General features: G+C 43.4%; 115 protein-coding genes, 1 riboswitch and 1 other annotated feature (2 of these 117 only partly in view). Of the genes, 51 read left to right on the top strand and 64 right to left on the bottom strand.

Features of this window, described 5'->3' with window-relative positions; translation table 11 throughout:
* The 3 genes from K5609_RS09100 to K5609_RS09110 form a co-directional block, all read right to left on the bottom strand.
* Positions 1 to 168, bottom strand: partial view of an EAL domain-containing protein gene (locus K5609_RS09100; protein WP_221076886.1) — the 5' portion only. 1497 nt of this gene lie to the left of the window's left edge; 168 of the gene's 1665 nt are visible here — the first part of the coding sequence; its start codon is at positions 166 to 168; its stop codon lies off the left edge, out of view.
* A gap of 111 nt (positions 169 to 279) precedes the next feature.
* Positions 280 to 912: a DUF2959 domain-containing protein gene (locus K5609_RS09105; RefSeq protein ID WP_152782410.1), complete on the bottom strand. Its 633-nt coding sequence runs from the start codon at positions 910 to 912 to the stop codon at positions 280 to 282.
* Positions 912 to 1139, bottom strand: a complete 228-nt coding sequence (locus tag K5609_RS09110) for a hypothetical protein (RefSeq protein WP_220718200.1) — start codon at positions 1137 to 1139, stop codon at positions 912 to 914. Before K5609_RS09110 ends, K5609_RS09105 begins: the two co-directional genes overlap by 1 nt.
* A 211-nt stretch (positions 1140 to 1350) precedes the next feature.
* Here K5609_RS09110 and K5609_RS09115 point away from each other — a divergent pair, with 211 nt between their 5' ends.
* A complete protein-coding gene (locus tag K5609_RS09115; protein WP_221076887.1) occupies positions 1351 to 2490 on the top strand; it encodes an exonuclease SbcCD subunit D in 1140 nt (379 codons plus the stop codon).
* Positions 2490 to 5546 carry an AAA family ATPase gene (locus tag K5609_RS09120; RefSeq protein WP_221076888.1) on the top strand — a complete coding sequence of 1019 codons (3057 nt, stop codon included), beginning with the start codon at positions 2490 to 2492 and terminating at the stop codon, positions 5544 to 5546. The genes K5609_RS09115 and K5609_RS09120 overlap by 1 nt, the downstream gene beginning before the upstream one ends.
* A gap of 49 nt (positions 5547 to 5595) precedes the next feature.
* Here the strand turns inward: K5609_RS09120 and K5609_RS09125 are convergent, their stop codons facing one another.
* From K5609_RS09125 to dinG, 6 genes are all read right to left on the bottom strand, one after another.
* The gene (locus K5609_RS09125; RefSeq protein ID WP_016401154.1) at positions 5596 to 6339 is read right to left on the bottom strand and encodes an outer membrane protein OmpK; all 744 of its coding nucleotides are present in this window, start codon (positions 6337 to 6339) and stop codon (positions 5596 to 5598) included.
* 274 nt (positions 6340 to 6613) lie between these two features.
* Entirely contained in the window at positions 6614 to 6775 is a 162-nt protein-coding gene (rsmS, locus tag K5609_RS09130; RefSeq protein ID WP_016401153.1) for a pleiotropic regulatory protein RsmS, read from the bottom strand.
* A 74-nt stretch (positions 6776 to 6849) separates the two neighbouring features.
* Entirely contained in the window at positions 6850 to 7611 is a 762-nt protein-coding gene (locus K5609_RS09135; protein WP_221076889.1) for a YccT family protein, read from the bottom strand.
* 3 nt (positions 7612 to 7614) lie between these two features.
* Positions 7615 to 8223 (bottom strand): primosomal replication protein PriC, encoded by a 609-nt coding sequence (priC, locus tag K5609_RS09140; RefSeq protein WP_221076890.1) that lies wholly within the window; start codon positions 8221 to 8223, stop codon positions 7615 to 7617.
* A complete protein-coding gene (locus tag K5609_RS09145; protein WP_221076891.1) occupies positions 8211 to 8990 on the bottom strand; it encodes a TSUP family transporter in 780 nt (259 codons plus the stop codon). The genes priC and K5609_RS09145 overlap by 13 nt, the downstream gene beginning before the upstream one ends.
* Positions 8990 to 11014 carry an ATP-dependent DNA helicase DinG gene (gene dinG, locus K5609_RS09150; protein ID WP_221076892.1) on the bottom strand — a complete coding sequence of 675 codons (2025 nt, stop codon included), beginning with the start codon at positions 11012 to 11014 and terminating at the stop codon, positions 8990 to 8992. Before dinG ends, K5609_RS09145 begins: the two co-directional genes overlap by 1 nt.
* Before the next feature lie 348 nt (positions 11015 to 11362).
* Between dinG and K5609_RS09155 the strand changes: the two genes are divergently transcribed.
* A complete protein-coding gene (locus tag K5609_RS09155) occupies positions 11363 to 12349 on the top strand; it encodes a porin (protein ID WP_221076893.1) in 987 nt (328 codons plus the stop codon).
* A gap of 385 nt (positions 12350 to 12734) precedes the next feature.
* Positions 12735 to 13751 carry a porin gene (locus K5609_RS09160; RefSeq protein WP_221076894.1) on the top strand — a complete coding sequence of 339 codons (1017 nt, stop codon included), beginning with the start codon at positions 12735 to 12737 and terminating at the stop codon, positions 13749 to 13751.
* 60 nt (positions 13752 to 13811) lie between these two features.
* On the opposite strand, the gene K5609_RS09165 is transcribed toward K5609_RS09160, so the two are convergent.
* Complete coding sequence (locus tag K5609_RS09165) at positions 13812 to 14186, bottom strand: TraR/DksA family transcriptional regulator (protein WP_246611969.1); 375 nt, start codon at positions 14184 to 14186, stop codon at positions 13812 to 13814.
* A gap of 180 nt (positions 14187 to 14366) precedes the next feature.
* On the bottom strand, positions 14367 to 15308 hold the full coding sequence (locus tag K5609_RS09170) for a tRNA-dihydrouridine synthase (protein WP_152782428.1): 942 nt from the start codon (positions 15306 to 15308) through the stop codon (positions 14367 to 14369).
* A 433-nt stretch (positions 15309 to 15741) separates the two neighbouring features.
* On the opposite strand from K5609_RS09170, the gene apt reads away from it, so the two are divergent.
* The 4 genes from apt (at position 15742) to K5609_RS09190 (ending at position 19521) form a co-directional block, all read left to right on the top strand.
* Positions 15742 to 16287, top strand: coding sequence for an adenine phosphoribosyltransferase (gene apt / locus K5609_RS09175; RefSeq protein ID WP_016401140.1), 546 nt, complete (start codon positions 15742 to 15744; stop codon positions 16285 to 16287).
* Between the two features lie 14 nt (positions 16288 to 16301).
* A complete protein-coding gene (dnaX, locus tag K5609_RS09180; protein WP_221076895.1) occupies positions 16302 to 18608 on the top strand; it encodes a DNA polymerase III subunit gamma/tau in 2307 nt (768 codons plus the stop codon).
* A gap of 71 nt (positions 18609 to 18679) precedes the next feature.
* The gene (locus tag K5609_RS09185) at positions 18680 to 19006 is read left to right on the top strand and encodes a YbaB/EbfC family nucleoid-associated protein (protein ID WP_016401138.1); all 327 of its coding nucleotides are present in this window, start codon (positions 18680 to 18682) and stop codon (positions 19004 to 19006) included.
* A 92-nt stretch (positions 19007 to 19098) separates the two neighbouring features.
* The gene (locus K5609_RS09190) at positions 19099 to 19521 is read left to right on the top strand and encodes a DUF3010 family protein (RefSeq protein WP_221076896.1); all 423 of its coding nucleotides are present in this window, start codon (positions 19099 to 19101) and stop codon (positions 19519 to 19521) included.
* Between the two features lie 95 nt (positions 19522 to 19616).
* Here K5609_RS09190 and asnB read toward each other — a convergent pair whose 3' ends face one another.
* The 3 genes from asnB to K5609_RS09205 form a co-directional block, all read right to left on the bottom strand.
* Positions 19617 to 21281, bottom strand: coding sequence for an asparagine synthase B (gene asnB / locus K5609_RS09195; RefSeq protein WP_163132761.1), 1665 nt, complete (start codon positions 21279 to 21281; stop codon positions 19617 to 19619).
* Positions 21282 to 21475: 194 nt separating this feature from the next.
* Positions 21476 to 23068, bottom strand: a complete 1593-nt coding sequence (locus K5609_RS09200) for a cation:proton antiporter family protein (RefSeq protein ID WP_221076897.1) — start codon at positions 23066 to 23068, stop codon at positions 21476 to 21478.
* 20 nt (positions 23069 to 23088) lie between these two features.
* Positions 23089 to 23838 (bottom strand): HAD-IIA family hydrolase, encoded by a 750-nt coding sequence (locus K5609_RS09205; protein WP_221076898.1) that lies wholly within the window; start codon positions 23836 to 23838, stop codon positions 23089 to 23091.
* A gap of 133 nt (positions 23839 to 23971) precedes the next feature.
* Between K5609_RS09205 and K5609_RS09210 the strand changes: the two genes are divergently transcribed.
* From K5609_RS09210 to lpxM, 3 genes are all read left to right on the top strand, one after another.
* Positions 23972 to 24988 carry an adenosine deaminase gene (locus tag K5609_RS09210; RefSeq protein ID WP_221076899.1) on the top strand — a complete coding sequence of 339 codons (1017 nt, stop codon included), beginning with the start codon at positions 23972 to 23974 and terminating at the stop codon, positions 24986 to 24988.
* Positions 24989 to 25055: 67 nt separating this feature from the next.
* Positions 25056 to 25385: an antibiotic biosynthesis monooxygenase family protein gene (locus K5609_RS09215; RefSeq protein WP_163132757.1), complete on the top strand. Its 330-nt coding sequence runs from the start codon at positions 25056 to 25058 to the stop codon at positions 25383 to 25385.
* A 90-nt stretch (positions 25386 to 25475) separates the two neighbouring features.
* The gene (gene lpxM / locus K5609_RS09220) at positions 25476 to 26423 is read left to right on the top strand and encodes a lauroyl-Kdo(2)-lipid IV(A) myristoyltransferase (RefSeq protein WP_221076900.1); all 948 of its coding nucleotides are present in this window, start codon (positions 25476 to 25478) and stop codon (positions 26421 to 26423) included.
* Between the two features lie 35 nt (positions 26424 to 26458).
* On the opposite strand, the gene K5609_RS09225 is transcribed toward lpxM, so the two are convergent.
* The 3 genes from K5609_RS09225 to K5609_RS09235 all read right to left on the bottom strand — a co-directional run bounded on the left by K5609_RS09225 (position 26459) and on the right by K5609_RS09235 (position 28626).
* Positions 26459 to 27148 (bottom strand): DUF2982 domain-containing protein, encoded by a 690-nt coding sequence (locus K5609_RS09225; protein WP_221076901.1) that lies wholly within the window; start codon positions 27146 to 27148, stop codon positions 26459 to 26461.
* A 107-nt stretch (positions 27149 to 27255) separates the two neighbouring features.
* Complete coding sequence (locus K5609_RS09230) at positions 27256 to 27549, bottom strand: DUF1244 domain-containing protein (RefSeq protein ID WP_221076902.1); 294 nt, start codon at positions 27547 to 27549, stop codon at positions 27256 to 27258.
* 87 nt (positions 27550 to 27636) lie between these two features.
* A complete protein-coding gene (locus tag K5609_RS09235) occupies positions 27637 to 28626 on the bottom strand; it encodes a DUF2333 family protein (protein ID WP_221076903.1) in 990 nt (329 codons plus the stop codon).
* A gap of 290 nt (positions 28627 to 28916) precedes the next feature.
* Here K5609_RS09235 and K5609_RS09240 point away from each other — a divergent pair, with 290 nt between their 5' ends.
* The 3 genes from K5609_RS09240 to K5609_RS09250 all read left to right on the top strand — a co-directional run bounded on the left by K5609_RS09240 (position 28917) and on the right by K5609_RS09250 (position 31055).
* A complete protein-coding gene (locus K5609_RS09240; protein WP_221076904.1) occupies positions 28917 to 29459 on the top strand; it encodes an outer membrane beta-barrel protein in 543 nt (180 codons plus the stop codon).
* 298 nt (positions 29460 to 29757) lie between these two features.
* Positions 29758 to 30411, top strand: coding sequence for a hypothetical protein (locus tag K5609_RS09245; RefSeq protein ID WP_221076905.1), 654 nt, complete (start codon positions 29758 to 29760; stop codon positions 30409 to 30411).
* Between the two features lie 209 nt (positions 30412 to 30620).
* A complete protein-coding gene (locus tag K5609_RS09250; protein ID WP_221076906.1) occupies positions 30621 to 31055 on the top strand; it encodes a universal stress protein in 435 nt (144 codons plus the stop codon).
* 201 nt (positions 31056 to 31256) lie between these two features.
* On the opposite strand, the gene K5609_RS09255 is transcribed toward K5609_RS09250, so the two are convergent.
* A complete protein-coding gene (locus K5609_RS09255) occupies positions 31257 to 32297 on the bottom strand; it encodes a polysaccharide lyase family 7 protein (RefSeq protein WP_221076907.1) in 1041 nt (346 codons plus the stop codon).
* A gap of 277 nt (positions 32298 to 32574) precedes the next feature.
* Positions 32575 to 33126, bottom strand: a complete 552-nt coding sequence (gene yfcE, locus K5609_RS09260; protein WP_221076908.1) for a phosphodiesterase — start codon at positions 33124 to 33126, stop codon at positions 32575 to 32577.
* Positions 33127 to 33427: 301 nt separating this feature from the next.
* On the opposite strand from yfcE, the gene K5609_RS09265 reads away from it, so the two are divergent.
* Together K5609_RS09265 and K5609_RS09270 are read left to right on the top strand one after the other, a co-directional pair.
* Positions 33428 to 34288 carry a polysaccharide lyase family 7 protein gene (locus K5609_RS09265; RefSeq protein ID WP_246611970.1) on the top strand — a complete coding sequence of 287 codons (861 nt, stop codon included), beginning with the start codon at positions 33428 to 33430 and terminating at the stop codon, positions 34286 to 34288.
* Between the two features lie 111 nt (positions 34289 to 34399).
* The gene (locus K5609_RS09270) at positions 34400 to 35650 is read left to right on the top strand and encodes a glycoside hydrolase family 88 protein (RefSeq protein ID WP_221076909.1); all 1251 of its coding nucleotides are present in this window, start codon (positions 34400 to 34402) and stop codon (positions 35648 to 35650) included.
* A 29-nt stretch (positions 35651 to 35679) separates the two neighbouring features.
* Here K5609_RS09270 and K5609_RS09275 read toward each other — a convergent pair whose 3' ends face one another.
* Complete coding sequence (locus tag K5609_RS09275) at positions 35680 to 36315, bottom strand: GDSL-type esterase/lipase family protein (protein WP_221076910.1); 636 nt, start codon at positions 36313 to 36315, stop codon at positions 35680 to 35682.
* Positions 36316 to 36400: 85 nt separating this feature from the next.
* Positions 36401 to 36742 carry a zinc ribbon domain-containing protein YjdM gene (locus tag K5609_RS09280; RefSeq protein WP_221076911.1) on the bottom strand — a complete coding sequence of 114 codons (342 nt, stop codon included), beginning with the start codon at positions 36740 to 36742 and terminating at the stop codon, positions 36401 to 36403.
* 374 nt (positions 36743 to 37116) lie between these two features.
* On the opposite strand from K5609_RS09280, the gene K5609_RS09285 reads away from it, so the two are divergent.
* Positions 37117 to 37965: an ATP-binding protein gene (locus K5609_RS09285; protein WP_221076912.1), complete on the top strand. Its 849-nt coding sequence runs from the start codon at positions 37117 to 37119 to the stop codon at positions 37963 to 37965.
* A 60-nt stretch (positions 37966 to 38025) separates the two neighbouring features.
* On the opposite strand, the gene K5609_RS09290 is transcribed toward K5609_RS09285, so the two are convergent.
* Positions 38026 to 38394 (bottom strand): DUF4345 family protein, encoded by a 369-nt coding sequence (locus K5609_RS09290; protein ID WP_221076913.1) that lies wholly within the window; start codon positions 38392 to 38394, stop codon positions 38026 to 38028.
* A 54-nt stretch (positions 38395 to 38448) separates the two neighbouring features.
* Complete coding sequence (locus tag K5609_RS09295) at positions 38449 to 39393, bottom strand: SDR family oxidoreductase (RefSeq protein ID WP_221076914.1); 945 nt, start codon at positions 39391 to 39393, stop codon at positions 38449 to 38451.
* Between the two features lie 174 nt (positions 39394 to 39567).
* Between K5609_RS09295 and K5609_RS09300 the strand changes: the two genes are divergently transcribed.
* The 4 genes from K5609_RS09300 (at position 39568) to K5609_RS09315 (ending at position 45258) form a co-directional block, all read left to right on the top strand.
* The gene (locus K5609_RS09300; RefSeq protein WP_221076915.1) at positions 39568 to 40455 is read left to right on the top strand and encodes an AraC family transcriptional regulator; all 888 of its coding nucleotides are present in this window, start codon (positions 39568 to 39570) and stop codon (positions 40453 to 40455) included.
* Positions 40456 to 40468: 13 nt separating this feature from the next.
* Positions 40469 to 40900 (top strand): gamma-glutamylcyclotransferase family protein, encoded by a 432-nt coding sequence (locus tag K5609_RS09305; protein WP_221076916.1) that lies wholly within the window; start codon positions 40469 to 40471, stop codon positions 40898 to 40900.
* A gap of 246 nt (positions 40901 to 41146) precedes the next feature.
* Positions 41147 to 42808, top strand: a complete 1662-nt coding sequence (locus tag K5609_RS09310; protein WP_246611994.1) for a SulP family inorganic anion transporter — start codon at positions 41147 to 41149, stop codon at positions 42806 to 42808.
* Positions 42809 to 43836: 1028 nt separating this feature from the next.
* Entirely contained in the window at positions 43837 to 45258 is a 1422-nt protein-coding gene (locus tag K5609_RS09315; RefSeq protein WP_221076918.1) for a GIY-YIG nuclease family protein, read from the top strand.
* 208 nt (positions 45259 to 45466) lie between these two features.
* Here K5609_RS09315 and hisIE read toward each other — a convergent pair whose 3' ends face one another.
* From hisIE to hisG, 8 genes are read right to left on the bottom strand one after another with little or no spacing between them, the layout of a single operon-like run.
* Positions 45467 to 46084, bottom strand: coding sequence for a bifunctional phosphoribosyl-AMP cyclohydrolase/phosphoribosyl-ATP diphosphatase HisIE (gene hisIE, locus K5609_RS09320; protein WP_152782475.1), 618 nt, complete (start codon positions 46082 to 46084; stop codon positions 45467 to 45469).
* Complete coding sequence (hisF, locus tag K5609_RS09325) at positions 46081 to 46854, bottom strand: imidazole glycerol phosphate synthase subunit HisF (RefSeq protein ID WP_221076919.1); 774 nt, start codon at positions 46852 to 46854, stop codon at positions 46081 to 46083. Before hisF ends, hisIE begins: the two co-directional genes overlap by 4 nt.
* Positions 46844 to 47596, bottom strand: a complete 753-nt coding sequence (hisA, locus tag K5609_RS09330) for a 1-(5-phosphoribosyl)-5-[(5-phosphoribosylamino)methylideneamino]imidazole-4-carboxamide isomerase (RefSeq protein ID WP_221076920.1) — start codon at positions 47594 to 47596, stop codon at positions 46844 to 46846. The genes hisF and hisA overlap by 11 nt, the downstream gene beginning before the upstream one ends.
* Positions 47597 to 47599: 3 nt before the next feature.
* Entirely contained in the window at positions 47600 to 48208 is a 609-nt protein-coding gene (gene hisH, locus K5609_RS09335) for an imidazole glycerol phosphate synthase subunit HisH (RefSeq protein WP_220721182.1), read from the bottom strand.
* A gap of 28 nt (positions 48209 to 48236) precedes the next feature.
* Positions 48237 to 49313, bottom strand: coding sequence for a bifunctional histidinol-phosphatase/imidazoleglycerol-phosphate dehydratase HisB (gene hisB, locus K5609_RS09340; RefSeq protein WP_221076921.1), 1077 nt, complete (start codon positions 49311 to 49313; stop codon positions 48237 to 48239).
* Entirely contained in the window at positions 49314 to 50372 is a 1059-nt protein-coding gene (gene hisC, locus K5609_RS09345; RefSeq protein WP_221076922.1) for a histidinol-phosphate transaminase, read from the bottom strand.
* Between the two features lies 1 nt (position 50373).
* On the bottom strand, positions 50374 to 51660 hold the full coding sequence (gene hisD / locus K5609_RS09350; protein WP_221076923.1) for a histidinol dehydrogenase: 1287 nt from the start codon (positions 51658 to 51660) through the stop codon (positions 50374 to 50376).
* A 5-nt stretch (positions 51661 to 51665) separates the two neighbouring features.
* Positions 51666 to 52565 carry an ATP phosphoribosyltransferase gene (gene hisG / locus K5609_RS09355; RefSeq protein ID WP_221076924.1) on the bottom strand — a complete coding sequence of 300 codons (900 nt, stop codon included), beginning with the start codon at positions 52563 to 52565 and terminating at the stop codon, positions 51666 to 51668.
* A gap of 21 nt (positions 52566 to 52586) precedes the next feature.
* Positions 52587 to 52714 (bottom strand) — a sequence feature (His leader region).
* 191 nt (positions 52715 to 52905) lie between these two features.
* Here hisG and K5609_RS09360 point away from each other — a divergent pair.
* From K5609_RS09360 to rnd, 7 genes are all read left to right on the top strand, one after another.
* The gene (locus K5609_RS09360) at positions 52906 to 53121 is read left to right on the top strand and encodes a hypothetical protein (protein WP_221076925.1); all 216 of its coding nucleotides are present in this window, start codon (positions 52906 to 52908) and stop codon (positions 53119 to 53121) included.
* 67 nt (positions 53122 to 53188) lie between these two features.
* Entirely contained in the window at positions 53189 to 55105 is a 1917-nt protein-coding gene (gene yoaA, locus K5609_RS09365) for a DNA repair helicase YoaA (protein WP_221076926.1), read from the top strand.
* Positions 55102 to 55791: a tRNA (adenosine(37)-N6)-threonylcarbamoyltransferase complex dimerization subunit type 1 TsaB gene (gene tsaB, locus K5609_RS09370; protein WP_221076927.1), complete on the top strand. Its 690-nt coding sequence runs from the start codon at positions 55102 to 55104 to the stop codon at positions 55789 to 55791. Before yoaA ends, tsaB begins: the two co-directional genes overlap by 4 nt.
* A 16-nt stretch (positions 55792 to 55807) precedes the next feature.
* Positions 55808 to 56071: a hypothetical protein gene (locus K5609_RS09375; RefSeq protein WP_016401096.1), complete on the top strand. Its 264-nt coding sequence runs from the start codon at positions 55808 to 55810 to the stop codon at positions 56069 to 56071.
* A gap of 19 nt (positions 56072 to 56090) precedes the next feature.
* Positions 56091 to 56924, top strand: a complete 834-nt coding sequence (locus K5609_RS09380) for an alpha/beta fold hydrolase (RefSeq protein ID WP_221076928.1) — start codon at positions 56091 to 56093, stop codon at positions 56922 to 56924.
* A 198-nt stretch (positions 56925 to 57122) separates the two neighbouring features.
* The gene (gene fadD / locus K5609_RS09385; protein WP_221076929.1) at positions 57123 to 58784 is read left to right on the top strand and encodes a long-chain-fatty-acid--CoA ligase FadD; all 1662 of its coding nucleotides are present in this window, start codon (positions 57123 to 57125) and stop codon (positions 58782 to 58784) included.
* 49 nt (positions 58785 to 58833) lie between these two features.
* The gene (gene rnd, locus K5609_RS09390; RefSeq protein ID WP_221076930.1) at positions 58834 to 59955 is read left to right on the top strand and encodes a ribonuclease D; all 1122 of its coding nucleotides are present in this window, start codon (positions 58834 to 58836) and stop codon (positions 59953 to 59955) included.
* On the opposite strand, the gene minE is transcribed toward rnd, so the two are convergent.
* From minE to minC, 3 genes are read right to left on the bottom strand one after another with little or no spacing between them, the layout of a single operon-like run.
* A complete protein-coding gene (gene minE, locus K5609_RS09395; RefSeq protein ID WP_221076931.1) occupies positions 59930 to 60193 on the bottom strand; it encodes a cell division topological specificity factor MinE in 264 nt (87 codons plus the stop codon). The genes rnd and minE overlap by 26 nt on opposite strands.
* A gap of 2 nt (positions 60194 to 60195) precedes the next feature.
* Positions 60196 to 61008, bottom strand: a complete 813-nt coding sequence (gene minD, locus K5609_RS09400; RefSeq protein WP_152782497.1) for a septum site-determining protein MinD — start codon at positions 61006 to 61008, stop codon at positions 60196 to 60198.
* A gap of 30 nt (positions 61009 to 61038) precedes the next feature.
* Positions 61039 to 61743 carry a septum site-determining protein MinC gene (gene minC / locus K5609_RS09405; protein WP_221076932.1) on the bottom strand — a complete coding sequence of 235 codons (705 nt, stop codon included), beginning with the start codon at positions 61741 to 61743 and terminating at the stop codon, positions 61039 to 61041.
* 113 nt (positions 61744 to 61856) lie between these two features.
* Here minC and K5609_RS09410 point away from each other — a divergent pair, with 113 nt between their 5' ends.
* From K5609_RS09410 to K5609_RS09425, 4 genes are read left to right on the top strand one after another with little or no spacing between them, the layout of a single operon-like run.
* Entirely contained in the window at positions 61857 to 62141 is a 285-nt protein-coding gene (locus K5609_RS09410; protein WP_221076933.1) for a YcgL domain-containing protein, read from the top strand.
* Positions 62142 to 62154: 13 nt separating this feature from the next.
* The gene (locus K5609_RS09415; RefSeq protein ID WP_221076934.1) at positions 62155 to 63120 is read left to right on the top strand and encodes a lytic murein transglycosylase; all 966 of its coding nucleotides are present in this window, start codon (positions 62155 to 62157) and stop codon (positions 63118 to 63120) included.
* A 1-nt stretch (position 63121) separates the two neighbouring features.
* Complete coding sequence (locus K5609_RS09420) at positions 63122 to 63787, top strand: fumarylacetoacetate hydrolase family protein (RefSeq protein WP_221076935.1); 666 nt, start codon at positions 63122 to 63124, stop codon at positions 63785 to 63787.
* Positions 63780 to 64235, top strand: coding sequence for a YcgN family cysteine cluster protein (locus K5609_RS09425; RefSeq protein WP_221076936.1), 456 nt, complete (start codon positions 63780 to 63782; stop codon positions 64233 to 64235). Before K5609_RS09420 ends, K5609_RS09425 begins: the two co-directional genes overlap by 8 nt.
* A 61-nt stretch (positions 64236 to 64296) precedes the next feature.
* Here the strand turns inward: K5609_RS09425 and dsbB are convergent, their stop codons facing one another.
* Both dsbB and nhaB read right to left on the bottom strand, forming a co-directional pair.
* On the bottom strand, positions 64297 to 64806 hold the full coding sequence (dsbB, locus tag K5609_RS09430) for a disulfide bond formation protein DsbB (RefSeq protein WP_221076937.1): 510 nt from the start codon (positions 64804 to 64806) through the stop codon (positions 64297 to 64299).
* Between the two features lie 51 nt (positions 64807 to 64857).
* Entirely contained in the window at positions 64858 to 66429 is a 1572-nt protein-coding gene (nhaB, locus tag K5609_RS09435; protein ID WP_221076938.1) for a Na(+)/H(+) antiporter NhaB, read from the bottom strand.
* Positions 66430 to 66675: 246 nt separating this feature from the next.
* On the opposite strand from nhaB, the gene fadR reads away from it, so the two are divergent.
* Complete coding sequence (gene fadR, locus K5609_RS09440) at positions 66676 to 67392, top strand: fatty acid metabolism transcriptional regulator FadR (protein WP_016401083.1); 717 nt, start codon at positions 66676 to 66678, stop codon at positions 67390 to 67392.
* A 49-nt stretch (positions 67393 to 67441) separates the two neighbouring features.
* Here the strand turns inward: fadR and K5609_RS09445 are convergent, their stop codons facing one another.
* The 3 genes from K5609_RS09445 to K5609_RS09455 form a co-directional block, all read right to left on the bottom strand.
* Positions 67442 to 67801: a glutaredoxin family protein gene (locus K5609_RS09445; RefSeq protein ID WP_221076939.1), complete on the bottom strand. Its 360-nt coding sequence runs from the start codon at positions 67799 to 67801 to the stop codon at positions 67442 to 67444.
* A 64-nt stretch (positions 67802 to 67865) separates the two neighbouring features.
* Complete coding sequence (locus K5609_RS09450) at positions 67866 to 68420, bottom strand: TMEM165/GDT1 family protein (RefSeq protein ID WP_152782507.1); 555 nt, start codon at positions 68418 to 68420, stop codon at positions 67866 to 67868.
* A 10-nt stretch (positions 68421 to 68430) separates the two neighbouring features.
* Positions 68431 to 68610, bottom strand: a riboswitch (yybP-ykoY riboswitch).
* A 33-nt stretch (positions 68611 to 68643) separates the two neighbouring features.
* A complete protein-coding gene (locus K5609_RS09455; protein WP_221076940.1) occupies positions 68644 to 68976 on the bottom strand; it encodes a translation initiation factor in 333 nt (110 codons plus the stop codon).
* 201 nt (positions 68977 to 69177) lie between these two features.
* Between K5609_RS09455 and K5609_RS09460 the strand changes: the two genes are divergently transcribed.
* The 3 genes from K5609_RS09460 to K5609_RS09470 are packed head-to-tail and all read left to right on the top strand — an operon-like array spanning position 69178 to position 71883.
* Positions 69178 to 69405, top strand: a complete 228-nt coding sequence (locus tag K5609_RS09460; protein WP_221076941.1) for a FeoA family protein — start codon at positions 69178 to 69180, stop codon at positions 69403 to 69405.
* Positions 69402 to 71660 carry a Fe(2+) transporter permease subunit FeoB gene (gene feoB, locus K5609_RS09465; protein WP_221076942.1) on the top strand — a complete coding sequence of 753 codons (2259 nt, stop codon included), beginning with the start codon at positions 69402 to 69404 and terminating at the stop codon, positions 71658 to 71660. The genes K5609_RS09460 and feoB overlap by 4 nt, the downstream gene beginning before the upstream one ends.
* Positions 71641 to 71883: a FeoC-like transcriptional regulator gene (locus K5609_RS09470; RefSeq protein WP_221076943.1), complete on the top strand. Its 243-nt coding sequence runs from the start codon at positions 71641 to 71643 to the stop codon at positions 71881 to 71883. The genes feoB and K5609_RS09470 overlap by 20 nt, the downstream gene beginning before the upstream one ends.
* Positions 71884 to 72717: 834 nt before the next feature.
* On the opposite strand, the gene K5609_RS09475 is transcribed toward K5609_RS09470, so the two are convergent.
* The 4 genes from K5609_RS09475 to nagB form a co-directional block, all read right to left on the bottom strand.
* Positions 72718 to 74256 carry an EAL domain-containing protein gene (locus K5609_RS09475; RefSeq protein ID WP_221076944.1) on the bottom strand — a complete coding sequence of 513 codons (1539 nt, stop codon included), beginning with the start codon at positions 74254 to 74256 and terminating at the stop codon, positions 72718 to 72720.
* Between the two features lie 117 nt (positions 74257 to 74373).
* On the bottom strand, positions 74374 to 75591 hold the full coding sequence (locus K5609_RS09480; protein WP_221076945.1) for an ROK family protein: 1218 nt from the start codon (positions 75589 to 75591) through the stop codon (positions 74374 to 74376).
* A gap of 8 nt (positions 75592 to 75599) precedes the next feature.
* The gene (nagA, locus tag K5609_RS09485) at positions 75600 to 76736 is read right to left on the bottom strand and encodes an N-acetylglucosamine-6-phosphate deacetylase (protein WP_246611971.1); all 1137 of its coding nucleotides are present in this window, start codon (positions 76734 to 76736) and stop codon (positions 75600 to 75602) included.
* Between the two features lie 9 nt (positions 76737 to 76745).
* Positions 76746 to 77543 (bottom strand): glucosamine-6-phosphate deaminase, encoded by a 798-nt coding sequence (nagB, locus tag K5609_RS09490; RefSeq protein ID WP_016401073.1) that lies wholly within the window; start codon positions 77541 to 77543, stop codon positions 76746 to 76748.
* A gap of 284 nt (positions 77544 to 77827) precedes the next feature.
* Between nagB and nagE the strand changes: the two genes are divergently transcribed.
* The gene (nagE, locus tag K5609_RS09495; RefSeq protein ID WP_221076946.1) at positions 77828 to 79270 is read left to right on the top strand and encodes an N-acetylglucosamine-specific PTS transporter subunit IIBC; all 1443 of its coding nucleotides are present in this window, start codon (positions 77828 to 77830) and stop codon (positions 79268 to 79270) included.
* Positions 79271 to 79387: 117 nt separating this feature from the next.
* Here the strand turns inward: nagE and K5609_RS09500 are convergent, their stop codons facing one another.
* From K5609_RS09500 to K5609_RS09525, 6 genes are all read right to left on the bottom strand, one after another.
* A complete protein-coding gene (locus K5609_RS09500; protein ID WP_221076947.1) occupies positions 79388 to 79858 on the bottom strand; it encodes a CreA family protein in 471 nt (156 codons plus the stop codon).
* A gap of 111 nt (positions 79859 to 79969) precedes the next feature.
* Positions 79970 to 80512 (bottom strand): RNA polymerase sigma factor SigZ, encoded by a 543-nt coding sequence (sigZ, locus tag K5609_RS09505; protein ID WP_221076948.1) that lies wholly within the window; start codon positions 80510 to 80512, stop codon positions 79970 to 79972.
* Between the two features lie 88 nt (positions 80513 to 80600).
* On the bottom strand, positions 80601 to 81293 hold the full coding sequence (locus K5609_RS09510) for a glutathione S-transferase family protein (RefSeq protein ID WP_221076949.1): 693 nt from the start codon (positions 81291 to 81293) through the stop codon (positions 80601 to 80603).
* A 96-nt stretch (positions 81294 to 81389) separates the two neighbouring features.
* A complete protein-coding gene (rhtB, locus tag K5609_RS09515) occupies positions 81390 to 82007 on the bottom strand; it encodes a homoserine/homoserine lactone efflux protein (RefSeq protein ID WP_221076950.1) in 618 nt (205 codons plus the stop codon).
* Positions 82008 to 82092: 85 nt separating this feature from the next.
* Positions 82093 to 83292 carry an NnrS family protein gene (locus K5609_RS09520; RefSeq protein WP_221076951.1) on the bottom strand — a complete coding sequence of 400 codons (1200 nt, stop codon included), beginning with the start codon at positions 83290 to 83292 and terminating at the stop codon, positions 82093 to 82095.
* On the bottom strand, positions 83292 to 83561 hold the full coding sequence (locus tag K5609_RS09525) for a hypothetical protein (RefSeq protein WP_221076952.1): 270 nt from the start codon (positions 83559 to 83561) through the stop codon (positions 83292 to 83294). The genes K5609_RS09520 and K5609_RS09525 overlap by 1 nt, the downstream gene beginning before the upstream one ends.
* A 187-nt stretch (positions 83562 to 83748) precedes the next feature.
* On the opposite strand from K5609_RS09525, the gene norR reads away from it, so the two are divergent.
* Both norR and K5609_RS09535 read left to right on the top strand, forming a co-directional pair.
* Entirely contained in the window at positions 83749 to 85323 is a 1575-nt protein-coding gene (gene norR / locus K5609_RS09530) for a nitric oxide reductase transcriptional regulator NorR (RefSeq protein WP_221076953.1), read from the top strand.
* A gap of 56 nt (positions 85324 to 85379) precedes the next feature.
* The gene (locus K5609_RS09535; protein WP_221076954.1) at positions 85380 to 86189 is read left to right on the top strand and encodes a fumarylacetoacetate hydrolase family protein; all 810 of its coding nucleotides are present in this window, start codon (positions 85380 to 85382) and stop codon (positions 86187 to 86189) included.
* A gap of 19 nt (positions 86190 to 86208) precedes the next feature.
* Here the strand turns inward: K5609_RS09535 and K5609_RS09540 are convergent, their stop codons facing one another.
* Positions 86209 to 86610 carry a hypothetical protein gene (locus K5609_RS09540; protein ID WP_221076955.1) on the bottom strand — a complete coding sequence of 134 codons (402 nt, stop codon included), beginning with the start codon at positions 86608 to 86610 and terminating at the stop codon, positions 86209 to 86211.
* Between the two features lie 337 nt (positions 86611 to 86947).
* On the opposite strand from K5609_RS09540, the gene glnS reads away from it, so the two are divergent.
* Positions 86948 to 88612 carry a glutamine--tRNA ligase gene (gene glnS / locus K5609_RS09545; protein ID WP_221076956.1) on the top strand — a complete coding sequence of 555 codons (1665 nt, stop codon included), beginning with the start codon at positions 86948 to 86950 and terminating at the stop codon, positions 88610 to 88612.
* Between the two features lie 44 nt (positions 88613 to 88656).
* Positions 88657 to 89295, top strand: coding sequence for a peptide-methionine (S)-S-oxide reductase MsrA (gene msrA / locus K5609_RS09550; protein WP_221076957.1), 639 nt, complete (start codon positions 88657 to 88659; stop codon positions 89293 to 89295).
* 61 nt (positions 89296 to 89356) lie between these two features.
* Here msrA and K5609_RS09555 read toward each other — a convergent pair whose 3' ends face one another.
* The 4 genes from K5609_RS09555 to miaE all read right to left on the bottom strand — a co-directional run bounded on the left by K5609_RS09555 (position 89357) and on the right by miaE (position 91837).
* On the bottom strand, positions 89357 to 89602 hold the full coding sequence (locus tag K5609_RS09555) for a DUF6482 family protein (RefSeq protein ID WP_221076958.1): 246 nt from the start codon (positions 89600 to 89602) through the stop codon (positions 89357 to 89359).
* Between the two features lie 114 nt (positions 89603 to 89716).
* Positions 89717 to 89944 carry a hypothetical protein gene (locus K5609_RS09560; protein ID WP_221076959.1) on the bottom strand — a complete coding sequence of 76 codons (228 nt, stop codon included), beginning with the start codon at positions 89942 to 89944 and terminating at the stop codon, positions 89717 to 89719.
* 296 nt (positions 89945 to 90240) lie between these two features.
* Entirely contained in the window at positions 90241 to 90813 is a 573-nt protein-coding gene (locus K5609_RS09565; protein WP_221076960.1) for an LON peptidase substrate-binding domain-containing protein, read from the bottom strand.
* 85 nt (positions 90814 to 90898) lie between these two features.
* Positions 90899 to 91837 carry a tRNA isopentenyl-2-thiomethyl-A-37 hydroxylase MiaE gene (gene miaE, locus K5609_RS09570; RefSeq protein ID WP_246611972.1) on the bottom strand — a complete coding sequence of 313 codons (939 nt, stop codon included), beginning with the start codon at positions 91835 to 91837 and terminating at the stop codon, positions 90899 to 90901.
* Between the two features lie 110 nt (positions 91838 to 91947).
* On the opposite strand from miaE, the gene K5609_RS09575 reads away from it, so the two are divergent.
* Positions 91948 to 92124 (top strand): hypothetical protein, encoded by a 177-nt coding sequence (locus K5609_RS09575; RefSeq protein ID WP_221076961.1) that lies wholly within the window; start codon positions 91948 to 91950, stop codon positions 92122 to 92124.
* Here K5609_RS09575 and K5609_RS09580 read toward each other — a convergent pair.
* Positions 92117 to 92992, bottom strand: coding sequence for a J domain-containing protein (locus tag K5609_RS09580; protein ID WP_221076962.1), 876 nt, complete (start codon positions 92990 to 92992; stop codon positions 92117 to 92119). The genes K5609_RS09575 and K5609_RS09580 overlap by 8 nt on opposite strands.
* A gap of 146 nt (positions 92993 to 93138) precedes the next feature.
* Here K5609_RS09580 and K5609_RS09585 point away from each other — a divergent pair, with 146 nt between their 5' ends.
* Complete coding sequence (locus K5609_RS09585) at positions 93139 to 94287, top strand: ribosomal protein uL16 3-hydroxylase (RefSeq protein ID WP_221076963.1); 1149 nt, start codon at positions 93139 to 93141, stop codon at positions 94285 to 94287.
* Positions 94288 to 94489: 202 nt separating this feature from the next.
* A complete protein-coding gene (locus K5609_RS09590) occupies positions 94490 to 95596 on the top strand; it encodes a phosphoribosylaminoimidazolesuccinocarboxamide synthase (protein WP_221076964.1) in 1107 nt (368 codons plus the stop codon).
* Between the two features lie 72 nt (positions 95597 to 95668).
* Here K5609_RS09590 and K5609_RS09595 read toward each other — a convergent pair whose 3' ends face one another.
* Complete coding sequence (locus tag K5609_RS09595) at positions 95669 to 98545, bottom strand: hypothetical protein (protein ID WP_221076965.1); 2877 nt, start codon at positions 98543 to 98545, stop codon at positions 95669 to 95671.
* 53 nt (positions 98546 to 98598) lie between these two features.
* Positions 98599 to 99828 carry a phosphatase PAP2 family protein gene (locus tag K5609_RS09600; protein ID WP_221076966.1) on the bottom strand — a complete coding sequence of 410 codons (1230 nt, stop codon included), beginning with the start codon at positions 99826 to 99828 and terminating at the stop codon, positions 98599 to 98601.
* A 204-nt stretch (positions 99829 to 100032) separates the two neighbouring features.
* Between K5609_RS09600 and recR the strand changes: the two genes are divergently transcribed.
* The 6 genes from recR (at position 100033) to hemH (ending at position 108021) form a co-directional block, all read left to right on the top strand.
* Positions 100033 to 100635, top strand: coding sequence for a recombination mediator RecR (recR, locus tag K5609_RS09605; RefSeq protein WP_152782557.1), 603 nt, complete (start codon positions 100033 to 100035; stop codon positions 100633 to 100635).
* A 153-nt stretch (positions 100636 to 100788) separates the two neighbouring features.
* A complete protein-coding gene (htpG, locus tag K5609_RS09610) occupies positions 100789 to 102699 on the top strand; it encodes a molecular chaperone HtpG (RefSeq protein WP_221076967.1) in 1911 nt (636 codons plus the stop codon).
* A gap of 214 nt (positions 102700 to 102913) precedes the next feature.
* Positions 102914 to 104086: a sugar ABC transporter substrate-binding protein gene (locus K5609_RS09615; protein WP_221076968.1), complete on the top strand. Its 1173-nt coding sequence runs from the start codon at positions 102914 to 102916 to the stop codon at positions 104084 to 104086.
* Positions 104083 to 106203, top strand: coding sequence for a sensor domain-containing diguanylate cyclase (locus tag K5609_RS09620; protein WP_221076969.1), 2121 nt, complete (start codon positions 104083 to 104085; stop codon positions 106201 to 106203). Before K5609_RS09615 ends, K5609_RS09620 begins: the two co-directional genes overlap by 4 nt.
* 88 nt (positions 106204 to 106291) lie before the next feature.
* A complete protein-coding gene (gene adk / locus K5609_RS09625) occupies positions 106292 to 106936 on the top strand; it encodes an adenylate kinase (RefSeq protein WP_221076970.1) in 645 nt (214 codons plus the stop codon).
* 98 nt (positions 106937 to 107034) lie between these two features.
* Positions 107035 to 108021 (top strand): ferrochelatase, encoded by a 987-nt coding sequence (gene hemH, locus K5609_RS09630; protein WP_221076971.1) that lies wholly within the window; start codon positions 107035 to 107037, stop codon positions 108019 to 108021.
* Positions 108022 to 108086: 65 nt separating this feature from the next.
* Here the strand turns inward: hemH and K5609_RS09635 are convergent, their stop codons facing one another.
* Positions 108087 to 108449, bottom strand: a complete 363-nt coding sequence (locus K5609_RS09635) for a DUF2750 domain-containing protein (protein WP_221076972.1) — start codon at positions 108447 to 108449, stop codon at positions 108087 to 108089.
* A gap of 414 nt (positions 108450 to 108863) precedes the next feature.
* Here K5609_RS09635 and K5609_RS09640 point away from each other — a divergent pair, with 414 nt between their 5' ends.
* Positions 108864 to 110453, top strand: coding sequence for an ABC-F family ATPase (locus K5609_RS09640; protein ID WP_221076973.1), 1590 nt, complete (start codon positions 108864 to 108866; stop codon positions 110451 to 110453).
* A gap of 90 nt (positions 110454 to 110543) precedes the next feature.
* Here K5609_RS09640 and K5609_RS09645 read toward each other — a convergent pair whose 3' ends face one another.
* The 6 genes from K5609_RS09645 to K5609_RS09670 form a co-directional block, all read right to left on the bottom strand.
* Positions 110544 to 110873 carry a hypothetical protein gene (locus K5609_RS09645; RefSeq protein ID WP_221076974.1) on the bottom strand — a complete coding sequence of 110 codons (330 nt, stop codon included), beginning with the start codon at positions 110871 to 110873 and terminating at the stop codon, positions 110544 to 110546.
* A 77-nt stretch (positions 110874 to 110950) separates the two neighbouring features.
* Positions 110951 to 111502 carry a zinc finger Ran-binding domain-containing protein gene (locus tag K5609_RS09650; protein WP_221076975.1) on the bottom strand — a complete coding sequence of 184 codons (552 nt, stop codon included), beginning with the start codon at positions 111500 to 111502 and terminating at the stop codon, positions 110951 to 110953.
* Between the two features lie 421 nt (positions 111503 to 111923).
* The gene (gene purB / locus K5609_RS09655; protein ID WP_221076976.1) at positions 111924 to 113291 is read right to left on the bottom strand and encodes an adenylosuccinate lyase; all 1368 of its coding nucleotides are present in this window, start codon (positions 113289 to 113291) and stop codon (positions 111924 to 111926) included.
* Between the two features lie 18 nt (positions 113292 to 113309).
* On the bottom strand, positions 113310 to 113936 hold the full coding sequence (hflD, locus tag K5609_RS09660) for a high frequency lysogenization protein HflD (protein WP_016401037.1): 627 nt from the start codon (positions 113934 to 113936) through the stop codon (positions 113310 to 113312).
* A 3-nt stretch (positions 113937 to 113939) separates the two neighbouring features.
* Positions 113940 to 115043, bottom strand: coding sequence for a tRNA 2-thiouridine(34) synthase MnmA (mnmA, locus tag K5609_RS09665; protein ID WP_220718085.1), 1104 nt, complete (start codon positions 115041 to 115043; stop codon positions 113940 to 113942).
* Positions 115044 to 115119: 76 nt separating this feature from the next.
* Positions 115120 to 115343, bottom strand: the end of a protein-coding gene (locus K5609_RS09670) for a pseudouridine synthase (protein WP_221076977.1). 409 nt of this gene lie beyond the right edge of the window; 224 of the gene's 633 nt are visible here — the last part of the coding sequence; its start codon lies beyond the right edge, outside the window; its stop codon occupies positions 115120 to 115122.

The raw sequence follows: 115343 nt of genomic DNA on the forward strand, positions 1-115343 counted from the left end.
AAAATAACTAATGATGATGGGAAACAGGCTGCAAAGTAGCGCAAATAACGCAGGCTTAAGTTGTAGCTGTTTAATCCGACAAAACATCAATAAAGTACCTTGGCCTGCAACAGAAATTAAGCGCTTAGCTATTGTGCTGCTTAGTTCAAAAATAATTTCGAGTGGCAAATTTACTTCATTTTTATGAAAGAAATGTTACAGCTGTTGGTAAGAAGAGATTGATAGTAGAAAAGGCAAATAAAAGGCTACAAAAGAAGGACTTGTAGCCTTGTAACTTAGTTATTTCATGCTTGCGATGAATTTGTCAGATTCGGCTATCGCTTTGCTCATTTGTTTAATTACGTCGGCAACTTCTTGCTCTAATCGAGAAAACTCTTTGCCAACCGCGCCAATGGCTCGAGCATTTAGATTATGTTTTAAGTAAAGCTGATTATCGTTTAAACGACTAAGAACGGGATCCATTTGCGCTTCAGCTTTGCGCATGGCTTTAAGCATGGCGGCGTAACGTTTACGCGTATCTGAAAGCTGCTGCTTACTTTCTGCTTTTAGGCTGGCTGACTGGTATTGCTCTAACTCATCTTGCCATTCATCAAAAAGTGCTTCTGCAACACTGTCTACTTCATCTATCCGTTCACTTACGGTTTCGGCTGCGGCTTTTGAGTCTTTATATTGGGCATTTACTTCATCGTAAACATCTTCTAAATCGCCGCCATCAAAATTAGTTAAGGTTTTTAGCTGTTCAAGAGCCGAGGTGAATTGTTGCTGTGCATCTTGTTGGCTTTCTTGTGCATCTTCTACTCGGTCAACTAATATCTCGCGTTTGTGGTAGCCCACCTTTTCCATTGCGGAGTAATAGGTGGATTCACAAGCAACAAGGCCGGTAAGTAATAATAATATGCTAAAAATTCTCATTAGTTACTCCCTGGTGTAAATCTCGCTGCGTCAATAATTGCCCAAATATGAACGATCACCGCAATCACAATGGGCACAATTAACCACCAAAGCGCGTAGCCTGCAGCGGTGATTACAAAAAACATTAAAGCCGACAGAATTCTGCCTTGAACTAATTGGCCTAAACCGGGGATAAAAAAGCTACAAATAGCGGCAAGCACGTTGCCAGTAGAACCTTGATCAGACACTGTTCTTCCTTGAATTAACTCGAAACAATAATTGTATGTTGCCAGAGTCTAAGGCGCTATGCGAGTTTCGCTGACGAATTCATTTCTTTGACAGCTTGCTTGGTGTCAAATGCGTATATTCATTGCCTTAAAAGCATGGCTTGGCGATAATGCTGGCTCTGCAATTAGTAAAGCACTTGTGCTTGTTTCTGGTTTAACTTACGGATATTGAATGAAATTTCTCCACACTTCTGATTGGCACCTTGGGCGCCAGTTACACAATCAGTCTTTATTGCAAGATCAAGAGTATGTGTTAGAACAAATTATTCAAATTGCTGAGCAACACCAAGTGGATGCCCTTATTGTGGCTGGAGATATATTCGACCGCTCTGTGCCTCCAAGCAACGCAGTAAAACTGCTTGATGACACCTTAGATAAACTCGTTAATCAACTAAGCATTCCGGTGATTCTTATTGCTGGAAATCACGATGGCGCGCAGCGCTTAGCTTTTGCATCTAGGCAGATGCGTGAAAGCGGTCTTTATATAAGTGGCACCGTAGAGCAACAAATACCGGCTATTAAACTAGACGCCAAAAACGGCGAGTCAGCGGTATTTTACCCGCTTCCGTATGCTGAGCCAGCCACTGTGCGAGATGTTTTTGAAAGCGAAGCAACTAGCCATCAAGAAGCAATGCAAGTGCTGGTTGAACAAGTTAAACAACATGATAGCGAAGGCTTAAAAAAGGTGGTGATTGCTCACTGCTTTTTAGATGGTGGCGATGAGTCCGAATCTGAGCGCCCGCTTAGCATTGGCGGGGCCGACAAGATTTCTCCAAAGCTATTTAGCGACTTTGATTATGTTGCACTAGGCCATTTACATGGGCCTCAATACAAGGGCTCACAGCAGGTCCGTTATTCCGGTTCTCCATTAAAGTATTCCTTTAGCGAGCAGCATCAGGCTAAGTCTGTGACTCTAGTTGAGTTAAGTGAAGGTGAATGCGATATCGAGTTAGTCCCCCTTGAGGCCAAGCGCGATGTGCGAATTATCGAAGGCTATCTAGAAGAGCTGTTGGCGAGCGGCAGTACAGACGCCGGCCGAGAGGACTACTTAATGGTGCGTTTGTCAGATAAGTCAGCCATTTTAGATGCCATGGGTAAGTTACGCGAGGTATACCCAAATGTTCTGCACCTTGAGCGAACCGGCCTGATGGCGAATACAGACAAGCTTGAGCTTAATCGAGAGCACATAAAAAAAGGTGAATATGACATGTTCACCGACTTTTTTGCCCAAGTATCTGGCGACGAGCTAAGCGCTGAGCAGCAAGCCTTGTTAAAGCAAACTATCGACCAACTGCACCGCGGAGACCAATAATGCGCCCAATTACTTTACGCATGAGCGCCTTTGGCCCCTTTGCTGGAACAGAGTTGATAGATTTTCGCCAACTTGGTCAAAACCCACTATTTTTGCTCAATGGCCCTACTGGCGCAGGTAAAACCACCATTTTAGATGCAATGTGTTTTGCCTTGTATGGAAAGAGCACAGGTGACGAGCGCGAAGCTTCACAAATGCGTTGTGATTTGGCCGATGAAGCCCTACTAACTGAAGTGATTTTTGAGTTTGAACTAGGGGCAAAGAGTTATAAAATTCGTCGCGTGCCCGAACAAGCACGTCTTAAGAAATCAGGTGATGGTTATACCCAGCAAAAGCCCGAAGCACAGATAAGTTTAGTTAATGATGATGGTAGTGAAGAGCTGTTGGTGCCCGCCAAAGTGTCGGAAGCCAATAGTCAGATAGAAGCACTTACCGGTTTAGATGCCGACCAGTTTCGCCAAGTGATGGTATTGCCGCAGGGCAAGTTTCGTCAGCTGTTAATGGCTGACTCGAAAGAGCGGGAAAAAATATTTTCTCAATTGTTTCAAACGCATATATACAGAAAAATTGAAGATAGCCTTAAAAGCCAAGCGGCTAGCATTCGCACAAAAGCCTTAGAGCAAAAAAATATTCGCGAAGGTATTTTGCAAAGCGCCGATCTAAATGAGCAGAGTGATTTAAGCGAAGAGTTAGCCCAGTTAAGCTCGCAACTTGAACAAGCCTTAGCGAAAAAACAGCAAACTGAGGTTCAGTATTCAGCAGCAAATAAAGACTACGAAGCGGCTAAATTACTCGATGAAGACTTTAATTTACTGGCTAATCTTAAAACATCTTTAAGTGCTTTAAACAAACAAAAAGCCAATATTAGCGAAAAGCAAACTCGCTTAGACCAAGCCAAAGCCGCGCAGGCTATTGAGGCCTTTGATACGGCAAAAGTGCAGCGCTTTAACGAGGCTAAGCAAGCCAGTTTGGCACAAAGCCAGGGTGAAGCGGGATTAAGCTTGGCTCAACAAAACTTGCAACAAGCGCAGCAACAGCTTGAGCAAATGCCAGAGAAAGAAGCGCAACTAGCACAAGCTCAAGAACAGCTACTATCGCTACAAAACTTTAAACCACTTATTCAAGAGCTAGAAAAGCTTAAGCAGCAACAAACAGCTGCCCAAACTAAACTAGACAGCCAAGCAGAGCAAGGCAAAGGTTTAAAGCAGCAACTAGCCGAACTAGCGAGCAGTAAAGTCGCTTTGAGCGAGCAACTTACAAGCAGTCGCCAATTGGCGGAAACGCAAGCTGAAAAACAGCGGCTTTTAGGCCTAGCCCAACAGTATCTTGAGCAGGCTGATGCTTTGGCAAAACTCAATCAACAGTTAAGCGAGAATAAAGCTGAAGTTGAACAATCTGCCGAGCAAGGTAAGCAGCTTAAGGCCCATTACCAGCAAGCTCAGCAGCAGGCCAATCAAGTTCAGTTAACTTGGCACCAAGGCCAAGCGGCCATTATGGCGCAGCGACTGCAAACTGGTGACGCTTGCCCTGTATGTGGTAGCACTGCACATCCTCAACTCGCGGTGAGTCAGCAAGCATTGCCCAGCGAAAATGATGTAGAGCAGGCGCGTAACAATGAGCAAGTAGCGCGAGACAAACTAGAAGAAGCTCGCCAGCATTACAAAGCCTTAAAAACCAAGCAAAGCGAATGGCTAGTTCAGCAGCAGAATCTCAGCCAGCTCTTGGGAGATAAAGCGGCAATATCAGTTCAACAGCTTCGCGCGGAACTAGATGCTGTTCAGCAAGCATTGGCGGCCGCCCAACAAGCTCACTCGCTAAGTAAACAACAGCAACAACAACTCGAGCAATCAGAGCAAACAGAGTTAAGGCTGCAAGCTCAAGTGGAGCAGGCGAGAGACTTATATCAGCAAACCAAAAGCCAGTTAGATGTGTTGCAAGGGCAGCGTGAGAATGCTGAACAAAATCTACCCGAGAAGTTTCAGCAGCCGTCAATTCTTGATGAAGCAATAAACTTACAACAGCAGCAAATTGAGCAACTTAAGACATCTATTGCAGCGATAAACGAGCAACACAATGTTGCTCGTGAAGACTTAAGTGCTAAACAATCGGCAGCTACAGCAGCAAAACAGGCGCTGCAGCTCGCTCAGCAAGCTTTAAGTGAAGCGCAAGCTACGTTTTCTGAACAATTAGCAAAATCCAGTTTTGCCAATGAAAGCGCCTTTAACATGGCTTTGGTTAGTGATGATGAAATGGCAGCACTTGCAAAGGAGCTAGAAGAATATCATAGCGACTTAACAACAGTGTCTGCGCAATTAGAGCAATTAAAGGTCAAACTAAAGGGTAAAAAGCAGCAAAATCTTGAAGATTTAGCGCAAGCGCTTAACAAACTGCTAGAACAAAAAGATTTAGCAGATGCTGAGTGGAACAAGCTCAATAATCGTCACTTAAGTTTGTTAGAGATTCAAAATAAGTTAAATCATGCCGATAAGAATGCCCAATCTCTCGCTGACCAATACCAAGTAGTAGGCACTTTAGCCGATGTGGCTAACGGCCAAACCGGTAACAAAGTGAGTTTGCAGCGCTTTGTATTGAGTGTTTTGCTGGATGACGTATTACTGCAAGCCAGCCAGCGCCTAAGTGTTATGAGCAAAGGGCGTTACCAGCTTATTCGCAAAGAGCAGCGGGCGAAAGGCAACAAAGCCTCTGGTTTAGAACTAGAAGTGGAAGATAGTTACACCTCTAAAGTACGCTCTGTAGCAACCCTAAGTGGTGGCGAGAGCTTTATGGCTGCGCTAGCCATGGCATTAGGGCTGTCTGATGTGGTACAAGCCTATGCGGGTGGCATAAAACTAGATACTCTGTTTATTGATGAAGGTTTCGGTAGCTTGGATCAAGAGTCATTAGATTTGGCGATTCGAACTTTGGTGGATTTGCAAAGTGCAGGCCGAATGGTGGGGGTGATTTCTCATGTGTCAGAGATGAAGGAACAAATCACCAGCCGTATAGATGTGCTTAAGCATTCATCTGGCAGCACTACTCAGTTACACCTTCCTTAAACAAAAAAAGCCAGGCAATGCCTGGCTTTTCGTTCAACTACATACAAACTTAGAAGTTGTAACGTAGTGAATAAATGAAGGCGTTTTGGTTGCCCACAGTACCTAGCTTGTTATAAGCGTAACGGTATTGGATACCGGTAGTTACGTGCTCGGTGGCATCCCACCAAAATGCTAATGCACCATTCATTGATACATCATCAGTTTCGCCAGAAACGTCGGTGTAATCTGACTTACGTGCAAATTCAGATTCGTGCCAGTTAGAGATCCAGAATTTTTGGTCCCAAGCTGTAAAGTTGTAAACCGCGGTCCAACCGAACATACCACCGTTAAAACCAGTGAAACCGTCGTTCCAAGAAGGGTTTGTGATAGTCATGTGAGCACCAACCCAAGGAGTAACAAACCAACCGTCACCTTGGAAGCGGTATTGACCACCTAGTACAGTATTGTTTGCAGCAAAACCTTTTGAGTCAGTTGCGTAGTGTTGGCCGTATAAACGGAAATCAGTATCAGCGATTTTGTAAGCAATAGTTCCTTTATATGCTGTACGTAGTTCATCGCTTCCATCTTGAACGTTTTCTAGATCGAAGAAGCCGTATACTTCACCCCAATCAAAACCTGCGCCACCTTCTAATTCAAGGTAAGCAAAATCTTCTTGGAAACCAGTACGGTCTTGAGTGTTTTTAGACCAATCTAAGTAGTTTACGCTGATGTTACCAAAACCGTAAAGATACTCGGCGCTGGCAGGCGCGCTGGCTAAAAGAGCGGCAGCTGAAAGTAGTGCAATTTTTTTCATAGGGTAGTTCCTTGTTCACGTTTAAGTGAATTACCGTGTGTGTTTTGTTTTGAGTTCGGCAGAAAGTTTATATTGGAAGGGAACTAAAGTTATGATTCGGATCACAAAAATCCGCTCACTTATTGGTCAATTAAATCTTATTAACCAAATATGTTTATGGTATTTAGCTTTTCACAAAAAAATAATAAAAATATTTAGGTGACAAATATCTAAAATTCAGGCTCTTAGGCTAATTGTTGAGCACTAAGTTAAATTGGTGGGGGATATTTTGAGTTTAATCTTCTGGTTTTGCTTGTTCTGCAAGTTTTTTTTGGCAGTCCTGGCTCACTATTTCTAGTGCTTTAAGTGCGAGTTCTGGCTCAATGTGGTTTTCTTCAAGTAATTGAATTAAATCTACAGCCAACTGAATGTGTTTTGGAGCGGAGTTAAGAGACATAGAGATCCGGGAGAGCTAAAGCTATAAGAAAATGACCTGAGTTGACACAACTCAGGCCAATATTCGTTAGGTTATTACTGTTGTTGGATTACCCAAATTTGAAACTGCTTACGGGTAGCTGCATCGGCACGCTGATACCAAAATTGCAGCATTTGTAATTCGGTATTATCACCTGCTGGAACTGCTACATCGTTACTCGCTGCAGCTGGGTTATCGTTAGAGGCTGCTACTGCTGTAGCTGCAACAGCTGTTGTTGCTACTGCGGCAGTGGCATTGCTGTTGCTATTTGTAGAGCTTGCCGCAGGAGTGTCTGCTTTAGCTACCACGGCAGTGGTTGTGGCGGCAGCTGCTACTGGAGCCGCTGTACCTTGTTTAGCTTCAATGGCTGCAATCTCTTCTAAATAATCACGAGAAAACTGCATACCTGGTTTTAAAGGCAGAAGATAATAACTTGAGTCTACAGAACCACCGTTTTCATCTTTTAAACTAAAGCTTGGCTTATCAGCAAATTTTTTGGCTTTGCTAATACTGCGGGGTTGTTGAGCTTTTAAAACGATGTCTTGGCCATCTTTAACGTTTAAGTTGATAACAATGGGTGTTGACTTAATAATTTCTGAATTGCTGTTAGAGCCTACGTTGTCTGCGTAGCGAACCACAACTTGATGAGGACCAGCATTTAAGTCGGCGCTAGTTTTGCTAAGGCTAAGTACACCAGTAGACTGTTTATCTACATACATAATCTCAAAGTGACTAGGTGTAGAAAAGCTCGCGGCAAAGGCGTTGAAGCTTGCAATACAAGCAAATGTTAAGCTTACAGTCTTCCCAAAGAATCGCATGAATTACTCCTTAAAGCGTGATTCTAACTGATTTATTTTCTGTTCCAGTTTCCAAGTGGTTTTTTGACACTCACCTAAACGACTTTTTAAGCTGAGAATCTCCGCGCTTAGTCTAGCAGTATCTGTCTTGATATTACTACGATTAAGTACTTGGTTTTTTTCCGCAATTTTTTGTTCTAATTGCGCTTCAAATTGCTTTTGTTGATTGAGCTTTTCGCGCAGTTGATTTTGATCGCCAGAGTTGATTACTTTATTCAAACGATTTTGCCAACTCTGGATCCGCTGCTGCTGGGGAATGGAGCGTTGTTTTTGTTTGCGAGTAACTTGATTGATTTTGCCTTGTAGCATGGCAAACTTACCCACAAATCGGTCGCAGTATAGTTTGAGCAAGTCTATGTCTTTGGTTTTTTCACCTAAGCGACTAATTTGAAGGAGATCTTGTTCAAGCTCGCTAACATAGTCACTAAACAGATCACTACGACAGCTAAATCGCTCATCAAGTACTGCGGTTTTTGCGTAGGCGCTGCGCTCACCTTGCAGATCTCGATGTTCGGCTTGCTCTTTTAGTTGGCGAAGTTTTTGCGCCAACTTTTCAAGTTCTAACTCAACCATGCTTGCCAAGCCAGTTTACCGGCAATAACCATTACCACAGTAATAAACACCGGACGAATAAACTTAGCACCAAAGTGAATCGCCGAATGCGCGCCAACTACCGCACCTAGCATAATACTTACACCCATGGTTAAGCCAATTGCCCAATTTACGTGGCCCAGGTATACAAAGGTTATAAAGGAAACAAAGTTACTGGTGAAGTTCATCGCTTTTGCTAAGCCAGAGGACAACAAAATGTTCATCTTATATAAGGCCATGGATGAAACCGTCCAGAATGCGCCGGTACCTGGCCCGGCAACACCATCGTAGAAGCCTAAGCTTAAACCTTGGCCAAGCATCTGCTTTTTAAGTTTCTTGTCTGCTTGGGGAAGCGCAGCATGGCCGTCGGCCTGTTTACGATTAAGGATGGTATAAACCGCGGTTGCCATAATCACCAGAGGTAATAGCTTTTCTAACCACTCGGTGCTAATAAAATCTACGATGAAGGTGCCAGCAAAAGCACCAATTGCGGTAGCAACAAAACTCCAAAGCCAAAACACCGGGTTAAACAGTTGCTTGCGATAAAAGGTCCATGCTGCGGTACTTGAGCCAAAGCTTGCCGCAAGTTTGTTGGTACCTAACGCTATATGTGGAGGTAGGCCAATACTTAATAAGGCGGGAATGGTTAATAGACCACCACCGCCAGCAATCGCATCAATAAAACCTGCGGTTAGGCCAATGCCTACAATAAGGATTAATACAGAAGGGTCGAGTCCCAGTTCTAACATTAATGGTCACTTCTTTTATAAGGTGGTAATGCAGCTAATAGTTGCTTGCCGTATCGACGAGTTGTGAGTCGACTATCGAGCAGCACGATTCTACCTGAATCACTTTCTTTTCTCATTAACCTTCCGCAGCTCTGTACCAGTTTTCGACTGGCACTGGGCAAGGTGAGTAACATGAACGGATTTTGGTTGCGGCTTTCTAATAGTTCAGCATGGCTGGCCATTACCGGCTCGGTAGGCACGGCAAAGGGCAGGCGAGCTACAATAAGGTCAGTTAATAAGTCACCGGGTAGGTCAATGCCTTCACTAAATCCAATAGTGGCTAGAATAGTACTGGTTTGGTTTTGTTGGCGGCTTTGTCTATGTTTGGCTAAGATTTGCTGATTAGTGAGTTGGCCTTGGATCCAGAGGTTGTTAATTTTTTTGCCTTCTAGCTGTTCAGCGACTTTGTCCACCAAACGATAGGAATTACATAGCACCAAAACCCCGCCTTGATTGTGCTGAGCTTCGATGATCTTTTGAGCAACATTATTGGCAAACTCAGGATGATCAGGCTCAGCGATATTATTCGGAACCTCTAAAATAACCTGTTGGTAGTTAAAAGGAGAGGGCAGTTTGACTAATTGTTCCTTGGCCAGTTTAGCCAAACCAACTTGATTTAAATAGTATGAGAAGTTACCTAGAGCACTAAGTGTTGCTGATACGGCTATGACCGAAAAAGCGTCTTGCCACAGCAGCTGTTGCAGTAAACCACCAATTTCTATTGGTGAACTACAAAGCTGTATTTCTTTATCTTTACGAGTAAACCAAAAGGCATAGTTTTTTTGGTTGTTTTCGTTCGCATAACTAAACAACACCTCCAACCAAGACTCAGCTAAACTTTGCATGATGCTTAATCTACTCAGTAAAGCTTCTGCCTGGGCAGACTTCATTTGATTGTTGGCAACGTTCTCTTGGATAACCCCAGAGTAATGTTGCAAACTATTACTGAGCTTATTGGCTTCTTTATGGTAGTTACTGGCTAGGTTAATAATTGCTGAGGGAGTTTTTCCTAGTGCGAAGCGCCAATGCTGACTGTTATCAAATGATTCTTTATTCGCATTGGCAACATCCTTAAGTTTGTTAAAGCAGCGGTTTAGTTCTGCGCAAGCTTCCTTTAGTTTTAGGCTGCTTCCTGCAATGGCATTTGGGTTTAGTATGTTCGCTAATTCTTTGTCGAACAGCTTTAGGTTCTCTAGCTCCTTCAATGCGTGATTTAGCATTAGTTGCTTAGCACTAGCTTCTCTTGCTATCTCTGGAAACTGATGAGCTTCGTCCAATATATAGATGCAATCCTCAGATGCCGGCAGAATATGACCACTGCCGGCATGAAGATCGGCGAGCAACAAACTGTGGTTTGCCACAATAACATCAGCTTTCTTTAAACCTTTGCGTGCTTTATGAAAAGGACAAGTTCTATGCCTAGCCGATTGAACCGAGCAACTTAGTGTATCAACCACCACATGTTGCCAAATTTGCCAAGGTACTTGCCCCGGCCAGCTATCTCTGTCGCCATCCCATTTACCTTGCTGCAAAGCAATCGCCATTCTTTTGGTGAGATCTAATTGTTTAGGGGGGAGGCCTAAATCGGTGCTTGTAGCCGCAACCAGTTTATGTGCACAACAATAACGCTGCCTGCCTTTCGCTAAGGCAAATTCAAACTCGCCATGTGCCGCTCTATGCACAGTGGGTAAATCGCTTTCTACTAGTTGTTGCTGCAGAGCAACGGTTGCGGTGGAAACCACCACTTTTTTATTTAGCGCTTTCGCTAAAGGTATAGAGGCCAATAAATAAGCTAATGATTTGCCGGTTCCGGTGCCTGCTTCTGCTAAAAGTACCCGCTGTTTACGATTAATGTCCCCAGCAATTGTTTTGGCTATTTGTGCAATAAGAGAACTTTGTGCAGCCCTCTTAACAAATTTTGGGTTTTGCTCCTGAAGAGTATTATACCAATGGCGAATTCGTTGTTTGTTCTTTTCTGTTAACATGAATTCCTCAATGTTGTTAACAACTTATAAATAAGCGCTTGTGCTTCTCATATATATTATAGGTAAGTGAGGCAACATAAAACACTGCAAAAAAATCAAATTCTTAGCTTAAATACTGTTGGAGCTAGATCACGTTTTTATCTCTAATACATTCTTTTATTGTGCCTGATTGTAGATTGACCACTCCAAAAGCACGTAGATACAAGGTTTTACGTGATTTTATAAAAGTTCAATTTTTTATTGCAAAAATTTTTCAGCTTGATAATGTATTGACCAGACAGTGAGAAATCACTGTCGCACAGGGAATTTAAGGAACAAGTGTTTAATTGCTAAGAAGGCACAGGAAAAATGAAAAAGACAATTCTAGCGGTAGCAATACCAGCATTATTCGCAGCATCTGCACAAGCTGCAACTGTATATGACGCTGACGGCGTATCTGCTGACCTATATGGTCGTATGCAATTCGATATCGCTAACGATGGTAACGACACTGATGGTGTTGGTTCTGCTCGTTTCGGTTTTAAAGCTAAATCTGAAATTGCTCCAGGCGTATCTGGTCTAGCTCGTGGTGAGTGGCAAATCCGTGCTGAAAACAGCACTTCAGACGCTAAGCAGCTTTCTGCTCGTCACGTTTACGCTGGTTTCGAATTTGATGACGCTGGTACTGTAGTATTTGGTCAAACTGATACTGCTTTCTACCAAGCTGTTGCCGCTACCGATATCTTCAACACTTACGGTTACGAAGCATTCAACCTAATTGAAGACGGTCGTCAAGAAGGTCAAATCGTATACAACGGTGAGTTTGGCGGGTTCTACGTAGGTGCTTCTTACCAGTTCCGCGATGAGAACTTCAAAATTGACCTAGGTAACCCTAACTCAGGTGTACCTTCTGTACCTACTAACGAGAAACTTGATTCTGGTTACGCTGGTACTTTAGGTTATAACTTTGACTTCGGTCTTGGTCTATACGGTGGTTACCACGTAGAAAAATTCGCTGCTGGCGAAGATAAGAAAAACATGGCTCTATCTGCTACTTACTCTTGGGAAGACCTATACTTAGGCGCTGCTTATGTAGGTACTGAGATGGGTGACGCAGAGCTTAAAGGTTACGACCTAGTAGCTTCTTACGACATCAACGCTGTTTCTCTTTACACCGGTTACGCTGCTCAAAAAGCTGAAGGTTCAATTAGCGACCAAGGCGATACTGCTAAAGCATTCAAACTTGGTGCAGCATACAAGTTCAACAGCAACATGAAAGCATGGGCTGAGTACTTGAACAATGGCCTTGAAGGCGCTGACAACGAGTGGACTATCGCAGTACAATACAACTTCTAAGTTTATTGTTGCGATGAACGCTAATTAAGCGTTGTATCCAAACAAAAAGCTCACTTCGGTGAGCTTTTTTAGTTTTACCCCACACCAAATAACTTCTAGTCTTGCCTGCAGCCCCTCTCTAAAAACCTTTTTAAATCTTCAAGTTACTTAATATTTTGTTAAAAAATAGACATTATTTAGATGATTATTTCGCCAGGATGCCTATTGTGGTTTTAAAAAACTAGAAAAGTTCATAAAAACTTCAAAAAAATGTTGATTTCATTCTCATTATCAGCAAATATGTCCGCCGTGAGAAGGACTTCACTGCTCAGGGAAACCATTCCAAGGATGTAAGAATGGGTCATGGAAGAGATAAATTATCAATCTCAAAATAGGCAGTGGAACATTGAAAAAGACTATTCTAGCAATCGCAATCCCAGCATTATTTGCAACTGGTGCAACTAACGCTCAAGAAATTTACAACGACGGTGAAAACGCATTTTCAATCGGTGGTCGCCTTAACCTTATGGTTGAGTCTGCTAACAACGATGGTGAGCGCGATCTTCGTTCAGAAAACAACTCTTCACGCATTAATCTAAACTTCTCTCGTAAAATGAGCGATAACGTTACAGCTCGCGCTACTATGGAATACGGTTTAGACAACCCAAGTGGTAACAGCGACTCTCCTTTCTTCAACCGTTTAGGTTTCATTGCTGTTGACCACGCAGACTACGGTTCTGTTTCTTACGGTAAGCAATGGTCTACTTACTACACTGTTACTGGCGTAACCGATGTATTTTGGGTTTACGGCGGTACCGCAATGGGTATTTACGACAACGGTGACAAAGTAGGTACTGCTCGAGCTAACGATGCACTACAATACAACGGTAGCTTTGGCGGTGTTAATTTAAGCGGTCAATACCAGTTCGCTGACGAAACTGAAGATCGCAAAGACAGCTACTCTGGTGCTATTTCTTACGACTTTGATTTTGGCCTAAACATTGGTGCAACTTACCACCAAATGAACCGTACCGAATCTGCTAAAGCAACTTTAGATACTGGTGACAACAAATTAACCGCTTTAGCTGCTAGTTACAACCAAGGTCCTATCTACGCTGCTGTTTCTTACGGTGAATTCAAAAATCACGTTTCTTTCGCTAAAGACACTGTTTCAGACAAAGCTATCGGCCACGAAGGTGTATTCGCTTACACGCTAGACATGGGTCTACAGCTTTACACTGGTTGGAACGTTCAAGAAGACAAAAACTCTTCTGCTGACCTAAAAACTGCTTTAGTTGGTGCAATGTACGATTGGAACAACGTTCTTTTGTACACCGAGTACCAAGACGAGACTACTAAGTCTGTATCTGGTGCTAAAGAAGACGACAACCGCTTAGCTGTGGGTGTACGTTACAACTTCTAATTCTTCTAAGAAGATGGAAGTAAAAAGGCCACCTAAGGGTGGCCTTTTTGTATTTACTGGTTAAAGTGCGAAACTTTCGCGCCGCTTAAACATACGGTGTTTGTCACTACAGCGTTGACAGCGTTGAGTGCTTGGGTCGTTCTCTAAACGGCTAATTTCAATCTCTTCTTCACAGTCGCTACACAAACCATATAAACCTAAGTCTATTTGGCAAAGTGCTGCGTCAACCCTTTGTAATTGTTTTAACTGAGTCGTTAGCTCTGAGAGCTGCAATTTCAGGGCCTGGTCAATAAGTTCTTCGTTAGTTAAAGACTGCAATTTGTCAGCTGTTAGTTTTAAACTGGTTTTTTCTGAGGCAGTTAAAATTGAGATTATTTCAGACTTTAACTGCTCTAATTGTTGCGTGAGTCGCAACTGATAATCTCTAAATTCCACGTTTAAGCCCAATTATTAAATGAGCTAGCAGTATAAACACCGGGTCTAACCCCGAGATATGATGTGAATCAAAACGAAACACTAAAAAGCTATATAACTACTTTTATTAGGGTTTTGTTGATCTAATACAGAATATGAGCAAATAGTGCGAAGAAACGTAAAGCCAAGCTTAAGGAAAGGTCAATCTTTGCATTGCTGTAAGCGGATTTGCTTAACAATAGAATTGGTATCTTTTAATACTCTGATGTTGCGAAATAGATCGTCGGCTTCGGTGTAGTAGCCAGAAAGATATCTTAACCACTGTTTCACCCGGCTTTGGTAGTACTTGGCTTTTTCACTGGTGATTTCGTGTTGAGAATAGCGGATGAGTAGCTCAATCACTGCTGACCAAGGCAATGGTTCTTCGTCACCTCGTACTACTTTAGCAAGGTTCGGAATAGTAAGTGCGCCGCGGCCAATCATTACATCTTCACAATCGCTGGCTTCTTTGCACTGTAAGTAGTTTTCTCGGTTCCAAACTTCTCCATTAGCAATAATAGGAATAGAGAACTGCTGTTTAACTTGCTTTATATAGTGCCAATGCGCTGGCGCTTTGTAACCGTCGAGCTTGGTCCTAGCATGAATGGTTAGCTCATTGGCGCCTGCTTCTTGCACAGCTTGTACAATATCAAAACAGTCATCTTTGTTTTCCCAACCTAAGCGAATTTTGGCAGATACAATATGCTGCTTGGGTACGGCTTTTCTTACTTCACTTACAACATCATAAATCGACTGAGGGGCTTTTAACATAGAGGCACCACCGCAGCTTCCAGTAACAGTATTGCTGGGGCAGCCAAAGTTTAGATCTAAACCATGAGAGCCAAGTTCGATAGCTCTTACCGCATTTTCTGCCATGGGACTAGGATGCTGGCCTAACAGCTGTACTCTAACCGGGGTGTGGCCTGCTATTAAACCTTGCTCCTGTAGTTCCGGGCAGTACTTGTAGAATACTTTGTCGGGCAGGGCTACGTCAGTAACACGAATGAACTCTGTTACGCACCAGTCGTAGCCACCACAACTAGACAAAAGCTGGCGCATGGAAGCATCTGCGACACCTTCCATTGGGGCTAAAACTACGCGCATAGTAAACCTTGGTTTGAAAAAGCGGCCATTCTAACGGTTTGCGGCGTCTCCCGCTAGCAAATTAGCAAGGTAAACTATCTTCCTAGATATGTTAGTTGCTCAGTTTATTTCCATGTTTTTGCTGGGTGTTTGTAGAGATGATGCTCACGTATAATTGATTTAGATCAATGTTGATTGAATTTAGTTTAAAGGTGAAGTTTAGATGGACCAGCAGTTTAAAGAAGATTATAACGTATTCTATTTCCTAGGTTTTGTAGTAGCTTTGCTGTTGCCAACCTTACCTTTGAGCTTGTCTCTACTAAAAATGTTTGCTTAGTTTTTAGCTATTATCTAGCTTAGCACTGCGTTGCTTTATTGCCATAAACTGAGATAATTAAAGATTGTAAATACGCCCATCCTGTTTGGGCGTTTTTTTTGGAAAATGGAAGCCGGTATGAGCAGCGCTAATCTTGAGTATATAAAGAACGCAATTAAAACTATCCCTAATTACCCAAAAGAGGGGATATTGTTTAGGGATGTTACCAGTTTAATTGAAGATCCTAAGGCTTTTGCCTTGGTTATTCATGAGTGGCAACAGCGTTTTGAAAATCTCGGCATCACTAAAATTGTTGGCACAGAAGCGAGAGGGTTCATTTTTGGAGCGCCGTTAGCGCTGGCTTTAGGGGTTGGCTTTATTCCAGTTCGTAAACCTGGCAAGTTGCCTCGTGAAGTCATTGGCGAAAGCTACGAACTTGAATATGGAATGGATACCTTAGAGATCCATACCGACGCTATTCAACCTGGTGACAAAGTACTGTTGGTTGATGATTTAATTGCAACTGGCGGAACTGCTGAAGCGTCGGTTAAGTTGATTCGCCAACTCGGTGGAGAAATCAACTATGCGGCCTTTGTTATTAATTTGGTAGACTTACCTGGCGCACAGAAATTAACGACACTCGGAGTAGAATCAACTTATCTAGTTGAGTTCGAAGGCGAATAGGACAACAGCATTTAATGAATTATCAAGCCCTAGCGAGAAAATGGCGGCCAAAAACATTCCAGCAAGTGGTTGCCCAGCAACATGTATTAGCAGGCTTGATAAACTCTTTGGATCAGCAGCGCCTGCACCACGCCTACTTGTTTAGTGGCACTCGTGGTGTCGGTAAAACTACCATTGCGCGCTTGTTTGCTAAAAGCCTCAATTGTGAGCTTGGAGTCTCTTCTAATCCTTGTGGTAAGTGCAGTAATTGTGTGGAGGTTGACCAAGGTAACTTTGTTGACTTGTTGGAAATTGATGCCGCCTCACGCACCAAAGTAGAAGATACTCGTGATCTGCTAGACAACGTACAATATAGCCCAGCCAAAGGGCGCTATAAGGTGTACTTGATTGACGAAGTACATATGTTGTCTCGCCATAGCTTTAATGCGCTGTTAAAAACCTTAGAAGAGCCACCAGAGCACGTTAAGTTTTTGCTGGCAACCACCGATCCGCAAAAGTTGCCAGTAACGGTATTATCTCGCTGCTTGCAATTTCAGTTAAAAGCGCTAAGCGAAGAGCAAATTTCTCAGCAACTTGCGCATATTTTGGATGCTGAACAGCGCCAATATCAGCCAGCAGCACTTACCGCGTTAGCGCATGCCGCCGATGGCAGTATGCGAGATGCCTTGAGCTTAACTGATCAAGCGTTAGCCTTGTCTAACAAAGAGCTAGCCTACCAGCAAGTACTTAATATGTTGGGAGTGTTAGATCCTCATCAGTTACGTCAGCTTCTTTGTCATGTCGTTGCCGGACAAACAGAATCGGTATTCAGCAAAATCTCAGAGTTAGCGAGTATGTCGCCTGATTACGAGCACTTGCATCAACAATTAGCTGAGATTATTCATAAAGTAGCGATGGCGCAGGTGCTACCAGCAAGTCAGCATGATGAAACAATTCAAATGCTTGCAGAGCAGGTAGATGCTCAGTTAGTCCAACTTCTGTATCAAATAGCTATCACTGGTAAGCGAGATTTTGCTTACGCGCCGAGTCCGCGTAGCGGCTTTGAAATGACCGTGTTGCGAATGTTGGCTTTCCAGCCTGCTGAGCAGGCCGAGGTCTCGACGCCAACGACTACTAGCGAAAGTGGCCCAAACACTTCAGATTTAGCTGATAAGAGTTTAGTTAAAGAACAGCAAGAGATTATTGAGCAAGCCACCCAGCAAGGCTATGAAATGCCTACAACTCCTGCGGTTTCACATGCTAGGAATAAGGCACCTACTCCCGTTGATAAAGACGAGCGGGTAGTGCAGCGAGAGCAGAGCATTGCTAAGCTAAAAAATCAGTTGCGTGGTGATAATTCTGAGCAACAGCAACAGCAACAGCAACAGCAACAGCAAGTTGAACAAGTTGCATCACCACAGGATGCTGTCAGCCCTGTAGAGCCAGCAGCAGAAGCGGGTATAGGGAATAGGCCACCAGTGGCAAGCCATCCGGCGCCTTCCCAAACACCACCTTCATCAACTCAAGCTGCTCCTCAGGCCAACACCAAGCAAGCCGCTGTTAGTGCAGATCAAGCAACGGTTGATGATAGTTATTATGCTCAGTTTGCTGAGATGAATGCTGACGCAGAATATGAAGAGCCTAATTACGCTGCCGAATATCAAGTTCAGGACTTACCGGCTGCATTGCCTAAGTCTGCTCCATTAGATGTACCTCAAGCACCGGCTAAAGAAGAAACAGCATCTTTATTGCAGTTAAGAAGCCAGCTACGTGGGCGAGGAAAGTCCGAAAAAAAGTCTAAAGAGGCGGGCGCCTCCAGCACTAAAACGCCAAATCTAGCTCAACAAGCGCCGAGAGAGCCGATCAATAGTGAGGCTGAAAACAACCAAGCAGACAATAATCAGCAAGCCACTCAAGTGGTGGTTGTTGAAGAGTCAGTCAAGTTTAGCGCTAGCACCAGTGATAATGACGAACGTTGGTCTGAGATGGTTAAGTTTATGGAACTTGGACCTATCGCTCGACAAATTGCGATTAACTCCCTCTATAAATTGGATGGCAGTACCGTAACGTTGCTGCTAAAGCCTCAGTTATCTCATTTGCCTAAGCCCAGCTCGGTAGCAGAGCTAAATCAGCAATTGAACGCATGTTTGCAACAGGGTATAGAGCTAGAAATTAATGTTGGTGAAAGCCCAAATGGCAAAACACCTTTAGAGTTGGCACAGTTACTTCATCAAAAAAATACCAATGCAGCCATTGATAGGTTATTGGGTGATCCTAATATCCAAGTATTACAGCAACGCTTTGGTGCAGAATTAGATAACGACAGTGTGAAATACCACTGAACAACTTGATTTTCGACATTAATCTAGATGTAATGTCGCAGTTATAACTAATAGAAGAGAAGAGAATAGTTATGTTTAAAGGCGGAATGGGTAACCTAATGAAGCAAGCGCAGCAAATGCAAGATAAAATGCAGCGCGCTCAAGAAGAAATCGCCAAAATGGAAGTTACTGGTGAGTCAGGCGCAGGCTTGGTGAAAGTTGTTATGCTTGGTAACCACAACGTTCGTCGTGTTGAGCTAGATGAAAGCTTAATGGACGACGACAAAGACATGATTGAAGATCTACTGGCTGCAGCGGTTAATGACGCTGTACGTCGTGTAGAAGAAACTAGTAAAGAAAAAATGGCTGATGTAACTGGCGGAATGCAAATGCCTCCAGGTATGAAAATGCCATTCTAAGCTAGCTTAGAGCAGCAAATTAATTAGGCCGCATTGCGGCCTTTTTTGTGCAACACTTAGCTTGCACGAACTTAGATTAAAAAGGTAGCAAGATGAAAGTATGCGGTGTAGAAATAAAAAGTAATGAAGTTATTGTTAGCTTGCTAACGCTGGAAGATGGATTGTTTCAAATTCCAGATTGTCGTGTGCGCCGCCTTACTTTAAGCGATATTAATAGTACTCAGCATTTACGTGATTTCCAGTTTGCCTTTACTAAGCTGATGAGTGATTACAAGGTTGAAAAGGTAGCGATTAAGCAGCGTCCAATGAAGGGTAAATTTGCCGGCGGTGCGGTAGGCTTTAAGTTAGAAGCGGCTATCGAGCTAATTGGTGAGCTAAATGTAGAGTTAGTATCAGCCACTAAATCTAAGCAAGTACTTAAAGATAATCCAATGCCAGTAGAGTTTGCTGCAACGGGCCTTAAAGCCTTTCAAGAAGCATCATTTACTACTGCATATGTAGCCTGCGTGGCTTGAACTTAAAGCTCTGTTTAAGGGCTGGAGTGAATTACAGCTAATAAAAAACCGATGCTTTGGCATCGGTTTTTTTGTTTAAAGCTTAAGGCTTAAGTCTAGTAAGCTTCGTTGTGTACAGAGAGTACTGCGCGACCAGAAGGATCAGCGTTGTTTGCAAAGCTCTCATCCCAAGCAATTGCTTCAGGCGTTGAACATGCTACAGATTTACCGTGAGGTACACACTCTGCTGCAGAATCCTGTGGAAAATGCTCTTCAAACATACCGCGGTAGAAGTAAGCTTCTTTGGTATCTGGCGTGTTAATTGGGAAGCGGAAGGCGGCATTCGACAATTCTTGGTCAGACACTTCTAATTCAACCAATTCTTTTAGGCTGTCAATCCACGAGTAACCAACACCATCAGAGAATTGCTCTTTTTGACGCCAAGCCACTTCAGCAGGTAAGTAACCTTCGAAAGCTTCACGTACAATGTGCTTCTCGATTTTCTCGCCAGCACACATCTTAGCTTCTGGGTTGATGCGCATTGCAACATCCATGAACTCTTTATCTAAGAATGGTACACGGCCTTCAATGCCCCAAGCTGCAAGAGATTTGTTAGCACGGTTACAATCGAACATGTGCAGTTTCTCAAGCTTACGAAGAGTTTCTTCGTGGAACTCTTGGGCGTTTGGTGCTTTGTGGAAGTACAAGTAACCACCGAATATTTCGTCAGCACCTTCTCCAGAAAGTACCATTTTAATGCCCATCGCTTTAATCTTACGGGCCATTAAGTACATAGGAGTAGACGCACGAATCGTGGTTACGTCGTAGGTCTCAAGGTGGTAAATAACGTCTTTAATTGCGTCAATACCTTCTTGAACCGTAAAGTGAATCTCGTGGTGAACCGTACCTAAATGGTCGGCTACTTTTTTCGCAGCAATTAAGTCTGGCGAGCCCACAAGGCCAACTGCAAATGAGTGCAATTGTGGCCACCAAGCTTCAGAGTTGTCATTATCTTCAACACGCTTGTCGGCATACATTTTGGTAATTGCAGAAATCACTGATGAATCTAAACCACCAGATAGCAGCACACCATATGGTACGTCACACATTAGCTGGCGTTTAACGGCAGCTTCTAAAGCTACTTTTAGATCTTCCACGCTAGCGTCGTTGTTTTCTACGTTTTTGTAGTCCATCCAGTCACGCTTGTAGTACTTAACAGGTTCGCCGTTCTTGCTGTACAAGTAGTGGCCGGGAGGGAACTCGCTTACGGTTTTACAAATTGGCGTCAGCGCTTTCATTTCTGAGGCAACGTAAAAGTTACCGTGCTCATCGTAGCCAGTGTAAAGAGGGATGATACCAATATGGTCACGACCAATGAGGTAAGCATCTTCTTCAGAATCGTATAAACAAAAACCAAAGATACCGTTTAAGTCGTCTAAGAACTCAATACCTTTTTCTTTATACAAGGCTAAGATGATTTCACAGTCAGACTCTGTCTGAAATTCAAAATCAACATTAAGCTGAGCTTTAAGATCTTTGTGGTTGTAGATCTCGCCATTTACTGCAAGAGCGTGAGTTTTTTCGGGATTGTATAGAGGTTGTGCGCCGGTATTCACGTCAACAATTGATAGACGCTCATGCACTAAGATGGCATTTTTTGAAGTGTAAATACCTGACCAGTCCGGGCCACGGTGGCGTAAACGCTTTGACATCTCAAGTGCTTGCTTACGCAATACACTGAGGTCAGATTTAATGTCTAGAACTCCAAATATGGAACACATACTCTTCCCTTAACTACTTTGTGTTTACTCTCGAACAAATGGTACTTCGCCATTTGTTCCAATATTGCCCTCAATTTGCCAAGATCAGAAATTATTGCAAGTCCTGAATGACATTTTTTGCTAAAAAAGGCCAGAAAACTAATAATTTTTAACAAACTGGCTATTTTTGTAAGTCTTTTTGCAAATTTTAAGCTTTATTCATGTGGTTTATTGTTAGCAATGAGTTGTGCATGAACGTGGTCAGCAAAACCTGCACCGGCCTCATTGTATAGGTTAAATACTTCATCCGCGCCTAGGCGCTTTAGCTTTTCAGCATCATCGGCAAACTGGGCAATCGCGGCAATTTTAGCACTAAATTCACCTTTCTTAAGTTGCTTTAATGCATATTGGTTACCGTGGTGATGTGGCATGGCCAGTAACACCAGTTTTAGATCTTTTGAGGGCGCTAGCTTTTCCCAAAAATCAGAGTCGGTGGCATCGCCTTGAATGACCGCTCGGCCACTTTCGATTTGATGTTGGATCTTTTCTAAGTCGGTATCAATACCTATGACTAAGTCTGGATAATGTTGCTGCAGCATGTCGTACGCGCCTTCACCAATACGCCCCATGCCCAATATCACCACTTGCATTTGCCCCAACTCAATTGGCTGATCTTCTAAGTGCAATTTTGAGCGTTGTAAGCGTTTAAGCGAGGGGCGGATAAACTGATAAATAATATCGGCATTTTTGTGGATTGGTGCAGCCAGCAAAAAGCTAATGCTAACGGCCATTGCTAAAGTAGCCATCCAATCCCCATGTAACCAACCTAATTGAACGGCTACAGCGGTAACAATTAAGCCAAATTCGCTGTAGTTTGCCAAACTCATCGCACCCAAAAATGCAGTGCGCGAACGCAGTCTAAATTGCAGCAAGTACAATAAGTAAAATGCTGATTTTATGACTAAGATTCCAACTAAGAATAATGCAATGTAAATTGACTCAAAACTAAGCTCGCTAGATAGACCAATAGACAAGAAGAAAGCGACCAAAAACAGCTCTTTAAAGCTAAATAAAGCTTTAGCCATGCCACTAGCAGCAGGGTGGCCAGCTAGTAACATACCAACAACTAACGCGCCTAAATCTGATTTAAGACCTACGCTGTCGAACAGTTGCGCGCCTAGTACAAAGGTTAAGAAAAAGCCGAGTACCAGTTGCAGTTCTCCGTGTCCCACCCGGTTCAATAAGCGATATAGCAGTGGGCGAAGCGGAAGCAATAATAGTAATAGAGGGGCGTACATAGTTGGCAATTTGCCAGTGGTGGCTGCCAGAAATACTACCGCAAAGATATCTTGCATAATTAACACACCTATCGCCACACGGCCATAAAGTGCATTCATTTCACTTTTATCTTCTAATACTTTTACCGCAAACACAGTGCTGGAGAAACACAGAGCAAAAGACAATATAACAATACCGGTTGTCGATAGCTCGCCAATACTGCTAATGCCAAACCATTTTACGGCAGATAACGTGCCTATAAATAACAGCATATTGGTGCCCATATGGGCGGTGGCGGTTCCCCAAACCTCTCGCTTAAACAAGGTGCGAACGTCTAGTTTTAAACCCACGGTAAACAGCAGCAAGGTTACACCTAAGTCTGCTGCTGTTGAGATCATTTCATTTTGTTCAAAGCCCATTTCGCGTAAGGCGAAACCTGCGGCTAAAAATCCTATTAGTGGAGGCAAGTGAGCTAAATGTGCAAGAAATCCTGCCAGAAACGTCACTGTTATTAGTATAGATATATCCATTAAATGCTAAATCTTTATCGCTATATTATGTCGATTGCTGCTACGTTAGGAAAAACATAGTTTGGCCTAAAGGGTACCATTTCAATGTCGGCTTCACTGCTCACACCAGATAGTACTAAAATGGTTTCTAATCCAGCCTGAAAGCCTGCCAGTATATCGGTACGCAAATTATCACCAATAATAACGGTATCTTCGGCATGGGCGCCAATTTTGTTTAATGCTGCTCGTACAATCCAGGCGCTAGGTTTACCCACAACAAAAGGCTTTCGACCAGTAATACGTTCTATTGGCGCGCATAGCGCCCCACATGCAGGGCTCATATTTGGGCCGTGGGTGTCGGGGTTGGTAGCAATAAACTGGGCGCCTTGGGCAACAAATTTTGCCGCGTGTTGAATCATATTCCAGTTGTAGTTTTTGGTTTCACCCACCACCACAAAATCTGGGTTGATGTCGGTTATGGTAAATCCGGCGCTATAAAGCTCATGGATTAATGCACCTTCACCGATTACGTAGGCCTTGTTGCCATCTTGGCGTTTGAGAAAATCTGCGGTAGCCATTGCTGAAGTGTAAAAGCAGCTTTCAGGGATATCTACGCCGGCAGTTTGAAAGCGATTTTGCAGATCTTGCGGAGTCTGAGCAGGATAATTGGTTAAAATCACTAGCTTGGTTTCATTAGCCAGTAAACGCTCGATAAATGCCTTGGCTCCGTCTATCAGTTGGTTGTCGTGCAGTAATACACCATCAATGTCACAAATAACTGCTTTGCTCATTCTTTTTCCTTAGAACCCTATTATCTGTAGTTCAGGGTAACGTAGTGTAGCTAAAAAGCGTTAGAGAAAAATAACCTTACGGCAACAAATAGCTTATATTCATTACTATCCAAGCAGTTGAAGGAAAAGATTGATGTTTAATCAGCAAGAATTTATCAAAAAGATAGCAAAGGTTGAGTTGCACCTGCACATCGAAGGGAGTTTAGAGCCTGAGTTAATGTTTAAGCTCGCGAAACGAAACAATATTACTTTGCCTTATGCCAGCGTTGATGACTTAAGAAAAGCTTACCAGTTTAATAACCTTCAAGAGTTTCTAGATTTGTACTATCAAGGTGCAGAAGTGTTGCAAACAGAACAAGACTTTTTCGATCTAGCATGGGCTTACTTTGAAACCTGTCACCGCGACAAGGTACTGCATACAGAAGTGTTTTTTGATCCGCAAACTCATACAGAACGTGGCATTGATATCAGCACCGTGATAAATGGATTAAGCCGAGCTAAACAGCAAGCACATGAGCAATTTGGCATTAGCTGTGAATACATTCTATGTTTTTTACGCCACCTATCTGAAGAGTCTGCCATTGCTACTTTAGAAGCCGCCAAGCCATATCTTCAGCATATTGTTGGTGTGGGTTTAGACTCAAGTGAACAAGGGCATCCGCCAGAAAAGTTCCAGCAGGTTTTTGGTATGGCTAAACAACTTGGGCTTAAGCGTGTCGCTCATGCAGGCGAGGAAGGGCCAGCTGCCAATGTAGCCAATGCTTGGCAACTACTTGATGTAAGCCGAATAGATCACGGGGTTCGCTGCTTAGAAGACGAGGCTCTGGTTAAAAGACTAGCTGCGGCGAAAATGCCATTGACCGTTTGTCCTTTTAGCAACGTAAAACTAAAAGTAGTTGAGCACTTAAGTGAGCATCCATTGCCGGAAATGTTGGAGAAAGGTTTAGCGGTAACGATTAACTCTGACGACCCCGCCTATTTTGGTGGCTATCTTCTCGATAACTTGCTGGCCTGTAGCGAGGCTTTTGCTTGGAGCCCGCAGCAAATTGCCCAATTGTGTCACAATGCGGTTGCTGCAAGTTATGCCAGTGAGCAAAGAAAAAGTGAGTTAAGTCAACTAATTGATAAGTGTTTGTTAGAGTTTAGCTAGAGACCTTGTGTTTTAAGGCAGGCTCGCGCCATAGTTATATTAAGCGCGAATAATAAGGAGATTGTCGATGTTTGTTGTGTTGTTTCGTTGGAAGTTAAATGAAGAGCATATTCAGTCCTTTAAAGAAGGCTGGTCAGAGATTATTCATTTTAATATTGATAAGTGTGCGGCTTTAGGTTCTCGTTTGCATAAGGCCTCTGATGGCACTTGGATTTCTTATTCGCAGTGGCCCAGCAAAGATCACTGGCTACGTTCTAAAGAATCGGAATCTATGGTGTTAGACGCGCGCCAAAAAATGCGTAAAGCGATTATTTGGCAAGATGAGCCCCTACTAATGGCACCGCAACTGGACCACTTTGTATCGAGTAGTTTAGATGCCACGCATTCTATTTTGTAGCGCATAGCCTTTGGAAAACTTGCTTTAGCGCCGTTGCAGAGTAAACTGGCGCGCAGTTTTATCAAATTCTAAAGGTTGTGTTGTTAGACTATGTCGAAGTTTGAGTCTCAAGCATTTTCTATATCGTTTTCCAAAACCTGGTTAGCCCCTAAGCATTGGGGCACCTGGTTGGTAGGCGGACTCATCATTCTGCTGGCTTATTTGCCAGTAAAGCTACGAGATAAAATTGCCGTAGCTATTGCCAACCGTATCTTTAACCTCAAAGCCTTGAAGAAACGCCGTGCAATTGCCGACACTAATTTGCAGTTGTGTTTCCCCGATATGACCGCGCAACAGCGCGAGCAATTAATGCAAAAAAATATGCAGATTTTTGCTCAGCTTATTTTGGGAGCGGGTGAGATGTCTGTGCGCTCAAAACGCTATCTACAAAACCGAATTGTAGTTGATGGTGAAGAGAATATTCAAAGCATTCTCGACAATAACGAAAATTTCATCATTTTATTACCCCATACTTATCCAGTAGATTTTCTCGGAACGTATTTCTGCACCCGTGGGCACGACATGTGCACCATGTTTAAAAAAACCGGTGACCCGATTGTTGATTGGGCGATGGCTAAACAGCGTACTCGTTTTGGTGGAGTTATTTTTGAACGTAATGCAGGCATTAAAACACTAATAAAGGCGGTTCGAGCCGGCTATGGTTGTATTTATTTGCCAGATGAAGACTTTGGCCCAGAGGCCAGTTTAATGACGCCGATGTTTGCTACTAAAAAAGCGACCTTGCCGGTTCTGGGTAAGATGACCAAATTAAGCGGTGCCAAAGTTGTACCCATTTATGCGGGTTACGACAGCGAATTACATAAAGTTAAGTTGTTCATTCATCCTGCTATGCAAGACTTCCCCAGCAAAGATGTCGCGCAAGATACCTTGCGAATGAACCAAGAGGTAGAGAAGTTAATTTCTCGTTCGCCAGAGCAATACATGTGGACCTTAAAGTTATTGCGTACCGTTGAAGGCAGCGATAAGCCGCGCTATTAATTTGGTAATCGTGCTCTAGCGAGCGAGGTAGGTGATTATGCGTTGTGCTCGCGCAGAGTTTGGTTTTTGTAGTTACGCACTAAGCTAATGAAATCTTCTGGTTCTCGGTCAAGAATATCTTGCTCAATTAATAGGTCATAGCCAGTGAGCTCTCGAAGCTTTTTCATTCTGTTTGCGAACATGCCGGTGAGTCCGGTGTAAATTTTCCCACTGCTTGATTTAAAATAATCGTCTTCAATTAAATGGTCACTCACTTTACTGTCTTGGCAATGCGTACAGCTTCTTCGCAAGGATGCGAGCAAGGCCGCTCTTTGCTCTGTGAGTAAATGTGCTGATAGGCGAGGGGACAGACTGTCGAGTAAATAATCTGGGTCACTCAAACGTAAGCCAACGTAATTCATATCCTGCCAATTTAGCCCGTCATTTAACCTAGGTACATCGATACGTTGCAGTTTATCCCAGGGTAAACACCAACCGCCGTAGCGATGGTGAAATTGAATGTGGTCGTAACACAATACAACTGAATACACCGGTTGCATCCATTTTTCTACGCCAACTCTAATCCCTAAGTATGCTAAAAAGAAAATCACCGAGGCTATAAGTGACACCAATACCGCAGGAACGTAGAGGGTACTTATTCCTATCAACACTAGTAGAGAGCCAGCTAGAACTAAGGTTTTAGCGTTATTGCTGGCCTTGCTTTTTATCCATACTGATTTTGGCATTGTGTTACCTCAATCATTTACCGTGATACTTAGATATACGGACCGGATTGGCTAAATGTTCATTACAATGGTTAGTGAAAGAAGAAAGCTCACTTCACCTTAGCGTATCATTTTTTAGCGGCTTGTTTAGCATTGAAAATGGCCATTTGCTCATCGGTAGCTGGCAGTTGGTGGTGCTCTTTCCACTCAGAGTATGGCATGCCATACACTTTTTCTCTTGCTTGATCATAGTTAAGGCTTTCACCTTGCTCTTCTGCAGCTGCCATCATCCACTTGGCTAAACAGTTTCGACAAAAATCAGCTAAGTTCATCAGCTCAATGTTTTGTACTTCTTTGTGTTGGTCTAGGTGTTCCAGCAAACGGCGAAAAGTGGCAGCTTCAATTGCTTGTTGTTTGTCCATGTTACTTATCCTTGGTAAAAGTTAAGCCAGTGTAAATGCACAAAAGCAGCGAATCAACGCTGCTTTTGGTATTGCCCGTTAGCTAATTTAGCCTTTGGTAAGCAAATTATTTAAATTAATAATGGCCGCATTGGCACGTGATACATAGTTAGCCATTACTAGGGAGTGGTTAGCCATCAGGCCAAAACCAGTGCCGTTCAAAATCATTGGGCTCCATACGGTTTCTTGGGTCGCTTCTAATTCGCGAACAATTTGGCGAACCGCTACTGTAGCGTTCTTCTTCTCTAATACGCCTTTAAAGTCTACTTCTACTGCTTGGAAAAAGTGCAACAATGCCCACGCTTCGCCGCGAGCTTCGTAGAACACGTCATCAATTTTCCACCAAGAGGTTTTCACAATGCTTTCAGATGGCGCAAAGGTAGACTGTGCAGCACCTTCATCGCCCACTAAGCTAGTGTTAATGCGTTCTCGGCCTACCGAGGCCGAAAGCTTTTGCGACATGCTGCCAAGGCGCGATTGTACTTCGTTTAACCAGGTTACTAAGTTGTCGGCGCGCGCATAAAACTGGGCGTTTGGATCTTTAGGGTCGGCTAACTGGGTTCGATAAATAGCCAGGGCGTCGATAGCGTCTTGGTACTCGCGCTCGGCACTGGGAAGTTGCCATGAGGTATGATCAATATTGAATTTAGGCTGGGCGACTTTTAGCTGAGGGTGTTCAACTGATTGTGCTTGAGAGCGGCTAAAGTCTTTACGCATAATCAGTGATAAATCTCGAACTTGGTTTAATGCACCAAGCTCCCAACTTGGCATGTTGTCCATAAACACGCTGGGGGGCATTTTGTCATTACTTAAGTAACCGCCCGATTTGTTTAGCAGGGTTTCGGCCACAAACATCAATGCGGTGGTAGTAGCATATCCGGTTACAGCTTCTTCACCGTTTGCCACTGCTTGCTCAAGTACATATTCTTTTAATTCTATTCGGTCTGGCTCAATGCTCCAAAACACTGCAATGATGTAGTTAATGATGAAAAACACCAAAAAGAAAACAACAACCTTACGGCCAGTAAGCTGAAACATAAATACATCCTCAACAAGATTTATGTTCTCAGCATAGTCAAGTAAGCAATTTAATCAATAGCTTATGCAAAATCTAATTGCGGTGAGACAAGAGAGCCTTAACTGCCATAGGTTGGTTTTCTAGCTAAGTAGCGAGCAGCAAACTCAAGGTGTTCTAAAGCATTTAGCAAATTATCCTAATAATTTAACCAAAAGCAGTGCTTACGGTTTTTTTAGTAACAGATAACTGCCATTATCTGCCGCAGATTATTGATTTACAGGGAGGTAAGGTTTAAAAGGTTGAGAATTTCGTGCACATCTCTAAGTTAGTAAAACCCAGTATTACAGTATTTGCCCTCATAATGTCAGCTCACGCTGCTGCGCAACAACAAGAAACGCCCAACGCCTATCCATGGGCTGCGGTATTTCTCGATTATCAAGATCCCGACCAACCAATGTTAGGCCTTACTGTAACGGTAAACCATTACGACAAAAACTATCCTAACTGGGGGTACTACTTGGGTTACGCTAGATCAAAAGAAGAAGATCTAGGCTTCGAAGCACCCGCCGAGGGCAAAAGAGACTTAACCATGTTAAGGCTAGGAGTGAGTTACAGCTTAACCAATAATCTGAGCCTTTACGGTGGCGGTGCAATGTTAGAAGACACCACCGAATATACCGACGGCATTACTCAATTTTGCACAGACTGCAAGCCCGAATGGCATTCCGATACCAACAGAGACTGGGGCGGCGAAGTTGGGCTTCGTTATGCTCTAACTCGGCATTTAGTGTTTGGCATTGGTTATAACTCGGTGACAGAGGGTGGAGTATTTAGTATTGGTTATCGTGGCTAAGCATCATCTACCTGCTTTGAAATTAGCCAAACAGCTCGAGTGAACCAGAAAGCTACTTTTTAGAAAAATCGCATAGCGAGTATCAAGCAAAGTAAGCAATATATTTACCTCAATAATCATATCCAGCAGCAATGCTGGCTTTTTGTTAGACTGGATTGGGCTAAATCAACAAGCGGTCACTTTTTATTAAACTATTGTATTTTATAACAATATCTTCTGATAGACTGCGCGTTTTATCAATAAAGGGAATTTAACAACAATGTGGATGTTGTTTAATAAGCGCCAAGGAAAGGGTGCAATGAAGTTATTGGCGTGTATCGGTCTATTGCTGCCAAATTTAGCCAGTGCAGAGTTTGCTTACGGCGAATACGCCAAAGAGAATAACTGGGATTTATTGCTTAGCCTAGGGGCAACCTACGGTGGAGATACCATCGCCGAAGCTTACTATGTCGATGAAAACAACAATGTGGTTGATGACGCGGTATTAAAAGGCGGCGGGCTGTTTAAAGCAAGCGTTGGTATTGATTGGCCTCTAGTAAAAGACCTTCGATTGATTACCAATGCTGGTTATCACGTAGATACCCAATTTAGCTTCGCCAGCACGTCTAGCGGTAACCAAGGTATGTGGTTTACTCGCTTTGTTGTTGAGGCCTTGCCTTACTACCAAATTAATGATTCTTTTAAACTAGGTGGTGGTCTTACTTATCACATGAGTAACAAGGTGGGTGGCCAGTTTATTGGTAGTGACGAGAAGTATTACGCACGTTATGAAGACACGCTGGGTTATACCGGCTTTGTTGGTTATATGTTAGGTGAATCGCGTTCATGGATAGAGCTACGTTATACCTATATCAAGTATGATTTAGAAACCGCTCCTTTCTTAGCATCATTTTGCACTGCTGATTGTGATGGTAGCCATGTGGGCCTTACTTTCCATTGGGCTGTGCTTTAATAAGGTAGCGCTTCAGCTATTATGCCACTAACAACTAAAAGCCAGCATAATGCTGGCTTTTTTGTTGCCTCTGATACCTTGTTTTGAAGCTAATAATGACCAAGCTCAAGTTAGCTTCAAATATTCCCTTGGCATGTGCGCCAAGTCCGTCTATGGGGCATTTCCGCTGCTAAGCTTAAAGTGATTAAATAAATTACGAGGAGCACATCATGAGCTATCGTCACATTTTAGTCGCCGTCGACCTCTCTGAAAACAGCAGACGAATAATCGATAAAGTCATCCTGCTAGCGAAGCCACTCGATGCAAAAGTATCACTGATTTTTGTTGATGAAAGCACTAACGATTCAGCTTTCAGTGGGCTAATTGATCTTGATTTAGCCGCCATAGAACCAATGCATCCTAGCCTTAAAGAGTTTGCTAACAAGCTTAACGCCTTGGTGGTGGATACTAATTACACCATTGAGAACCAGTTTGTTATGCAAGGTGATTTAAGTGCCCGCTTAGATGAAACAGTGGCCGAGGTAGGCGCTGACTTAGTCGTATGTGGTCATGATAATGGGTTCTGGCATCGTTTAGCATCTAAACATCATGAGCTGGTAAATAACGTCTCGATAGATCTGCTGGTTATACCTATCGATCAGTGAGCTGTTAAGCATAATACTCATCGGGTGTAACCAGAGCCTGATGAGTATTTCTTTGTTTAACACTTCATCTCTACTGCGCTTTTTGGCCCTCTAATGTTGATGAAGGCTTAAGTGTTTTAGCTTTACTTGTGATTAAAAAGCCCTTGGCATTTTCATGCCAAGGGCTTGTGTTTATAAACGGAGTTGTTTGCTTACTTAGGCTTATTGAATAAGATTAAGTTTATAGAAGCTTACTTGTGTGTAATCACCAGCTTCTAAGCCATTATTGCTACAGCCCGAGCTCCAAGTATTGGTTTTAGGTTTAATATTACACTGGTTGTAAGCACCTGCCTTAAAGTACATCCAATCTTGCGCGTAGCTGGTATCTAAGTCTGAAGCAGAGTTAGGTTCAGCCAAGTTAACCTTATACGTGACAACTTGCTCATTGGCTTCACCTGGGTTTTTGGTAAAGGTGAGGTTCATAATGTTGTCAACAATATCAACGTCATAAGAGAACAATTCACCCAGCTTGATGCCGCCAACTGGATCTTTATCTTCTTTGGTCAAGTTGTACTGGCCGAAGATGTTATGAGGAATATCGAAACGGTCTTTCTTGTCTTTAGGATTAATTTCATAGTTCCAGAATAGCGAACCATGCTCATGGTTTGGCAATTTGCGGAAGAAGATCTTTAAAGGTTCATTATTTGAACCATGGATCTGGCCAATAACCACCGAGTGAGCACCCATTTTTGCATCGTTACCACTTAGGCTTACATGGTCAACACTTAAGGCTGCGCTCATGCGTCCGCCAATAGAGCCGTAAGCTGCTGCATTGTCGTGAGCAGCTAATACAAAATTGGTGCTTGGATCTTTGTATCCAGTAGGTAAGTTCACGTTTAACATTGCACGTAATTCACTACGAGCGTTTTTGCTGTTAGGAGTGGTCACGGCTTCATTAGGTACTTTAAATACCATGGCGCCAGTTTCAGCGTTGGTGTAAAACCATTCTGGATGTGAGAACGGATTTTCTGCATCGTTTAGTTGAGATGCATACACTTCCATGGTTTTACCTTCGCGCTCAGGCTTGGTATCAGGGTAGGGTAAGTTAATCTTCCACTTACGCATTTCGAAGTTTTTCGCCGGGGCTTTAGAGGCATCCAACTTCGACATTAATTCAAGCTGGTAATCGGTCGGTGTATTCGCTGCGCCAGCTGTACCTGCAAACAGTGCAGCTACGGCACAAGCGACATAAATCTTTTTCATGATAGTTCCCTGTTAGTTAAATGTAACTCGTAGACGGAGTTTTCGTGAACAGGGAAACGTTATAATACTATTGTATTATTAAATATGATGGCCTTGGCAATTATTCATATTGCTCTTTGTTTTTGAGAGTTTCATTTATAAATTTTGCTGTACATCACAGTTTGTTGTGGGAACAACTTGTATCACATGCGCAATGTTCGCCGGTAAACACGGCGATTTTAACTGATAAGTGAAAGCAAATTAGTGCTAACAGAGGCTGGCTCTGCTAGCTGTTAGTTTAGTTTTTATCTAAAGGGCAGCTCAGTAGCTCTTGGTGATCAACAAGACTACATACTTGTATTTGCTGTTCAGTGATTAAAGCGTAACTGGCTTGCCAGTCTTGTCGAGGCATTGATACCGAGCCGGGATTAAGCACAAAGTGCCCGTCTTGTTGTTGGGCTTGCGGAACATGGCTGTGGCCGCTCACCAATATGTCTCCAGGGCTTAAAGGCGGCAGTTTGTTTGGTCCATAATTATGGCCATGACACAAAAATATTTTGCGTGTTCCAAAAAGCATTTGGTTGTATTCAGCTAACAGTGGAAAGTGACACAGTGCCTGGTCTACTTCGCTATCGCAATTCCCTCTAACCGCAATAATTTTATCAGCGATGTTGTTTAAGTCTTCCGCCACCTTTAAAGGTGCATAGTGAGCGGGCACGGGGTTACGAGGCCCGTGGTTAAGCACATCGCCCAAGCTGATTAAATGCGAAGCTCCGCTGCGTTTAAAAGCGGCTAAAGTGAGTGTTAGGGCTTGGTAGTCGCCATGAATATCAGAACATACAAACAGCATAAGTTGTCCTTTGAGTGAAGCTGAGAAGAGCTGCTAAAGCCAGTTTAGCGCCTTGGGCGTTTATTTTAGCGCTTTAAATAGGAAACTGAACAGGCAAGAACAACTAATAGTGAGAACTCCCTACGCCAAGTCCTAAGATTCCGGTAATGCAGAATCATCCTGTCCAGTTAACAATTCATCGAGCTAGTTCTAACTCATTACTTTTGAGCCTTGGTGCACACTATCGTGTTAAGTGGCTTTTATTGTTGTTCGAATATGCTAAATATTTATTAGTATGATGATACTACATTAATGAGGCCTTATGAAAAACCATCTACTCGCTCTATCTGCTTTACTTGCTGTTTCCACATTGGCCTCAGCCAATGTTCAATTTTCTGATAACAACGGTAGCTTGGGCGAGCCGGTTAACTATCCTCAGTTTCAACATGTTTTAAGCGAATCTGAGCTGCAAATTTCAGATGCTGAAGGTAAGAAAGGCAATAAGGAATACTTTGCGCTAGATGGAGATTTTACTGGCATCGTAAATCCTTACTTTTATGTAGACAAAACTAGCGAAGCGCTGGTCTTTAAAATGAAGAACGATCATTTACGTAATGAAGTTCGGGTGCATAAAAACTTCCGTACCGATTTATCCGATCATTTTTACTCATTACGCGCAGACGTCGAAATGATTGACCCTGAAGCGTCAATGAAAAACTCAGACTCAAAACAAGATGAGATTACTTTTCTACAAGTGCATAACAAGGGCTTAGATGACGAAGGCACACACAATGTACCTCACCCCTTATTGAGGGTGGTATGGAAGCGTGATGCTAATGGCGTGAAAGGTCATTTTTGGGCAATAATCAAAAACAATGCAGTCATTTGCAAAGGGGCCTTTGGTAAAAAAAATAAAGACAAAAATATGTGTAAGCCTGATGTTGCTTATAGCCACATAGATTTGGGTAAGGCGCCGACAGACAAAACTACCGCTTTTGATATTACCGTAGGCAACAAAACGCTATCGGTTGACGTAGACGGTACCAACCTAGTTAAGCACGACATTGATTATTGGCGTCACCTGTTAAGTTACTTTAAAGCCGGCGTATACAACCAATTTACCCATGGTATGAGTGAAGCACATTTCTACAAGCTTGAGTACTCAGCAGCTGAGCCTAAATAGAAGCCTGTACATGGTTAGCTCTCGCGTGTCACCACGCGAGAGCCCTTAGCCTGTTAGCAGCTATTTGCTTGAGTATCTTCACTTTACACCGCACCAAACCATGAGGTAACTATGCCCCTTTCTTCTATCTACTTATATTTTGGACTGGCCAAGCTTAAAAACCCTGTTGTCGCAGGATTAGCGGTAAGCATGTTGTCTGTAAACGCACAGGCGGTAGCCAGCCAAGCGCCCCCGCAAAGCGTGATGGCGCTTATCGAAAGCAAATCTGAACTGCTTTCCTCCGAGGCATTAAACAGTAACCAACATTGGTTTACAGCCTATACCAATGAAGCGGGAAAATGGCAGCATGAGTACTCTAAAAACTGGTGCAGCGGTTTTATACCGGGCATCTTTTGGTATCTAAATGCACTAAGTGATAATGGCCAATGGCAGCAATATGCTGAGCATTGGACAGAAGGGGTAAGGTCGCGCGCTTATGCCACTGACAATGATACTGGCTTTCAAATTTTTAACAGTTTTGGTTTAGGCTACACCATTGGTGAAAAGCCTAGCGATGATTACAAGCAAGTATTGATAGATGGTGCCTCTACCTTAGTAAAACAGCGTTACAACAAAGATATCGGCGCATTTCGGTCTTGGCGGCAGGGGATTAGTAATCCCACTCGGCTGCCTTTTGAAGTTAATATTGATCAGTTGATGAATATGGAATTGGTGCTTTGGGTAGGCAAACATGCCAACAAGCCCGAGTTCACCAAGATGGCGATCTCTCATGCCGATAAAACTTGGGAGCACGGCGTAAGAGAAAATGGCAGCACCTACCATGTAGTGAGTTATAGCCCTAGTGGAGAAGTAGTTAAGAAAAGAACCCATCAAGGCTGGAAAACGGAATCAACCTGGTCAAGAGGCCAAGCTTGGTCGGTTTATGCTTATGCTATGTATTATCGTTACACGGGTTTAGAACGGATGCTAGAGCGCTCAATCAAGTCTTATGAATACTTTATTGAAAGCACCAAACAACAAACTCAAGATTGGGTGCCGTATTCAGACTTTGACGCTCCAATAGATGATGATAATCCTCGAGATAGTTCTGCTACGGCGATTGTGGCATCAGCACTGATCGAGCTTTACAAGATTACTCAACAAGAGAAGTACTTAAACGACGCACAACAAATGCTAGCGTCACTTTCTACACCGAAATATTTAGCAATGGACAATAACTACCAAAGTATTTTGCTGAAAGGCTCAGAAAAATGGGGCGAGCCAGAAGTCGGCACTATTTTTGGCGATTACTTTTTCATAGAGGCTTTATATCGTTGGCAACAATGGGCACCCCATAAGCTACCTAAGCATTTTGGTTTGTAATGACTAAAAGCCTCTACGTGAGGCTTTAGTTACGCTTGCTGGCAGATAAACGCCAGTTTTGCCGCAAGCGCTTCAGCAAGTTGCTTATGTTGCTCAGGGCTTAAATGAACGCCGTCTTGTTGTTCAAGTTTAATAATGCTATTTACATCAAAAAACGCGCAGCTAAGCTTTTTTGCTTTAGCTTCGAGTAAGCCAGCAAGTTGCTGAGACTTAGCTTGCGAGCCTTTAAAGTGCTGACCGAAAGGGCCTGTTTCATCTATTGCTGGTGGAGCAACTAACAACACCTTGGGGCTTGTTATTCCTTGGTTTACAGAGTGCTGGTCTAGCTCAACAAGCATTCGCTCAAGGTTGTCACTTATCTGCTCTACTGCAAGTTGAAATTCTGGATAAAAATCATTAGTGCCTAACATCAATACTAAGCAGTCTGGCTGGTGCTTTTGGGTGTCTCGCAATAAGGCATTTATGCCGCTGCTTAAACCAAAACTTGATGAACTGGGATAGGTGGTTCTGCCGGGTTGCCCATCTTCAATAATTTGGTAAGCCTCGCCAAGCAAGTTGCCCATAACCCCCGGCCAACGAGAGTTGGCTGGCATACGTTGCCCAGTAGTAGGGGAGTAACCCCAAGTATTAGAGTCGCCAAAACACAGTACTTTATTGATTGCCAAAGTGTGTTCCTTATTGTTGTGTGGCTAAAGAGTATAAAAAAACCTGCTAGTGCAGGTTTCTATTTAGCGATAGAACTGAGTTCACTTAGCTTTGTTTTCTAACAAATTTAGATTTAAGCATCATGTGGCCGTGACCATCTACCTTACAGTCGATGTCATGATCAGCATCTACAAAGCGTTTAATTACCGCTTTAGTACCTACTTTTAGCACTAACGACGACCCTTTCACTTTTAGGTCTTTAATCAGGGTAACTTTATCGTCTTCTGCCAGTAAATTGCCTACAGCGTCTTTAAGTACAATGGCATCAGGGTCAACAACTACTTCGTTAGGGTTCCACTCATGCGCGCATTCAGGGCAAATAAGTAGTGAACCATCTTGGTATACATAGGCTGATTCACATTCTGGGCATGGAGGCAGATCGCTCATGATATTTTCTCTTTAATCTTTAGTTTATGGTGGCAAAGCGAAGGTAACGCTTTAAGCCATAGCAGTACTAGTAAACTAGTACCTAATATTTGTAGGGGCATTATAAGTAAGAATGACTCTGCCAGCTAGCGCTTAGCTAAGATTGCTGCGGGTAATGAGTGTATCCGAGTAAATTTTCACCCTTGGATGGCCTTTCAACATATTCCAAGTATGTAGTTTAAAACTGTCGCACTTAGCACAAAGCTTACATTTACTTGTTTGCTTCATTTCATCTCTCTTTGAGTTTTAACCAAATATCAGCCACTTAAGTTTGGTTTTCCACTGGCTTTGATATTGCAGCCTAACTTTCAATAAGCAGAAAATGTGGAGAAGCTATGTTACGCGAGATAATAGAAATAGATGAAGCGCTATGCGACGGGTGTGGTCAATGTGTGCCTGCTTGCCATGAAGGTGCCTTGCAAATCATCGACCAAAAAGCTCGCCTAATTAGCGACTTAATGTGTGATGGCCTAGGTGCTTGTTTGGGACATTGTCCCACAGGCGCAATGACTGTGGTAAAGCGTGAAGCTAGCGCTTATGACGAACGAAAAGTCATGGAAAACATCATACAAGGTGGGCCAAATGTAATTAAAGCCCATTTAGAGCATATGCTAGAGCATCAAGAGTTTGATTATTACCAAATCGCTTTACAGGTATTGGCGGAGCAGGGTATTGAGGTGCCCTCGCATAAACAAGTATCCGATGAGGCCTCAACTACAGGCTGCCCCGGTAAAAAAGAGCGGGTACTTGTTCGAGAGAAAGGTGAGCCAAACCAAGTATCAAGTGATAGTAGTGCGCCCATTAGCGCCTTAAGCCATTGGCCCATACAATTACATCTTATTAACAGCGCCAATCCCGTTTTTGTGGGCGCGGACTTATTACTCGCTGCCGATTGTAGCGCGTTTGCCGCAGCCGATTTTCACAGCAGCTATTTAGACGGAAAAAAGCTACTTATTGCTTGCCCAAAACTGGATGAAAACCAAGACGCTTATGTGGAAAAACTCAATATGCTTATTCGCTATGGTCAACTTAAAAGCCTGACTATTTTGAGAATGGAAGTGCCTTGCTGTGGTGGGCTCTCTAAGTGGGTGAAAAATGCCTTAGCTAAGCTAAAGCAACCCTTAGATAGTGTTGAAATAACCATCAATAAGGTAGGAGAGGTGGTTGCCACTAAAGCACTTTGATTTAGCGTGAGCTGTATACTTAACAAGCCAGACCCGCCATAAATCGGGTCTCTGGCTTTGTTATGCGCGAACGCGAAGGTACCACCACACCAATGGCGCCAACAATACTAACTCTAAGCCTACATATAACCATTGTTTTGTTACCGAACCGTCTAGCATTATTCCTATAAGTCTTGCCACAAGTAGGCCAAACATTAGTGATGCGCTAGTAGCGGCAAGGCTTGTCACCCAAGGCTGAAATTGATGATGAAACATCAGTAAACAACCAAAACCAATTAACAGGCCCCACCAAATTCTGCGTTCAATCGCATCAAAGGTATTGTCGGGAATTGTCTTGTTACTGACTAATTCTGGATTAGATACCAGTACAATGCCGGCAATGATCAATACGATGCCAATGCCTCGTAACAATAAGCTAGTTTCTATCATTTTTTGCTCCTTTGGGGCTAAGTATGACTTAAACTTGGTCGATTTTAGTCAAGCTTATAGCTTCCAGTTAAACGAGGTATTTTCTTCAGATAACTGCCAAAGTTGCTGAGCCATTTGATGGTCAAGTGCTACCTCATCTAATAAACATTCACCCACCGGGCCAACGGTATCGGCGCGTTTGGTTGGGCCATAGAGTTTGTTTGTCTCTAGGCCTTGTTTGGTGGCACACATTACCTCTGGCCATGCGCCTTTTTCGGCAGATTGCGCAATTAGCTTAGACAGTACTACCCAGAGTATTTTGTTAAACGTGCTAGCTGTGTCTTTTAGTAAGTTAGTTCTCGACGCGCCTGGGTGACAAACATGTACTTGCACTTGCTTACCTGAGGCTTTAATTCGTCGCTGCAGCTCATAGCCAAACATCATCTGCGCGAGCTTACTTTGGGCATAAGAGTTCCATGCCGTGTAATTAGCATCGAAGTTAAAATCGTCAAATTGAATTTTCTTTAAGCCCATTTTGTAGGCGTTACTGCCTACTATCACAATGCGCCCTTGAGATGCCTCTATTTGTTCAAATAACAAGCCACACAGAAGAAAGTGGCCAAAATGATTAACACCTAATTGGCTTTCAAAGCCGTCTTTAGTGAATTGTTGTTTGGCAACTTGCGCAATCGCGCCGTTACAAATAAGCGCTTCAATGCTGCTGGTGCACTCTAGTAATTGTTTAGCTGCGCGCCTAACCGAGTCAAGTTCAGCCAAATCCATTTGAATCCAGCTAAGATCAATATCGCTACCCAGCTGGGCTTTTAACTCTTCTATGGCTGCCACAGATTTAACAGGGTTTCGATTTAACATTACTACCTTTGCGCCTTTAGACAGCAAGATGCGAGAGGCTTCAAATCCTGCACCGCTGTTGGCGCCAGTAATTACGTAGGTTTTTCCTGTTAGAGAGCCAATCTGCTCTGGTGTCCAAGCTTTAGTGGTAAGTTGCTTAGTTGTCATTTACTAACCTCTTGATTCAGTCTTCGGAGAGTGCAACGAAAGTTAATTGCACTACCTTATTTGTCGTAGTATCTTTGCTTGGGAATGACTTTAACTCTCACTGTGTGTATTTAGTAGGCGCATTTGGCGCTAAAATTTGCCTATTAGTATCAAATGTGGTTCTTGGGGGATGATATGTTTAGGCAAAAAATAAAACAGCTGATAGAAAGTCGCATCAGCGATGAAGGAATGGTTGAGACAGGAGTAAAAGGCGTTCATCTGTTTAAAGTGACCACTGCTATCCCTTGTGCTCCAGCGGTTTATGAGCCGACAGTTGTGGTTATTGTCAGTGGTAAAAAAGAGGCGATAATCGAGGGCCATCATTATGTCTACGATAATAGCCAATACTTGTGTTGCACCATGTCTATGCCAGTAGAAGCGGGTACACCAGAAGCCTCGCCAGAAGAGCCTTTGCTCGGTGTGTACATTTCTCTCGATACAAGAGTAATGACCGAGCTAGCCATTGAAATGGAAAGCTCAGCAGCGGTGATAAAGCATCCTAAAAATAGCGCGCAAGGCCTATCGCTAGCAAATTGGGATGACAACTTCTCTGATGCCCTATTAAGGCTACTACAATTGGGCGATAACCCGAGGGACAGTGCTATTTTAGGCGCTAGCCGTTTACGTGAGTTTTATTATGCGGTGTTAAAAGGTGAAGCGGGCATCTCGGCGCGGCGAGCTTTTGGGGTTGGGAACGAAATTGCTCGCTCTATTGAGTACTTATCTAAGCGTCTTAGCGAAAATGTCACCATTGACCAGCTTGCTTCTCAAGTTAGCATGAGCAGAGCGGTATTTCACCGTAAGTTTAAACAAGCAACGATGATGTCGCCGATTCAATTTATGAAGTCGATGCGCTTGAATCAAGCCGCTATGAAAATTGCCGCAGGTAATAATGTCAGTGAAGCGGCAATGGCGGTTGGTTATGTCAGCTCATCTCAATTTAGTCGGGAGTTTAAAAGGATGTATGGGCAATCTCCTAAACAGTGGAGCCAGTCCAAAGGCCTCATAGAGAATATTGCTTAAGGACGATAAAAATATGCACAAAGTGTTTGTGTTTGGCACGCTAAAACAAGGCTTCCCAAATTTTAAATTTAACCAAGGCATTCGCCATGGCTCTGATTATGTAAGCAAAGAAAGTTACCCTTTGTATTTGGTGGGTAGCCGTTACTCGCCGTGGTTAGTGCTTGATAAGGGCAAAGGCCAGCCGGTGAAAGGGCAAGTTTTCTTAGTCTCGGACCAAGTACTAGCAGAAATGGACAACTTAGAGCGTGTACATGAGCCAGATGGATATCAAAAGTTCAGCGTTCAAGTGGAATGTGTGACATCAGGAAAAGAGTTAGCCGCCATTGTATATGGCAAGCCGCCAGAGATGGCTGAAACAGCAGACATTAGGCTTGAATTACACGGGGAATACCTGTTGGAGCATGCCGATTTATATCGAAGCAGAGAGAAATTAGTAAGTTGTTAGGTGCTTTCTTTATTGGGAAGATGACTCGTTCTAGTTTTTATCACTTGATGTTTGCAAGTATTGGCTTTGATGCAAGCTGCTGTAGTCGCCAGTTTTAACGGCAATCTACCGCTTAGCCTCTGTAAAGCGTAAGAGAAATAATTAATAACCGCACTATATTCAGTGTTTTAATTCCAAAAGAATTCAATACAATTGGGGCGTCCAAGCAAAAGGAGTAGCGGTTTGGTTAAGGGTAAGTTTGAATCAATGAACATTAAGGGCGATTTGTTTGGTGGTGTTACCACTGCTATCGTCTCACTACCAATGGCTTTAGCGTTTGGTGTTGCATCGGGAGCAGGACCTCAAGCGGGTCTTTGGGGCGCCATTTTAGTCGGCTTGTTTGCCGCGTTATTTGGCGGTTCGCGCACCTTGATCTCGGAGCCAACCGGCCCGATGACCGTAGTAATGGCGGCGGTACTTACCACCATGATAGCCAAGCACCCTGAAAACGGGCCCGCCATGGCATTTACCGTGGTGATGATGGCCGGGCTATTCCAAATCGCTCTTGGCGCCCTTAAGCTAGGTAAATACATTACCTTGATGCCTTATAGTGTTATTTCTGGCTTTATGTCTGGCGTGGGTGTCATTCTGGTCATCCTCCAATTGGCGCCCTTTTTAGGCCAGTCTACTCCCGCAGGTGGAGCCTTAGGTACCTTACAGGCGATTCCCGACTTAATTCGAAACATGCACTTTGGCGAGTTCCTACTAGGGCTGATGACCTTAGGCGCGCTCTTGTTCATGCCTAATAAATACAAAAAAATAATCCCTCCTCAATTGGTCGCGCTGGTGGCGGTTACGTTAGTGTCGATGCTGCTCTTTAGTGACGAGGGTATTCGCCGTATTGGAGAGATCCCAAGTGGCCTACCATCGATTATTTGGCCCACTTTTACTTGGGGCCTGCTTAGCGAAATGCTGGTTGATGCCTTAGTGCTAGGCACTCTAGGTTGTATCGATACGCTACTTACCGCAGTAATTGCCGATAGCTTAACCCGCAAAGAACATGACTCTAACCGAGAGCTAATGGGGCAGGGCATCGCAAATACGGTTTCAGGCCTGTTTGGTGGCTTACCTGGCGCAGGCGCGACTATGGGAACTGTGGTAAATGTTCAGGTGGGCGGAAGCTCTCCGCTATCTGGCATTGTGCGCGCGATTATCTTGCTGTTAGTGGTGCTTTGGCTAGCGCCGCTTACCCAGCCAATTCCATTAGCTGTTCTCGCGGGTATTGCCATGTATGTTGGCCTTAATATTCTCGATTGGAGCTTCATCAAACGCGCCCACCGAGTATCTTTAGTGCCTACTTGCATCATGTATGGTGTGCTGTTTCTTACCGTTTTTGTCGATTTAATCTACGCGGTAGGCATTGGAGTATTCTTAGCCAACGTAATTACTATCGAAAAGCTGAGCCGAGTTCAGGAGAAAAATGTAAAAGCGATATCTGATGCCGACGACGGTGTGCCACTTGAAGATTCAGAACGGCAGTTGTTAGACCAAGCCAAAGGTCAGCTATTGTTTTTCTACCTCTCAGGGCCAATGATTTTTGGTGTATCAAAAGCCATTGCCAGACAACACGCAGCGGTTGAGCAATACAAAGTAATGGTGCTAGATCTGAGCGCAGTGCCGATGATTGATGTGACCGTGGCGCTGGCGCTGGAAAATGCCATGCGTGATGCCTTAGATGCTGGCTGTGAAGTGTTCCTCTACAGCCCTAACGAGCAAACCATGCACCAGCTAGAGAAGATCCAAATCCGCGATTGGATAGATGAAGATCATATCGTAGATAGCCGCACTGAAGCCTTAGAAAAAGGGCTAGCAGTGGTGCAGCGTATAAATGCTGAGTCTGAAGTTGTTCAACAAGGTTCTGCTATTTAAAGACTAATATAGGTGTATATCTTAAAAAGCCGCGCTGGAATTTAGCTTTCCAGCGCGGCCTTTTGTTTGGTAATTGCGCAACTTACCGATGTTATATTTAGATTGGGCGACTCTCGGCTAAATTGGCTTTGAGACATTAAGCTTGTTGATATCGAAGCTCTAAGGCGTTTCTGCACCTTTATGTGTTAGATATAGTGTTAAAGCTTTCGCCTGCGGCGACGTCATTAAGCTCTAACGAGCAAAGCTTAGCTAAGCAAAAAGAAAACTCGCCCTGCATCTTCGTAGGTCCTCCGTTGCGCATTCACAAAGGAGTTGAAGTAACTCACTACGCTCAAACAAACTTCAACTCTGCTCCCTTGTTCATTTGCGCTACTCGGCAAAGATGATGGGATTGCAAAGCGCTATCTTGGCTGTCGAATGTATGAAATGTTTTTTCCCCTTTATGTGTTAGCTATAGAGTAAAGGCTTTCGCCTGCGGCGACGTCATTTTTCTTTGACGAGCAAAGAAAAACGAAGCAAAAAGAAAACTCGCCCTGCATCTTCTTAGACCCTCCGTTGCGCATTCACAAGGGAGTTGAAGTAACTCGCTACGCTCAAACAGACTTCAACTCTGATCCCTTGTTCATTTGCGCTACTCGGCGAAGATGATGGGATTGAAAGCACAGTCTTGGCTATCGAGTGTGTGAAACGTTTTTGCCCCGTTACGTGTTAACGCTCCCTCAAAACTACTCTTAATAAACCTATGTACCCTTAATTTTTCTACTTTTAGTGGACAAAGTTCTGTGATTTTATACAGTACTGTTGCAATTCCTACTTTCTGCATGTGATTGCATACTTTCATGCTGATGTTTTTGTTATTTTTAGAGCTAGGTGGCTGATATTGCTTAGGAAAGGTGATAACCTTGATTTTATAAGATGTATGATAAGAGGAAAAATTCCGTGTTTAAACAAGGAATTTTTCCTCTTAATAAGTTGTTACATGCTCTGTAGAGTTAAGCTAAGAATTATAGAAATAGGAAACGGAAGTTATGGAAGCAATAGATCAAAATATACTAATAGCAGGAGTCATACTTTGCCTAATTGGTATATCTTCAATAATTTTTACTTTAAAGAAGCGTAAATCAATTCTTTCTGAAGCAACGAAAGAGGCTGAAGAGCTCCTTTCTCAAAATCAAAATAAAGCTACTAGCCTTGTTAAATCTGCCGAACAAAAGAAAAAAGATTTGTTAGATGAAGCAGAAAGCAGGAAAAGAGGGTTGCTAGAAGAAGCCGAACAAGGCGTAATCCCTTTCCATGAAAGAATTGAGCGTTTAAAAATAGCAGATAAAGAAATAACTTCTCGTCTTAAACAATCTAGAGCTATTATCGAAGATATTACCGATAAGAGCTGCTCTCATGCCGCAGATATCGAACTATTAACTGAAGAAGACCTTCTTTCAAGCCAAACGTATCAAGAAGATAGAAAAGAAGTGAAGGCTATATTAAAAAAGTTAGCTGTTAATGCGATTGATGGAGTTAGAGGAAGTAACTCAAATGTCAATATCGGTAAGTTTGTATCAATTTCTGCTAAAGCAGACATGGCTGGAGCGTTGCTACTAACAACAGTGGAAATGCTTTGTACTAAGACTAATGCAAATAATGGGCATCAAGCTTTAGAAAAGTTGGCAGAATCTATTATCGCAACAGAAGCATTAATAAAATGCATCGATAGCAGAGCTACCATCAATGGAGAATTCAAAGCACTACTCATCAAAAGGTTGGAAATTGAGATTCATTTTAAAAAGGCCAAGCAAATTGCCAAAGAAGAACAGAGAGAGTTAAGAGAGCAAGAAAGAGAAGAGAAGAAGGCGAGGCAAGAAGCTGAGAGAATTCAGAAAGAAGCAGAAAAAGAGGAACGCATTAAAAGCGAGGCTATTGCAGAGCTTGAAATGAAGATGTCTGAAAAATCTGATGCTGAAAGAGCAATATATCAAGAAGAGCTAGATAGACTTAAAGCAGAGCTTGAAGAAGCTCATCAAAAATTCGAAAGAGCTAAAAGTCGAGCGCAAGAAACAAAGCAAGGTCATGTATACGTTATATCTAATATTGGTAGCTTTGGAGAGGATGTTCTAAAAATTGGCATGACTAGAAGAATGGAACCTATGGATCGAGTTAAAGAGCTTGGTGACGCTAGTGTTCCGTTTACATTTGATGTTCATGCGTTAATTGAATCTGATGATGCTCCGAACTTAGAATCGACCTTACATAAGATTTTCGACAACAAGCGTGTTAACAAAGTAAATCGCAGAAAAGAATACTTTAATGTCAATCTAGATGAGATTGAGCAAGAACTTCAAAAATTAGATATTAATGCTCTAATAAATAAAGTGGCGAGTGCTGATGAATATTACCAGTCTATAAAGCTTGAGGATAGCTTGGATAAAGAGAAATTGGTTGAAGAGTGCATGTAACAAGTTGCTGCAACGGACTCGTCAAACTGTCACTTTTTGTGCAAAAAAAACGCACAAAAAGTGACAGTTCAACTCACCGCTGAGCAAAGCGTTAATTCCCATCTCCTTACCTTTTATCTGTCCAAAAATGAGTTAGTCGCTATTTTTAGATGTCGTAAAAAAACCAGCATTACGCTGGTTTTTTTATTTGGTCTGAAGGTCTTAAGCTTTACTTATGCCTTGCCTGCAAACAAGCTACTACTTCGTCAAAACCCACTTCTTGTTTTTCTAGCAATACTAGTAGGTGATACAACAAATCTGAGCTTTCGTTCACTAACTCTTCGCGGTCGTTAGCCATGGCTGCTAGGGCTACCTCTACACCTTCTTCACCCACTTTTTGGCAAATGCGTTTGGTGCCGCGGGCGAATAGGCTAGCGGTGTAGCTTTCTTCTGGATCGGCTAACTTACGCTCGGCCAATACTGCTTGTAGTTGGGCGATAAAGGTCAGCTTTGGCTCTTGGTGGCCGTCGAAGCAGCTTGGGTTACCAAGGTGGCAAGTTGGGCCAATTGGGTCAACCGCTACTAGCAGCGTGTCTTGGTCGCAATCAAGGGTAATGCCTTTAAGCTTTAATACGTTGCCTGAGGTTTCACCTTTGGTCCATAGGCGCTGCTTAGTGCGGCTAAAGAAGGTTACTTGCTCGGTGTCTAAGGTTTTAGCTAGGGCATCACTGTTCATGTAACCTAGCATTAATACTTGGCCACTGTGGTCGTTCTGAACCACGGCAGGGATTAAGCCTTCGACTTTGTCCCAGTTAATCTTTTGGTTTAGTTCTTCAAACTGGCTCATAGTCGAATTGCCACCTCTTGTTGTTTGAGATATTGCTTCAATTCGCCAATATCAATAATGCTTTTATGGAATACGCTAGCAGCCAATGCACCGTCTACGTCGGAAATTTTGAATGCATCTTTAAAGTGCTGCATTTCGCCTGCGCCGCCAGAGGCAATTAAAGGCACATTACAAATCTCGCGTACTCGGCTTAGTTGTTCTAAATCGTAACCTTGGCGAACGCCATCTTGGTTCATAACGTTTAGTACTATTTCACCCGCGCCACGTTTTTGCACTTCTTTCACCCAATCAAAGGTATTCCACGTAGTGGTTACGGTGCGTTTTTCGTCGCCAGTAAACTGCTTAACTTGGTATTGGCTTGTTTCGTCGCAGTAGTAGGAATCGATGCCTACTACGATGCACTGCACGCCAAACTTGTCGGCAAGCTTAGTAATTAAACTAGGGTCGGCTAAAGCAGGGGAGTTGATAGAGATTTTATCAGCGCCATTTTGCAAAGTACGATTGGCATCCTCAATGGTTTTAATACCACCGGCAACACAAAACGGAATATCGATAACTTCCGCTACGCGGCTTACCCAGCTTTTATCCACTACGCGCTCGTCTGAGCTGGCGGTAATATCGTAAAAAACGAGTTCGTCTGCGCCTTCTTCAGCGTAGCGTTTGGCTAGCGGAACTATGTCGCCAATAATTTCGTGATTACGAAACTTAACGCCTTTTACTACCATGCCGTCTTTTACGTCTAGGCAGGGAATAATTCGTTTAGCTAGCATTGTTGCCTCCTTGCTGCCAGCAGGCGATGGCTTGCTCTACGTTGAATTTACCTTCTAACAATGCGCGGCCAACAATTACGCCAGCTACGCCGGTATCGGTAAGTGCTGCAATGTCGTTTAAATCGCCAATGCCGCCAGAGCTTTGCCAGTGGATATCTGGGTATTGCGCACATAGCTCGCGATACAAACTTACGTTTGAGCCTTCTAGCGTGCCATCTTTAGAAATGTCGGTACACAATACGTGCTTTAGGCCAACAGGCGCGTAAATAGCCACTAGCTCTTCAATGGTTACGCCACTGTCTTCTTGCCAGCCAGATACCGCTACTACCTTATTGCCTTGCTCGTCGATGTTAATATCAAGCGCCAGTACAATGTGCTCGGCGCCGTATTTTTCCATCCACTTGGCAACCACTTCAGGCTGCTTTACTGCGGTAGAGCCAATTACTACACGCTCTGCACCTGCGTCGAGCAAGTCTTTTACATCTTGCTCGCTACGTACACCGCCACCAATTTGAATTTTAGCTGGGGTGTTTTTAAGTAACTGGGCTATCACATCTAATTGGCGAGCGCTGGTATCTTTGGCGCCGTCTAAATCAACCAAGTGTAACCAATCAGCTCCTTGGCTGTGGTACTCAGAAAACTGCGCTTGTGGGTCATCACCATAAATGGTTTTTTGTGCGTAATCACCTTGGAACAAACGCACAATCTTTCCGTCGATTAAATCTAAAGCAGGAATGATCATGTGTTACATCTCCAAGAAGTTTTTGATTAGTTGTGCACCGGCTTGGCCGCTACGTTCTGGGTGAAATTGCACCCCGTAAAAATTGTCTTTGTTTACTGCGGCAGTAAAGGCGTTGCCATAATCACATTCGGCAATTGTGGCAGCGTTTACTGGCAGGGCGTAGCTGTGTACGAAGTAGAAGTAGCTGCCGGCTTCAATGCCTTTAAACAGTGGATGACCGGCTTTAGGTTGAATTTGATTCCAACCCATGTGGGGCAGGCGTTGCCCTTGTTGCGGTTGCATTAAGCTTACGGTGCCAGGCACTAAACCTAAGCAGGGGACTGGCTCGTCGGCTTGTTTAGCGCCGCCTTCGATAGAGAATTCGGCTAGCATTTGCATGCCTAAACAAATACCTAACAGCGGCTTTTTAACTTGTTTTACTAAGTCGATAAGCTCGCGGTCCGCTAGGTTTTGCATCGCCTCGGTGGCGGTGCCCACGCCGGGTAGAAACAGTTTATCGGCCGCTAAAATCACCTGTGGATCGCGGCTCACTGTTACTGGAAAGCCCAAACGCTCTACGGCAAATTTTACCGAAGATAAGTTGGCACATCCTGTATCAATAATTACGTTCATGTTTGCTCTTATCCTTTAAAGCAGGCGCTTATAGTGTGCCTTTACTGCTAGGCATTGCATCGCCCGATTTAACAATGGCTTGACCTAGTGCACGACCAAATACTTTAAACAGGGCTTCTACCATGTGGTGAGTATTTTTGCCGGTGGTTTCTAGGTGTAAGGTACAGGCCATAGCGTCGCTTAATGAGCGGAAGAAGTGCGGTACCATTTCAGTAGCAAAGTCGCCAATGTTATCGCGGGTAAAGTCGGCTTTAAACTCTAGATGAGCGCGGCCGCTTAAATCTAGCGCACATTGGGCTAGGCATTCGTCCATCGGCAGTACAAAACCAAAACGACCAATACCACGTTTGTCGCCTAGCGCTTCTTTAAGGGCTTGGCCAAGGGCAATGGCGGTGTCTTCTACGCTGTGGTGGTCGTCGATATGGTAATCGCCAACAACTTTACAGTTAAGCTGAAAACCGCCGTGGGTAGCGATTTGATCCAACATGTGGTCAAAAAAGCCAAGGCCAGTATCAATTTGGCTGCCGCCTGCGTTGTCTAAATCAACCGCGATACTAATTTGGGTTTCTTTAGTGTTGCGCTCAACCTTGGCTTTGCGGCCTTGTTGAGTAAGCAGCTTTTCAATCGCTAACCAGTTAAGTCCGTCGCGTTGATATTGTAAGCCTTCTAGCCCCATGTTTTCGGCTAGCTGCATGTCGGTGTGGCGATCGCCAATCACATAAGAGTTGGCAAAATCAATCACGCCACTTTTTAGGTAGTCTTTTACCAAGCCAAGCTTGGGTTTGCGACAGCTACAGTTATCTTCGTCGAAGTGCGGGCATACCAGTACGTCGTCAAACTTAATGCCTTGTGATTCGAATATATCCATCATGTAGTTTTGAGCTAGGTGGAAATCAGCTTCGGGGAAGCTGTCGGTACCTAAACCATCCTGGTTGGTTACCATAACTAAGCGGTAGCCATTGGCTTGTAGCTTAAGCAATACTGGGATCACTTGTGGCTCTAACTTTACCTTTTCTACGCTATCAACCTGTTTGTCGGTGATAGGTTCGTCGATCATGGTGCCATCACGGTCGATAAATAAGATTTTTTGTTTTACTTGGCTCACTTAAGTTCGCTCCAATCCTTGAATTGCTGATACGGTGGCGGCCACTTCTTGCTGGTTGCCAATGCTAATGCGGATGCAGTTTTCTAACCGCGGCTTATTGGCAAAATCACGCAGTACAATGCCTTGCTCGCCCAATATTTTAAATACACGGGCTGAATCATCGAAACGCACCAGTATGTAGTTACCGGTAGCTGGGAAGATCTCTTGCACAATATTAAGTTGGCTTAAATCTTCAACCGCTTGGCTACGAATAGCGTTTAAGCGTGCAACACGCTCGCGCATAATTTTTAAGCCATCTTGGTTTAGCGCTTTTGCTGCGATTTCGGCAACTGGGCGGGCAATCGGGTATGGGGCAATCACTTTGCTCATTACTTCAATCACTTCACGACCTGCAACGGTAAAGCCACAACGTAAGCCAGCTAAAGCGAAGGCTTTAGATAAGGTACGAGTAATCACCAAATTGTCGTAGTCGCCAAGCAGTTTAACTACGCTAAGCTCTTCGCAAAACTCAATATAGGCTTCGTCTACTACTACTAGCGCTTTATCTTTTTGTGCTTCTAACAACTCACACAACTTGGCTTCATCTAGCATGTTGCCTGTTGGGTTGTTGGGTGCACATAAGAAAATAATTTTGCTGTCTATTTTTGCCAGAGCCGCGTAGTCGGGATCAAAGTTCGCATCTAGAGCAACGGTTTTTATCTCAACACCAATGGTTTCGGCGCTTACCGCATACATGCCGTAAGTAGGGGCACAAATGGTAATGCTGTCTTCGTTCGGCTCACAAAATGCGCGAATCAGTACTTCAATCGCCTCATCGGCGCCGCGGCTAGCCAACACTTGATTTGGCTCTACGCCTGCATAAGCAGCGTAACCGTTAATTAAAGCTTCTGGTTGAAACTCTGGATAGCGGTTTAGCTCATCGCCTTCGTAACTAAAGTCGCTAACATCGGGGCTTTCGTTGGCGTTTAACCACACTTCACCACTGCCGCCAATACGGCGAGCACTTTGGTAGGGCACTAGCGCCTGAATCTTTTTGCGGGCTAATAATGTAACCGACATATTATTGCTCCTCGCCTAAGCGCAGAGTGACTGCTCTGCGGTGAGCGTCTAGCCCTTCTGCGTTAGCTATAGGCACTACTGCACGGCTTAAGTCTTTTAGACCTTGTTGGCTTAACTCTTGAACCGTGAAACGTTTCATAAAGTCTAGGGTGCCAAGGCTAGAGTAGGTGCGAGTGTAGCCGTAAGTAGGCAAGGTGTGGTTGGTGCCACTGGCGTAATCGCCTACTGATTCTGGCGTCCATTCACCTAAAAATACGCTTCCCGCGTTTTCTATGGTTGGCAATAAATCACGCGCTTGCTCGGTTTGAACAATTAGGTGCTCTGGGCCGTAAAGGTTACTTACTTGCACTGCTTGGGCTAAGTCCTTCACTACAATGGCAGTACTGTGTGACAAAGCTTGGTCGGCGATGTTATTACGACTAAGCAGCGCTAACTGTCGAGCCAATTCTTGATTAACCGCTTCGGCTTGTTGCTCTGAAGTTGTCACCAAAATGACTTGTGAATCTGGGCCGTGTTCGGCTTGTGAGAGTAAATCGGCAGCAACAAAAGCTGGATTGGCTTTGTCATCTGCGATAACTAACACCTCAGACGGGCCTGCTGGCATATCAATGGCGGCACCAGCGTGGTCGCCGCTAACTTGCTGCTTAGCTTGCGTCACAAAAGCGTTACCAGGGCCGAAAATCTTATCAGATTTAGACACACTTTCGGTGCCGTAGGCCATCGCGGCAATCGCTTGCGCGCCACCGGCAGCGTAAACTTCTTCTACACCACATAGCTTAGCGGTATAGAGGATTTCTGGCGCAATGGGTGGTGGAGAGCTTAATACCACTTTTTTGCAGCCAGCAATGCGAGCAGGAATGGCTAACATTAAAACCGTTGAAGGTAGTGGCGCAGTGCCACCAGGCACATATAAACCCACATTGCCAATGGCAGCGTAGTGCATTTCGCAACGCACCCCCGGTTGGGTTTCTAGGCTAATTGGCTGAGGTTTTTGCGCTTGGTGAAAAACTTCAATGTTAGCTTTGGCTTGCGCTACAGCTTGTTTAAATTCTTCACTTAAACCTTGCTCAGCTGCTTCTATCTCTTGTTGAGATATTCTTACAGCGCTAAGTTCGGTGTTATCAAACTTGGCCGCTAAAGCGATTAGGGCTTTGTCGCCTTGTTCACGAACTTGGCTTACTACATCGGCAACAATTCCGGCAATGTCGGTTGAGCTATTAACCGCAGGGCGGGACAGCACCTGTAGTCGTTGCTCTGAATTAAGTTGCTTCCAAATTACCGTTTGCATGGTGGTTATCTCAACATCTTCTCGATTGGCATGACTAGGATAGAGCTAGCACCTAAGGTTTTTAGCTTCTCCATGGTTTCCCAGAACAGGTTCTCGGTACTTACTACATGCAGAGCTACTTTATCTTCGTCGCCGGCAAGCGCTAATACTGTTGGGTGCTCACTGCCTGGCAGTAAGTCAACGATCTGGTCAAGATGTGTTTTTGGCGCATGTAGCATGATGTATTTGCTTTCTTTCGCTTCCATGGTGCCTTGCATACGCATTAACAAGCGATCTAACAGCTCTTGGTGCTCGTCACCAAGCTTGTTTTTAGATTTAATTAAAACTGCTTGTGAGCGATAAATTACTTCTACTTCTTTAAGGCCGTTTGCTTCTAAAGTTGCGCCGGTAGATACCAAATCACAAATTGCATCAGCTAAGCCAGCGCGAGTGGCTACTTCAACCGAGCCTGCCAACATACAAGTTGAAAACGGTACGCCTTGCTCGTCTAGGTAGCGCTTAAGAATGCCTGGGTAGCTAGTGGCAATGCGTTTGTTGGCTAAACATTGCGGACCGGTGTAATCAAATTCTTCTGCTACTGCTAAAGAGAAGCGGCAATCACCAAAGTCTAAGCGTTTTAGAATGTCACATTCGGTAGGTTCATTTTGCGCGGTGCGCAACATGGTTTCTTCTTCTAGTACGTTTTCGCCAACGATACCGAAATCAACCACGCCGTCCATTACTAGGCCTGGGATATCGTCATCGCGCACACGAAGTAGATCTACTGGCATGTTTTCTGAGTGGGCAATTAGGCGTTGTTGGCGGAGGTTGATTTTCATTCCGCAGCTTTTTAATAGTGCCTGTGAGTCATCGCTTAGACGTCCTGATTTTTGGATGGCGATGCGTAGTCGTTTTTGCTCTGTCATGTTTATGTCCCTAATTATAATACTAAAAAACCCCCGGGAGGATTACCTTCCGGGGGTTTGCAATATTGTTATATTCTACCACCGGAAGCGTCTTACAAGCTTCCAGCAGATAACCGCCTGAAGCTTATTCTGGATGATGGTGGTGATGATGCTTCAGTTGGTTAAAAATCATGTAACGTTCCTGTCAACGTGAGTTTTGCCTTGATGGCAATAATGGGCATAAAGTTACCAAGCTAGCGCTAAATTGCAACCTTTTTTAACGCCTTTTTATGAATAGATTAAAGTTGTCTAAAATTTAACCGATAATATAGTAGAGGAAGCCATAAAAGGAGCTGTAGTTGTGAGCCAAGATGCGATACTACCTATTTTGCCTAGGGCACCTGCAAAGCCTGACGGTAAGGCGCCGCCTATTAAAACGACGAAAGTGGTTAAAAAGGGCAAAACTAGCGCGCACAATGATATACAAGTGCGGCCTAAATTTGGTCAAGACCAACAGCAAGCGCAGAAAAAAAAGCCAGATCCCGACGACCCACATAACATTGACTTGTTTGTTTAGTTTTAAGTTTGGTCTCGGCTAATTCGGCTGGTATAGTTGCGGCGACTTTTGCTTGCCGGAATTTAGATTGAAACAGCAATATTTCGCCAAAGATGGATTACTTTCCAAGGCCATTGATGGCTTCTCTCCTCGTCCTCAACAAGGTGAAATGGCCAATGCAGTAGCACAGGCTATAGACGATCGCGGTAGTTTGCTGGTAGAAGCGGGTACCGGCACCGGTAAAACCTTCGCTTATTTAGTGCCAGCCATGGATAGCGGCAAAAAAATAGTAATCAGTACCGGTAGTAAAGCCTTGCAAGACCAGCTGTTTACTAAAGACCTACCACGCATGCAAAAAGCCCTTAAGTACAATCAGTCGATTGCCTTACTAAAAGGGCGAGCCAACTATTTATGTATTGAAAGGTTAAACAGCTTTTCGCACTACAGCAGTGGCCAAGACCGAGCTACCTTGGCGGAGCTAGTCAAAATCAAAAGTTGGGCACAAGGTGAAGAAAGTGGCGACATTAGCGACTTAGGCCCGGTGGCTGAGCGGGCAGATGTATTCCCCCTTATAACTAGCACCAATGACAATTGCCTTGGCAGAGATTGCCCATCTTATAAAGAGTGCTATTTGGTTAAAGCGCGTAATCGCGCCATGGAAGCTGATTTGGTTGTAGTGAATCACCATTTATTTTTTGCTGACATGGTGGTTAAAGAAACGGGCTTTGGTGAGCTGATTCCAGAAGCAGATGCCTTTATTTTTGATGAAGCACACCAGTTACCGGACATTGCTGCCAGCTATTTTGGCCAGCACTTCTCTAGCCGACAGATCCTCGATTTATGTAACGATATTGACTTGAGTTATAAAACTGACCTTCGCGATATGGCGCAATTACAAAAAGCCTCACAAAAGCTAGAGCGTCGCATTCGACAATGCCGACTCGCTTTTGAAGGTTTGCGAGATCGTGGTGAATGGCGTCCACTTGCTAAACAAAAACGCTTTGGCGAGATGATGCAAGATTTACGTGAAGACATGGACTTTGTTTATCAAGTGCTCAAGCTGGCACTTTCACGCAGTGAATTAGCTGACGCTTGTTTTGAACGTTTAGCTAAAATGCGCAGTTTGTTCGACAAGGTAATGGACGTAGATAAAACTGGTTTTAGTTATTGGTACGAGACGACGCGTCAGCATTTCACCTTAAACATTACGCCCTTAAATATTGCAGAGCGCTTTAATAGTGAAGTAGAAGATCGCAACGCCGCTTGGGTATTTACTTCAGCTACTTTGGCGGTTGATGGCAACTTTCAGCATTTCCAAACCCAAATGGGTTTAAAAGATGCCAGCAGCATGCTGCTCGACAGCCCTTTCGATTATCAAAAACAAGCCTTACTCTGTGTGCCACGCTACTTGCCAGAAACGAAGCAGCATAATGCTGAGCAGCTGATGCTAGATCAGCTTGCCCCGGTAATAGAAGCCAACGGCGGCCGTTGTTTCTTTTTATGCACCAGTCATCGCATGATTCAAAAAGTTGCCGCTGAGCTAAGGCAACGCACTGAGTTATTGGTATTAGTGCAAGGGGAAGCTGGCAAACAAGAGTTGCTTAGCGAGTTTGTTGAAGATGGCAACGCCGTGTTAGTGGCAACAAGTACTTTCTGGGAAGGCGTAGATGTACCCGGTAAGGCCTTGTCGTGTGTCATCATCGATAAGTTACCGTTTGCTGCACCCGATGATCCCTTACTAAAAGCAAAAAGCGAAGATTGCCGTTTGCGTGGCGGAGATCCTTTTCGTCAGGTATATTTGCCGCAAGCTGTTATAAGCTTGAAGCAAGGAGTGGGGCGTTTGATTCGAACTCAGGCCGATCACGGCGTGGTGATTATTTGTGACAATCGCCTAGTAAACCGCGAATACGGCTCTTTATTTATTAGTAGCTTACCGGCTATGCCCCGCACAAGAGAGCTATCAAAAGTTCTGGAATTTGTTAGAAAAGACGCTGAGGAAACATGACAGCCAATATATTAGCTTTAGATACTTCAACCGAAAACTGCTCTGTTGCCTTGCAATGGAAGGGTGAAGTGATCAGCAAGCAAGAATACAGCCCGCGCGACCACACTCAAAAGATCTTGCCGTTTGTGGAGCAAATATTAGCGGAAGCAGGTGTAAGCTTAACTCAACTGGATGCCATTGCTTTTGGCCGCGGGCCAGGTAGTTTTACCGGTGTACGTATTGGCGTAGCTACCGCGCAAGGTTTGGCATTTGGTGCAGATAAACCGATGGTTGCAGTGTCAACGTTGCAAGCCATGGCGCAGCAAGCTTATGTTAATCATGCCTCAGAGCGTTGCTTGGCAGCCATTGATGCACGCATGGGCGAAGTATACTGGGGTGAATATCACTTAGAACAAGGTTTGATGCGCTTGGTTGACCAAGAGTTAGTGATTAAGCCTGAGCTACTCGAAGCAAGTGCTAATAAGGCCGCAGCGGTTGGCACAGGTTGGCAAACCTATAAAGAACTATTGAGTGGTCAATTTTCTGGCGTAAGCGTACTAGATTCGGTGTTATACCCGGCGGCACGAGATATGCTTAGTTATGCTCAATATGCTTTTGAACGTGGCGACCTTGTTGCTGCCGAAAACGCAGAACCGGTGTATCTTCGAGATAAAGTCACTTGGAAAAAACTTCCAGGTAGAGAATAGTTAAAGGATAAATAATTTGAAAATTCAGGGCCTTGGCCAGCCCATACCGCAACAGCCTAAAGTTAAGCAGGCAAGTAGTAGTACCGAGTTAAGTACCGCTACTCAAGCGCCAAAAGGCGTAGTGCCATGGGCGGTAATGGATGAAAAAAGTGTAGAGAAGCTCCGCTATGACCAAAATATTGGCAGTGGCGGAGAGGCTGTGTCTCACTATCAAGATGTTGCTAATCAACTTAAGCGCCAACAAGTGAATGAAATGTTCGGCATCGACTTGTTTGCCTAACTCGGCTTTTCTCATATCCATGCTCAGTGAATCCTGCCTTCCCAAAAGCAAACTTGCTTACCTAGAACAAACAACCGACAGCCCATACTGTTTATTAATGTTGCATGGTTGGATGGACAACGCTGCTAGTTTCATTCCTGTTATTCACCAGCTACCTACTAGTCACTGTATTGCTTTAGACTTTCCTGGACATGGCCTTTCGCCACACCGACAAGATTATTATCACTTTGTTGACTACGTAGACGATGTGTATGTTGCATTAAATGAGCTCAACCTTAGTAAACCAGTTATCTTAGTAGGCCATTCTTTGGGAGCGCTCGTGGCCAGTTGCTTTGCTGCGGCATTTCCTGAGCAACTTAGTGGCTTAGTATGTATTGATGGCATTGGACCTTTAAGTTTGGCAAGCCATGAAACGTCTACGCATTTAGCTAAAGCGATTCGTCAAAGACAGCAACTAAAACCCGCCAAAGGTTTTGCAGAGCTAGATTATGCCGTGGCCCTGCGAGCTAAAACTAACGCGATTAGCACTGAAAATAGCCGTTTACTAGTAGAGCGCGCTACTATTCAGTGTGAAGGGTTGTGGTATTGGCGGCATGACGAAAAACTAAAACTTAGCTCACCTTTACGTTTTAGTGAAGAACAAGCCAAACAGATTTGCCAAGCAGTTGTAACACCTTGTTTATTGCTAACAGCAAGTGAGCATCCTTTACTTAAGCCAGATTACATTGCCTTGCGCCAGCAATGGTTTAACAATATTCAAACACAACTACTAAGTGGTGGTCACCACTTGCATATGCAAAATCCGCATGCTACAGCTCAGTTACTTCACGACTTTATTAAAACAATTGTTTGAAGCACTTCACTGTTTTTGAACTTACACTCTACGCTTAATGTTAATATATTGTTATTTTAAACGCCGTATGAAACAATCGTTTGAAATCTTAGAGCTAAAGCTCTAAGGCCAGTAATGTCGCCAAGTGCATAATAAAATTCACAATAAACTTGGTGGGCAATTTATACTTAATGTAATTGAATTGTTTAGGAGAACTGCGTGGATAAGGTTTGGCTTAATCGATACCCTAAGGATGTTCCTGCAGAGATAGACTCAGCACGTTATCAAACATTGCTTGATGTCTTCGAAGAAGGCGCAGCCAAACATGCCGACAGAGTAGCATTTATTAACATGGGCCAGGTGATGACCTATCGCCGCCTCGAAGAGCAATCTCGAGCCTTTGCTGCTTATCTTCAAAACGAATTAAAGCTAAAAGCGGGTGACCGCGTTGCTTTAATGATGCCCAATCTGCTGCAGTATCCCATCTGTTTGTTTGGTGCTTTACGTGCCGGCATGGTTGTGGTGAATGTAAACCCGTTGTATACCCCACGCGAGCTCAAGCATCAGCTAAATGATAGTGGCGCAAAGGCCATTGTAATTGTCTCTAACTTTGCTCACATATTAGAAGAAATTGTGGAAGAAACCGGGGTAGAGCATGTAGTGCTAACTCGCCTAGGTGACCAGCTTTCTGCCACAAAACGTACCTTAGTTAACTTTGTGGTTAAGTACGTGAAGAAAATGGTGCCTAAGTATCATTTGCCACATGCACAATCCTTGCGTTATGTATTGTCGAAAGGTCAGCATTTACAATATGTTCGCCCAGAGATCCAAAGCGAAGATTTAGCCTTTTTACAATACACGGGTGGCACAACCGGTGTGGCTAAAGGCGCCATGTTGTCACATAAAAATATGGTGGCCAATTTACTGCAAGCGCTAGGCATTGTTGGCCCCTGTTTGCGCGAAGGCAAAGAGGTAGTGGTAACCGCTTTGCCGCTCTACCACATCTTTGCCTTAACGGCTAACTGCATGGTGTTTTTCGCAATGGGTTGTCAGAACCTTCTCATTACCAATCCTCGCGATATTCCTACTTTTACTAAAGAGTTGGCTAAAACCCCATTTACCGCCATTACCGGCGTGAACACCTTGTTTAACGCGCTGCTTAATCATGAAGATTTTGCCAAGCTCGATTTCTCACGTTTACGCCTTTCATTAGGTGGTGGCATGTCGGTGCAGCGTGCGGTTGCAGAGCGTTGGCAGGAAGTCACCGGCTCTCGATTGATCGAAGGTTACGGTTTAACCGAATGTGCGCCGTTGGTAACTGTATGCCCTTATGACTTAGAAGCTTATAACGGCAGTATTGGCCTTCCGGCGCCTTCTACCGATATCAAGCTGGTGGGCGAAGATGGAGAGGAAGTGGCTGATGGAGAATCAGGTGAGATCTTGGTTAAAGGCCCGCAGGTTATGCAGGGCTATTGGCAACGCCCTGAAGCTACTGAAGAATCAATGCCTGGAGGCTGGTTTGCCACGGGCGATATTGCCACAGTAGATGAACAAGGTTTCTTCCACATTGTGGACCGTAAAAAAGACATGATTTTGGTATCGGGCTTTAACGTATTCCCTAATGAAGTGGAAGAAGTTGTGGCCAGTAATGCCAAGGTACTAGAAGTTGCAGCGGTAGGTGTTCCCAACGATGTTAGCGGCGAAACGGTAAAAGTTTTTGTGGTTAAGAAAGATGAGTCGCTTACCGAGAAACAAGTTATCGAGCATTGCCGTGAGTTTCTTACTGCTTATAAAGTACCTAAGTTGGTGGAGTTTAGAGATGAACTTCCTAAAACAAATGTGGGTAAGATCTTACGTAGAGCCTTGCGTGAAGAGGCATAAACCGTAAAATGGTGATTATTAAGATGCTTTCCACTAGGACGCCGTAATTTTGGCAGACGTAAACTTCGATATGATAGAAACAGAGGCGCAACTTGCGCCTCTGTTACGTTTTTTAAATGAGCAAGAGGCAATGGTACTTGCCATTGACACAGAGTTTGTTCGCACTCGTACTTACTACGCTCAGCTTGGTTTACTGCAAATCTTTGATGGCCAACAATGCTATTTGATTGATCCTCTAAAAGTAGAAATGGCGCCCTTGTGGGAAGCATTAGCTAAGCACCATTGGGTACTTCACGCCTTTAGTGAAGATCTCGAAATCATTCAGCGTGTGAGCGGTAAGTTTGGCCTTAGTGTATTTGATACGCAAGTAGGGGCTGCTTTTTTAGGTCACGGTATTAGCTTGGGTTATCAGCGCTTTATTGATACAGAATTGGATATTCAATTAGACAAAGGTGAATCGCGCACCGACTGGTTAGCACGTCCCTTACGTTCTTCTCAATTAGAATATGCGGCCTTGGATGTTATTTACCTCTTACCTGCGTATTTAAAGATTCAACAACAGCTTAAAGATGAAGGGCGGTTTGTTGCGGCGCTTGAAGAAAGTGCACGTTTAGCTGCGCTTAAAAAGCGGGTGTTTAATCAAGACGAAGCCTATAAAGATATTAAGAATGCATGGAAGCTAAACCCACAGCAACTTGCTGTTTTACAGGTATTAGCACGTTGGCGCGCCCAACAAGCTGCTAGCCGAGATTTAGCCATTAACAATGTTGTTCATGGTGATAGTTTATGGGCTTTGGCGCGTTATCAGCCAAGTACTATGGAACAACTTCAGCGTCTTGGTTTGCCACCGCAAGAATTACGGATACATGGGCAGCGTTTGTTAAAGTTAGTAAAACAAGGGCAACAAACTAAAACCATAGATTTTCCACAGGCCATTAAACGTATTGTTGATTACCCAGATTACAAGAAAAGTATTCAAGAACTGAAAAAAGTAGTGGCTAAAGTTGCCGAAGAGTCAGGCTTACCAGAAGATGTATTGGCGAGTAAGAAAATGCTTAATCAATATCTAAGTTGGCTTTGGGAAGAAAACCGGCAAGCAGCGGAGTTACCTCTTTTACTTACCGGTTGGCGTCAGCCTTTATTTGCTAATCACGTTGCTCAGGAAGCGTAATATTTAGCTCTAGTACGCTTATATCATCACTCTTATTGTCCAAGCTAACATTCACTTGGTCTGAGTTAATATCAACGTACTTTTTGATCACTTCTATAATGTCTTGCTTCATCGCAGGCAAGTAATCGGGCCCACTTCGTTGTCCACGTTCGTGGGCAACAATAATTTGCAGTCGTTCTTTGGCGGTTGCCGCCGTTTTAGACTGTTTTGACGTTCGAAAGTAGTCTAAAAGAGACATTGTTATCCTCCAAATATGCGGCTAAATAAGCCTTTCTTTTGTTCTTCTAAAAAGCGGAAATCTACACTTTCACCAATTAAACGGCTTACCGCATCGTCGTAAGCTAAACCAGCATCGCTTTCACTATCTAAAATCACTGGTTCACCCGAGTTTGAAGCTTTTAGCACAGCTGGAGATTCAGGAATCACTCCAAGCAAGGGAATAGCCAGAATGTCCTGCACGTCTTCAACACTTAACATATCGCCACGATTAACCCTTTCTGGGTTGTAGCGGGTTAATAGCAGGTGTTCTTTAACTGGCTCTTTGCCTTGCTCAGCACGTTTTGATTTGCTGGCTAACATGCCCAAAATTCGATCTGAATCTCGAACCGAAGACACTTCTGGGTTAGTTGTTACAATCGCTTCGTCGGCGAAGTACAAGGCCATGATTGCACCGGTTTCGATACCGGCTGGCGAATCACAAACAATGTAGTCAAAACCTTGTTCAGCTAAATCATCTAGTACTTTTTGTACGCCTTCTTTGGTTAAAGCGTCTTTGTCGCGAGTTTGCGATGCTGGCAAAATGTATAGGTTGTCGGTGCGCTTATCCTTAATCAATGATTGATTAAGGTTAGATTCGCCCTTGATTACGTTAACAAAATCGTAAACGACTCGACGTTCACAACCCATAATTAAATCAAGGTTACGTAAGCCAATATCAAAATCGATGATTACTGTTTTAAAACCTTTGATGGCGAGACCAGTACCAATAGCAGCACTGGAGGTTGTTTTACCTACGCCACCTTTTCCTGAGGTTACAACGATAATCTTAGCCATTATCTTTCCTTTATAAATTCGTTAACCGGGTTAACTTAAATTACCAAATACGATTTGCTGGTCTTCTATTTGAATGCATTGCGGCAAATCGGCATGCTCGCCGATTTGCTCATGCAGCATATAAACACCAGCAATTGAAATAAGTTCTGCTTGCAAGTTTTGGCAAAAAATCTTGCTGTCTTTTCTGCCACTTGCACCTGCGATGGCTCGGCCTCTTAATGCGCCGTAAATATGTATGTTGCCATCGGCTATTACTTCGGCTCCATTTCCTACGGAGCCAATCACTACTAAGTCGGTATTTTGCGCATAAATTTGTTGGCCAGAGCGAATTTGACCACGAACAATTTTGCTGGGAACTACCGAGGGAGCAGCGGGAGGAGTGGGGGCTTTTTCTTCTGTTGGTTCGCTTGGTTTAGCTGTTGCTTGTTGCGAGCCACTGGTCATAACTGCTAAGCCTGCAGCACGAGCTGCGGTTTTTTGCTCGGCGGTTTTACAGCCAGTTACACCCACTAATACAAAGTCTTGAGCTTCAACTATTTCTTTAAGTTGGTCGAAGTCAAAATCACTATCCACTTCACTAATATTTACTACGATAGGTGCACAATTGAAGAACTGAGGCGCTTGTGCCACCTTCTCCATAAGTTTGTTATTTAATGACCTTAAGTCATTTTTTCCTAAGTAAACGACTGAAAGGGTAAAGTTTGTCCCTTTAAACTCTATTTCCTGTCCGGACATGAACAGCGGATTCCTTTTTACATTTGTATACGAGCGATGACGCTACACCATATATTCTGATATAGTCTGCGTTTTAGCATAACCTGATCAGTGCCTAGGATACTAACATTTTCATGTTCTGTGCAGTCTATAAAAGTCTCAAAAAACAGCAAACTTATCTCTATATTGAGAAGAAAGACGATTTTTCGAAAGTTCCAGCCTCGTTAATCGAATTAATGGGCGCTAAGGAGCTCGTTATGTTGGTGCCTAAACGACCAACTAAAGATTTTGCTAGTGTAAAAATTGACGCCATAGAAGCCGCGTTTAAAGAGCAAGGCTACTATTTGCAACTTCCACCACCTCCAGAGAATTATCTCAAACAGCATTTAGCCGAGCAGGCTAAAGCTAAAAACCAATAGAAAGGGGACGTTAGTGAAAAGAATTATCAGTGCGGTGCTCTTCTCGGCTGCCTTCTCGTTACACGCTGAACCGGGCTTTGATAACTACGTTGAACAACTTAAATTAGAAGCGGCAGAGCAGGGGATCTCTCAGCAAACCATTGATGCTGCTTTTACTAATACTAAATTTTACCAACGTGCAGTAAAGGCAGATAAACAGCAACCTGAGTTTAAACTCACCTTAGACACATACTTGCCACGCGCCGTGCCTGATTGGAAGGTGCAACAAGCTCGCGCTTTATACAAAAAGCATTATCCTTTACTAAAAGAGATTGAGAAAAAATATAAGGTGCAACCTCGCTTTATTATTGCCTTATGGGGCGTAGAATCTAACTTTGGTAAGTTTACAGGCAACTACAATGTAGTGTCGGCGCTTTCAACTATGTCTTTTGAAGGGCGTCGAGAAGCGTTTTTCAAGAAAGAATTGATGAATGCGCTTCGTATTTTAGATGCCGGACATATTGAGCCGAACAAAATGAAGGGCTCTTGGGCCGGCGCAATGGGCCAAGTGCAGTTTATGCCAAGCTCGTTTCTCGCTTACGCGCAAGATTTTGATGGCGATGGTAATAGCGATATTTGGAACAATACCGCAGATGCCTTGGCCTCAGCCGCTAACTATTTAGCCCAAAGTGGTTGGAGTGATGATCTCACCTGGGGTAGACAAGTTCAGCTACCTAAAGATTATGACAGTGCTAACTCGGGGTTAAAAATCACTAAAAGCTTGAGCGAATGGCAGGCTTTGGGTGTTCGCCGTTATGACGGTAGTGATTTACCTACTCGCGATATTACAGCCTCTATCGTTCAACCTGATGATGCACAAGGCCGCGCTTATTTAGCCTACGATAATTATCGCGTGTTAATGAAGTGGAATCGTTCACACTACTTTGTAGCAGCAGTTGGCACACTGGCTGACCGTATTTCTTATCCGCCGGTGTTTTAAGATGTATCAACATAAAGACTGTAACGGTAATCCAATTGAGCTTTCGCCAAGTAAAGCGGTTTGTGTTGGCCAAAACTATGCCGCACACATGCAAGAAATGGGGGGAGCGCCGGCAAAACAAGCGGTGTTTTTTAATAAACCGCCCAGTGCTTTTATCAGCTTTGATAACGGTGTTGCCATTCCCACAGGCTTGGGCGAGGTTCACTACGAATTAGAGCTTGCCTTGCTTATTGGCAAGCCGCTAAAAAACGCGACTAAAGACGATTTGAAAGACGCTGTTTGGGGTTACGCTGCGGCCTTAGATTTAACCTTACGCGATATTCAGCTAGAACTTAAGCAACGTGGTCATCCATGGGAGAGGGCTAAAGCCTTCGACAATAGTTGTGTGCTTAGTGCTTTTAAACCACTTGCTTGTTTAAGTGATCTCAATGATGTCGCTTTGCAACTAAAACAAAACGGTGAAACAAAACAGCAGGGCAGTAGCAGCCAGATGATCCGCACAATTGAAGCCTTGTTAATTGAGGCTTCTCAGTGTTTTAGTCTACAAGCTGGTGATGTTCTGCTTACCGGCACCCCTGCCGGGGTTGGGCCTTTAGAAGCTGGAGATAAGCTATCATTAACCGTTGCCGATATAGAGCTAGAAACAGAGGTTGTAATAAGTGAGTGAAGTAAGATTTTGGGAAACCAAAACCTTGGCGCAGATGAATGCCCAAGAATGGGAGTCATTGTGTGACGGCTGCGGAAAATGTTGTTTGTCGAAGTTGATAGACGAAGACACCGATGAGCTCTATTACACCAACATCGCATGTGTATTACTTAATAGCAAAAGCTGTCGATGCAGTGATTATGAAAACCGTTTTGCCAAAGTACCCGACTGCGTGAAAATCAGCCTAGATGATATTGATGCCTTTCATTGGCTGCCGCCAAGTTGTGCTTACAAACGCTTGATTGAAGGTAAACCTTTGCCGCAGTGGCATCCTTTACTTAACAAAGGTAAGGCCTCTGAGATGCATAAACGCGGGGCCTCGATACGCGGTAAAATTGTTTGTGAAAGCCAGTTAACTGGCCCGTCGCAAGATTACATTGTGCGCTGGCCCTTGGATGAATGCGAATAGTTGCACTTGTGGTCCAGTACCTAATAAAAAAGCCCGCTTAAAGCGGGCTTTTTAATGTGAGTTACTTCTTGCGCCATTGTAGGCCAAAGAAGAGCACGCCAGCGGCTAGCATAACTGCAAAAATCAGTATCAACCATTGCGGCATCGACCAGCCTAAGAACATCCAAGAAATCTTGTCACAAAAGCCAGTTGGGTTAAATAACCAAGGAACCCATTTGTCTAATGGAGCCCATTCTGGAAAGTTTGCGAAGAAGTCGCAGGTGGCAAAAGGGTTGGGGTTCATTTGGTAATCGGTATGGGTTATCGCTAGCTGTAAACCCCAGCCTGCGCTTACTATCCACATACCAAACGCGCTTAGGCGAATGATTAGGTACTGCGGGGCCATCCAGCCGATAAGGCCTGCAAGCATTAAACCCATCATGGCTACACGTTCATAAATACACATAACGCAAGGGTCGAGCTTCATTACGTGTTGGAAGAATAACGCACACAATTCTAGTGATAAGCTACCAATAAAAAGCAGAAACCAAGGTTTACGTTGGTACGGCATGCTGCTTAAAAAGTTGAGCATAATCAGAAACTCCGATAAAAAAAGGCGATGCAAGCATCGCCCTTTTTAAATTTAATGTCCAGCAGAAACCGCAGACGCAGCGCCAGCAATGTGATGGCTAATCCACCCCATATCGTAGAAGTATTGGGTGGCTGGAATAAGCGCGTATTCGACACACAATAAACCTACACCTGCTAATACAAAAGTATATGGCAAGGCCATCCAAACCATACGACCGTATGATAAGCGTAGCAGTGGTGCTAACGACGATGTTAACAAGAATAAGAATGCCGCTTGACCGTTTGGCGTAGCCACCGAAGGCAAGTTAGTACCGGTGTTGATCGCTACCGCTAACATGTCAAACTGGTCGCGAGTAATCTGTCCTTCTAACCAAGCGGTTTTAACTTCGTTGATATAAACAGTACCTACAAACACGTTGTCACTAACCATCGATAGCAAGCCGTTGGCTATATAGAAAGCCACTAACTGGCCTTCGTTTTCAATCGATAATACCCAGTGAATCACTGGTTTAAATAGTTCTAAGTCAATAATTACCGCAACAATAGAGAAAAACACCGCTAACAAGGCAGTAAATGGCAGGGCCTCTTCAAAGGCTTTACCTAGCTGATGCTCTTCAGTTATGCCGGTAAATGAAGTAGCAAGAATAATTACCGATAAACCAATTAAGCCAACAGCGGCTAAGTGCAATGCAAGTCCAATAATTAACCATACAGCAATAACTGCTTGAACAATTAGCTTAGCGCGGTCACGGTTAGTGCGTTTTTGATCTTCGTGTTTATCGTAGTCGGTAAGAATTTGTCGAACATTTACTGGTAGCTGGCTACCGTAGCCAAACTTGCCAATTTTTTCTAACGCAAAACAAGTAATTAAACCACATACTAAAACAGGCAGAGATACCGGTGCCATTCTCAGGAAGAACTCGAAGAACTGCCAGCTAGACTGGTCTGCAATGATCAGGTTTTGCGGTTCACCTACCATGGTACATACGCCACCTAATGCGGTACCTACACCCGCATGCATCATTAAGCTACGTAAGAACGCACGAAAGCCTTCTAAGTCATCACTGCTTAAGTCATCGCCAGTGTGGTCATGTTTTTGGTGAAAATCTTTGCCAGATGCCACTTTGTGGTAAATGCTGTAGAAGCCAATCGCTACGCTAATGACTACAGCAATTACCGTTAAGGCATCTAAGAAAGCTGATAAAAAGGCGCCGGCTGCACAAAAGGCTAAAGACAAAATGGCTTTGTCTTTAATTTTGATAAGCATCTTGGTGAAAACAAACAACAGCAGTTGTTTCATGAAGAAAATACCGGCCACCATGAAGATCAATAGCAGCACTACTTCGAAGTTGGCGACTAATTCATGTTTAACGGTTTCAGAGGATGTCATGCCTATTGCTACTGCTTCAATGGCTAGCAAGCCGCCCGGCTGAAGCGGGTAACATTTTAACGCCATCGCAAGAGTAAAAATAAATTCGATAACTAGTAACCAACCTGCAGCGAACGGGTTGATATAGAAAACGATGGGGTTAATGATTAGAAATAAAACAATGGCTTTTTTATACCACAAAGGTGCATTGCCAAGAAAATTCTTAGCAAAAGCACTAGAAAGACTAGTATTCATCCTGAAATCTCATTGTTGTTCAAATGGCAGGTCGAGTTTCCCCTACGAAAACTCGTGCGCGATTGTATGTGATCTCACGCGGCTTTGGTAGTTGAACAACCGAAAATATCAAATTTATTCAAGTGTCGATAAAAATAGTCAAGAGATTTTCAAATTTGGAGGTTTGAGCTCAAACCACTTGCTTTAGCTTTAGTTAATGGTTTGTTATTATCGATACAATAAAAACGAAAATAGACTGAGTAAATAATGGTAATTAAAGCAAAAAGTCCAGCGGGATTCGCAGAACAATACATCATTGAATCTATCTGGAATAACCGTTTTGCTCCTGGCACAATTTTACCCGCCGAAAGAGAATTATCTGAGTTAATAGGTGTAACCCGCACCACTTTGCGTGAAGTGCTTCAGCGCTTAGCGCGAGATGGATGGTTAACTATTCAGCACGGCAAACCCACTAAGGTGAACAACTTTTGGGAAACCGCAGGGCTGAATATTTTGGAAACTTTAGCCCGATTAGATACCGATGGTGTGCCTGAGTTGTTTGAGCAACTGTTATCAGCAAGAACCAACATTAGTGTGATTTTTATTCGTGGTGCCCTAAAAAACAATCCCGAGAAAAGTCGCCAACTTATAGAGCAATACAAACAACTTGAACAAACTGGCGAAGCTTACGCTGAGTTTGATTACCAAGTGTTACACGGTTTATCTTTTGCGTCGGGCAATCCTTTATACGCGCTTATCTTAAATGGTTTTAGAGGCATGTATCAAAGCGTTGGTAAATACTACTTTGACGACCCTCAAGCACGCACCTTAGTTGATAATTTCTATCAAGAGCTCATCACGTTGGCCGATAGCGGTGAACACGATAAAGCGCTGCAGGTAGTGCGTAGTTACGGTATTGCTACTAGTGAAGTGTGGAAGCGCCTGCGTGAAACCATGCCAAGTGATATTATGGAAGCAGACTAAGTTTTAGTTACTAATAGTAAAAAGCTCCGCATTGCGGAGCTTTTTGGTTTTAGGCTACCTTGGCTTCTAGGTAGTTAATGATGTCGTTAGACTCGTATAACCATTCTACTTTGTCGCCATTTTCAATGCGTAAACAAGGCACTTTTCTTGAACCGCCTTGGGTTACCAATTCTTCAAGATATTCTGGCTGCGCCTTAATATCACGTAAGCCAATACTTAAACCATTACGTTTCATCGAGCGACGTACTTTTACGCAAAATGGGCAAGCCGGCAGCTGATATAGGTGTAAACCTTGGGTTTTTTGATCAATTACCGCCTGCTCCTCAGCACTTCTTTTTACGCCCTTAGGGGAAAATACTGCGTTAAGTAACAATATAATGCGGCCTAAAATCCAACGAACTAGTTTCATTATTACAACCTTGCTAACAATTTGCGGCTGAGTTTAACACAATCAGTGCTCAGCAAAAGCCTTACTAAAACACCAATGTAGTAATGCCCAGCACCAAAAACAAAATAGCAGTAACACGGTGAATTAGAGTCATAGGCAATTTCTCTACGCCAAGCTTACCCAGCAGCACTACTGGCACGTTGGCTAAGCACATTCCTATAGTAGTGCCGGTAATTACCATAAACATCGAGTCATACTTGGCTGCTAAAATCACAGTCGCAACCTGGGTTTTGTCGCCAATCTCGGCAATAAAAAACAAGATGAGCGAGGCCAAAAAGGGGCCGTATTTGAGTAGTTTGTTATCGTCTTCATCTATTTTATCTGGCACTAATACCCAAAGCGCCATGGCAATAAATGATAAGCCAACTAGCCAACGTAAAATCTCAGGGTTTAGCCATTGCTGCACTAACGAGCCAAACCAAGCTGCGGCTGCATGGTTAAGTAGAGTTGCGATAATAATACCGGCAATAATTGGCAGAGGTTTTTTGAATTTGCAGGCGAGCAGAAGAGCAAGCAGTTGAGTTTTATCGCCTATCTCGGCAATGGCTACGGCAGTAATTGAAGTGAATAAAGCTTCCATTGGATCTCTTAATAAGAGGCGAGCAGATAAACCAATGCACATAACGCCGCTCACCTCTAAATAGCGTTAATGTGCATTTGGTCTTGCTAGGCCAGTGTTGGCTGCATTTACCATAGTGATGAGCACTAAGTATGTTGATAAATGCCCCATACCTTATTGATATGGGCAGCTACTCCCCAAAAGCGCGAAGAATATACCTAAAAGCCCTACCAAAGGCAATGGTTTAACCACCTATGCGTTTAGTTTTGTAATCTTTCTGCTTAAGCCAAACCTCTAGCTTGTCGCGCTGGTCACCTTGGATCTCGATAACATAATCTTTAACGCTACCACCAACGCCACAGTGTTTTTTCATCTCTTTAGTTAAGGTCTTAAGTTCAGCTTCTGCTAAACCAAAGCCAGTTAAGCAGGTAACTCCTTTGCCTTTTCTGCCTTTAGTTTCTCTACGCAGTTTAATAGTACCGTCTGCTTCAGGCACTTGTTCGGCTTGTTGCTCTGGTTCAATGCGGCCTTGGTCTGTTGAGTAAACCAGTTGCGAAAGTTGGTCTTTGAATGACATCTTCAATCTACCTTATACATATGTTGCGCTGATGGTAGCGTATTTAATGAGGCGGTTTCAAAAAATAGCCTTAAAAATTTCTCACAAAAAAAACAAGCTATGCAAATGCCTTTGATTTAGATCAACACGGAACAGTGATGTGTGTCGCACAATAAAATCAAATGAAAATCATTATTATTTAGACTTAGGTATGGAGGTTCCATGTCATTGGATGAAATAGCCACTGGTCAAAAGGCCCAAATATTGAGCCTGAAGGGCTTACCCCGAGCAATGCGCAAAAAGCTTATGTCATTGGGTATTTTGCCCAATACTACCTTAACCATTGTAAGACGTGCTCCACTAGGGGACCCAATCCAAGTTTCTGCACCTGGAATTAACCTTGCGCTAAGCAATGGCCAAGCCAAAGCGATTGAGGTGGATAGTCTATGAACAAACATATGATAGCCACCGTAGGTAATCCTAATAGCGGTAAAAGTACCTTGTTTAACGCTTTAACCGGCAGTAAACAAAAAGTAGGTAACTTTAGCGGGATAACTGTAGACAAAAAGTCTGGCTGGATCCGCCAAGCCGACTGGCAAGCAGAAGTCGTAGACTTACCCGGTGTGTACAACATTGATCCGCAGCTTGATAAAAGCTCACTAGATGAGCGGATTGCTTGTGAGTTTTTACAGTCTGAGCCGCTCGACCTAGTGATTAATGTGATTGATGCTAGCGCAGTAGAGCGTAGCCTGTATTTAAGTATTCAGCTTAAAGAGCTTGGCTTACCAGTGGTGCTGGTTCTTAATAAAATGGACACTGCAAAAGCTAAGCTACTTAATATTAAAGTGAAGCAGTTTAGTGAGCAGTTTAAGTTGCCTGTTGTATGCTTGTCAGCCACCTCTAAAAAGCAAGTGAATGACTTTAAGCGTAATCTACCTAAGTTAATGGAACAAGCGCAGCAAGCGCCAGCTTTAAGCCTAGAATACACACCTGAGATTGAAGCCTTTAGCACCGAGTGGCAACAAAAACTTAGTTTAAACAAAGGCCAGGTTCTGCGCTTAATTGAGCATGACCCATGGTTAAACGAGCAGTTAGAACCCGATTTACAGCTAGAGGTGAACCAAGCGCTAGGCCAATTCTCGACGACGGACGTTGACTTGGAACTTGCCGACAGCCGCTATAGCTTTATCTACCAACTTACCCAAAGTTGTATCAGTAAAAAAGGCCAGTTAAGCCGCGACTATTCTGAGCTATTAGATAAAGTATTGCTTAACCGTTGGATAGGCATTCCGGCCTTTTTAGGTGTTATGTACCTGATGTTTATGTTCGCCATTAATGGTGGTGCAGTGTTTATCGACTTTTTCGATATTACAGCGGGTACCATTTTTGTTGATGGGGTGAGCGAACTGTTAGCCAGTGTTGGTGCGCCGGAATGGGCGAGCATTGTATTGGCGAGTGGAGTAGGGGTAGGCATACAAACCGTAGCAACCTTTATTCCTGTAATTGCTTGTTTGTATCTGTTTTTAGCCTTGTTAGAAAGCTCAGGTTACTTAGCGCGTGCTGCGTTTGTTGTAGACCGCGCTATGCAAGTTATCGGCTTACCCGGTAAAGCATTTGTGCCAATGCTAATGGGCTTTGGTTGTACCGTGCCGGCCATTATGGCTACTCGAGTATTAGAAAAACACCGTGAACGGGTGCTTACCTCAGCAATGAGTCCGTTTATGTCTTGTGGTGCACGCTTACCAGTATATGCCTTGTTTGTTGCTGCGTTTTTCCCCGAGCAAGGGCAGAACATGGTGTTTGCTCTTTATATTGTGGGCATTATCGCCGCGATTATTACCGGTTTGCTGCTTAAGTACACTCTGCTACCTGGTACAGCTCAAGACTCGGTATTAGAGCTGCCAGACTATCAGTTCCCAACAGTGTTTGGGGTACTATTGCTTACTTGGCAAAAAGTGCGAGGCTTTATTGTTGGCGCCGGTAAAACCATTGTTTTAGTGGTAGCGATATTAAGTGTTCTTAATCACGTTGGTACCGGCGGTGAGTTGGATGCTGAAGGTCAAGAGCACTCGATATTAGCCCGCGCTAGTCAGTTTGTTACGCCGGTATTTGGCCCCATGGGCATCGAGCAAGATAACTGGCCAGCCACTGTAGGAATTGTAACCGGCCTGTTTGCTAAAGAAGCGGTAATTGGCACCTTAAACAGTCTATATGCAGATCCTGAAGAAGAAGCTGAAGCATGGACTTACTTAGGCCGTTTCCAAGAAGCCGGTCAAAGCATTGTCGATAACTTTAACGACCTTAATTATGGCGATCCGCTGGGCATTGCTATTGAAGAAGCTGAAGATGTAGCTAGCGCTGCAGAAATCAATGAAGTAGATGTAGGCACTATGTCACAGTTGTCTCAACACTTTAGCCAAGCTTCAGCTGTATCGTTTATGTTGTTTATTTTGTTGTACATGCCTTGTGCAGCGGCGATGGGCGCTTTGGTCAAAGAGCTTGGACTAAAATGGGCAAGATTGATTGGTGTATGGTCGACTTTGTTAGCTTATTGCACCGCAACTATTTATTACCAAGCGGCAACATGGCAACAAACACCCATTTCGGCCAGTGTATTGTTATTGGCAATGGTTATTGTACTAAGTGTTTGGGTACTGTTCTTAAAGCGTCAAAAGGCTGAGCACTATGATACTACAAGCGCTTAAACGCTATATTGAAGAGAACCCTGGAGTCTTGTTAAGCCAAGTCGCTAAGCATTTTTCGCTTAGCGATGACGCGGCGCTAGCTATGCTACAGCCTTGGGTTAAGCGCCATAAGTTGCGAGTTGTTAAACTCGGCTCATGTAATAAAGGCTGTGGTTGTAGCGCTAGTGAAGAGCAGTGGCAGCTTTACTGGCAAAATGACAATAGCATTGGGGTAACCTGTTAATCTATACCCAAACTTAGACCAAAAAAGGACAACAGTAAGTTGTCCTTTTCTTTGTTCTATATATCTTAAATGTATTTTGTTTCCTGGGGCTTCAAGATGGCACCCATCTATTGTTATCATATTCATAAGCCCAGAAATCAGCTTCAAAAGACTGAACTTCAACTAATACTTCGATCCGAAGGGTAGTCCGTTCAGGTATGAATTTTGTTGCAGCCTTTTTAGCATCTTCAAACGTTGAATAGTAGAAGATGTTTTTGTCGGCATAGAGCCTGTAATTATTTATCGTCATGTTTGTAACTCTAGCCTGTGGTTTTTATCGTTAAATCTTGCAATCCTAGCTCTAAACTATATTGCGGCTCCGATGGTAAAGGTTGAATAGTAAATACTAGTAACGGTTACCGCCACTACTACGATACATAGAAGTATATTGAAAATGGTAATTCGCTTAAATACCTTCCAACTAGGCGAACAGAAGAGAAGGCTTAAGCAATAGCTACTGTAAGTCACCTTTGCGAGATAATAGAATATAGGGTAATACATATAGTTTTTATAGATATACTCTGTAAACCTAGGAAGCTCAACATCAAAGTTTCTATGTATTTTTGCGAATTCCGGAGTGATTAACATCAGCCCCGTGTATATCACATAGAAAACCGCAACAAGAACAATTCCCAGCAATAACTGGATGATTATTGTTTTTACGTTTTTAGATTTCTCAAAATCATCAACCGGAGCTGATTCACTCATCTATGTTCCTTTAAGTTGCAGGTCTACGGGTAAAAGCTTACTTTAAAACTGGTTAGAGTTAAGCAGTTTGAGTTGAGGAGCTGTAATCTACCCGCTGTTGTGAGTGCGTTGATAAGCTTCGATAAACTGCTTCACTGGCATTGGTTTGCCAAACATCCAGCCTTGACCATATTCAACACCTAAATCTTCTAATACTTTGCTTTGCATAATATTTTCTATGCCTTCGGCAATTACTTTTAAGTCAGACTTATGAGCAATATCTACCATGTGCGGTACTAGCGAAGAGCGTATAGAGCCAGCTTCTAAATCAAATACAAAGCTTTTGTCTATTTTTAAGTATTGGCAGCGAAAGTTTTTTAGTTGAGCAAGGTTAGAGTAGCCGGTACCAAAGTCGTCAATGGCAACTTCAAAACCGTGTTTAATGACTTGGTTTATATTTTGGTTTGCTACCAGGCTGTCTAGTTGCAGGTCTTCGGTTATTTCTAAGGTTATGTTGCCTGTGAAATCTTTTACCTCTTGTAAGTTTTTTAACTCGTTGATGTTGTTGTTTTCAACGTCGTTAGGGAAAATATTAAAGCTAATTTTGCAATCGCTTTGTATTACACCGCTGGCTTGCAGGTCCTTTAGCGCATTTTTAATCACCAATAAAGTAAACGGCCAAGTGAGTTTTAAGGCGCGGATCTCACCAATAAATTGGTCTGGATAAAGCTCGCCAAGCGGGTCCTTAAAGCGCGCCAATACCTCACCGCCAATCACTCGTTTTGTTTTTAAGTCCACCAAAGGTTGAATTTGGTAATAAAAATGCTTTTTACGTAAACCTCGACGAAGTCGAGCGTTGGTGCTGCTGTGACGCTTAAATAATGTTTCGGAGCAGATGCTTGCCAAAATCCCAAAGGCAAGGCTGAACATTAACGAGAAGAATAAAAACCAAGTTTTGTTTTTAATAAGCGTGTAATTGTAAAGGCTTAGGGCGATACAAAAATCGTAGTTTTCACTACAGCTGTGAAAATAGTGATAGTTGTCGGTGACTTCCTCATAAACCAAGGTGTCGGTGTCTTTATATATACCTTGGGTGCCGGTGAGGTGAATGGCATTTTCTCTCCTGTTCGACACTAACTCCCATTGATTATCACCATATTCAAGCGGCGCAAAGGTACTGTTATCGATCACCACATTAAAGTCGCCCCTGCGAATCACCACTCCAGAGTGCAGGTAATCAAATATGATGAGCTGTGTATTAAGCCAAATATCAAAGCCTAGTGAGGTAGAAAAAGATGGAGGATCTAAAGCTACTGGCTCTTCGAGTAAGCCGCCAACACTAGTACAAAGAAGGTGATCGTCTTCTAGTAAACCCACATCGCGAATATAACTACTTAAGTATACTGTTTGGCGCATCTTAGTGAGGGAAGCTTCGCTACAATCATTTATATCTAGTTTTTCAAGGTCGTCTAAAGCTTGAAGGGAATCATAAATAACTGTTTGAGTGAGAGAAATGGTATTGTGGGCGTAGCGGCGTTGGCTTTCACTAATATCTGCTGAAAGCAGCATTAAGGCAATGTAAACCATCAGAGCGCAGGTGAAAAATCCGCTGCTGATTACAACGGTTCGAGGTGAGAATATCCGCATTAACCAATCCTTTTGCATAGACCTCACAAGTAAAGCATAAAAACATCAATCATTCCTATGCTTTACAGTGTTTTAAGTTCCATTTTCTAGATTAGTTGTAGGGCTATATTTGAATGCTTATTCCGGCTTTTGATTGATTAAGCGGATTAACAGGCTGCCGTCGAGTAGGGCACGCTTCACTAGTGCTAGGCCACCAATGGTCGGATTGTTTTGAAAGTGCGCCGCTTGCACTGGCAAGGCATCAGCAAAAGAGCTTAAGGCTTGATGTTGAATGCATTGCTTGATGGTGGGTAATAAAATGTCTTCAGCGGCCATTATTTCACCCGCTAAAACAATTTTTTGTGGGTGAAACAGGTTAATGGCAATCGCAATGCTGCTACCCAATACTGTGGCAACACGTTGCAGTACTTGTCGGCATAACATGTCGCCTTGTTTAGCCGCAAAACATACGTCTTCAATGGTAAAGCCGGCTTCCAGAATACTTGGGCTACCTTGCTCAATTAGCGCTTGCAAACGCGCGACAATGGCGGTGTTAGATACAATGGTTTCTAGGCAACCAACATTACCACACTGGCATTTCTGACCTAATGGGTCGACTTGAATATGCCCAATTTCGCCAACATCGCGGTGTTGGCTCATAAATACCTGACCATTAACAATGATGCCGGCGCTAGTACCGCTGTGCACGGTAATCAGTATCGAGTCTAAACAATCTTTGGTTGCGCCAAAGTAATGTTCTGCTAAAGCCATCGCGCGAGTATCGTTACCGATATAAGCGGGTAAACCAAAACGGCTCTCTATCATTTCACCTAATGGGCAATCGCGTAGTTGGTAATGTGGGGTATAAACCACAATGCCTTCACCGGGATTAACTAAGCCTGACAAGGTTACGGCTACCGCAATAAGCTGCTTTTGTTCACTAACATACTGTTCAATAAAGTCGGCGATTTTGTCGAGTAACTCTTGGGTTAACGGACCTTGCTCAAGTTCGTTTACTGAGAGTTTGTCGTGGGCATGAGATACACCGCTTAAATCAAACAGTGAAATATCTAAAGCTCCGCGACCCAATCGTACCGAGATAAAGTAATAACTGCCTTGCTCAGCCATTAAAGAAATAGCGCGACGACCTCCGGTGGAGGCTTGTTGAGCAACTTCTTTAATTAAGCCTGTTGCTAGCAGTTGGCGGGTAATTTTTGTCACACTGGCGGGCGCTAGTTGGCTCTGCTCCGCAATTTTCACCCGCGAGATTGGTCCTTGTTGGTCAATCATGCCATATACTGCGGCAGTATTTACCTGCTTAACTTTATCTACATTTACGATTAATTTGTCATTCATCTTTTTGATTAAAACTGAGTCAATTGGCCATCGCTAATTGCAAGGGTGACATTAAAGTCTTGATCAAATGCGGTTAAGTTTGCGGCGTAACCTGCCTTGATTCTGCCTAGGTCGTGATCCCTGTTAATAGCGGTTGCTGGGTACAAAGAAGCCATTCTTAAACTGTCTCGAAGAGATAAACCTACTGATTGTACGCAGTTTTTTACTGCTTCAATCATGGTTAAAGCAGAACCGCCGAGTGTACCATCATCACCAAAGCAAATCCCATCTTGAACTGTGATCTTACGTCCAACAAAATCAAAGCTGCTTATATCAGCGCCAGCTGCAGCGGTTGCGTCACTAACTAAACATAGCTTGTGGCGCAATAATCGTTTTGCGATGCGCACATTGGCGTTTGACACATGGTGGCCATCTACGATGATTCCTGCGTAGAGGTTGTGGTCAAATATAGCGCCAAGCACACCTGGCTCTCGCCCGGTCATTGGGCTCATGGCATTAAACAAATGAGTGGCAAAGCCAGCCCCGGCATTAATGGCGTCGCTTGCTTGCTGGTAGTTTGCGTTGGTATGGCCTAAAGAGACCAATATGCCTGCTTCTTTAAGTGCGGAGATACTAGATAGCTCAACCTGCTCAGGCGCAAGGGTAACCTTTTTAACCGCGTCATGATTGTCGAGCAAAAAGCGTAATCGTTGTTGGTTAAGTTGGCGGATCAGCTTTTCGCTATGAATGCCTTTTTTATCAACACTTAAGTAGGGGCCTTCTAAGTGAAGACCTAAGTTAACTGTGCCGCTATTTTTGCTGTGTTCTCTAGAAACGGTAACCGCTTGCTCCATTTCCTCATCGTTGGTGGTGATAAGGGTAGGCATGAAGTTAGTCGCACCACTTTTTAAATTAGTTTGATGCATACGCTCTAAGTTGGTGCTAGAGAAGTCGCCATTAAGCATTACTCCGCCACAGCCGTTTAGCTGTAGGTCGATAAAACCTGGGCAAAGTACCGAGCCATTTAAGTCTATGCTGTTAATTTGTGGCGATACTTGTTGGTTAGGCACCACTGAACTGATTTTGTTGTTATCAACAAGCACCGAATAGCCGTTTAGCAATTCACAACCATCAAACACTAGTGCATTGGTTAGGGCGTACATCATTGGCTTATCCTAAATATTCTTGATGTTTTCGGCTTCCAGCTCATGAAAGTAACGTACTGTTTTTACTTTCAATTCCATAGTGGAAGGTTGGTCACATACTATCATCGCTTTAGGATGAAGTTGTAGGGCAGAAATAGTCCAAAGGTGGTTTACGCTGCCTTCTACCGCGGCTTCTAGCGCTTGGGCTTTGTTGTGTCCGGTCACCAATATAAGAATTTCTTCTGAATCAAGTAGAGTTCCCACTCCTACCGTAAGCGCCAGTTTTGGCACTTGCTCTAAGCTGTCGAAGAAGCGTGAATTAACCATACGGGTATCTTCGGTAAGGGTTTTAACCCGCGTTCTTGATGCCAAAGACGATGCAGGTTCGTTAAAAGCGATATGCCCGTCAACACCTACGCCACCCATAAACAAGTTTATTTTTCCGTATTGTTTAATTTTAGCTTCGTATCTGGCGCATTCTGCTTCTAAGTCTTCGGCGTTACCGTCGAGCAAGTTAATGTTCTCTGCTGGTATGTCTATCTGCGAGAAAAAATTGTTGTGCATAAAGCTGTAGTAGCTTTCTGGATGGTCACTAGGGATCCCAACATATTCATCCATGTTAAACGTTACAACGTGCTCAAAACTTAGTTCACCTTGTTTATGCAGTTCTATTAAGTGTTGATAAGTAGCTAGCGGCGTACCTCCAGTAGGGCAACCTAATACAAATGGGCGCTCAGCTGTGGGCTTATAGGACTTAATTTTCTCCGCGATATAAAGGGCGGACCATCGTCCTACTTGGTTTTTGTCGAGTAATGGTATTAATCTCATGATCGTTCTCCACTAAATTTAGGCTTAGTTTAGCAATATAATTCTCTTTGAAAAATAAGTTTTCGATATTTTGTGATAAATAGCCTGTTTTAGTCTCTATTGTTCGTGCTTGTGTCACATTTTTGCGGTTCTTTATTTGCGTGTGAATTTTTATTATTTACACTGCGAATTAAGTTCTTGGTGAATCATTAATCAACGAAATAACCAATGATGCACCAAGCTCGAATAGGCAAACGCTACTGGAAAATTGAACTTGGTTATTAATAACCATAACGAGGGATACTATGTTTAGCTATTTACAAAAAATTGGTCGAGCCTTAATGGTGCCCGTTGCTGTGCTACCAGCAGCAGCCATTTTAATGGGAATAGGTTATTGGATTGATCCGAACGGCTGGGGCGGTAATAGCGCGCTGGCAGCATTTTTGATTAAATCTGGCGCTGCTATTATCGACAACATGTCGGTACTGTTTGCTATTGGTATTGCCTATGGTATGTCTCGTGACAAAGACGGTGCTGCCGCGCTAGCCGGTTTTGTTGGCTACATGGTAATAACCACTTTGCTTTCTCCGGGAGCCGTAGAGCAAATTGGCTTGGTAACGCTAAATGATGCAAGCACACTGGCGTTTTCTAAAATCGAAAACCAATTTGTAGGTATTATCAGCGGTATTATGGCGGCCGAGCTGTATAACCGTTTTTACCAAGTTGAGCTGCATAAAGCGTTGTCCTTCTTTAGTGGTAAGCGTTTAGTTCCTATTCTTACCTCGGTAGCCGGTATTGTGGTGGCCTTTGTATTAATGTACCTGTGGCCGTTAATTTTTGGTGGCCTAGTTACTTTTGGTGAGAGTATTACCGGTATGGGCTCGGTAGGCGCGGGTATCTACGGCTTCTTTAACCGCTTACTCATTCCAATTGGCCTTCACCATGCACTAAATGCTGTGTTCTGGTTCGATATGGCCGGCATTAACGACCTAGGCAAGTTCTTGAGTGTTGCTTCTGATGCTGTGCCTGGAGAAACAGGCCGTTACATGGCGGGCTTCTTCCCGATTATGATGTTTGGATTACCAGGGGCGGCGCTAGCTATCTATCACACCGCTAAAGCTGAGAACAAAACTAAAGTTGCATCAATTATGATTGCCGCTGCTACAGCTTCGTTCTTTACCGGTGTAACAGAGCCGCTCGAGTTTGCCTTTATGTTTGTAGCTCCAGTACTCTACGTTGTACACGCGTTACTTACTGGTATCTCGGTATTTATTGCTGCGTCTATGCAATGGATGGCGGGCTTTGGCTTTAGTGCTGGTTTGGTTGATATGGTGTTGTCATCACGCAATCCGCTTGCTACCAACTGGTACATGCTGATTCCACAAGGCTTAGTATTCTTCGCAGTTTACTACTTTGTTTTCAAAACTATGATCATCAAAATGAACCTGAAAACGCCAGGGCGTGAAGATGCCACTGAAGAGGAAGCTAGCTTAAGCGTAGGTGGTTCGCACAGTGATACAGCTGATTTAGTACTAACCATGTTAGGTGGTACCGACAATTTAGTGCTAGTTGATAACTGCGCAACGCGTCTTCGCTTAGAAGTGAAAGACAGTGACCAAGTAAATGTAAATGAACTTAAAAAACATGTACCTGGCGTTATTATTCCAAGTAAAACGGCGGTACAAGTGGTGATTGGTCCACACGTAGAATTTGTTGCCAACGAGCTGAAGCTATTGGCGGCCAAATAAAAGAACAAAGAAAAGAGCAAACAAAAAGCAGTCGTCCTTAACTGCTATTGTGGTGATAGTGTTTGGCCCTCATTAGAGGGCCTTTTTTTTACTACTTTATATTGATTTTGATATTGGTTACTGAGTTATAGCAGCGGGTTCGGCATAGGCTTTGGTTCCCCATAGCGGTACTGTAGACAAGCTATGTTTGTAACTGCCCGATGTTTCTTTGGTTGAGTAAGATAAATACATTAGGGTTTGTGATTCTTCATCAAAAATTCGGCGTATTTTGAGTGATTTAAACAAAATGCTTTTCGACTTTTTAAACACCACTTCGCCAGATTTGCTTTTATCAATGTTAGCTAACATCGCTGGAGTGATTTCGCCAGTTTGGCGACAGGATATAGACATATCGCTGGGGTCTGCAAAGTCTAGATCGGCTTCTACATTAGCGATGTGACAGGTCACTCCGTCGATTAACGGATCTTTCAATACGCTGATTTTAATGTCTTTGGTGGTAAGTAAGCCTAAAGATACATCGGCGACTTCATTGCTATCGCAAGCAACTATAAAGCTACTGGCAAGCAGAATACTAAGGATCTTGTTCATAGAATCACTTCATAAATTTTTACGGGGTTACAGTATCTTCATACGCTACTAAGCTTGAGCGTATTTAGCAAATACCATTAAGGTCTGCTCTAGTTATTGATTAAATCTGTTTTAGCAGTCTTTGCATGTGGTTTCTTTACGTTGGTATTCAACAAGTCGTCCCTGTGAATCGATGGTGAACTGGCAACAAGACTGAAATAGCTTAAGCACTTCTAGGCGCGCTTTTTGTACTCGAGATTTTAAGGTTGAGTAATTCATTCCGTGCTGTTTTGCATAGTCTTTTTGAGATACGCCTTCTAGCTCAATACTCATCAGCATATAAGCCTCTTCGTCGGGTAGGGCGTGAATAAAAGGGGACATACACTGACTAAGCTGTTGGTGAATATTGCTTTCGTCTTGGCTATACCAAAGCTGGTCTTGCCGCAGTGCTTTGCTTTTTCCTTGCTGGCGATAAAAATCGATAATACTGTTGTTGGCGATTTGAAACAGCCAAGGTTTCACCTTAGCAGCATCTTTTAATTGGCTGATGTTCTGATAGGTTTTAAGCAGTATCTCTTGTAGCACATCATCTACGTCGGCAGCATCACTCAAGTTAGCGTGCAAAAAGGCTTTTAAACTATCACTGTATTGTTGCCATACTGATTCTAAGTTCATCGATTTTACTTAATGCTGGTAGAGGTTACAGACTTGCTATTGGCCTAGTATAAAAGCCAATAGCAAGCGTGAAGTTATAGCAAAGCACTTAGCAGCAAGAACTTACAACGCAGCTTGACGCAGGAGCGTTGCTGTTGCCCGCCAAGTAAGTATTGGTGAGATAAAAATCGCCAAATTTTTCTTCAAAGTCATCGGCAACTGTTTTGCTCACTAAGTCTGTAGCCAGTAAGTTGTTTTTCCAAGCTTGCATTTTCGGTAGGCCACACAAAAAGTCAAAGCCAGTTTTTTGTTTAACAATATGCGCTCGGTGCAACAAAGGCAACCAGGCAATGTCCACCTTACCTAGGTGATTGGTGCCAAAAAATAGGCTGGTGCCAGACAGCTTTTGTTCCGCTTTAGCGAAGGCTTTTATCAAGTTTTCACTTCGTTGTTCAAAATCTTCTTTGGTTTTGCTACCCATGGTGCTGCATTGGCTTAAATAGTGTTTACTAGCCAAGTAACTCCACGCTCGGTCTAAGGCACGTTGCTCGTTACTAAGCTTATCGTTTAGAGCGCCATATTCATCTTCAATGTATTCAATAATGGCATCTGATTCAAACAGCGCAGTGTTGTTTTCTGTCACTAAAACGGGAACCTGCCCATTAGGTGAAATATCCAAAAACCACTGAGGTTTGCCTTTTAAACTGATGTACTCAATTTGGTAGGTAATACCTTTGGCCTCAAGCGCTGCGGTTACACGTTGTACAAATGGGCATATTTTAAAGCTAACAATTTTAATCATTTTAATCTCGCTATCATGGTTATTTATCTATAAGACGAGCAACTAGATAAAAAGACGAAACTAATTTGCAGAAAACAGCTTTTTTTTGCGCTAGTTTTATCGCTCTACTTTAGCCAGGGCAATGCCCATCATTACAAACAGCGAGCCAAATACACGATTTTGCAAGGCTACAAACTTCGCCTTTCCTAACCATGGTTTTACCGCTGAAGCCAAGGTGGCATAACTAAACATAACGGCGCAATCAATCATTACCACTGTTATCCCTAAAAGCAAGTACTGGCCGGTCATATCTTGGGTTGGATTAACAAACTGCGGTAAAAATGCAGCAAGAAAAATAATTGATTTTGGGTTCATTAAGTTAACGATAAACCCTTGTTTGATAAGTTGTGAGCTGGATTTAACGGCTACATCTTTTCCAGTTAGTGCTACTGATTTCTCAAAGAATTTACTAATGCCTAAATAAAGGAGGTAGGCTGCGCCTAGATACTTTACTGCGGTGAACGCTATCGCCGAAGACGCTAACAATGCGCCTAAACCAATAGACACAATAATTAGATGAGTGACAAGAGCTAGTTGTAAGCCAGCTATGTTTTTACATGCCTGTTTAAAACCACCACTTAATGAATGGCTAATAGTGGCTACTGTGCCAGCTCCCGGTGAAATACTAAATACAATACAAGCGGCTACAAAGGTGAGCCATACACTGAGCAACATGGGGAAATCCTTGTAAAGAAGCCCTTAAACATTGCTGCAATATCGCAGAATAGCCTAAGGGCGTCTAGAGCTTGCCGTAAAATGTTTAGCTTTGGCGTTTAGAAGACAATATTGGCAAATATACCGCCAAGAAAATCAAACTCGTGATTATCCAAAGTCCAGCACTTAAATTCCAAGCTAACAAAGCATCAGCAAGGGGTAAAAAAGTGCGTATTAAAGTAGCCGCTACTAAGAGGATAAACGCAATGCTAATAATCGGCTTGATGATCAATGTTCTGCCGGTATGGCCAAGCGATACACGGCTCATCATGGCAAAAATCATCAAACCAATGGCTCCAATGGTAATAATATGCAGTGCATTGCTAAAGCTTAGTGAAGCAATGTAATAACTTGCGCCGAGCGCTATTAAACCTAGAGCCATAAGCAAGTAAGAAATGTGCAAGGACCACAACAGCGGCACTTTTAGGGTATTGATACTGCGCCAGAATGCTAAGCGGAATAAATGTAATAGCCCCAACAGCATTAAACTAAGCGGTACCAAGTGGTAAGTATTCACAAAGTGGCTAGCGATAAAAGTCGCGGTAGTAGCGATGGCCAATGGACCTACTAAGCGGTTGATCCACACCGGACACTCTATGGCTGCGGTTTGGGCGCCGCGAACAGTAAAGAAAGGGATTACTCTGCCACCCACCAAAGCCATCATAATAGTAAACAATAAAACCATGGCTCGAGTTAAATGTAGTGCTAGGGCAGTATTGGCGAGCAAGTCACTGGCTAAAATCGCCAGGTTTATCAAACCCATGACCGACAATAGAGCGATAAATATGTAGTTACGTCGATTTTGCGCAGCAAATACCAACTTACTATAGATGATTACAACAGCTAGCCACCACAAACCTTGTAATACACTTGCGAGTATTGCGCTCTCAGCGGTGTTTATATAAAAGGCTATACGAGCAAAACACCATAATAGCACCAAGCCCGCCAGCGCTTTTCCTTTAATGCTTGGTTGACCGGTCCAAGTTTGTACTGCGGTTAAAATGAAACCAACAGCGACGGTGGCGCCAAAGCCAACTAGCATTTCATGGGCGTGCCAAACCTGTGGACTTAAGCCGCTAAAGCCAATCAAGTTGTGTCCGTTTAACAGTAGTATCCAAAGCGCTATGCTAATCGCAGAACTAAGCGCCGCCGCCAAGAAGAATGGGCGAAAGGCTAATTCTAATATTGGATGTTGGTGCCAGTGTTGGGGAATATTGTTTGTATCGGGTTCAGCAATTTTAATCACTATATAACCTCATGACCGAGTTCGTTGAATCCTACACAGCGTAACACGTAACCCACTTTTAAAATGCCAGCAAACACTATGGTAGATATGTGCGCGGTAATTTGCATTGGAATAGAAAAAGCCTGCGCTAAGGGGTAGGAGATGATAATGGATGAAATGATCACAACAAGTGAAACCAGCATTAACCAGTTTCCACCCACTATACAACGCATGTATTGGCGAAAAGCACTTGGTTTGTTTGAATCTACGAATAAAGGAAAGTGTTTCATGGAGTTCTCCTGATACTAGCTATTTGATATTCATTTCTCGTTTACATAAGTACTTCGCAATCTTCATACCAACTATTTAAAGCCGCTAAGACCCGTAAATCGCGCTGTTCTTATACTTATTGTGTCATTATGACAGCTTGATGGCTGTAGTCATAAGGACTACTATGTGTAAAAATGAGGGGTTGCAATGTCTGATATATCTTCAAAAGCCTTAATTGAGTTAGCCTTAGATTTAGCCCAAAACTTAAGTAGCAAAGACCGTTTCGACCGTTTATTGGACACAGTGCGTAAAACCATTGCTTGTGATGCAGTGGCTTTGCTAGCAGTGCGTGGAGAGTTGCTAACGCCACTCACCTTACAAGGCCTAAGTCGCGATACCTTAGGTAGACGTTTTTATTTGTCGGAGCATCCTCGTTTTCAACAAATTTGTGCCTCCAGCACCCCAGTGCGTTTTCCGGCCAACTGTGAGTTACCAGATCCCTATGATGGCTTGTTGATTGATCGAGAGGGTGATTTACCGGTGCATGCCTGTATGGGTTTACCCTTGTATTTTGATCAAAGCTTAATTGGCGTGCTTACCTTAGATAGCTTTACTCCTGAAGTATTTGATGACATTCCCAATAGAACACTTGAAGTAATCTCCGCCATGGCGGCAGCTAGCCTGAATACGGGTTTAACCTTAGATTTACTGGAGCAGCAGGCTCACCATTCACAACAAGTATTAGAAGAGCTAAATCAAGCCGCATGGCACCACAACAGTGATGAGATTGTGGGGGAAAGCCCAGTGATGAAGCGCTTAAAACAAGAAATTGCGCTGGTAGCTCCCTCTGACTTTACTATCTTGATCCAAGGGGAAACCGGTGTGGGTAAAGAGCTGGTAGCGCGCTCTTTGCACCTACAATCGTCTCGCTACAAAGCGCCAATCGTGCATGTCAATTGCGCGGCCTTGCCAGATAACTTGATTGAAAGTGAGTTGTTTGGCCATGTAAAAGGTGCATTTACCGGAGCAGATAAAAACCGTGCAGGTAAGTTTAGCATTGCAGATGGCGGTACCATTTTTCTTGATGAAATTGGTGAGCTGCCTTTAACTGCCCAAAGTAAGCTATTAAGGGTACTGCAAAACCAAGAAGTGCAGGCGCTTGGGCAAGACAAAATTCAAAAAGTAGATGTGCGGGTGATTGCCGCCACGAACCGCGATTTAGCAAAGGAAGTTGAGCAAGGCCGGTTTCGCGCCGATTTGTATCATCGCTTATCGGTCTACCCTGTGTTGGTTCCACCTTTAAGAGAGAGAGTGGGGGATGTTCAATTATTAGCGGGCTTTTTTGTGGAGCTGGTTAAACGCAAATTGGGGATTCCACAAATAAAACTACAAAGTGATTTAGTGGCTTATCTAAATGCCTACGATTGGCCTGGCAATGTTAGGGAATTAGAACATCTAATTAGCCGCGCAGCGCTAAAAGCGCGAGCTCACCAAAATGGTAAAGCTATTGTACGAATTAGCGTTACCGATTGTGGTGAGCTTAAATCAGCAGATATTGCAGAAGCGTCCTCGTATCAATCGACTGCACCCACAAGCATTGCTGCCGGCTTTAATTTACGTCAAGCCACAGATATGTATCAAAAAAGCTTGGTAGCAGCGAGTTTAGAAAAACACCAAGGAAGCTGGTCGGCGGCAGCTAAAGAGCTAGGGGTTGATAGAGCCAATCTAAGCCGCTTGGCAAAACGTTTGGGTTTAAGTGTGGACAAAGTGGTTAAACGCTAAACTATAGTTTGCTTGTGTACGTAGTTACTGAGACAACAAAACATCAAGGAAGAACTGTGAATTACATATTATCGACAGGCTTAGCGCTTTTACTACTCTCAAGCCCAGCGACTGCTGAGCAAACCAGCCAGTTTGCGTTAATTGACCATGAAGGAGTAAAAACCTGGGTTAAACGCGATGGTGATAAGCTACTTCACTTAAATGCTTCTCCTTTAGATGAAGGCCAAGTTAATGGTCAAACTTCGGCTGAGGCATCAGCTAAGTACTTAATGCCGATAAAACCGGCCACAGTATTTGCAGTGGGTTTAAACTATCGCAGCCATGCTGGAGATGCAGGTGCCAGCAAGCCAGAAATTTTTTACAAGTCATATAGCTCCATGAGTATTGGAGGCCCGTTGCAGCTCCCAAAGGATGCGCGAAATGTGCATTTTGAGGGAGAGCTGGTGGTTGTGATTGGTCAAAACTGCTCAAAGGTATCTAAGCAAAATGCTGGAGAATGTATATTTGGTTACACAGTAGGGAATGATCTCACCGAGCGTTCTTGGCAAGGTCGAGATTTGCAATGGTGGCGGGCTAAAGGCGCCGATGGTTTTGCTCCCATCTCACCTTGGATAACTCAAACTACAGCTCAAAACCAGTTCACTGTGACCACTAAGCTAAACGGCGATATCGTTCAACAAGAATCGTCTGCGAACATGATTCACTCTGTAGAGGATATTGTTAGTTACATTAGCCAATATGTAAGCTTGCAAGCTTATGATGTGATCTTTACTGGTACACCGGGAAGAACTAAAGCACTAAAGAGTGGAGACCAAGTAGAAGTGAGTATTGAAGGCCTAGGTATGGTGTCTACTCAAATTGAGTAAACACCCATGTTATATGGCTTTATTTTACAGGGGTTAAGCCCTTATTGCGATTGTCTACAGCGCCGTCTAGATCAAAGTCGGCAGACTTCCAAGCGCTGGCTTCTTGGTGAGTGAACTTTTTAGCGGCCCATGCAGTGGCTGAAGAAAGATCAAAGCCTGAATCTATCCAACCTCGGGCGTCAACAGCAGTGAAGGCTTGGGCCCAAGCTGTGATTTGGTTTGGGTCACTAAAGTTTTGGTCTATAAATTCTTTAACTTGTGGTTGGCTCATACCTGCTCGTACATAAGTTTGTACTTGTTCAACATTTACCCCGATTTCTTTCCAAGATGCAATTTCAGATTCTGACATACCATCCCAGGTGGGTTGGCTAGAACAAGCAACCAATAGCAGGATGCTAAAAGCAACACTAAGTAGACGCATGACATATTCCCTTAATTATCAACAGTAACCATTAATCACTATAAACCATGACTACAAATTCGCCATTTCCTAAACAAACCATAAGTAAGAAAGGTGGGGGTGAATGACTTTGATTCCAGTCTTATTGGTAGAAGTTGAAGCAAGGCGCTGGTTGAGGTTAGCCAAAAGGAACGCAAAAAAGTTAATCAATCTGAGCTGTTTAATGGCAAGGCGGGGATGCAGAACAGATGCATAAGGCGATCTTTTCATCGCTTGTTCGATGGTTGCTTGTACTAAGGCTAAGAATCAGGGATTATACGGCTTTAATTAGCGTTTCATTATTTATAGGTAGGCTGGTATGAGTGAGGCGGAAAATCGCCCTAGCAATTTCATTCGTCACATCATTGATGAAGATCTTAAATCCGGAAAGCATGACACAGTGCATACACGTTTCCCACCGGAGCCAAATGGTTATCTGCACATCGGCCATGCTAAGTCGATTTGTTTGAACTTTGGTATTGCTCAAGACTACCAGGGCGCATGTAACTTGCGCTTCGATGATACCAACCCTGAAAAAGAAGATATCGACTACGTTAACTCAATTCAGCAAGACGTAAAGTGGCTTGGTTTCGATTGGGATGGTGAGGTATGTTACTCATCAAACTATTTTGATCAGTTATACGCTTATGCTGAAGAGTTGATTCAAAAGGGTTTGGCCTTCGTTTGTTTCTTAAATGCCGACGAAGCGCGTGAGTACCGTGGCACCTTAAGCCAACCAGGTAAAAACAGCCCTTACCGCGATACTCCTGTTGAAGAAAACTTGGCGTTATTTAGAAAAATGCGCGCGGGTGAATTTAAAGAAGGTGAGTGTTCGTTACGCGCCAAAATCGACATGAGCTCTTCGTTCATGTGTATGCGTGACCCGGTTATTTATCGAGTTCGATTTGCTCACCACCACCAAACCGGTGATAAGTGGTGCATTTACCCAATGTACGATTTTACGCATTGTATTTCGGATGCGATCGAAGGCATTACTCACTCTTTGTGTACGTTAGAATTCCAAGATAACCGTCGTTTATACGATTGGGTACTGGAGAACATTACCATCGAGACAGTACCGCATCAGTACGAGTTCTCGCGTTTAAACCTTGAATACACGGTAATGTCTAAGCGTAAGCTAAATACTTTAGTTACCGATGGTCATGTAAACGGTTGGAATGATCCACGCATGTTAACCATTGCTGGTTTGCGCCGCCGTGGTTATACCGCAGGCTCTATTGTTGAGTTTTGTAAGCGTATCGGCGTGACCAAAATGGAAAACATGGTAGAAATGCCAATGTTGGAAGCCTGTATTCGCGAAGATCTTAATGCTAATGCACCACGTGCGATGGCAGTACTTGACCCGATTAAGGTAGTGATAGAAAACTACCCGGAAGATAAGGTTGAGCAACTTTCTGCACCTCTTCACCCAAGTGAAGACATGGGCGAGCGTGAAGTGCCATTTAGTCGAGAACTTTATATTGAAGCAGAAGACTTTCGTGAAGAAGCCAATAAAAAGTTCAAGCGTTTAGTGATCGGCAAAGAAGTGCGCTTACGTAATGCTTATATGATTAAAGCTGAGCGTTGCGACAAAGATGAAAACGGTAATGTAACTACGGTTTATTGTAGCTATGACGAAACGACCTTAGGTAAAAACCCAGAAGATGGGCGTAAGCCAAAAGGCGTTATTCATTGGGTTTCTGCCGAGCACGCAAAACCTGCTGAAATTCGTTTATACGACCGTTTGTTCTCGGTGGCAAACCCTGCGGCCGAAGAAGACTTTACTGCTGTGCTTAATCCAGAATCATTGGTGGTTAAACGAGGCTTTGTAGAGCCAAGCCTAGTGACTGCCAAAGCAGAACAAGCTTATCAGTTTGAACGCCAAGGTTACTTTTGTACTGACAGTGTAGATTCAAGCCCTGAAGCCTTAGTGTTTAACCGCACCGTGGGTTTACGTGATACTTGGGCCAAGATTAGTGGCTAAGTGCTAGTAATTAAACGTTTGCCAATAGAGATGGAGTTGTATCGATGAGCAAAACGACTTTGGTTAGCCAAGCCGATGCCTTGCCTGGGCGTTTGGAAGCAATTGAATTAGATGGTATTCACGCTGTAAATGGTAGTAACTACCTAGAGAATGCTGGCACTAATCAAGCAACGGCTTATTTTGGCTTGGGTTGTTTTTGGGGCGCAGAGCGTCTGTTTTGGCAACAGCAAGGCGTAATAACTACAGCGGTAGGCTATGCTGGCGGTTTTACGCCTAACCCTAATTACGATGAAGTGTGTACCGGTTTAACTGGGCATACTGAAGTTGTAAAAGTGATTTACGACCCAAGTGTTGTTAGCTATCAGCAATTGTTGACCTGCTTTTTTGAGCAGCACGACCCTACTCAAGGCATGCGCCAGGGTGGGGATGTTGGAACTCAATATCGCTCGATGATATTTGCTACTAACAGTGAACAGCTGGAGCTTGCTAAGCAAGCTCAACAGGCTTATCAAAAAGCTTTGCAAGGAGAAGGTTTAGCGCATGCTATTAGTACCGAGTTAGTTAACTTTGATACTTTTTATTACGCAGAGCTATACCATCAGCAATACCTGCACAAGAACCCCAACGGTTACTGTGGCTTGGGTGGACTAGGTGTATGTTTACCGCCTTGGCTTCAAGACTAAATTGATAAAGCAGCCTAAGGGCTGCTTTTTTATTTGCTAATTTATGACCATAGTTGATGCGTTACCAACGCAAAGGCATTTTCATTGGCTGGTTTGCGTTTTGTAAGCCACACATTTCATCGTAGGCCGAATGCTGAACCAGCCAAACCTTATCGATGGCCTGTTCTTGATAGTGTTGTTTTATGCTAGAAATACTGGAGAACCTGTGAGGGCGGTGATTGTTATCGCAAAGTACAGCTTCAGTATTGTGTTGTTTCTCGTTAACTAGGTAGATGTCGCCTTCATGAGAATTAATAATCAGATCCATATCAGCCTCCTTAGCTTGTGTATTAAATACGCAACAAACTAGCGAGAAGATGACTAAGTCTAAAAATTAATGAAAAGAGTTGGGGGAGGAGAACCACCCCCACTGTGTTATAAACTAGCGGCGCAGTTTTAAGATACTAATAGGGCAGGTAATGCCTAGTTTCTCAGCGGCTTGTTTAAATCCAGCCTCTAAATTTTCGAAGCTCATATTTGAGGTGAACTCCATGCAGAGCATGTCACGTTCTTTCTCGATGTTCCATAATACGGCTTCATCGGCGGTGGCAGATTGGACTAGCGGAAGTGCTTGTGTAATTGCTGCGCTTATTTTTGCTTTATATCTCATGAATCACCTTTGAGAGAGTAAGGGTCGCAGATCTCTCACTCTCTAACTACTAGATATTTATCGTTCCAAGGTTATTAGGGCAATAGCATATTGGATTCAGTTTCCAATGCGAAGCCATTACTTCTTCTCATCATCCATGACTCTGTTATCTTAAAGCACTTTTGATTACAAGACTGTGTAAAAGTTCGCATATTGCGATAAATATGACAATTTTTAGATTAATATAAGTTTTAAATGCTAATTTATAAACGTCAAATAAGATAAATAGCTTAATTGATAATCACTCATAATTTCAGCTACCTATGGCCTATTGTTATTTCTGATACTAGTTGGTGTACTAGGTTGTCTAAGGTTGAAAAGTCATCTTCATAAAGGATTTGATTTTTTGCTTTACTTGAGAAGGGTAATAGCTCTAACCAGCGTAAAACTACCCAATATTCATCATCATAAGCGAAAAAGTCTGGGTGTTGCTCGTACAGCTCATGCTGGGTTAAAACCTGTTGTAATTTTTCACTTAAGTCATCTTCAACTGTGGGAGGCTCTTCAAGTTGCCAATTGGGTTTAGCTTGAGCAAAAGCGCTATAAAGCTTATCGTCGGCCTGACTGGTATCACTTAAGTCTACGCGTTTGATGCCGCGAATGGTAATGCCAAGCATACCGTCTTCAAGTTGCTCAAAATCTTCTATTTGGCAATGAACACCTATGTTGAACTCAGTATGATCTTCCAATAGTGGTTGGCATAATACAAAGCCTTTCGCTTCTTCACTGGCTATAGAGACCAAGCGCAAATAACGCGGTTCAAATACACGTAATTTGCTCAGCCCTCCCGGCAAAACAAAAAGCTCTAATGGAAACAAGGGTAAGCGCATAGTTCACCTTATCCAATCTAATTAACTTCACAAATTACTACGTGGTTTAGTGCTAGGGTGATCAACCCTCTCTAGATTAATTATATTAGCTCAAGGGTATTCCGCTGTGAAAACGAAAAACTTTATCTTGCTGAGAAATTAATTCTGCTTCTTGTTGGCCTATCGTGTTTACCCTAAGTTGCAGTTCTTCTTCATCAATGATCATCTTCGCTAAGCTTAAATAATCTTGATAATGGCGGGCTTCTGAGCGCAATAAAGATATATAGAACTGAGCGATGGCCTCGGGTAAAAGTGGCGCAAGCATGGCGAAACGCTCACAGGAGCGCGCTTCAATATAAGCACCAACAACCAGCTTATCGGCTAGGGCTTGTGGTTCAAAATGACGAACTTGCGACTTTAAACCTTTAGCATAGCTACCTGCAGGGAGGTTTTGGTAGCCAATACCAAACTGATGCATGATAGAAAACACCTGCTCGAAGTGATGTAGTTCTTCTTTAATTAGTAGCCGCATTTTCTCAATTAATGCTATTTGAAAATCAGATAGTTGCCCCTCTGATCTAGTTTCTGCTTTAGCACTTAATGTTGACGCTCTGTGGGCAGAGTTATCGCTATGACTGTCTATTAGATCATACAGCTGTGACAATAGCTGTTGGTCAAACTTGCATCGCTGCATTAAAGCTAAGGTTGTATGAGCTGCGTTTAGTTGCTCGTTATTGGCTTTGTCTAAGCCTAACGGAAAGAACCAATCAATAAAAACCTGAACAGACCAGCGACCCGCCCGAAAAATAATGAACTCATAGGGAGCTAGCAATGCTTTTATTTCATGTTGAATCAATGTCTGATTAGCGCCTGCATACTTGAGCATCAGTTTGCTTGCGGTGGCGGCTGCTTTCCACTCCGCATTTGCATGATCGATCAATAAAACCTTTAAGCTACTGGGTTGTTTAGCTTTAGCCAGCCACTGTTTAGGCGTAGAGCAATACAAAAAATGGTTTATTGGTTCGAGCAGGGCGGAGTATGGCATTGGCAAATTAATGTTTTCACTTCAAGTTAATGAAGTTTCACCCATTTGGAGTCTTGTTTTCAAGTACTTGATCAGTAGACTTAATGGCGATTTTAACAGGGACAGTGAAAATGGAACAGATTAACCAGCAATTCGATCAATTATTAGACCCTTTAGCGCGCCTAAACGAACTGTGTAACAAGCTGCCTAGTGGCGACAAAAAGACTCGTTTGCTGGAACAAATTGCCGCTATTAAAGAACAAAACGAACAAGCAAAACATGAGTTAAAGGCTTTTTTATCTACTTAGTTGTTTCTTTTACAGCGCTAGTATCAAGGCTTACAGCCTCTTTATCTCTCTGGTTTTCAAAAATCTCTGAATTGGATTCATTGTCTAGCGCTATATCTTCGAGTACTGGCTCTTTCGTTAGTTCTTCAATGGCTTGTTCATCAGCCGTACTTTCATCAATCGCTACTTTCTCAATGATTGTTTCATTATTGATTAGGGGCGGTACTTTTATTTGTTGCTGTACCAAAAACTGCTGTTGTATATGGTTTAGTGCTTTGGCTGAATCCTGATTAAGCAAGCTACGAATTAGCGACAAACTCATATCAAAGTCTGACTCAAGATATTGCTGGCGAGCACTGCTTAAGCGCAGTTTTTGTTTTAGTTCCCATGTTTTAGCTAAGTTTTCTTGGCTTAGTGCTGGCACAGTCGGTTTAGCAGGTTTTTTGCTGTTATTAATGGCTACAGACAACTGTTTGGCTACTTTGTTTAATTGCTGGCTAGACTGATACCAGCCATTGCCCAGAACCACCACTATTACCGCTAACACGCCAGCGAGCGCTGGCATTACTATCTTTGTTAGTCGCTTGGTTTCTTTTATCTGCGCTTGTTTGGCAATTGCAACGCTGAGTTTTTGAATATAAAACTGTTGCTGATGAATGGTTTTCTTTAAGGCCAGCACTTGCTTATTGGAATCATCCAAAGACTGCTCTATGGCAATCGCGCCTTCGCCTAACAACAGTTTTTGATAACTGTTTTTAATTAAAATCATCAACTGGGCTGAACCACCTTTGTCGGGGTGGCAGCGGCTGGCAAGTTGTTTGTAGCGGGTTTTTATTTGCTCCTCAGTGGCATTTTCGGGGAGATCAAATAATTGAAAGTGCGTGGTCATGTTTTTGTGTTACGTTTACTGTCCCTGTTAGCTGGCTTAAGCATACAAAGTTTTTTGAGTTTTGTCCTTTGAATAAAGCGACTGTTTGGCTAAAAGCCTGATAGGAAATCAGTTACACTTTGCCGATACTACAAAAGGTGAGCTGTATGACATATCAAACCGCATTTAACCAACAAGATTTTATGGCCAACTACTGGCAACAGCGTCCCTGTTTGTTAAAACAAGGCATGCTTGATTTTGTTGACCCACTAAGCCCCGAAGAGTTAGCTGGCTTAGCTATGGAGGCAGATATTCAGAGCCGCTTAGTGAGATCTGTTGATCAGCAATGGGAGGCTCACCTTGGCCCATTCGAAGATTTTGCCTTATTGGGCGAATCACACAGTTCTTTGCTAGTGCAAGGAGTAGACCACTGGCATAGCGAAGTGGCAAAGCTAGCCGAGGCTTTTCAGTTTATTCCAAACTGGCGATTTGACGATGTGATGATTTCTTACTCTACACCTAAAGGCGGTGTTGGTCCGCATATTGATCAGTATTGTGTATTTATTATTCAAGGCGAGGGCAAGCGACATTGGCGGGTGGGGCAAAAACAAATTCTTAAAGAGTTTGCCTCTCACGATAAGCTAAAACATTGCGAGGACTTTGTTGCTGAAATAGACGTAGTACTTGAAAACGGTGATGTATTGTACATTCCACCGGGTTGTCCGCATGAGGGCTATGCACTAGAGCCATCGATGAATTATTCTATAGGCTTTAGGGCACCAAACGCTAAAGACTTAGTCACTGGTTTTGCCGATTACTTATTACAACATGATACCGGTTCACCGCGTTTTGCAGACCCTCGCAGACAAGAAACCGCTGAGTTTGGCCGAGTAGCAGAAAATGACACTTTAGCGCTGAATAAACTAATGCAAACATTGCTTAACTCTCCTCAAGCCAGCGCTCATTTTTTGGGTGAGTACTTAAGTGATACATCACATAGTTCAGATATTGTGGTGTTAAGTGGCAGCGAAGATGAGTTAGTGATGAATGATCTACGCCAATTGATGGAGCAGGGCACTGAGTTGAAACGTGCCGCTGGTATTAAAGCTTTGTATCTCGATGTATTGCCCTACGAGCTGTTTGTTGATGGGCAAAGCTATGCGGTGCCTAATTGTTCTTGGGCTTTGGCAAAAAACATGTGTGATAGTGCGGCCTTAGACTCACACTCGTTGCGAGCTTTTAATGAAGATAAACACCAGCTTGATTGGCTTTTAGAACTGCTCAATGCCGGTTATTGGTATTTTGACGAACAATAACTACTAGGCAAATCCTATTCATTCTTTAGCTAAGTCTGGTAAAAGCTTATCTAAGAATGAAAGTGGTTTAGAGCTCGCGAATCGCTAGCAGTTAGCGAGCTTTCTGGTAAAATCCTTCAGCAAATTAATGTTCCCCGTAAAAATCAGTGTGTAAGCCAGCTTGTTCGTTGATTTTTCGCTCTTAAATAGAGGACTGTTTACCATGAGTCTTGCTGATAAAGTATTAGCAGTGAATAACGATTTACCCATTCGCACCGACGCGCCCGTTCACAGCGGTAAAGTACGTTCGGTATATTGGCTAACCGAAGCTGATAGTAAACGACTCATTAAAGAAAAAGCTTATGATGTTGCTGCTGACACACCACTAGCAATTATGGTAATCAGCGACCGAATTTCAGCCTTTGATTGTATATGGCACGGTGAAGAGGGGCTAAAAGGCGTTCCTGGTAAAGGCGCTGCACTTAACGCCATTTCCAACCACTGGTTTAAGTTATTCAAAGAACAAGGCTTAGCTGACAGTCACATCCTCGATATTCCTCATCCCTTCGTTTGGATTGTTCAGAAAGCACGCCCGGTAATGATTGAAGCGATTTGTCGACAGTATATTACTGGCTCTATGTGGCGCGCTTATGAAAAAGGTGAGCGCAATTTCTGTGGTATTGATTTACCGGAAGGGCTACAACGGGATCAAAAACTGCCAGAGATTCTCATTACCCCGTCTACTAAAGGTATTCTTAAAGGGATCCCCGGCGTGCCAGAAGCAGACGATGTAAATGTTACTCGCAACAACATTGAAGACAACTACGCAGCATTTAACTTTAAATCTGCTAACGATATCGATGTTTACGAGAACCTACTTAAACAAGGTTTTGGTGTAATTAGTCAGGCATTAAGCGATATCGACCAAGTATTTGTTGATACCAAATTTGAATTTGGCTATGTAACTGATGCTCAAGGCCAGGACAAGTTGATATACATGGATGAAGTTGGCACACCTGATTCATCACGTATTTGGGATGGCCCAAGTTATCGTGAAGGTAAGGTTGTCGAGAATTCTAAAGAAGACTTCCGCCAAACCCTACTTAGCTATTTCCCAGATCCTGATATTCTGTTAAACAAAAATCGCATGCCTGAACGTGAAGCCTTGGCAAGAGACAATAATTTGCCAGTTGAGGTCTTAATGAAGATCTCAGAGACTTATACGGGCATTGCAGAAAAAATTACCGGTGCACCTATCACCATTGGTGATAATCCTAAGCAAGAAGTGATTGATATTCTTCGTAAAGATTACGATTTAATCGTTGATTAGAACGATAGTGCAAAGTTAAAGAGCAAGGCAATGCCTTGCTCTTTTATTATTGCCTTCGCTTAGTTAAAACGCTCAACTAAGCTGTTCTAGAGCGCTAGCTAAGGCCGTTTCATCTTGCTTAAATACTGCTTCAGAAATCTCACTTACCTGCTGGTTTAGTTTATCCGATGCAAACTTTTCTGCTCCAAATGCCAGCTGTTGTACTTGCTCTTGTGCCTCTTTCCATCTTTGCTGCTTGGCAAACTCTACAATGAGAGAAGAGCGATTTTTGTTTTCGATACTGAATACATTTTTTAGCGCAAGTAAGTAGGGCTCATTATCCGATTTTGTGGGCGAAGCCACAGCTTGGTTATCGGGTTTAGGCTTTGGTTCGCTAGGGCTTAAGCCGCTAAGGCTTTCAATTAAGCGAAGGTAGCTATATTCCGATAGAGCATGAGATGATAATAGCTGCTCATCTGCACACAAGCCTTCTAATGCCTGTCCAAAGTGTTGATTTAATACCAATACATCGCGGATATCGCTTTCCGTATTGGATTCGCTTATCAAATAGTAATGTAAGCCTGCTAAATCAGTAACATCAAAATCCTTAGCGTTGTTCACTAATAGCAGCAAGCGAAGCTCGGGTTTGTACTGTTGTATTTGTTGAATACGGGTTGGGGTGAGTTCGCTGCTTTCCAGTAGCAAGTAATCAACTGTGCCGAGATTCTTTATCTGGTTATAAGCTTCTTGCCAAGCGCGATGCTGCCATTTTATGGCAATGTTACCTATGTGAGTACTTAAGTGTTCAAAGCGGTGTTTAGAGTGACTAAATGAAGCGATAGAGAAGCTGCTTGGTGTGTTTGGCTTATCTTCCGCTGATGCTGCAATGGCTACTTCAGCTAGGTCTTCGATAGTTTGCTGCTCTTCATTATCGGAATGTCGCCGGAAGAAGCTCGCCATTAAAAAGCTGCACAGTTGATGCTTGAAACAAAATAGTGGCTTAGGTGAAGAGTCGACTTGCGTTGGTGAAGGCAGTTGTTCTGCTACCAGCAATACCTTTAGCTTAATGCCTTGGTCTTCTAACTCAAGGCTTCGCTCAGGTTTGTCAGTTATCACTGTTACCTTGTGATTGGTGGCCACATCTTCGATCTGTTTGAGCTCTACAAGCTCGGCAGATAAAAGTTGTAGTTGAATGCTGATACAACGCTGGAAAAACTCATCAGCAAAATCTACTGCGAAGTATTGCACCTCATCACTAGGGCTTTCTACCAATTGGTCCGATGCTACCGCTTGATAGTTTAAGCAAATGCTTAAGGAGTCTTGGTTTTGTTGCTGACGGCCATTGATTTGTTTTACTAAGGCTGCGCTAAGGGCAATGATTGATTGCTGTAAAGCACTTAATTGGCCGGCGTTTTCGCTATCTACAGAAAAGACCAATTGTTGATCTTCAACCTGCAACTGAATAAGCACCTGGCTGTTGGCTGGGTATAAAGAGATTAAATAGAGCTGCAGATCTAATATTGCGATTAAATGAGAGCGGTTAAGCATGTACTGCTGGCTAACCTCAGGGCTAACGACCAACGCCCAATGTAAAACTTTAGCTTGGTAAAGCGCCGAAAACTGACCGAGCCTCTGCTCAAGTACGTCTAGTACAGATTCCGATTTAAGCTTTATACTGGCTTCTTGTTGCTGCTGCCAAGGCAAGCTGCGTAATAAGGTGCTTAAGCGTAGCTGCGCGTCTAAGCGCTGTCTATCTGAATGCTCACTAGGCGCTAGCAGTGAGGTTTTGTTTAGTTGGTTTAAGGCATCTAAACACCCAGCTTTAAGTGGGGTGTATAAATCGCTGGGTGTTAAGCTTTGTAAGATTGTCTTAGGTTTTGGTTTTTGCTGGCTAGCCTGATGTTTTTGGCTAATTGGGTTAATGCTCACTAAATACAAACTGTCTTCACTAAAGGGCAATGCAAGGTGAGTGGCGGCGTAGGTTTTACCCGTTTTGTTTGCTTTAACTAATAGGCAAAACTCCTCAGGGTAAGAGACCAATAACTCCATAAACTCGCCATCTTGAGTATTATCTATGCTTGGTACTGAGTAGTGTTTGTTTAAGTTAATGTTGATGAGCTTGTCTTTGCTAATGTTTAAATAGTTAAGGCCAATGGTGCTGGCTTCAATAACGTGGTTGTGTTCATCAACGATAAATGCGGCGTTATTGGCATGTTCTAGTAAAGCTATTTTCAAACTGTTGGCTCGGTTTGATAACTCAACCAGTTGTTTCACTTTTAGTTTGTCTTTTTTGTGTTGGGCTTTAGCCGTTTGTAACTCTTTGCTTAGCTTAGCATTAGTAATTTCAACCGCTGTTGAGCTAGAGATAACAGGCTCTTGTTTAGGCTGGTTTGGTTTGCTAGCAGCCTTGGTGGGGGTTGGCTTTGGTTCTGCAGGGGCAGTGGTAAACATTCGGCTTACAAAGGCGCTGAGTAAAACTTGTAGCAACAAAATTCCGGCCAATAGTCGGAATACTACTAAGCGATGTGGCAGCAACCAATGGTAAACATTACTGGGGCTGGAAAACTCAATCTCTACCCAAGCTATAGGGTTAATTTGGGTAGAAGAACGCTGTTGATTATCAACTTTTGCCGCTAGTTTGTTGGTTTGCTTGCCGTCATTTGCTTGCTTTTTTCGTGGCGTTCCAGCTTCCACCATGACTGTGCGGCTGCTTTGGTCGGTAACTTTTACATAGTTAACGCTAGGTGACTTTAACAACTCATCAGCGAGCTCTTTTAGCACCGGTTTGTTTTGAATATTAACCGCGCGCCGGGCACTAATTTCAAACAAACTCAGCGCGGTTTTCACTTCTTTTTCGGTGTTGGCTTTTTGCTGCTGATAAAGAAAAGGCAGGGCTAAAGTGGTGACACTGGCCACCACCAATAAGCAAATTAGGTTAATTAGTAAAGCAGACTTTAAACGAGTACTCACGGGCGTCCTTGCAAGTAAAAGGTAATAAAAAGGCGCAATCCGCGCCTTCAGTATTAAAATGCATAACCTAAACGTAGGTAAATACTGTCGAACTCAATTTTTCTAAAGGTCTTGGCATTGTCTTGATCACGCTTATAGTAGTTGTATCCGCCACCAATATCCCAACGCTTATTAAACGCATAGTTGATGCCTAGGTCTGTCATAAGCACTTCACCGTCGCCATTATTACCGTATTCACCGGTAAATGCGAGGTTCATTTTAGGAGTGAAATTGTAGCCAAAGGTAGCGTTTGCTAAAGGGTAAAATAACCACTCTTCTTCACCTTCTAACTCTTTGCTAAAGCTTGAGTCGGGGTAAAGTGAAGCTTGCGCATATTGAATTAATAAACCTAAACCGGCTTTACCTATCCATTGCTTACCAAGCTGTAAATCGTACTGCCAATTAACTAAGTTATCCCAAACTTGGTATTGCGCATAAACATCACCGCCGCCTTCTACTTTGCCTTGATCACGGGCTTCATAGGGCTGGGTAAGGTAACTAAAGCTATGTTGGTCACTAGCAAACCACGTCCATCTAGCAGCTGCAGTGGTCAAGGTATCTTCTTGGCCAAATTCTATATTCTGCTCAGAAGCAAAGCTGCCAATATCATTAGATTTTAAGCGAGTCGGTCCCAGTAAAAAATCAAATTTAAACTTAGGGTCAAACGTTGTTGGTGGCTTTTTAGATCGCGTACCACCTTCAAAAAAGCCATTTGATAAAGAGATTTGTAAACCTTTGGCATCACCATCAACCATTGGGCTTACTTTAATGTCTTCGTCGATGGGGTTAACAAAAAACAGGTTGCTCAAAGTAGCGATACTGGCACCTGCAATTACGTCATCCCAGTAGTGTTTATCACCGTGTACTCGGCTCCAACCGGTGTATGCAGCAAGTGCGTAAGCTGGCACGCCCCAAGCTGAGCCATAACGAGTTTGGAAGAAAGAGGCACCACTAAATGCAGCAGCGGTGTGACCAGAGGGAAACGAATTGTTAGTGGTAAAGTTAGGCCGGCGTTTGTCTACAGCAAACTTAATACCATGGGTGAATATCATAGTAGTGGCGAACGACTTGGTTAATTGCCAGCTACCTGCGGTATCACCTTTGGCTAAACTCACACCTAGGCCACCAAGGGGCAGTAGAATTTGAGTGTAGTCACCAATTTGTACATAGGTGTCTTCGGCGAGTGCATTGGTACTAAATGCAGATAGAATAGCGGCCGAGATTAAGCTGGTTTTTAGCTTCATTACTTTTTCCTTGTTCAAGTTAACGATAAATCCTTTATCGCTAATACATCTTCATCATTATCATACGCACAGGAGTGCAGTTTGGTCTACTTGTAACAACAATTTGGCTACTAATATTGAGGGACAAAATCTGTCACTTTTAATGAATTTTGTTTATCACGCTGTTACATTAGCGTCGCGTAAATTGAGTTTAGTGGAAGTTTAATGAAATACAGCCCCAGCATAGAACAATTGATTAAGTCGCTACAGGTGTTACCCGGTGTAGGCCCACGTAGTGCCCAGCGTATGGCTTTTCATTTGTTAGAGCGCAAACGTAAAGATGGCTTACAGCTTGCTGCTAGTATTAGCAATGCTATGGACGTAATAGGCCACTGCAAGGTGTGTCGCAATTTTGCTGAGGAAGAACTGTGCCCCATATGCCAATCGCCCAAGCGGATGAGTAAAGGGGTCATCTGTGTGGTTGAAACCCCAGCAGATGTTGCTGCTATTGAGCAGACCGCACAATTTTTTGGTAGTTACTTTGTTTTAATGGGCCATCTCTCTCCACTTGACGGCATTGGCCCTGGCGAGTTGCACTTAGATAAACTGGAACAGCGCTTCGCCCAAGAAGAGGTAGCAGAATTGATCCTCGCAACTAATCCCACCGTCGAAGGCGAGGCTACCGCTTATTACATCGCCGATATGGCCAAACGTTATCAAATTAAAGTATCAAGAATTGCTCATGGCGTGCCACTAGGCGGTGAGCTAGACAGCGTAGACGGCACTACACTTTCTCACTCCTTGATTGGTCGCCAACAACTCGATTAATAAAAAATGTTCGGTATTGATAAAGCTCACTTAAGGTGAGCTTTTTTGTTGTTCATTTATAATTTTTTGTCTCGCCTGCTTGAAATCAAAATTGGCTACCCCCATATCGTTTAGCAACTAACGAAGTATGTGTAAAAGCAAGGAAACAATAAGATGACTGATGCAGCTCATGCAGAAACTCATGGCTTTCAAACTGAAGTAAAACAATTACTCCAGTTGATGATCCATTCTCTTTATTCAAACAAAGAAATCTTCTTACGCGAGCTTGTCTCTAATGCGGCTGATGCGGCTGATAAGTTGCGTTTTAAAGCTTTGGAAGACAACGCTTTATTTGAAAACGATGGTGACTTACGTGTACGTGTAAGCTTCGATCAAGATGCTAAAACCATTACCTTGTCAGATAACGGCATTGGTATGACTCGCGATGAAGTGGTTGAGCATCTTGGTACTATTGCTAAGTCTGGAACTAAAGAATTCTTTGGTCAGTTAAGTGGCGATAGTGCAAAAGACTCACAATTAATTGGTCAATTTGGTGTAGGTTTCTACTCAGCATTTATTGTGGCCGACAAAGTCACCGTAGAAACGCGTGCTGCTGGTGCAGAAGCTAGCCAAGGTGTACGTTGGGAAAGTGCTGGTGAAGGTGATTACACCGTAGCTGACATTGCTAAAGAAGGCCGCGGCACTGACATTATTCTTCACTTACGTGAAGACGAACATGAGTTCCTAGATAGCTGGAAAGTTCGCTCTATCATCACTAAGTACTCAGATCATATTTCAATTCCAGTTCAAATGTGGAAAGACGAAACCCCTGAATCTGAAGGTCCAGACGGTGAAAAAGTCGCAGCTGTTCCAGGTGAATGGGAAGCCATTAACAAAGCAACTGCTTTGTGGACACGCGGTAAAAACGACATCTCTAAAGACGAGTACAACGAGTTTTACAAGCACATTTCTCATGACTTCGCTGATCCACTAACTTGGGCGCACAACAAAGTTGAAGGTAAGCAAGATTACACCAGCTTGCTTTACATCCCAAGCAAAGCCCCATTTGATATGTGGAACCGCGAGCGTCAACATGGCTTGAAGCTGTATGTTCAACGCGTGTTCATCATGGACGACGCTGATGAGTTTATGCCGGGTTACCTACGCTTTGTGAAGGGTGTGTTAGATTCAAACGATCTGCCACTAAACGTATCACGTGAGATCCTTCAAGATACTAAAACAACCGCTAACTTACGTAGCGCTTGTACTAAGCGTGTTCTTACTATGCTTGAGCGCATGGCGAAGAACGATGCAGAGAAATACCAAACGTTCTGGGCTGAATTTGGCCAAGTGCTAAAAGAAGGTCCAGCTGAAGATTTCGCTAACAAAGATCAAATCGCTAAGCTACTGCGTTTTGCTTCTACTAATAGCGACAGTGCTGAGCAAAATGTTTCATTCGCCGATTACATCGAGCGCATGAAAGAAGGCCAAGACAAGATTTACTATGTAACAGCCGATGGTTACGCAGCCGCTGCTAACAGCCCGCATTTAGAAATCTTCAAGCGTAAAGGCATTGAAGTATTGTTAATGCACGACCGTGTAGACGAGTGGTTAATTAGTCACTTGCCGGAAGCTGAAGGTAAAACCCTTGTTTCGGTAACTAAAGGTGATTTAGACCTTGGCGACTTAGATGACGAAGAAACTAAGAAGCAGAAAGAGCAAGACGAAAGCGAATACGCAAGCTTTGTTGAGCGCATGAAAGAAAGCTTAGGTGATAAGGTTAAAGATGTTCGTTTAACTTACCGCTTAACCGATACGCCTTCTTGTATCGTTGTTGATGACAACGACATGAGCACCCAAATGCAGAAGTTGATGCAAGCTGTTGGTCAAGATGTACCTGATCAAAAATACATCTTTGAATTGAACCCTCAGCACGCTTTAGTTAAGCGCGTTGCCGATGAGCAAGACGAAGCTAAATTTGCAGAGTGGGCGAGCTTACTATTGGATCAAGCAACCCTTGCTGAGCGTGGTAGCTTAGAAAATCCTTCTGAGTTTATTAAGCGAGTTAACCAACTTTTAGCTTAAACACGCTCTAAAGAATAAAAGGCAGCACTGGGTGCTGCCTTTTTTATTGCTTGTAGATTTGGGCGTTTTACCAAAAATAAAACGATTATTCATAGACTTGATTGTGGATTTACAGGTCAGATGACTTATAAGCAATTGCAGAGGATGAGTTCACAGATAAAGCACTGAATCGTTGCTACACTAAACAAAAAATAATAACGGAAAGGTAGCTAACATGCGCAAAGTAGTGCTGATTTTAGGCTTAATGTGTACGCTTTCTCAAGCTAACGCAAAAATCACATTGTGGAATGCCCATAACCCATCTCAATACCTCGACAGTGCCATTGCTGAATTTGAAAAACAGTCCGGCGTAACCGTTGAAAAAAACAACTTCTTGTCAGAACGATTACGCGAAGAGGTGCTTAACCAAGCCCGCACTAATACCTTGCCAGATATTCTTTACGTGCCTAGTGATTTTGTTGGCATGCATGATTTGATTTCTTTAGCACCGGTGCCTAAAGACTGGATTATTCCGCAAACAGAACCGCGGGTGCTTAAAGCGGGTTTTACCGACAACGAACAATACGGTGTGCCGCTATTTCAAGGCAATCACTTGGTGCTTTACTATAACAAAGACTTAGTTAAACAACCCGTAAGCTCTTGGGCCGAGTTATTAGAGCAGCAATCAGCGCTTAGCCAAGGTGATCAACAAGCTATTGTTTGGAACTACTCCGAGATGTATTGGTTCATTCCATTCTTAACCGCGTTTCAAGGTTGGCCACTTAACGATGGAAAAATAACCCTAGATACCAAAGAAATGCAGCAAGCCTTAACGTTCTATAAACAGCTCAAAGATATTGGCTTGGTTGACCCCAAATGTAATCACGATTGCAGTGTAGAACGATTTAAGAACGGTCAGTCCGCTTATATGATTAACGGCGATTGGATTTATAAGGAATTGAAACAAAGTATGGATGAGCGGCTAGGTGTAAGCACCTTACCAGATATTGAGGGAAGCCCAATGCTGCCGATGTTTTCTGGTTATGTGTTAGCTTTTCCTCGTCTCTCAACGTCAGATGACAATTACCAACAAATTAAGCAATTTAGTGCATTTATGCAGCAGCAAGAAGCACAAAGCATCATTTATCATCAAGGTGGTTTAATCCCTGCTAATGTTGAATTGGTTTCGAAAATAATCAGTGACAACAACCCCAACGAACAAAACATGTTGAAGCAAATGGAAGATACCAGAGCGATGCCCGGGGATGCCGAAATGACCGTGGTGTGGTTAGCCCTAGAGCGTGGCTTTAACCGATATATGGATCATAACTATTCAGTCGAACAAGCTACCCAGTTAATGCAAACCATTGCTGACAAAGAAACTCGCAAACGCGGACGCAAAAAATGACAATAAGACTTCGGTCTATCACATTTTTGTTATTGATCTTCGTAGCCATTATCCCGGTTTCGGTGCTCTCTTTTACCTTATATAAACAGATGTACAATTTTGTTTATCAGTCGGTTAATAGCCGTTTGGCGGCTTCGGCAAGCCAGATAACCGCAGAACTTCAGCATAGTAATGAGATTCTCACCAACGGCTTACGTTTGCTTTCTGAGCAAGAGAGTGTAGTAAACGGTATTGATGACCTACTTTATTCGATTCACCTTCCCGATATACTGGGTAACTTTGTGCTCGATGCACCGCTCATTGAGTCCTTGTACTTGGTAGAAGCCGATGGTTTTGTAGTGGAATCTTATGGTGGAAACATATTGGCACTTGAGCAATCCAATATTCTGCAGCAACGTTTTACCAGTCCCTTCGAAATAAAAGATCTTGAATCAAAAAGTAAGGTCTATTTGGTTGATAACTATTCCTTGGTTGGCAAAAGCGGGCAGCACCATAGTTTGGTTCATGTGGTGCCTATTTACTCTGACCGTGCCATCGACCGTATCGTTGTAAAAGGCTACTTAATTGCGGTTGTACCTATATATAAACTAGCGGAAGTTGCAGCCAACCGGCTTGACGATCAAGAGAGCCTAGCAGTGTTCTATCGCGAAGAGCAATTGCTTGGGAACCTGATCGGTGATGACGCCTACGATGTTACTCACGCCAGCCGCTTGATTATATCGGGGCGAAACTATCAAAACTCTGTATGGATTAAAATTAAAGTTGGTCAGCGCTTAGAGAGCCTCGCGAATCAAGTTAAAGAAGCAATGGCGCCGGGCATGGCCAGTAGCATTATTGTTATCGGTCTTATTATTGTGGTGGTGATGCTGTTTGCGCATTTAGTGGCAAAAGCATTTGGGCGTTTGTACGGCCTAATTCGAGATTTTGAAAAAGGCCGAAATGCCGAAGCGCTGAATAACGGAAAGCTCGTGATTCGAGAATTTGCCGATGTAGCAAATTTGCTCACCGAAATGAAAGGTACCATTGGTGAACAGTTACGAACAGTAAATGAGAAGAATGTTGAGTTGGCACGTATCGATAAACTGCGGGCGGGCTACCTAGAAGAAGTTCAAAACTTGAACAGCCAACTTGAGTACAAAGTAGAAGAGCGCACCCGAGACTTAGAACTGTCGATGGATAACTTGGCGCAAAGTAACTTCTTTTTTCAACAGCTTGTGCAATTTAGGCGAGTATTGGAGGCCAGTGTGGGTAACCGCCAAATTGCTAACGATGCACTTCGTATATTGTCTATGTGTTTTCCAAATACAGGTTTAGTGATTCACCTGCCGCAATCACGCGGTCATCGCATGGTGAACGACAGCTTGTCTGTCGAAGTAGAAAGCTTTGAACAGCTTTCTAATCGTGTGTCAGAAAAATCTCGACAGCGTTGGGACCGATTTAGTATCGAGTTTAAACAACAGTTGGTGAATGTTTTTGGTATTCGCTGCGGTGGCGGAAAAATGGGGTGGCTACTTATTAATGAACCTAAGTTAAGTGAAGAAAACAGTAACCGAATTCTACTGTTTATCACCGAACTCAGTGCATTTTTAGAAAATCGAACCCTGAACGAAGAGCTGGACCATGTTGCTAGAACCGATTCTTTAACTGGCATTAAAAATCGTCAAGCCTTTGATGAATTGCAATTTTCATTAGAAACTCAACTAGATGCCGAGGTGGGTTTATTTATTATTGATGTGAACGGCCTAAAACAAATGAACGATGAGAAAGGCCATGAGAAAGGTGACCAACTAATTATCTCTGTTGCCAGGGTATTAGCTGATTGCTGCCAAGGTTTAACCGGAGACTTCTACCGTATTGGCGGTGATGAATTCGCAGCAGTATTGTCTGGTGAGCAATTAGCATCAGCTAGCGAGCTAAACGCGCGTTTAGCGGCTAGGCAAAACAATCAAGTGGGAATTGACCTAAACAGCTTTGGCGGGGAGCCTTTGGTGAGCTTCTCTGTTGGCTACGCGTCAACCACCGACGTTGACTTTAGTGGTTTGTACAAGCTAGCAGATCAGAACATGTATAGTAACAAACAGCGTTATTATGCAGAGCTTCGTCAAACTGAACTTTAGTCGAGCTTCCCTTGTAGTTCTGGCCTCATCAGTGTAAATTCACGTCTCTTGTAAAAGCACTAAAAACTAGACCAAGGAACAGCAAATTATGCGCATTATTCTTTTAGGCGCTCCAGGTGCGGGTAAAGGTACCCAAGCACAATTTATTATGGAGCGTTACGGCATCCCTCAAATCTCTACTGGCGATATGCTTCGCGCCGCTGTAAAAGCCGGCACAGCTTTAGGCATCAAAGCAAAAGAAGTAATGGATGCAGGACAATTAGTTTCCGATGAGTTGATTATTGGCCTAGTAAAAGAACGTATTCTTGAAGACGATTGCGAAAAAGGCTTTTTGTTAGATGGTTTCCCTCGCACCATCCCACAAGCTGACGCAATGAAAGAAGCCGGTATCAAGATTGATGCGGTTTTAGAATTTGACGTAGCCGACGAAGAAATCGTTAAGCGCATGAGTGGGCGTCGAGTTCACCCAGGCAGCGGCCGTGTTTACCACATTGTTTACAACCCACCTAAGGTTGAAGGTAAAGATGACGTAAGCGGCGAAGACTTAGTAATCCGTCCAGACGACGAAGAAAGCATCGTACGTGACCGATTAGCTATTTACCACGAGCAAACTAAACCATTAGTAAGCTACTACGGTAAAGAAGCTGAGCTAGGCAACAGCAAATACTTCAAACTAGACGGTACTCAGTCTGTTGAAGCAATTAGCAATCAATTAGTTGAATTACTTGATTAATTGCTAATTACGATTTGCAAAAAAAAGCGGCAATTGCCGCTTTTTTTTATGCCTAAGAATGCCGTACACTGTGTTGTCCACTTTTAGGGAATAGTTGAATGTCACAACATGACAACGAGTTAAAATGTGCCGTAGTATTGGTGAACCTAGGAACACCAGATGAAGCGACACCTAACGCCGTAGCGAAGTTTCTGGGGCGTTTTTTATCAGATAAGCGAGTGGTAAACCTGCCTAAGTTATTATGGTTACCACTGTTATATTGCGTTATTTTGCCCTTGCGCTCACGACGTGTTGCCAAGCTTTACCAACAAATTTGGCTAAAGAATGGCTCGCCCCTTAAAGTTATTAGCGAACAAATTCGCAATAAAGTGTCAGCCAAACTTAGCGATAAGTACGAAGTACATTTAGCCATGACTTATAGCTCACCAGATATTAAAGAGGTGGTTAATCAGGTGCTAGATGCGGGGCATCAAAAAGTACTGTTATTGCCAATGTATCCTCAGTATTCGGTATCAACTACTGCTCCGGTTTTTGATGCTTACGCCAAAGCACTTAAAAATACTTACAACTTGCCTGAATTACGCATGGTTAAGGACTACTATGCCGAGCCAGCTTATATTCAAGCTTTAGCAAATTCGATTAAACAGCACTGGGAGTTAACCGCCCGTGGTGAAGTGTTGTTGTTTTCTTTTCATGGTATCCCAGAGCGCTATGCACGAAATGGCGACCCTTACCCGCAGCAGTGTGAAGATACGGCAGCCAAAGTGGCCGCAGTATTAGGGCTTAAGCAAAACCAGTGGCGCTTATGTTATCAGTCGCGCTTTGGTAAAGATCCATGGGTTAAACCCTATACCGACCAGTTACTACACCAACTTGCAGAGCAGGGCGTTAAATCGGTAGATGTAATTTCTCCGGCTTTTTCAGCCGATTGCTTAGAAACCATTGAAGAAGTGTCTTGTGAGTTACGTGATGAGTTTTTAGAAGCGGGCGGGGAGCAGTATCATTACATTTCAGCGTTAAATGACAATCCCGAACAAGTTGAGTTGTATTGCCAGTTAATTGAGAAACATACCCAAGGCTGGTAGTCACTCGTATAATCGTTTAAAAAGCCACGTTAGATTAAGGTCTTAATCTAACGTGGCTTTTATTGTTATCGGCCTTTACCTAAGGCATCTTCAAACTCGTAAGGCGACAAAATTACGCCTTCTTCTTGCTCGTTGGGAAATACCGCAACATATAATTCATCGCCGGTTAGTCCCTCAGTCCAGCGGCTACGCCATTTATTTAGCGAAATAGCTTCGGCTTTACAGTGTTCCCAATCACCAGTTGCCCAAGCGTCGGCGGTATCTTTACTGGGCCACACAGGCACGCAGTTTTCATCTTCCGAGTTAAGCATTACGCAACCATCATCGTCGATTAAAATCCACAATTGGTTTTGAGCCTTACTTTCTTTTATTAAGTATTGCATGCGCGAATGGCTATCCGCTTTGGCAATGTTACTAGCGTCAGACATGGTTTGTCCTCTTTACGATGATGTGTTGTTATACCAATCGTACTAAGTAACTGTTCATTCTATCTGGTTAAAATACTCGATAACTGCGTTAGAATTTTTGATTGTAGAATAACTACTTATCGAAAAATTCTGCCTTATTCTCAAGTATTTTTCCTGCGTTTTTTCTGGTCACTTACTTAGTGTGATTGGTATTAGAGTAATCCAAATAAACTAAGCCGTCATATAAAAGCGCTAGGCTGGCTGTTGAATGCTTAGTTTTCCGGCGGATAGGCTCAAAGCAACTAAACTTATGTGATCTTTGTCCTAATATGTGCGTTGTTTAAGCAAGTTGTGGCATAATGCGCGACCAAACAATTTAGTCACCAGATTACCCAGCAATAAGCTGGTGTAACGTAACCAATCGGAATATTTACATTGCTTACTTCTTCTAATATCACCATGCAATTTGGCGCCAAGCCTTTGTTCGAAAATGTCTCAGTTAAATTTGGCGAAGGTAACCGTTACGGTCTTATCGGTGCTAATGGTTGTGGTAAATCTACCTTTATGAAGATATTAGGTGGTGATTTAGAGCCAAGTGCGGGCAATGTTTCTAAAGATCCTAACGAGCGCATTGGTAAGCTAAAGCAGGACCAATTTGCTTACGAAGATAAAGCGGTAATCGACACCGTGATTATGGGTTATGAAGAGCTATGGGCAGTTAAGTCTGAGCGCGATGCGATTTATGACAACCCAGAAATGACAGAAGAAGACGGCATTCGTGCTGCTGAGCTAGAAGCCGAGTTTGCAGAAATGGATGGTTATACCGCCGAAGCGCGCGCAGGTGAGTTACTGCTAGGTGTTGGCATTCCTATCGAGCAACATTACGGTCCAATGAGCGAAGTAGCTCCCGGTTGGAAACTACGTGTATTACTAGCTCAAGTATTGTTTGGTGACCCTGATATCATGCTTTTAGATGAGCCTACCAACAACTTGGATATTAATACCATTCGTTGGTTAGAAGGGGTGCTAAACGAGCGTAACTGCACCATGATCATCATCTCGCACGACCGCCATTTCTTGAACAGCGTATGTACTCACATGGCTGATTTGGATTACGGTGAGCTGCGTACGTTCCCTGGTTCTTACGATGAATACATGACCGCTGCAACCCAAGCACGCGAGCAAATGTTGTCGGACAACGCTAAGAAAAAAGCCCAAATTGCCGAGCTTAAAACCTTTGTTAGCCGTTTCTCTGCTAATGCTTCTAAATCTAAGCAAGCTACTTCTCGTGCTAAGCAAATTGATAAAATTCAATTGGCCGAAGTTAAACCTTCGAGCCGCCAAAACCCTTATATTCGTTTTGAAGAAGAGAAAAAGCTGCACCGCTTAGCTTTACAAATTGAAGGTTTAGAAAAGAGCTACGAAGAATCCCTGTTCAAAGATTTAGACTTAATGGTTGAAGTAGGCGAGCGCATTGCGGTAATTGGCCCTAATGGTATTGGTAAAACTACTTTTCTTAAATGTTTAGTGGGTGATACTGATTTTGGTGGCAGCATTAAATGGTCTGAAAATGCTCAGCTTGGTTACTACGCACAGGATCATGCAGCCGACTTTGAAGAAGATAAAAACCTGATTGACTGGATGTGGCAATGGGGCAAAGAGGGCGACGACGAGCAAGTGATTCGTGGCACCTTAGGCCGTTTATTGTTCTCACAGCAAGACATTAACAAATCCGTTAAGGTCATCTCTGGTGGTGAACAAGGTCGTATGCTGTTTGGCAAAATGATTTTGCAAAAACCAAATATTATGGTGATGGACGAGCCAACCAACCACTTGGATATGGAATCTATTGAGTCACTCAACTTAGCCTTAGAAAACTACCCCGGCACCTTGGTATTTGTAAGCCATGACCGAGAGTTTGTATCAAGCCTTGCTACGCGTATCATCGAAATGACGCCAGAAGGTATTGTAGACTTCCACGGCACTTACGAAGAGTACCTAAAAAGCCAAGGCTTAAACGCCTAGCAGCTTAAATCGTAAATAGAAAAAGCAGCCATGGGCTGCTTTTTTGTTGCCCAAAGCAAGGACGCACGAAGGGCTAACTGCCTTTTATTGTTAAGTGGATTTTCGCTGAACATAGATAAGTGTTCCTGTTACTAAGCTGGTTATGCTTGCCACAATAATAAAGGCCATAGGCATGAATAACAGGTTTTCACTAGCGTGAAGCCACCTTGGTAAATCAATGCTAAGTGCTAAAACTCCTATTGCAAAGGGTGCTATTAGAGTTACTAAGAAGCCAAAAAAACAGGCAAACTTGTGACGATATAACGTACCGGTTTTCTTGAGAAGATAAACCTCTCCAAATATGGCCAGTATGATGGGAGGTAGATACCATACAACCATCAGTATGGCTAATTCAACGGGTAGTATGTAGTTATCTTCCATACACTTAACGCTTTAGTTAATGGGCATCTTTACGTGTATTGATGGGAAGCACCAGCGCAATAATGTCCTTCATTGAACTATTTGTTAGCTTTTTCATAATACCGATTAAAAACTTGAACACCTTTTTGGCTTTTGAAGAAGTAAAAGTAAAAAGCAATTGGGAGAACACCAATCATAAAGGCTAGCCAATTAACAAGCTCACTATTGTTAGGAATTACAAAAACTCTAACGAGCATTAGTGATGCATATGAACCTGAGAACATAAGAGCTGTGTTCCTTGCCCAGATATCGCTAAAAATGTGCATTAACAGCTTATAATTTTTCGTAAGAGAAACAGATACAATTAAAATTAAAAAAACTAAAGATTCTAGCTTGCCACTAAGTACATAAATGATGCTTAGCATTGGTATGAAGAAATAGAAAAATAAGATATCCATATACTTCTTCTTTGCGATTTTCTTTTTGAATCCTTCAGGATCAATATGCTTTTCTATTTCTTCACTTCCCGCAGTTGCAGAACATCCACATGAACTGCAATTGCTTAAATGAGGTTCATTCCCCATACCGCATGCATTGCAAGTCCACCTATACCCAACCATAAACTCGAATTCCTTTGAAAAAGCTAACATTTATATATTGCGCATGCGCGTTTACCTTGTTAGACCAGTAAAAACGCGCATAGCTAATTATTTGAATTTAATGAAGAAACAAGAATAAGGCTCAATACGCTTTCTGGCAAAGCGCGCATGCACAGTTAATAAACCTATTATCTAATTCAACACTAAGCTAAGTGCTTGATACTACGCTTGTATTTTTTACAGCTCAAGGCTAAACGCGCACAATCTATCTAATTTATTAGCTCTAAAACGCTAAAACTAAATAATGCTGTGTATAGCCAGTAAATGGCCGGTGTTACGTTGCTGGTGATTTTGCCTGTAACTGGGTCGGATAGAGAGATTTAGTTATGTGAGGCAAATAAAAAAGCCACAACATCTGTTGTGGCTTTTGGCATTAACTAGGCCTTAAGCGGGAGACTATAGGCAGCCGGTATTACAGCTGGTCTACTAGCTTAACCGCATCACCAATGTAGTTGGCTGGGGTCATTTTCTTCAGCTCGTCTTTGGCTGACTCTGGCATGTCTAAGCCATCGATAAACTCACGCATGGCTTGTGCGTCTACACGCTTACCACGAGTGAGTTCTTTTAACTTCTCGTAAGGCTTTTCGATGCCGTAGCGGCGCATAACGGTTTGCACAGGCTCGGCCAATACTTCCCAGTTGCCATCAAGATCTTTTAACAAGTTTTCTTCGTTTACTTGTAACTTGCTCACACCTTTAAGGGTGGCTTGATAGGCGATTAACGAGTAACCCATGGCTACACCAAGGTTACGCAATACCGTTGAGTCGGTAAGGTCACGCTGCCAGCGAGAAACCGGTAATTTAGCCGCTAGGTGGCCAAACAAGGCATTAGCGATACCCAAGTTGCCTTCTGAGTTCTCGAAGTCGATTGGGTTAACTTTGTGCGGCATAGTTGATGAGCCAATTTCACCGGCAATGGTTTTTTGCTTAAAGTGACCTAGGCAAATGTAACCCCAAATGTCGCGGTCAAAGTCTAGCAAGATGGTGTTGAAGCGAGCGATGGCATCGTATAGCTCGGCGATGTAGTCGTGCGGCTCAATCTGCGTAGTGTAGGGGTTCCACTGGACACCTAGGCTGGTAACAAACTCTTCTGAGAACTGGTGCCAGTCTACTTCTGGGTAAGCAGAGATGTGGGCGTTGTAGTTACCTACGGCGCCGTTAATTTTACCTAATACTTCAACTGCTTCAATTTGCTTAAGCTGGCGACGTAAACGGGCAACTACGTTGGCCATTTCTTTGCCCATGGTGCTTGGCGATGCCGGTTGACCGTGGGTGCGTGAAAGTAACGGAGTTGCACGTAACTCTTTTGCTAGCTCGGTGATTGAATCAATAAGCTTTTGCAAGTAAGGCACTAATACTTCGCTGCGTGCTTCGTTAAGCATTAACGCATGCGAAAGGTTGTTAATGTCTTCAGAGGTACAAGCAAAGTGGATGAACTCTGATACTGCATCAAGCTCAGTATTTGCCGCTACTTTTTCTTTTAAGAAGTACTCAACCGCTTTTACGTCGTGGTTGGTGGTACGTTCAATTTCTTTAACGCGTGCAGCGTCTGCTTCGCTAAAGTTGTCGTTAATGCTATCTAGAAATGCGATAGCTTCAGGAGAGAAGCTTGGTACTTCAGCAATGTTTTGCTGTTGAGCAAGTTTTTGTAACCAACGAATTTCTACTCGTACGCGGTATTTAATTAAGCCAAACTCGCTAAAAATACTACGTAGTTCAGAAGTTTTATCCCCGTAGCGTCCGTCTATCGGGGAAATGGCTGTCAAGGCCGACAGTTCCATGGTGATCTCCTAAATTAACTAATCAATGGTGTGTAAAAGTTGTGTTGTTTGCTGCAAGTAGTTTTTACGTGAAAACAGTAACTGGCGTCGTTGGCCGCCTAATTGGCGCCACAATACACTGGCGCGAATACCGGCTAGCAGTAGCGCGCGAACTTTATGTTGCACTACTGGTTGCTGTAAGTAACTCACGTTTCCGGCTACTTGAATGCGCGGACCAAGCGGGCTAATAATGTCGCTGTAAATGTCGGCAATTCCGCCCAGAACTTGTTGGTCGAGCAAATCAAAATGCTGTAGTTGTCTATCTAGTTGGCCAATACGTTCGCCCATCATGTTCATTAAGTCTGGGCGTTTATTTAAACGGCGCTCTAGGGCTAACAAGCTAACCAGGTAACGCGTGATTTCGGCGTTTCGCTTTTCTTGTTGGTTGCTCAGTTGGCCGCTCATTACACCTAGGCCCAGCTTAAGTTGCTCTAGGGAACCAAATACCTCAACGGTTTCGTTGGGGTTGGTAATTAGAATACTACCTAAGCTGGTTTTTAAACCTGCTTCGTCGCAGTTGCTGGTTCTGGCTACGTCTTGCACCAGTTTAGCGGCTTGGCAGATCCCAGCAAAAGCGATAACGCGGTCGTTGATTGCATTGCTCATAGGCTATAGGCCAATCTTTTGTTCAATGATACCGCCGCCTAAACATACTTCGTTTAGATAAAATACTGCTGATTGTCCTGGAGTAACCGCTATTTGCGGCTCATCGAATACCACTTCAATTTCGTCGTTTTCACGCGGGATAATGGTGCAGGCAACGTCTTGCTGGCGATAACGAATTTTAACGCTACAACGCAATTTTTCGGTGATGGTTTTGCGGTCTACCCAATGTAATTGGCCTGCGATAAGTGCACGTGATTTTAGGCGAGGGTGATCGTGCCCTTGGCCAACAATCAGCACGTTGCGCTCAATGTCTTTATCTACGGTGTACCAAGGCGTCTCGTCACCGTCTTTGGTGCCGCCAATGCCTAAACCTTTACGTTGGCCCAGAGTGTGGTACATCAATCCTTGGTGCTTACCAATTACTTTGCCTTCACAGGTTTCAATATCACCCGGTTGAGCTGGTAGGTATTGGGCTAGGAAGTCAGTAAACTTACGCTCGCCAATAAAGCAGATCCCGGTAGAGTCCTTTTTGTTGGCGGTGATAAGGCCTTGTTCTTCAGCAATGCGGCGCACTTCTGGCTTTTCTATTTCACCTACTGGGAAGAGTGTTTGGGCAATATGCTTTTCTTCTAGCGTATACAAGAAGTAGCTTTGATCTTTATTGCTGTCTAGGCCGCGTAGCATTTGCCAGTGTCCGTCTTGAAAACGGCGCTGCACATAGTGGCCAGTGGCGATGTAGTCGGCAGACAATTCTTCTGCGGCAAATTCCAAAAATGCCTTAAACTTAATTTCCTTGTTACACATAATGTCTGGATTAGGCGTGCGACCCGCTTTGTACTCTTCGAGGAAGTGTTCAAATACGTTATCCCAGTACTCGGCTGAGAAGTTAATGGTATGTAGCTTTATACCTAATTTGTCACACACAGCTTGAGCGTCGGCTAAATCTTCTGCCGCTGCACAATATTCGCTGTTGTCGTCTTCTTCCCAGTTCTTCATAAAAAGACCTTCAACCTGATAGCCTTGCTGAATAAGCAAGTAGGCTGAAACGGAAGAGTCAACGCCGCCGGACATACCGACAATCACTTTTTTAGTGTTGTTTGAGTTCATGCTAACTTGTTGGGAAAAATTTGCGGCGAATTCTACCAGAAAAACTGTGACGAAAACAGCATTTCAGCACGTAGTTCTAGGAGAGGTCTTCGCCCACTAATTGTTGGTAACTGCCGTTGTCTATTCCATCTAAGGTATAGCGGCCAATTTGATAGCGAACCAAGCGCAGGGTGGGGAAGCCAATAGCTGCTGTCATGCGCCTAATCTGCCTATTTCGGCCTTCTTTAATGCTAATGCTTAACCAAGTTGTTGGAATGGATTTACGCTCTCGAACTGGTGGATTGCGTGGCCATAAATTTG

It is taken from the genome of Agarivorans aestuarii, from assembly GCF_019670125.1.
Taxonomy (GTDB): domain Bacteria; phylum Pseudomonadota; class Gammaproteobacteria; order Enterobacterales; family Celerinatantimonadaceae; genus Agarivorans; species Agarivorans aestuarii.

Excerpts from the sequence above, each read along its gene's own strand:
- K5609_RS09105 (WP_152782410.1), bottom strand. The coding sequence starts at position 912 with ATGAGAATTTTTAGCATATTATTATTACTTACCGGCCTTGTTGCTTGT.
- K5609_RS09115 (WP_221076887.1), top strand. The coding sequence starts at position 1,351 with ATGAAATTTCTCCACACTTCTGATTGGCACCTTGGGCGCCAGTTACAC.
- K5609_RS09120 (WP_221076888.1), top strand. The coding sequence starts at position 2,490 with ATGCGCCCAATTACTTTACGCATGAGCGCCTTTGGCCCCTTTGCTGGA.
- K5609_RS09125 (WP_016401154.1), bottom strand. The coding sequence starts at position 6,339 with ATGAAAAAAATTGCACTACTTTCAGCTGCCGCTCTTTTAGCCAGCGCG.
- rsmS (WP_016401153.1), bottom strand. The coding sequence starts at position 6,775 with ATGTCTCTTAACTCCGCTCCAAAACACATTCAGTTGGCTGTAGATTTA.
- K5609_RS09135 (WP_221076889.1), bottom strand. The coding sequence starts at position 7,611 with ATGCGATTCTTTGGGAAGACTGTAAGCTTAACATTTGCTTGTATTGCA.
- priC (WP_221076890.1), bottom strand. The coding sequence starts at position 8,223 with ATGGTTGAGTTAGAACTTGAAAAGTTGGCGCAAAAACTTCGCCAACTA.
- K5609_RS09145 (WP_221076891.1), bottom strand. The coding sequence starts at position 8,990 with ATGTTAGAACTGGGACTCGACCCTTCTGTATTAATCCTTATTGTAGGC.
- dinG (WP_221076892.1), bottom strand. The coding sequence starts at position 11,014 with ATGTTAACAGAAAAGAACAAACAACGAATTCGCCATTGGTATAATACT.
- K5609_RS09155 (WP_221076893.1), top strand. The coding sequence starts at position 11,363 with ATGAAAAAGACAATTCTAGCGGTAGCAATACCAGCATTATTCGCAGCA.
- K5609_RS09170 (WP_152782428.1), bottom strand. The coding sequence starts at position 15,308 with ATGCGCGTAGTTTTAGCCCCAATGGAAGGTGTCGCAGATGCTTCCATG.
- apt (WP_016401140.1), top strand. The coding sequence starts at position 15,742 with ATGAGCAGCGCTAATCTTGAGTATATAAAGAACGCAATTAAAACTATC.
- dnaX (WP_221076895.1), top strand. The coding sequence starts at position 16,302 with ATGAATTATCAAGCCCTAGCGAGAAAATGGCGGCCAAAAACATTCCAG.
- K5609_RS09185 (WP_016401138.1), top strand. The coding sequence starts at position 18,680 with ATGTTTAAAGGCGGAATGGGTAACCTAATGAAGCAAGCGCAGCAAATG.
- K5609_RS09190 (WP_221076896.1), top strand. The coding sequence starts at position 19,099 with ATGAAAGTATGCGGTGTAGAAATAAAAAGTAATGAAGTTATTGTTAGC.
- asnB (WP_163132761.1), bottom strand. The coding sequence starts at position 21,281 with ATGTGTTCCATATTTGGAGTTCTAGACATTAAATCTGACCTCAGTGTA.
- K5609_RS09200 (WP_221076897.1), bottom strand. The coding sequence starts at position 23,068 with ATGGATATATCTATACTAATAACAGTGACGTTTCTGGCAGGATTTCTT.
- K5609_RS09205 (WP_221076898.1), bottom strand. The coding sequence starts at position 23,838 with ATGAGCAAAGCAGTTATTTGTGACATTGATGGTGTATTACTGCACGAC.
- K5609_RS09210 (WP_221076899.1), top strand. The coding sequence starts at position 23,972 with ATGTTTAATCAGCAAGAATTTATCAAAAAGATAGCAAAGGTTGAGTTG.
- K5609_RS09215 (WP_163132757.1), top strand. The coding sequence starts at position 25,056 with ATGTTTGTTGTGTTGTTTCGTTGGAAGTTAAATGAAGAGCATATTCAG.
- lpxM (WP_221076900.1), top strand. The coding sequence starts at position 25,476 with ATGTCGAAGTTTGAGTCTCAAGCATTTTCTATATCGTTTTCCAAAACC.
- K5609_RS09225 (WP_221076901.1), bottom strand. The coding sequence starts at position 27,148 with ATGCCAAAATCAGTATGGATAAAAAGCAAGGCCAGCAATAACGCTAAA.
- K5609_RS09230 (WP_221076902.1), bottom strand. The coding sequence starts at position 27,549 with ATGGACAAACAACAAGCAATTGAAGCTGCCACTTTTCGCCGTTTGCTG.
- K5609_RS09235 (WP_221076903.1), bottom strand. The coding sequence starts at position 28,626 with ATGTTTCAGCTTACTGGCCGTAAGGTTGTTGTTTTCTTTTTGGTGTTT.
- K5609_RS09245 (WP_221076905.1), top strand. The coding sequence starts at position 29,758 with ATGAAGTTATTGGCGTGTATCGGTCTATTGCTGCCAAATTTAGCCAGT.
- K5609_RS09250 (WP_221076906.1), top strand. The coding sequence starts at position 30,621 with ATGAGCTATCGTCACATTTTAGTCGCCGTCGACCTCTCTGAAAACAGC.
- K5609_RS09255 (WP_221076907.1), bottom strand. The coding sequence starts at position 32,297 with ATGAAAAAGATTTATGTCGCTTGTGCCGTAGCTGCACTGTTTGCAGGT.
- yfcE (WP_221076908.1), bottom strand. The coding sequence starts at position 33,126 with ATGCTGTTTGTATGTTCTGATATTCATGGCGACTACCAAGCCCTAACA.
- K5609_RS09265 (WP_246611970.1), top strand. The coding sequence starts at position 33,428 with ATGAAAAACCATCTACTCGCTCTATCTGCTTTACTTGCTGTTTCCACA.
- K5609_RS09270 (WP_221076909.1), top strand. The coding sequence starts at position 34,400 with ATGCCCCTTTCTTCTATCTACTTATATTTTGGACTGGCCAAGCTTAAA.
- K5609_RS09280 (WP_221076911.1), bottom strand. The coding sequence starts at position 36,742 with ATGAGCGATCTGCCTCCATGCCCAGAATGTGAATCAGCCTATGTATAC.
- K5609_RS09285 (WP_221076912.1), top strand. The coding sequence starts at position 37,117 with ATGTTACGCGAGATAATAGAAATAGATGAAGCGCTATGCGACGGGTGT.
- K5609_RS09290 (WP_221076913.1), bottom strand. The coding sequence starts at position 38,394 with ATGATAGAAACTAGCTTATTGTTACGAGGCATTGGCATCGTATTGATC.
- K5609_RS09295 (WP_221076914.1), bottom strand. The coding sequence starts at position 39,393 with ATGACAACTAAGCAACTTACCACTAAAGCTTGGACACCAGAGCAGATT.
- K5609_RS09300 (WP_221076915.1), top strand. The coding sequence starts at position 39,568 with ATGTTTAGGCAAAAAATAAAACAGCTGATAGAAAGTCGCATCAGCGAT.
- K5609_RS09305 (WP_221076916.1), top strand. The coding sequence starts at position 40,469 with ATGCACAAAGTGTTTGTGTTTGGCACGCTAAAACAAGGCTTCCCAAAT.
- K5609_RS09310 (WP_246611994.1), top strand. The coding sequence starts at position 41,147 with ATGAACATTAAGGGCGATTTGTTTGGTGGTGTTACCACTGCTATCGTC.
- K5609_RS09315 (WP_221076918.1), top strand. The coding sequence starts at position 43,837 with ATGGAAGCAATAGATCAAAATATACTAATAGCAGGAGTCATACTTTGC.
- hisIE (WP_152782475.1), bottom strand. The coding sequence starts at position 46,084 with ATGAGCCAGTTTGAAGAACTAAACCAAAAGATTAACTGGGACAAAGTC.
- hisF (WP_221076919.1), bottom strand. The coding sequence starts at position 46,854 with ATGCTAGCTAAACGAATTATTCCCTGCCTAGACGTAAAAGACGGCATG.
- hisA (WP_221076920.1), bottom strand. The coding sequence starts at position 47,596 with ATGATCATTCCTGCTTTAGATTTAATCGACGGAAAGATTGTGCGTTTG.
- hisH (WP_220721182.1), bottom strand. The coding sequence starts at position 48,208 with ATGAACGTAATTATTGATACAGGATGTGCCAACTTATCTTCGGTAAAA.
- hisC (WP_221076922.1), bottom strand. The coding sequence starts at position 50,372 with ATGTCGGTTACATTATTAGCCCGCAAAAAGATTCAGGCGCTAGTGCCC.
- hisD (WP_221076923.1), bottom strand. The coding sequence starts at position 51,660 with ATGCAAACGGTAATTTGGAAGCAACTTAATTCAGAGCAACGACTACAG.
- hisG (WP_221076924.1), bottom strand. The coding sequence starts at position 52,565 with ATGACAGAGCAAAAACGACTACGCATCGCCATCCAAAAATCAGGACGT.
- tsaB (WP_221076927.1), top strand. The coding sequence starts at position 55,102 with ATGACAGCCAATATATTAGCTTTAGATACTTCAACCGAAAACTGCTCT.
- K5609_RS09380 (WP_221076928.1), top strand. The coding sequence starts at position 56,091 with ATGCTCAGTGAATCCTGCCTTCCCAAAAGCAAACTTGCTTACCTAGAA.
- minE (WP_221076931.1), bottom strand. The coding sequence starts at position 60,193 with ATGTCTCTTTTAGACTACTTTCGAACGTCAAAACAGTCTAAAACGGCG.
- minD (WP_152782497.1), bottom strand. The coding sequence starts at position 61,008 with ATGGCTAAGATTATCGTTGTAACCTCAGGAAAAGGTGGCGTAGGTAAA.
- minC (WP_221076932.1), bottom strand. The coding sequence starts at position 61,743 with ATGTCCGGACAGGAAATAGAGTTTAAAGGGACAAACTTTACCCTTTCA.
- K5609_RS09410 (WP_221076933.1), top strand. The coding sequence starts at position 61,857 with ATGTTCTGTGCAGTCTATAAAAGTCTCAAAAAACAGCAAACTTATCTC.
- K5609_RS09420 (WP_221076935.1), top strand. The coding sequence starts at position 63,122 with ATGTATCAACATAAAGACTGTAACGGTAATCCAATTGAGCTTTCGCCA.
- dsbB (WP_221076937.1), bottom strand. The coding sequence starts at position 64,806 with ATGCTCAACTTTTTAAGCAGCATGCCGTACCAACGTAAACCTTGGTTT.
- nhaB (WP_221076938.1), bottom strand. The coding sequence starts at position 66,429 with ATGAATACTAGTCTTTCTAGTGCTTTTGCTAAGAATTTTCTTGGCAAT.
- fadR (WP_016401083.1), top strand. The coding sequence starts at position 66,676 with ATGGTAATTAAAGCAAAAAGTCCAGCGGGATTCGCAGAACAATACATC.
- K5609_RS09445 (WP_221076939.1), bottom strand. The coding sequence starts at position 67,801 with ATGAAACTAGTTCGTTGGATTTTAGGCCGCATTATATTGTTACTTAAC.
- K5609_RS09450 (WP_152782507.1), bottom strand. The coding sequence starts at position 68,420 with ATGGAAGCTTTATTCACTTCAATTACTGCCGTAGCCATTGCCGAGATA.
- K5609_RS09455 (WP_221076940.1), bottom strand. The coding sequence starts at position 68,976 with ATGTCATTCAAAGACCAACTTTCGCAACTGGTTTACTCAACAGACCAA.
- K5609_RS09460 (WP_221076941.1), top strand. The coding sequence starts at position 69,178 with ATGTCATTGGATGAAATAGCCACTGGTCAAAAGGCCCAAATATTGAGC.
- feoB (WP_221076942.1), top strand. The coding sequence starts at position 69,402 with ATGAACAAACATATGATAGCCACCGTAGGTAATCCTAATAGCGGTAAA.
- K5609_RS09470 (WP_221076943.1), top strand. The coding sequence starts at position 71,641 with ATGATACTACAAGCGCTTAAACGCTATATTGAAGAGAACCCTGGAGTC.
- K5609_RS09475 (WP_221076944.1), bottom strand. The coding sequence starts at position 74,256 with ATGCGGATATTCTCACCTCGAACCGTTGTAATCAGCAGCGGATTTTTC.
- K5609_RS09480 (WP_221076945.1), bottom strand. The coding sequence starts at position 75,591 with ATGAATGACAAATTAATCGTAAATGTAGATAAAGTTAAGCAGGTAAAT.
- nagA (WP_246611971.1), bottom strand. The coding sequence starts at position 76,736 with ATGATGTACGCCCTAACCAATGCACTAGTGTTTGATGGTTGTGAATTG.
- nagB (WP_016401073.1), bottom strand. The coding sequence starts at position 77,543 with ATGAGATTAATACCATTACTCGACAAAAACCAAGTAGGACGATGGTCC.
- nagE (WP_221076946.1), top strand. The coding sequence starts at position 77,828 with ATGTTTAGCTATTTACAAAAAATTGGTCGAGCCTTAATGGTGCCCGTT.
- K5609_RS09500 (WP_221076947.1), bottom strand. The coding sequence starts at position 79,858 with ATGAACAAGATCCTTAGTATTCTGCTTGCCAGTAGCTTTATAGTTGCT.
- sigZ (WP_221076948.1), bottom strand. The coding sequence starts at position 80,512 with ATGAACTTAGAATCAGTATGGCAACAATACAGTGATAGTTTAAAAGCC.
- K5609_RS09510 (WP_221076949.1), bottom strand. The coding sequence starts at position 81,293 with ATGATTAAAATTGTTAGCTTTAAAATATGCCCATTTGTACAACGTGTA.
- rhtB (WP_221076950.1), bottom strand. The coding sequence starts at position 82,007 with ATGTTGCTCAGTGTATGGCTCACCTTTGTAGCCGCTTGTATTGTATTT.
- K5609_RS09525 (WP_221076952.1), bottom strand. The coding sequence starts at position 83,561 with ATGAAACACTTTCCTTTATTCGTAGATTCAAACAAACCAAGTGCTTTT.
- norR (WP_221076953.1), top strand. The coding sequence starts at position 83,749 with ATGTCTGATATATCTTCAAAAGCCTTAATTGAGTTAGCCTTAGATTTA.
- K5609_RS09540 (WP_221076955.1), bottom strand. The coding sequence starts at position 86,610 with ATGCGTCTACTTAGTGTTGCTTTTAGCATCCTGCTATTGGTTGCTTGT.
- glnS (WP_221076956.1), top strand. The coding sequence starts at position 86,948 with ATGAGTGAGGCGGAAAATCGCCCTAGCAATTTCATTCGTCACATCATT.
- msrA (WP_221076957.1), top strand. The coding sequence starts at position 88,657 with ATGAGCAAAACGACTTTGGTTAGCCAAGCCGATGCCTTGCCTGGGCGT.
- K5609_RS09555 (WP_221076958.1), bottom strand. The coding sequence starts at position 89,602 with ATGGATCTGATTATTAATTCTCATGAAGGCGACATCTACCTAGTTAAC.
- K5609_RS09560 (WP_221076959.1), bottom strand. The coding sequence starts at position 89,944 with ATGAGATATAAAGCAAAAATAAGCGCAGCAATTACACAAGCACTTCCG.
- K5609_RS09565 (WP_221076960.1), bottom strand. The coding sequence starts at position 90,813 with ATGCGCTTACCCTTGTTTCCATTAGAGCTTTTTGTTTTGCCGGGAGGG.
- miaE (WP_246611972.1), bottom strand. The coding sequence starts at position 91,837 with ATGCCATACTCCGCCCTGCTCGAACCAATAAACCATTTTTTGTATTGC.
- K5609_RS09575 (WP_221076961.1), top strand. The coding sequence starts at position 91,948 with ATGGAACAGATTAACCAGCAATTCGATCAATTATTAGACCCTTTAGCG.
- K5609_RS09580 (WP_221076962.1), bottom strand. The coding sequence starts at position 92,992 with ATGACCACGCACTTTCAATTATTTGATCTCCCCGAAAATGCCACTGAG.
- K5609_RS09585 (WP_221076963.1), top strand. The coding sequence starts at position 93,139 with ATGACATATCAAACCGCATTTAACCAACAAGATTTTATGGCCAACTAC.
- K5609_RS09590 (WP_221076964.1), top strand. The coding sequence starts at position 94,490 with ATGAGTCTTGCTGATAAAGTATTAGCAGTGAATAACGATTTACCCATT.
- K5609_RS09600 (WP_221076966.1), bottom strand. The coding sequence starts at position 99,828 with ATGAAGCTAAAAACCAGCTTAATCTCGGCCGCTATTCTATCTGCATTT.
- recR (WP_152782557.1), top strand. The coding sequence starts at position 100,033 with ATGAAATACAGCCCCAGCATAGAACAATTGATTAAGTCGCTACAGGTG.
- htpG (WP_221076967.1), top strand. The coding sequence starts at position 100,789 with ATGACTGATGCAGCTCATGCAGAAACTCATGGCTTTCAAACTGAAGTA.
- K5609_RS09615 (WP_221076968.1), top strand. The coding sequence starts at position 102,914 with ATGCGCAAAGTAGTGCTGATTTTAGGCTTAATGTGTACGCTTTCTCAA.
- K5609_RS09620 (WP_221076969.1), top strand. The coding sequence starts at position 104,083 with ATGACAATAAGACTTCGGTCTATCACATTTTTGTTATTGATCTTCGTA.
- adk (WP_221076970.1), top strand. The coding sequence starts at position 106,292 with ATGCGCATTATTCTTTTAGGCGCTCCAGGTGCGGGTAAAGGTACCCAA.
- hemH (WP_221076971.1), top strand. The coding sequence starts at position 107,035 with ATGTCACAACATGACAACGAGTTAAAATGTGCCGTAGTATTGGTGAAC.
- K5609_RS09635 (WP_221076972.1), bottom strand. The coding sequence starts at position 108,449 with ATGTCTGACGCTAGTAACATTGCCAAAGCGGATAGCCATTCGCGCATG.
- K5609_RS09645 (WP_221076974.1), bottom strand. The coding sequence starts at position 110,873 with ATGGAAGATAACTACATACTACCCGTTGAATTAGCCATACTGATGGTT.
- K5609_RS09650 (WP_221076975.1), bottom strand. The coding sequence starts at position 111,502 with ATGTTAGCTTTTTCAAAGGAATTCGAGTTTATGGTTGGGTATAGGTGG.
- purB (WP_221076976.1), bottom strand. The coding sequence starts at position 113,291 with ATGGAACTGTCGGCCTTGACAGCCATTTCCCCGATAGACGGACGCTAC.
- hflD (WP_016401037.1), bottom strand. The coding sequence starts at position 113,936 with ATGAGCAATGCAATCAACGACCGCGTTATCGCTTTTGCTGGGATCTGC.
- mnmA (WP_220718085.1), bottom strand. The coding sequence starts at position 115,043 with ATGAACTCAAACAACACTAAAAAAGTGATTGTCGGTATGTCCGGCGGC.